An 83,151-nucleotide genomic window follows, 5' to 3' on the forward strand; every position below is an offset into this window, starting at 1 on the left:
TCATATCCGTGACCGAGAAAAGTCTTGACCATCCGTCTGACCGGCGGTTCAATCCCCGAAGTCCCCGCTCCCGCACGGGGGCGCCGCCCGTGTGTGCGTACTGGCGAAGTGCCGTCCGGTAAGTGCAGGTTCACAAGGCGGACCCCTGGAGGGGGCACATGAACGGTCTCGACTGGGCCGTCCTGATCGCGTACTTCGGCGTGATGACCGCGATCGGTGTCTGGTCCCACAAACGCGTCGACAACGTCAGCGACTTCTTCACCGCGGGCGGCAGGATGCCCTGGTGGCTGTCGGGCATCTCGCACCACATGTCGGGCTACAGCGCGGTGATGTTCACGGGCTACGCCGGCATCGCCTACACCTACGGCGTCACGTCCTACGTCACCTGGGCGCTGCCCATCGCCATCGGCGTGCTGATCGGCGCGAAGCTGTTCGCGCCACGGCTGAACCGGCTGCGTTCACGGCTGCACGTGGCCTCGCCGCTGGAGTATCTGAAGGACCGCTACAACGTGTCCACCCAGCAGGCCCTGGCCTGGTCCGGGATCCTGCTGAAGATCGTCGACGTGGGCGCGAAATGGGCGGCGATCGCGACCCTGCTCAGCGTCTTCACCGGGGTCACCCTCACCCAGGGCATCCTCATCACCGGTGGCATCACGGCCGTGTACTGCACGATCGGCGGCCTGTGGGCGGACGCGCTGACCGAACTGGGTCAGTTCATCATCCAGTTGCTCGCGGGCCTTGCCATGCTGATCATCGCGCTGCACAAGATCTCCGGCCAGGGCGGTCTGTCCAAGGCGCTGGACTCGCCGAAGCTGGCCGGTCACGAGCACGGTTTCGCGGGCCCGTACATGACGGTCTTCTTCATCGCGTATCTGTTCATCAAGCTCTTCGAGTACAACGGCGGCATGTGGAACCAGGCCCAGCGCTACATGGCCACGGGCAGCCCCCGGCAGGCGACGCGGTCCGCCCTGCTGTCGGCGGGCCTGTGGTTCGTCTGGCCGGTCATCCTCTTCATCCCGATGTGGCTGTCCCCGCTCCTGGTCACGGCGAAGAAGCCGGACGGCACGGACGCGTACGGCCTGATGTCCGAACAGCTGCTGCCGCACGGGCTGCTGGGTCTGGTGGTCGTCGGCTTCTTCTCGCACACGATGGCCATGTGCTCCTCCGACGCGAACGCGATCGCGGCCGTGTTCACCCGCGACGTGGTGCCGGTGTTCTCGAGGGCGGCCCGGACGTGGAACGCCCGGGCCGGTCTGATCGCGGGCCGGGTCACCACGGTCGCCTTCCTCGGCCTGTCGATGGCGGTGGCGACCCAGGTCAACTCCCCCACCTTCAAGGACATCATCACGGTGGTCATCAAGTGGGTGGCCGGCCTGATGGGTCCGATCGCGATCCCGTTCATCCTCGGTCTGCTGCGCCCGTTCCGCCGCTCGGGCCCGACGGCGGCGCTCGTCAGCTGGGGGGCCGGTCTGCTGGCGTTCTTCTTCGTCAACTACCACCTGGACTTCTCCCAGCGCTCGGACGTGAAGCTGGAGTACCAGGTGGCGCTGCCCATGGTGATCTCGCTGGTGCTGTACATCGTGATCGGCCTGATCAAGCCGGAGGACACCCCGGAGCGGGACGCGGTCATCGAGACGCTGAACACGGACGACGACGGCACGGCGGTCACCGTCCCGGCCCCGGGCACGCCCGGTACGACGGACCCGACCGGCACCACGACGAGCCCTTCGGGCGTGTAGCCGAGGCCCCGGGCCGCACCCGGAGCCCTCGGGTACGGCCTCTACGCCCGCGGATACCGCACGAGCCACCCCGGGGACGATCCGCCCGGCCCGTGCAGCGCGGGACTCTGCGTCATCTCCATGGCGAAGTCGTCCGCCAGCACCAGCATCGTGGGACGGCCCTCCAGTTCGGCCAGCCAGGCCGGCGGGAGGGCCGTCTCGCCGTGCAGCGCCCCGAGCAGTCCGCCCGTCAGCGCCCCCGTGGCCGCCGAGGGCCCGCCGTGGTTCACCGCGAGGCACAACGCGTGCCGTACGTCCTCCCCCACGAGCGCGCAGTACACGGCGACCGCGAGCGCCCCGTCCGCCGTACCGGCGCCGGCCAGCTCCTCGATCCGGGCGGGCGTGGGCATGCCCTGCCGCACGGCGCCCAGGGCGCGCTGCAGTGCGTCCCCGACCGGCTGGTGTCCCGGCCGCGGGGCCAGCAGCGCGAGTGCGCGCTGTACGGCCGAGTCCAGGATCTCCCCGCGGGCCAGCGCGTGCACGATCACGGCGTACGCGCCCGCGGCGAAGTACGCGGTCGGATGCCCGTGGGTCTGTGCCGCACACTCGATCGCCAGTTGCAGCACCAGCTGCGGCTCCCAGCCGACGAGCAGCCCGAAGGGCGCGGAGCGGGCCGCCGCGTCGGGGCCCGGCTCGCCGGGGTTCTTGGGCGCGTCCAGCGTGCCCATGGTGCCGTCGCCGAGTCCGAGCAGACAGGCCCGGGACGGGGAGCGGCGGGCGTACAGCCACTCCTCGCGGGCCAGCCAGCCGTCCTCCGTGCGGCGCTCGTCGGGCCCCCAGTCGTGCTGGGTGACCGCCCAGCGCAGGTACGCCCGGTGCAGATCGGTCGGCGGATGCCAGGCGCCCGTGTCCCGGCGGACCTGGGCGCGGACGAGCCCGTCGAAGGAGAACAGGGTGAGCTGGGTGTGCCGGCTGATCGCGCCGCGCCCGCCGGGTCCGGAGGTGAGGTCGGCGAGCCCCTCGGGCCCGTGCGCCTCCCGGATCTGCTCCAGGGACAGCCCGTCGACCGGAGCGCCCAGCGCGTCGCCGACGGCCGCGCCGAGCAGCGTGCCGCGCACACGGCTGCGGAAGTCCTGCTGCTCGGTGCGACCCCAGACGGCACCGGATGTCGCACCCACCCCAGGCCTCCTCTTGGCACCGCCCGTACGTCCGACGCGCAGCACTGTAATCGAACGGAGACGATCGGTCGGGAGCGCCTGGCCGTCATGCACACCACACTTCGGTGTGCGCCCGAAAATGATCTAGGAGCGGCCGGAAGCCCTCTCCATAGTGGGACCATGGCCGAAACCAGAACCTCCCGTCCCCTGCCCGCACTTCGTGTCGCCGCCACCTCCCTCGTCGGCACCGTCGCCCTCTACATCGCACTCGTCGCGTTCGGGAACATCACCGACTTCGGGACCAACCAGCAGTTCGTCCGCCATGTTCTAGCCATGGACACCACGTTCAAGGACGACGATCTGATGTGGCACGCGATCACCTCGCACGCCCTGCAGGACTCCGCCTACGTCGCGATCATCGTCTGGGAGACGGCGGCGGCGCTGCTCCTGATCGCCGCGACCTGGCTGTGGGCCCGGCGCCACCCGAGCGCCCGTCGGCTGTCCACCGTCGGCCTGTCGATGCTTCTGCTGCTGTTCGGCGCGGGCTTCATCGCGATAGGCGGGGAGTGGTTCGCGATGTGGCAGTCCAAGACATGGAACGGTCTGGACGCGGCCACCCGCATCATCGTCCTGACCGGGGTGGTCCTCCTGGTGACCAACCTGCCGGGAGCAGCCGCTGAGGACAGCTGACCCCGCCGGGACCCGCACCGACGAAACCACGGATCCCCGCCGGCCCGGACCCCACCGTACGCCTCCCCCGTCGGCTGCCCGACAGGAGCACGGTGAGGTGACCGGGCCGGCCTCGCCCTCAGTCCAGCACCGGCAGCAGTTCCGGCAGATGCCCGTCCGACGCCGCCGCCGCGCGCCGGCGCTCCTCCGGGACCTCGCCGTAGAGCGTCGTACGGGGCTTCGCCGGGCGGCCCGCCGCCTCGGCCACCGCGACCAGCTCCCTGACCGACTTGTACGAGCCGTACGAGGAGCCCGCCATGCGGGAGATGGTCTCCTCCATCAGCGTGCCGCCCAGGTCGTTGGCGCCGGAGCGGAGCATCTCCGCCGCGCCCTCCGCCCCCAGTTTCACCCAGCTGGTCTGGATGTTGGGGATATGGGGATGGAGCAGCAGCCTCGCCATCGCCGTCACCGCGCGGTTGTCCCGCAGGGTCGGGCCGGGGCGCGCGATGCCCGCCAGATAGACGGGGGCGTTGGTGTGGATGAAGGGGAGGGTGACGAACTCCGTGAAGCCGCCCGTCTGCTGCTGGATGCGGGAGAGGGTGCGGAAGTGGCCGAGCCAGTGGCGGGGCTGGTCCACATGGCCGTACATCATCGTCGAGGAGGACCGGATGCCCAGCTCATGGGCGGTCGAGACGACCTCGATCCAGGTCGCCGTCGGCAGCTTGCCCTTGGTGAGCACCCAGCGGACCTCGTCGTCCAGGATCTCCGCCGCCGTGCCGGGGATCGTGTCGAGGCCCGCCTCCTTCGCCGCCGTCAGCCACTCGCGGATCGACAGTCCGGTGCGGGTGGCGCCGTTCACCACCTCCATCGGGGAGAAGGCGTGCACATGCATGCCGGGGACCCGGGACTTCACCGCCTTGACGATGTCGAAGTACGCCGTTCCGGGCAGGTCGGGATGGATGCCTCCCTGCATGCACACCTCCACCGCGCCCACCTCCCACGCCTGCTGGGCCCGGTCGGCGACCTGCTCCAGTGACAGCGTGTAGGCGTCGGCGTCCGTGCGGCGCTGGGCGAACGCGCAGAAGCGGCACCCGGTGTAGCAGACGTTGGTGAAGTTGATGTTCCGGGTGACGATGTAGGTGACGTCGTCACCCACTGCCGACGTGCGTACGTCGTCCGCGATCCGGCACAGCGCGTCGAGGGCGGGACCGTCCGCGTGCAGCAGGGCCAGCGCCTCGGCGTCCGTCAGCCGCGTGGGGTCGTCGGCCGCCGTGCGCAGGGCCGCCCGTACGTCCGCGTCGATGCGCTCGGGCGCCATGCCCGGCGCGGCCGCCTCCCGCAGCGCCTCCCAGTCGCCGTAGACCTCGTCGAAGTCGTCCCGGCGGTCGCCCGTACGGCCGTCGGTGTCGATCGTGCGGTGCAGATCGGTGCGCCCGGCGGAGGTGAACACCTCCTCCGGTTCCTGCCACGGATGCCCCTCGACCACCGCGTCCGCCCGGGCCAGTCCCGTCTCGGGGTCGGCGAGGGCGTCCACGTGCGGCCGCAGCCGCGGGTCCAGCCAGGGTTCCCCGCGCCGCACGAACTCCGGGTAGACACAGAGGCGTTCACGCAGCTCGAAGCCGGCCGCCGCGGAACGCTCCCGCAGCTGCTCGATCTGCGGCCACGGCCGCTCCGGGTTCACATGGTCGATGGTCAGCGGGGACACCCCGCCCCAGTCGTCGATGCCGGCGCCGATGAGCCGCTCGTACTCGCCGTCCACCAGGTTCGGCGGCGCCTGCAGGCAGGCACTCGGGCCCATGATGTGCCGGGCCACCGCCACCGTGGCGACCAGTTCGTCGAGTTCCGCGTCCGGCATTCCGCGCATCGCCGTGTCCGGCTTGGCGCGGAAGTTCTGGATGATCAGCTCCTGCACGCCGTGGTACGCCCGCGCCACCTTCCGCAGCGCGAACAGCGACTCGGCGCGCTCCTCGTAGGTCTCGCCGATCCCGATCAGGAGCCCGGAGGTGAAGGGCACCGAGGAGCGGCCCGCGTCCTGAAGGACCCGAAGCCGCACCGCGGGTTCCTTGTCCGGGGAGCCGTAGTGGGGTCCGCCCGGCTCGGACCACAGCCGCCGGGCCGTCGTCTCCAGCATCATCCCCATCGACGGCGCCACCGGCTTCAGCCGCTGGAAGTCCGTCCACGACATGACGCCCGGGTTGAGGTGGGGCAGCAGGCCCGTCTCCTCCAGGATCCGGATCGAGATGGCCCGTACATAGGCGATCGTGTCGTCGTAGCCGTGCGCGTCCAGCCACTCGCGGGCCTCGGGCCAGCGGTCCTCCGGCTTGTCGCCCAGGGTGATCAGGGCCTCCTTGCAGCCCAGGGCCGCGCCCTTGCGGGCGATGTCGAGGACCTCGTCCGGAGACATGAACATCCCGTGCCCGGCCCGGCGCAGCCTGCCGGGGACCGTGACGAAGGTGCAGTAGTGGCACTTGTCCCGGCACAGTCGGGTCAGCGGGACGAAGACGCTCTTCGAGTAGGTGATGACACCCGGCCGGCCCGCGGCCGCGAGGCCCGCGTCCCGCACCCGGGCGGCGGACGCGGCGAGGTCGTCCAGGTCGGCGCCGCGTGCCTGGAGCAGCACCGCGGCCTCGGTGACGTCGAGTGCGACACCCTCTCGGGCACGTTTGAGGGCGCGACGCAGGGAGTTCTCGGTGGGGCCGGTTCCGGAGGTCGCGGAAGTCGTCATCCTCCGAGCATACGTTTGCCGTGATCAGCCCAGCGGGGCGGACGGGCAACGGTAGGGCGGCCGGACACCACGGGTGTCAGCGCTCGCACGGGCACCGGATGTTCCGCCGACACGCGGCGGGCGATCGGCTTCCTGTGCGCCGGAGTTCACGGCCGAAGGAGACAGTGTCAGGTGCGACCCCTGCCCACCCCCTGTCATCCGACACGTTGGGAGCAGCTGCATGTGCGAGGACGACCACGGCATCGGCAGACGCGCACTGTTCGTGACGAGCGCGGCCGTCGCCCTTACGTTGGGAACCGTGAGCTTCTCCGACGGTCCCGCGGCCGAGGCGGCCGACAACCAGGAGACGAGGACGGTGCGCGGCACCCTGCCGCCCGGCTCCCCCGACTTCGTCTACCTCCCCGTCGACGTCCCCGCGGGCGTCCGGGAGATCAAGGTCGCCTACACCTACGAAAAGCCGTCCGTCCCGGCCGGCACCCAGGGCAACGCCCTCGACATCGGCCTCTTCGACGAGCGCGGCACCGAGCTGGGCGGCACGGGCTTCCGCGGCTGGTCCGGCGGCGCGCGCTCCGAGTTCTTCGTCCGCGCGGACGACGCGACCCCCGGCTATCTGCCCGGCCCGGTGCACCCCGGCACCTGGCACATCGCGCTAGGCCCCTACACGGTGGCCCCGCAGGGTCTGGCCTACGAGATCACCATCACCCTCACCTACGGCGAGCAGGGCGTCACCCCGACGCCGGTGTACCCGCCGTCCCGGGCCAAGGGGCGGGGCCGCGCCTGGTACCGCGGCGACTGCCATATGCACTCCTGGTACTCCGACGGCCGCCGCACGCCCGCCGAGATCGCGGCGCTGGCCCGGGCGGCGGGCCTGGACTTCATCAACACCTCCGAACACAACACGAACTCCTCGCACGCCCACTGGGCCGACCAGGCGGGCGACGACCTGCTGATCATGCTGGGCGAGGAGGTGACGACCCGGAACGGCCATGTGCTCGCGCTGGGCACCGACCCGGGCACCTTCGTCGACTGGCGCTACCGGGCGCGTGACAACCGCTGGGCCCGGTTCGCCCGGGAGATCCACCGGGCGGGCGGACTGGTCGTGCCCGCCCATCCGCACGCCACCTGTGTCGGCTGCGGCTGGAAGTTCGGCTTCGCCGAGGCGGACGCGGTGGAGGTGTGGAACGGCCCGTTCACCCCGGACGACGAGGCGACGCTGGCGGAGTGGGACAACACGCTGGTGGCGTCGGTCCGGGAGGGACACGGCCACTGGCTCCCGGCGATGGGCAACAGCGACGCGCACCGCGACCCCGACGCGATCGGCACCCCGCAGACGGTGGTCCTCGCGGACGACCTGACCAGGGAGGCCGTCCAGGAGGGGATCCGCGCGGGCCGCTCGTACGTCGCCGAGTCGAAGAACGTCTCGCTGACCTTCGGCGTCTCGGGCGGCCACGGCGAGCACGCGGGGATCGGCGAGCGGCTGCGGGTGGACCGCGACACCCCGGTCACGGTCCGGCTGGCGGCGCAGGGCGCGCCCCGCTGCACGGTCCGCTTCGTCACCGACCAGGGCACGCTGTTCACGAGCGATCCGCTGCCGGTGTCGGGGTCGGGCACGGTGGAGTGGCACACGACCCCGTCGTACGCGGCCTATGTCCGGGCGGAGCTGCGGCACGAGGCGGCGGCGGGTCCGGTGCCGGGGGTCCTGGCCGCGTTCACGAACCCGATCTTCCTGGGCCGGTCGTAGCGCCCTGGGCCACCGGCCGGCCACCGGGGGCGCGGCGGTCCTCCTCTCGGGGCGCGCGGTCTTTTCCGCGCGCCCGGCTGAGCCGTCTGCCAGACTGCGCGGAGGGTCTCGCTCTTCACGTCGTCAGGGGGAACACACGACCATGCCGGGCTTCACCGACCTCAAATACCGCGCGGTCACGGCGCTCCAGCGCCATGTCGTCAATCCGGTACAGCGCCGTATGCCGCTCCAGACGCTCCTGGAGACCACGGGCCGCGTCTCGGGCCTGCCGCGCCGGACACCCCTCGGCGGGCGCCGCATCGGCGACTCCTTCTGGCTGGTGTCCGAGCACGGCGAGAAGTCCCAGTACATCCGCAACATCCAGGCCGATCCCCGGGTGCGGGTCCGCATCGGGGGACGCTGGTACCCGGGCACGGCCCATCCGCTCCCCGACGACGACGCCCGGGCCCGGCTGCGGACGCTGCCCCGCCTCAACAGCACGGCGGTACAGGCGCTCGGCACGCAACTGCTCACGGTCCGGGTGGACCTGGACGCCTGAGGCGGTCCCCGGCCGGTCCGCTCACCCCGGCCACACGATCGCCTGCAGCTCGCTGTACGCGTGCAGGGCGTACGCGCCGACGTCCCGGCCCACCCCGCTCCTCTTGAAGCCGCCGAACGGGGCCTCCATGTTGCGGCCGACGGTGTTGACGCCCACCTGGCCGGCCCGCAGCCGGCGGGCGACCCGGAACGCACGGGCCACGTCCCGGGACCAGACGTAGTCGATGAGGCCGTAGTCGGTGGCGTCGGCCAGGGCGATGCCCTCCTCCTCGTCCTCGAACGGCATCACCACGACCACCGGGCCGAAGATCTCCTCCCGGACCACCCGCATGTCGGGCGTGCAGTCCGAGAGGAGCGTGGGCGCCACATAGAAGCCCCGGTCGTACGGCGGGCGTTCGCCCCCGACGACCAGCCGCGCGCCGTCCTTGCGGCCCGACTCCACATACGCCTCCACGCGGTCCCGGTGCGCCGCCGAGATCACCGGACCCACCACCGTGCCCGGCGCGCGCGGATCCCCGACCGTCAGCCGCCGGGCGTGGGCGGCCAGTTCGGACACCAGCCGGTCGTGGACGCCCCGCTGGGCGATCACCCGGGTGGGTGCCGTGCAGATCTGGCCGCTGTAGAAGGAGAACGTCGTCCCGATCCCGGCCACCGCCGCGTCCAGGTCCGCGTCGTCGAAGACCAGCGCCGCGCCCTTGCCGCCCAGCTCCATCAGCTGCCGCTTCATGGACCGGCCGCACACCTCGGCGATCCGCTGCCCCACGGCCGTGGACCCGGTGAAGCTCACCATGTCCACCTCAGGGCAGTCGACGGCCGCCTCGCCGACCTCCGGCCGTGAACCGCTCACCACGTTCACGACACCCGGCGGCGCGCCCGCCTCCTGGAGGGCCTCGGCCATGCGGTACACGGACAGCGGATCCTGCGGAGCCGGCTTGACCACCACCGTGTTGCCCATGGCCAGGGCGGGCGCGACCTTGCCCGCCGGGTTCGCCCACGGGTTGTTGTACGAGGTGATGCAGGTGACCACGCCGACCGGGCGGCGCTCCGCGACCGCGCCGACGACCGCCGCCGGACCGAACGGGCCCGCCTCGTTGATCTGCGGCGGCAGCGGCTGCTCCACGGGCTCCACGCGCGCGTACCGCCGGAACCGGGCTGCCGCGACACCCACCTGCATCCCGCGCGCGGTACGGGTCGTGGCGCCGCTCTCGGCCTGCGCCAGCTCCGCGTACGGCACGAGGTTGCGCCGTATCACCTCCGCCGCCCGCGCCAGCACCGCCGCCCGCTCCTCCGGCGCCGTCCGCGACCAGGGCCCGAACGCCTCGCGGGCCGCCGCGCAGGCCGCGTGCACCTGGTCCCGCGAGGCCTCCGGAGCCCAGCCGGCGATCCCCTCGGTCGCCGGGTCGACGACCGGGTGGTGCCCGTCCTCGGGTTCGACCCAGGCGCCGCCGATGAACAGCCGCTGCCGCTCGGTCACGTGGTGCTCACCGTCCTGGTGTCCCGTCCGGAGCGCAGCACCCGGCCCGGCACGGCCCCGGTCACCACGTCGTCCCGGATCGCCTCGACGCCGTTGACCCAGACCGCGTTCACCCCGATCGCCCGGGAGTCCAGACGCGGGCTCTCCCCCGGCAGGTCGTGCACCAGGGTGGCGTGACCGGCGTCGACGCGCTCCGGGTCGAACAGGACCAGGTCCGCGTGGAAGCCCGCCCGCACCCGGCCCCGCTCCCGCAGCCCGAACAGCTGCGCGGGATCGTCGGTCAGCATCCTCACGGCCCGCTCCAGCGGCACCAGCCGCCGGCCGCGCAGACAGTCCCCGAGGAACCGGGTGGTGTACGGCGCCCCGCACATCCGGTCCAGATGGGCCCCCGCGTCGGAGCCGCCGAGCAGGACGTCCTGGTGGCGCCAGGTCTCGGCGCGCAGCGCCCAGGAGTCCGGGTCGTTGTCGGTGGGCATGGGCCACAGGACCGTGCGCAGGTCGTCGTCGGCACAGATCTCGACCAGGCAGGTGAAGGTGTCCTGGCCGCGCTCGGCCGCGATGTCCCGCACCACCCGCCCGGTCAGGCCCTCGTTGCGCGGGCTGTAGGTGTCCCCGATGACGTACCGTCCGAAGTCGGCGAGGCGCCGGAAGACGCCCGCCTCCTTGGAGCCGGCCCGCCGCAGCAGCTCGGCCCGGACCTGCGGGTCCCGGAGCCTCGCGATCCGCTCGGGCACCGGAAGGCTCAGCACCGGACCCCAGCCGGGGATCAGGTTGAGGGCGCAGAAGGTGCCGAGCGACATGTTCATCGGGGTGAGGATCGGCATGGTGAGGGCGACCACCCGGCCGCCCGCTTTCCGGGCGCGCTCGCTCGCGAGCAACTGACGCGGCACCCGCTCGGGGACGGCGGCGTCGATCGTGAGCACGTTCCAGTTCAGGGGCCGTCCCGCCGTCGCGCTCATCTCCACCAGCAGGTCGATCTCGGCGTCGCTGAACCGGTCGAGGCAGCCTGCCACGATCGCCTCGATCTGGGTGCCCTCGTGCTCGCCCACGGCCCGGGACAGGGCCAGCAGCTCGGCCGGACGGGCGTGGCGGGAGGCGACGGGGGCGCCGTCGCCGTCGAAGTGCGTGGACGACTGGGTGGTGGACAGGCCCCAGGCCCCCGCGTCCATGGCCTCGTGGAACAGCCGGACCATGGCGTCCAGTTGCTCGGGGGTGGGCTGTCCGCCGACCGCGTCCCGGCCCATCACATGGCGGCGCAGCGCGCAGTGCCCCGCCATGAAGCCCGCATTGACGGCGATCCTGCCTTCGAGGGCGTCGAGGTACTCCCCGAACCCGTGCCAGTTCCAGGGCGCCCCCTCCTCCAGGGCGACCAGGGACATCCCCTCCACCTTGGACATCATCCGGCGGGTGTAGTCGGCGTCGGCGGGCCGCGCGGGGTTGAGCGGGGCGAGGGTGAAGCCGCAGTTGCCGGCGGCGACCGTGGTGACGCCGTGGTTCAGGGAGGGGGTCGCGTACGGGTCCCAGAAGAGCTGGGCGTCGTAGTGGGTGTGCGGGTCGACGAAGCCGGGGGCGAGCACCAGGCCGGTGGCGTCCTCACTGCCCCGGGCCGCCTCGGTGATCCGCCCTACGGCGGCGATACGGCCGTCCCGTATCCCGACGTCGGCGCTGTAGCCGGGCGCGCCGGTCCCGTCCACGACGGTCGCGCCCCTGATGACGTGGTCGAGCATGCGGGGCACCCCCTCAGACGGCCTGACGGAACCGGGTCGTGCGGTGCACCGGGTCCGTGTCGATCTTCGGGATGACGTGCTCGCCGATCAGCCGGATCGTCTGGAGCGTCTCCTCCTTCGGGATCCCGACCGGCAGCCCGAAGCTGAGCTGGTCGGCCCCGGCCTGCTCCCACCGCTTGCACTGGGTGAGGACCTCGTCCGGGTCGCCGCAGATGAGCAGCTCCTCCTCGACGAGGAGTTCGATGAACTCCTCGGTGTACTCGGGCAGCGTCTCCGGCCAGACCGGGAAGCCCTCCGGGCGGGGGAAGGTGTCGTGGTAGCGGAAGACGAGGGAGGGCAGATAGTGCAGCTGCCCGGCCGCCGCGATCCGGACCGCCTCCTCGTGCGTGGGCGCGCACACCGCGGTGGTCGTCACCATCACGTTGTCGTTGACGAAGTCCCCGACGGGCTCGGCGTCCACGACCGCCGTCTTGTACTGCTCCAGCACCCACTCCATGTCGGAGACCTTCTGCACACTGAACCCGAGCACCCCGAGGCCCTTGCGGGCGGCCATGGCGTACGAGGGCGGGGACCCGGCCGCGTACCACATCGCGGGGTGCGACTTCCCGTACGGCTTGGGGAGCACCTTGCGCGGCGGGAGCTGCCAGTGCTTGCCCCGGAAGCCGGCGTACTCGTCCTGGAGCCACATCTTGGGGAACTCGGCGATGGTCTCCTCCCAGATCTCCTTGGTGTGGTTCATGTCGGTGATGCCGGGGAGGAAGCCGAGGATCTCGTGGGAGCCCGCGCCCCGGCCGCTGCCGAACTCGAAGCGGCCCTCGGTGAGGTGGTCGAGCATGGCGACCTTCTCGGCGACCTTCACCGGGTGGTTCACCTGGGCGAGGGGGTTGAAGATCCCGGAGCCGAGGTGGATGCGCTCGGTGGCGTGGGCGAGATAGCCGAGGAAGACGTCGTTGGCGGAGAGGTGCGAGTACTCCTCCAGGAAGTGGTGCTCGGAGGCCCAGGCGTACTTGAAGCCGGACACGTCCGCCTGGATGACGTACTCGGTCTCCTCCATCAGCGCCTTGTGCTCCGCGAGCGGGTCGGTCCCGGCCCGCTTTCCCACGTATCCCTGTACAAAGAGCCCGAATTCCACGGAGTTTCACCGTCCCCACGAGAGTGTGCCGCCGACGGGAGTGCCCCACGCACGGCCCTATCTGACTAACCGTCAGTTTTATCTGCGGCCGACTCTGACACCGGTCGCCGGGAGCGTCAATAGCTGACCAACCGTCAGAGAATGGAGACCCCGGCCAGCCAGCCGCCGTCGATCACGAACGGCTGTCCGGTGATGTACGAGGAGTCGTCCGAGGTCAGGAAGAGGGCGAGCCTCGCCACCTCCTCCGGCCTGCCGATCCGGCCGAGCGGCACGAGCCTGCCGTACACCTCGTCGAGGGCCCGGGACATCTCCCCCGCGTCCGCGTGCGGGTCCAGTTGGGCCGGATTGGCCATCGGGGTGTCGACGGCGCCGGGGCACACGGCGTTGACCCGGATCCCCTCCGGCGCCAGCTCGATCGCGGCGACGCGGGTGAGGCCGAGGACGGCGTGCTTGGTCGCCGTGTAGGTGCCGACGGCCGCCATCCCCGTCAGCGCGGTGTACGAGGCGGTGTTGACGATGGTGCCGCCCCCGGCGGCCGCGATCTCGGGCGCCACCGCCCTGATGCCGAGGAAGCAGCCGACCTGGTTGACCTGGACGACCCGCATGAACTCGTCCAGCGGCGTGTCGACCAGCGCGTTGAAGCGCAGGATCCCGGCGTTGTTGACCAGCCCGTCGACGCGCCCGTAGGCCTCCTTCGCATGCGCCACGGCGGCGGTCCAGTCGTCCTCCCGCCCCACGTCGAGACGGACGTACGACTGTCCCAGCTCCTTGGCGACGGCCTCCCCCTGGTCGTCGAGCACATCCGCGAGGACGACCCGGGCGCCCTCCGCCGCGAACAGCCGCGCCTCCTGCTCGCCCTGCCCGCGCGCCGCCCCGGTCACGATGACGACGCGCCCGTCCAGCTTGCCCATGCGGCCTGCCTCCTCAGCCCAGACGGGGCGCGACCTCGGCCCCGAACGCGGCGATCTGGTCGATGAGTTCGGTGCGGCTCCGGCTGCGGAACCGCACCTGGATCTGGTGCACGCCCATCGTGCGGTAGGCGCGGAGGGAGTCGGCGACGGCCTCCGGCGCCCCGTTGACCGTGCGCGACCCGACGTCCCAGCCCGGCGCGCCGACGTACAGCGGTTCGGTGATGGCGCCGACGGTGAAGGGGGCGTCGAGCCCCGCCTGCTCGCGGAACCGCCGCAGCCGGGCGATCTGCCCGGGCAGCCGGTCGCGCGGATCCCCCTGGGGCAGCCAGCCGTCACCCTTCAGCGCGGCCCGGCGCACGGCGGCGGACGACGAGCCGCCGACCCACAGCGGGATGCGGGGCTGGGCCGGCCGGGGGCGCTGCCCGAGCCCCTCGAAGTCGTACGCCTTCCCGTGGTGGACGGGGAACTCGTCCGGCCCCAGCGCCGCCCTGAGCGCGTCGATCACCTCGTCGAGCAGGGCGCCCCGCTGCCCGAAGTCCACGCCCAGCGCCTCGAACTCCTCCCGCACATGCCCGGCCCCCACCCCGAGGACGAGCCGTCCGCCGGAGAGATGGTCGAGGGTCGCGTACTGCTTGGCCGTGACGAGCGGATGCCGCAGCCCGACGATCGCGACATGGCTGAGCAGCCGTACCCGCCCGGTGACGCCCGCGAGATGGGCGAGGGTGGCGACGGGGTCGTACCAGACCGTGCTCATCGCGGCGGCGAGCCGGCGCGGGACGGCGACGTGGTCACAGCATGCGACGTAGTCGAACCCGGCGGCGTCGGCGGCCCGGGCGATCGCGACGAGGTCGCCGGGCCCGGCATGGGCCTCCCAGGACTCGGCGTAGATCGTGGACCGGGACTGGACGGGCAGCTGCATCCCGTACCGCAGGGCGCCCCCGCTCACCGCCCGCCGCCCGGCCACAGGCCGTCCTCGGTCAGCCCGAGCAGCTCGATCGCGTTGCGCCGTACGATCCGGTCGACCACGTCCGCGTCCAGGTGCCCCATCTGGGCCTCCCCGACCTCGCGCGACTTCGGCCAGGTGGAGTCGGAGTGCGGATAGTCGGTCTCGTAGAGGACGTTCCCGACCCCGATGGAGTCCAGGTTCCGCAGCCCGAAGGCGTCGTCGAAGAAGCAGCCGTAGACATGCTCGGCGAACAGCTCGGACGGCGGGCGGTGGACCTTGTCGGCGACGCCGCCCCAGGCGCGGTTCTCCTCCCAGACGACGTCGGCGCGCTCCAGGATGTACGGGATCCAGCCGATCTGCCCTTCCGCGTACATCACCTTCAGATTCGGGAAGCGCTCGAACTTGCCGCTCATCAGCCAGTCGACCATCGAGAAGCAGCAGTTGGCGAAGGTGATGGTGGAGCCGACGGCGGGCGGGGCGTCGGCGGAGGTGGACGGCATCCTGCTGCTGGAGCCGATGTGCATGGCGACGACGGTGCCGGTCTCGTCGCAGGCGGCGAGAAGGGGGTCCCAGTCGTCGGAGTGCACGGACGGCAGCCCGAGGCGGGGCGGGATCTCGGAGAAGGCGACGGCGCGCACCCCGCGCGCGGCGTTGCGGCGCACCTCGGCGGCGGCGAGACGGGCGTCCCAGAGGGGGACGATGGTGAGGGGTATCAGACGCCCGTGCGCCTGCGGGCCGCACCACTCCTCCACCATCCAGTCGTTGTACGCCCGGACGCACAGCAGCCCGAGCTCATGGTCCTCGGCCTCGGTGAAGGTCTGCCCGCAGAAGCGGGGGAAGGTGGGGAAGCAGACGGCGGACCGGACATGGTTGACGTCCATGTCGGCGAGCCGCTCGGGCACGTCGTAGGAGCCCGGCCGCATCTGCTCGTAGGTGATGACCTCGAGCTTGATCTCGTCCCTGTCGTACCCGACGGCGGTGTCGAGTCGGGTGAGGGGCCGGCGCAGGTCCTCGTACACCCACCAGTCCCCGAGCGGCCCCTCGTCACCGGGCTCCCCCATGACGGGGGCGAACTTCCCGCCCAGGAACGTCAGCTCCTTCAGGGGCGCGCGAACGATTCGCGGACCGATGTCCCGGTACTTGGCGGGGAGCCGGTCCTGCCAGACGTGCGGGGGCTCCACGGTGTGGTCGTCGACGGAGATGATCTGCGGGAACGTGGCGTTGCTCGGCGAGGTCTCCATGGCGGTCACGGTAGCGTTGATCTGACGGGTCGTCAGCAAACAGGGCTGTCCCGGCGTGAATCCGCGCCTTCCGTCATGAGAAGAGCGTGTGAGGACCCTGTGACGCCCCGCGCCACAGCCTGTGATCGGCGTCTCCCATGGCTGACGCATCCGCCATGAACAAGGCAAACTGGCCTCCTGATTGAGGACGTTCGGCGGGGGGCCAGGGGGCAGCGATGGACGGTGTACCGCGAGTACCTGAGCAGCAGGGTCCCGAGGAATCGGTGACGCTGCGCTTCGGCGTGCTCGGACCGGTGCGCGCCTGGCGCGGAGGGGAGCTGCTGGCCACGGGCTCACCGCAGCAACGGGCCCTGCTGGCCGCGCTGTTGCTGCGAGAGGGACGTACGGCGACGGCGTCCGAGCTGATCGACGCGCTCTGGGGCGACGAGCCGCCGCCGCGGGCGCTGGCGGCCGTACGGACGTACGCCTCCCGGCTGCGCAAGGTCCTCTCCGCCGGCGTGCTGGTCAGCGAGTCCGGCGGATACGCGGTGCACCTCCCGGACGCCCGCTCCTTGGACCTCGCCGCTGCCCAGGAGCTGGCCGCGGGGGCGGAGAAGGCCAAGAACTCCGGGGACCTGTGCCAGGCCCGGCAGATCCTGAACGAGGCGCTGGCCCTGTGGGACGGCGAGCCGCTGGCGAACATCCCCGGCCCGTACGCCGAGACCCAGCGCACACGCCTGGAGGAATGGCGCCTCCAACTCCTCGAATCCCGCCTGGACATGGACCTGGAGCAGGGCTGCCACGCGGAGGCGGTCTCGGAACTGACCGCCCTCACGGCGGCCCACCCCCTGCGCGAACGCCTCCGCGAACTGCTGATGCTGGCGCTGTACCGCTCGGGCCGTCAGGCGGAGGCGCTGGCGGTCTACGCGGACACCCGCCGCCTGCTGGCCGACGAACTCGGCGTCGACCCCCGCCCGGGCCTGAAGGAACTTCAACAGCGGATCCTGCGGGCGGACCCGGGACTCGCGGAACCGTCGGCACCGGCCCCGGAACCGGCCGCGATCCCGGTACGGCCGGCACAACTGCCGGCGACAGTTCCGGACTTCACGGGCCGATCCGCTTTCGTCGCCGAGCTGGGCGAGGTACTGGCGTCGGCGGACGGCCGGGTGATGGCGGTGTCAGCGGTGGCGGGCATCGGCGGCGTCGGCAAGACCACCCTCGCCGTGCACGTGGCACATCAGGCCCGGAGCGCCTTTCCGGACGGCCAGCTGTACGTGGACCTCCAGGGCGCGGGCCCGAGGGCGGCGGAGCCGGAGACGGTACTCGGCTCCTTCCTGCGCGCCCTCGGCACGGCGGACTCGGCGATCCCGGACTCGCTGGAGGAACGAGCCGCCCTCTACCGCTCCGTACTGGACGGCCGCCGGGTTCTGGTCCTGCTGGACAACGCGAGGGACGCAGCTCAGGTACGGCCGCTACTGCCGGGCACCGAGGGCTGCGCGGCACTCATCACCTCACGGGTGCGCATGGTGGACCTGCCAGGCGCGCACCCGGTGGACCTGGACGTGATGTCCCCGGACGAGGCGCTCTCGCTGTTCACCAAAATCGTGGGTCAGGAGCGGGTGACCTCCGAGCGGGAGGCGGCGCTTGACGTGGTGGCCGCCTGCGGTTTCCTGCCGCTCGCCATCCGGATTGCGGCGTCACGGTTGGCCGCGCGCAGGACGTGGACCGTTTCGGTGCTCGCGGCGAAGCTGGCCGACGAACGGCGTCGACTGGACGAGCTCCAGGCAGGCGACTTGGCCGTGAAGGCCACGTTCGAACTGGGCTACGGCCAACTGGAACCGGCCCAGGCCCGCGCGTTCCGCCTCCTGGGCCTCGCAGACGGGCCGGACATCTCCCTGGCCGCCGCTGCCGCGGTCCTGGACCTCTCTCTGGAGGAGGCCGAGGACCTGCTGGAGCCCCTGGTTGACACCTCCCTGCTGGAATCGGCGGCCCCGGGCCGCTACCGCTATCACGACCTGGTCCGCCTCTACGCCCGCGCCTGCGCCGAACGGGACGAGCAGCCACCGAGCGAGCGGGACGCGGCGATGTCCCGACTGCTGGACTTCTATCTGGCCACGGCGGCGGGGGTGTACGCGCTCGAACGCCCCGGGGACCGACTGGTGGACCATCTCCAGCGGACCGAGCACCCGGGGCTGACGTTCGTGGACCGGCATGAGGCGCAGGACTGGTTGTATGCGGAGGCGGTCTGCCTGCTCGCCTGCATGCGCCAATTCGGGACGTCCGGAACGTTGATCCGCGCCATCGACCTCCTGTGGGCGGCAGTCGATCTCTCGGAGTCCGGTGCCAACGCCAGGGAATACGAGGCCGTAGCCATCGCCCTGCGCGACGCCGCGCGCTCCTGCCAGGACCGGCAGACGGAGGGGCGCGCCTCCGTCGTCCTCGCCGTCGCCCATCACCTTTCCGGGCGCTTCGCCGAAGCGGACGACGCAGCACGCCAGACCCTGCAACTCGCCGATTCCCGTACCGACCCCCTGGCCCGGTGCTGGGCAGCCAACATTCGCGGGGCCATGGCCTTCTACCAGAGCCGCTACGCGGACGCCGAAGGCCACTTGGAGCAGGCGCTTGCGAACTTCCGGGACTGCGAAGACCTGGCTGGGGAAGCGAGTGTCCTGTGCAACCTCTCTCGTATCCACCTCGCCACGCGGCGGCCGCGCAGTGCCGTGGTGCTCGCCCAGCAAGGTGTCGAGACGTATGAGGTGCTGGGGCACGCCCTGAAGGGCGCCAACGGTCGCTATGCACTGGGTATGGCCCTCACCGAGAACGGTTTGTACGGGGAGGCCAACGATCAGTTGCACGCGGCCCTGAAGGTCTTCCATGACAGCCGCCAGCGCCTCTGGGAGGGAATGACCCTGCTCAGGCTCGCCGAGATGGACCTGGCGGCGCAACGCCCCGCACAGGCCTCGACCAACGCCGAGGCCGCGCTGACCGTGCTGCGCGGCATCGGCGGGGAGTGGCGGCGCGGCAATGTCCTCACCGTGCTGGGCCGGGCTCTCAGCGGGATCGGACAGTCGGGAAGGGCCCAAGTGTGCTGGCAGGAAGCCCTAGCCACCTACGAGGCGCTGGGCTCCCCCGAGGCCGAGACCGTCCGGGCGCTGCTGGCGCCGGCCGCTGCCGCGTAGGCCTCGCTGCGGCGTTCATCGTTCGTTTATCGCCGGACGGCATTCTCGTTGTGTCGATCCGTTGCGCCGGGGGGCAGACGGACCGCCGACGAGGTCGTCCTGCCCACGGTCTAGGGTGAGGCGACCCGGTAGCCCGCCCGGCCGTCCATTCGGGGGAACGGCCGAGCGGGCCCCCATCTGCCAGTTGCATCACAAGGGGAGGAAGCACCATGAGCGACACCACGAAAGACGAGCCGGTCGTCGACCCGGACAACGTCCACATCACCGGCAGCAAGGACGAGGGCACGGTGAAGCCGGACAACGTCCACATCACCGAGGCCGAGGACAACGGCATCTTCAAGCCGGACAACGTCCACATCACGTCCGACCCCAGCTAGACCTTCCTCCCACACGGGGATCGGCCGCGGCGGCGCGGAGGGGGAGCCGCCGCGGCCGAGGTGTGTCCAAGTCAGGCGGCGATCGGCAGATCCGTTCCACCGATGGCACGTGTTGCACCAGATTCCCGCGGCCGCCCCCGGAACGCATCTGCCAATCCGTGGCGCCTTCCGGGGTTGTCCACAGGGAGCAGCCCGGTGGGGGGCGGTTCGGCACCATGGGGGCATGGAGTGGGTGGAGTCGGGGGCGCTCGTCGAACGGGGCGTGCTGCTCACCTCGCGAGCCCTTGAGGCCGGGTCCCCAGGGTTTCCCTCTTCCGGCGGCTGAGGGCGGAGGGGTGGACGCGGGTTCGCAGTGGCGCCTGGGCCGCGCCGGGGCGGGACGTGGGCCTGGTCGTGCGGTTGACGGCTGCGCAGCTCCTCAAGCCACAGCTCGTGGTGAGTCACCGTTCGGCGGCCGCACTCTGGCATGTCGAGACGCTCGGCGCGGGTCCGGGGCACGGAGAGCCGCCGGACCTCGAGTTCACCGACCCGGGGCTCCGCGTCCGGACGGGCGTCGCGGGCGTGCGTGTGCACCGGACCCCTCTCGCCGAAGCCGACGTCGTGCGGCGGTGCGGGCTGCGCGTCACCGCTGTCCCCCGCACCCTCACCGACCTTCTGCGAAGCGGGCCGAGGAACGACGCGCTCGTGGCCGTCGAGTCCGCGCTCGGCTACCGGAACGTCGGCCGTGTGCGCCGCGCCCCGCTCACCACCCTCGCTGCGCTCTTCATCGCACTCGAAGCGCCGCTTCTCGGAGCCGCCCGCGCTCGGGACTGGCTGCGGCTCGCCGACCCCCGCGCAGGCTCACCCGCGGAGACAGTCGCCCGTCTGCGCCTGTTCGACGCAGGTCTGCGCCCCGAGACGCAGGCCGTGGTACACACCCCGGACGGTCGCCGCCGTTACCTCGACTTCCTCTTCCGCCCCGAGGGCCTGGCCGTCGAGATCGAGGGCTACGCCTACCACGGCACCCGGGAGTCCCACCGGCGCGACGTCGCCCGGTTCAACCAGATCCTTCAGTGCCCCGAGGTGTGAAGCCTCCTCCGTTTCACCGCCGAGGACGTGTTCCACCGCCCTGCGCGGATGATCCAGGAGGTTCGTGGCGCTCTGGCTGCCGCCAGGGCCCGCTAGGGGAGTGCCGTGGGGTGAGGAGAACGCGGCGGACGCGTCCCGCCGCCGCTTGCCGCAGTCGCTTAGCCCACCCGGCGTGCACGCGAGGCGCGGACGCACCCCCATCGCCGGGCACTGCACAGCCAACAGTCCCCCGCCCCCCTACACCCCCGGCCCCCCGCTCGCTTCTCACCCGGGCCGGAGCAGGCCGAGTCCAGGGGTGGCCGGAGGCCGATCGTCGCAGGCGACGCGGAGTGCAGCGCAGCGGAACGCAGCGCCCTTTACTCCGACCGCGGAAGCACGACACTGGCCAAGAAGCGGGGCGGCCCAACGGCCACATCACCACCCCCGGCCGGCAACAGCCGAGCCCCTCACAGCTCGTCGATCAGTTCCGTCGCTCGGAGTACCGTCGCCAACGCGTCCGGATCGCCCGTGCGTTGGTGGATCTCCAGGCTGGTGTCCGCGAGTTTGATGACGTGTTCGTCGCCGTGGCGGACGGCCAGGGTGAACACCTCCTCCGCCGACTCGGGGGCCGGGGGGAGGCTGTGGCGGGGTGCGGGGGCGGCGGGGGTGTAGGCCGCGGTCACGGCGGCGCTCGCGGCCCACGCGGCGTCGAAGCTCCTGGCCCACTGGGTGCGGGGCAGCGCGGGCAGGGTGCGCAGGACGGCCATGGGGGCGGTCGCCGAGTGGACCAGCATGACGGCCGAGCCGTGTGCGGTCGTGAGGTAGCGCAGGACGGCGGCGGTCGTCAGGTCGGCCAGCCGGTCCCGGGCCTGCTCGGCATCGGTGGCCGGTCGCAGTGCGGCCAGCGCGGCGGGCCAGTCGGTCAGGGCGGTGAGCTGGTCGAGCCGGTGGTTGATGCCCGCGCTCTGGTCGGGCACGCGCGGGACCCCGGCGAGGGCGGACGTGGCGTCGGCGGTTCCGGAGGGGGTGGCCGGGGGGACCGGCTGCCAGCGCGCCGCCCAGTAGCCGAGGGCCTGGCCCAGTTCGGCCAGGCGTGGCCCGTCCTCGTGGTCCAGCAGGGCGTTGACCGCGTGGCCGGTGCGGATCACGCCGTGGGTGGCGCCGGCCGCGATGCCCGGCAGCAGCCGCGGCCACCATGTCTCCAGGACCGTACGCCAGGGTCGTTCCGTCACCTCGTGCGCGAAGAAGGCGAGCCAGTCGCCGAGACGGTGCGGGTCACCCAGCGCCGTACGCCAGTCGTCGGCCGTGACGGGCGAGGTGCCGCGTGGCAGATCGTCCAGTCGACGGGTGTAGACGTCCAGCCACCGGTGGACCTGTCGCCCGTGTCCGCGCCGGACCATGGACTCCACCGCCATGGGGCCGTGATTGCTCAACCAGCCCTCGAACTCCGGTCCTGTCCGATGCAACCGTTCGTATGCCTCGTCGAGTGTGCCGTCGTTGTCCATGAGTTCCGAGGGTAGGTGGCGGCCGATGCGCGTTCATCGGTCGCGAGGTCGAGACATGCCCCTGCGTCGGACTTAGGACCGGAGCTCCCCCTTCACCACCTTCCCGCTCGCGTTCCGCGGTAGCTCCGGGACGAACTCCACCTCCCTCGGGACCTTGTAGTTCGCCATCTCGCGGCGGGACCAGGCGATCAGGTCGTCGCCCGTCAGCAGGGAGCCCGGGCGGCGGACCACATAGGCCTTGCCGACCTCGCCCAGCCGGGCGTCCGGTATGCCGATCACCGCCGCGTCCGCCACGTCCGGGTGGAGGGCGAGCAGTTGCTCTATCTCCGCCGGGTAGGCGTTGAAGCCGCCCACGATGTACATGTCCTTCAGCCGGTCCGTGATCCTCAGATTGCCCGCCTCGTCCAATACGCCCACGTCGCCCGTGCGGAGCCAGCCGTCCGGGGCCAGGACCTCCGACGTGGCGGCGGCGTCCTCGTAGTAGCCCCGCATGACGTTGAACCCCCGGACCAGGATCTCCCCGGGGGTGCCCGGGGGCAGGGGCTCGCCCTTCGGGTTCGCCACCCGCACCTCCGTGCCGGGGATCGCCCGTCCCGATGTCGCCGCGATCAGCGAGGGGTCGTCGCCACGACGGCACATCGTCACGAAGCCGCTGGCCTCCGACAGGCCGTACGCCGTCAGAACCGTCTCGACGCCGAGTTCCCCGCGCAGGCGTTCCACCAGGCGGAGCGGGATCACCGCCGCTCCCGTCACCACCAGGCGGAGGGCCGAGAGGTCGTGCGCGGTGCGGGAGGGGTGGTCGAGGAGGGACTGGTGGAGGGTGGGCGGGCCGGGGAGCACCGAGATCCGTTCCGCGGCGATGTTCGCCAGTGCCGTGGTCACGTTGAACACCGGCTGCGGGATCATCGTCGCGCCCCGCATCAGGCAGGCCAGCACTCCGGCCTTGTAGCCGAAGGTGTGGAAGAAGGGGTTGACGATCAGATAGCGGTCGCCCCGGCTCAGGCCCGCCAGGTCCGTCCAGATCCCGTACGCCCGTAGCGTCTGGGCGTGGGTGATCACCGCGCCCTTGGGGCGGCCCGTCGTGCCGGAGGTGAAGACGATGTCCGACGGCGCCTCGCCGGTCACGGCGGCCGCCCGGCGGCGTACCGCCCGTTCCCCGACGCCCTCCCCGTCGGCCAGGAAGTCCTTCCAGGCGCGGAAGTCGGCGGGGGCGTCGTCCGCCAGCACCACCACCTGCTCCAGGTGGGGCAGGCGAGGCAGCGGGCCGCCACCTCCGTCTCCGAGGCCGCCACCTCCGTCTCCGAGGCTGCCACCGGCGCCGCCTGCGGGGCCGTCCCCCGCCGCCCGCCGCAGCGAGGCGACGTACGACGTGCCGAGGAACGTGCCCGTCACGAACAGCAGTTTCGCCCGGCTCCGCGCCAGGACGTACGCGGCCTCGGTGCCCTTGAAGCGCGTGTTGAGGGGGACCAGGACGGCGCCCGCCGAGACCGCGCCGAGGGCCGAGACGATCCAGTCCAGGGCGTTGGGGGCCCAGATCGCCACGCGGTCGCCCAGGGCGACGCCGTTCGCGATGCATGCCGCCGCCGCGCGTTCCGCGCGGGCGCCCAGTTCGGCGTACGAGATCCGGGTGCGGCCCTCGACCACCGCCTCCCCGTCGCCGTAGCGACGGGCGGCGCTCCGGACCAGTTCCGGGATGCTGCCCCACTCCACGTCACCGCGCACGGCTACCTCCCTACGGTCCGCGTAGCTGACTGACCGTCAGATTAGCTGTAGCCTGACGGACTGTCAGCAAACCGTTCGGGGGGAGTGGTGCATCCATGGCCGGGCTCAAGGACGCCACCGCCGTCGTCGGCATCGGCCAGACCGCCTTCGCCAAGCGGCTCCCCGAGTCCGAGAAGGCCCTGGCCTGCCGTGCCGTCCTCGCGGCCCTCGACGACGCCGGGATCGCGCCCGGCGAGGTCGACGCGCTCGCCTCGTACACCATGGAGGAGACCGACGAGGTGGAGGTGGCGAAGGCCCTCGGGCTCGGGGACCTCACCTTCTTCAGCAAGGTCGGGTACGGCGGCGGCGGTTCCTGCGCCACCGTCGCGCACCTCGCCGCCGCCGTGGCAACCGGGCAGGCGACCGTCGGCGTGGCCTGGCGGTCCCGCAAGCGCGGCAGCGGGCCCCGGCCCTGGCGGAACACGGCCGTCCAACTGCCCGCTCCCGCCCAGTGGACCCGCCCCTTCGGGCTGCTGAGGCCGGCCGACGAGATCGGGATGCTGGCCCGCCGGTACATGCACGAGTACGGCGCCACCCGGGACCACTTCTTCAACGTGGCCCTCGCCTGCCGCAACAGGGCCAACCAGAACCCCGCCGCGATCATGTACGAGCGCCCGCTGACGCGGGAGATGTACATGACCTCCCGGTGGATCAGTGAGCCGCTGTGCCTCTTCGACAACTGCCTGGAGACGGACGGGGCGCTGGCCTGCGTCCTCGTCTCCGCCGCCCGCGCCCGCGACTGCCGGCACCGGCCGGTGTACGTCCATGCCGCCGCCCAGGGACTCCCCGCCCAGCACCACGGCATGGTCAACTACTGGAACGACGACCCGCTCACCGGTCCGGCGTGGACGGCCGCCCGGCATCTGTGGAAGCACGCCGACCTCACCCCGGACGACGTGGACGTCGCGCAGATCTACGACGCCTTCACGCCCCTCATACCGCTCTCCCTGGAGGGCTACGGCTTCTGCGGCCGGGGGGAGGGCGCGGCCTTCACCGAGGGTGGAGCGCTGGAGCTCGGCGGGCGGCTGCCCCTCAACACCGGGGGCGGCGGACTGTCCGAGGCGTACGTCCACGGGTTCAACCTCGTCAACGAAGGCGTGAAGCAGTTGCGCGGGACCAGTACCGCGCAGGTCCCGGGCGCCGCCACCTGTCTGGTCACCGCCGGCGAGGGTGTGCCGACCTCCGCCCTGCTGCTGAGGAGCTGACGCCATGGCCGACACCCTGCTGTCCCCCGTGCCCGACGAGGACGGCGCGCCCTTCTGGGAGTACGCCGGCCGGGGCGAGCTGCGCGTCCAGGCCTGCGCCGGCTGCGGTGAACTCCGCTTCCCCCCACGCCCCTGCTGCCCGCACTGCCGGTCGTTCGCGAGCGAGTGGCGGCGGGTGAGCGGGACGGGACGGATCTGGTCGTACGTCGTCCCGCATCCGCCGCTGCTCCCGGCCTACGCGGCGCAGGCGCCGTACAACGTGATCGTGGTGGAGCTGGCGGACGTGCCGCGCATCCGGCTCGTCGGGAATCTCGTCGCCGGGCCCGACGCACCGCTGGACTCGATACCGCCCGACCGGATCCGGATCGGGGCGAGGGTGCAGGTCGTCTTCGGCGCGAACGGACTGCCGCGATGGGTTCTGGAGCGGGCATGAGCGAGGGGCTGCGGGTCGCCGCCGACCCGGCCACGGGCGTCGCCGTCGTCGCGCTCGACCGGCCCGGCCGGCTCAACGCGATCGATCTGGCGACGGCCCGCGAACTGGGCGACTGCTGGCGGGGGTTGCGGTTCGACGACTCCGTACGGGCCGTCGTGCTCACCGGGGCGGGCGAGCGGGCCTTCTGCACGGGGATCGACCGGGACATCCGGGTGCCGCAGCCCGCCTCGCCCTACATGGTGGACGATCCCCTGCTCGGGATCGGCCCGAAGGCGAACGACCTGTGGAAGCCGGTGATCGCCGCCGTGCGCGGCATGGCCTGCGGAGGGGCGTTCTATCTGCTGGGCGAGAGCGACTTCGTCGTGGCGGACACGACCGCGGCCTTCTTCGACCCGCACACCAGCTACGGGATGGTCAGCGCGTACGAGTCCGTCCTCATGGCCCACCGGATGCCCTACGGGGAGGCGGCGCGCATGGCCCTGATGGGCACCGCCGAGCGGATCTCGGCGCGGCGGGCGTACGAGATCGGCCTGGTGTCCGAACTCACCGAGCCCGGTGGTGCGGTGGCGGCGGCGGTGCGCTGTGCCGAGGTCATCGCCTCCTATCCGCCGGAGGGGGTCCAGGGCACCGTGCGGGCGCTGTGGGCGGCGCAGGAGGTGGCACGGGCCGCGGCCTTCGCGCAGGCGCCGCAGCTGATCGCGCTCGGGAACCTGCCGCCCGAACGGCAGGCGGAGCTGTTCGCCGCGCGACGGGCGGGGGGCCACCGGGTGCGGTGAGCGCCCTGCGCCGGTCGCCGCCCTCGAGCGTCCTCCGCAGGCGACCGCCGTCTTCCGGTGCGCCGCCTCTTCCGGCGGGCCCGTCCGGCGGTGGTCGCCCTCAGGCCGTACGCGCCGTGCCCGTACCCTTCTCGGCGTCCAGCGCGTACACACAGCGGTCCTTGCTGCACGCGTACACCACGCCGTCCTTCACCACGGGCGCGCCGGTGATCTCCCCGCCCGTGGCCAGCTTCCAGCGCAGGCGCCCGTCGTCGGACTTCAGCGTGTACAGCAGGTGGTCCGTGGAGCCGAAGTGGATACGGCCCTCCGCCACCGCCGGGGTGCCCACGATGTCCCCACCCGCCTGGAAGCGCCACTTCGGGGTGCCCGTGACCGCGTCCAGGGTGTACAGGCCCTTGCCGCTGCCCACATGGACGTGGCCCGCGGCGACCAGCACCGGGTCGATCGCGGCCCGCGCCTCCGTCGCGATGCGCCAGCGGTCGCGGCCGTCCGCCGCGTCGAGGGCGTACACCGTGCCCAGGTAGTCCGCGAGGTAGATGCCGCCACCGGCGACGGCGGGGCCGGGCACGAAGGCGGGCGGGCACAGGAACACCGCGGGTGCCTCGAAGTGCCAGCGCACCATGCCGGTGGCAACCTCGATGGCCAGCACCCGGGTGCCGGCGGAGACATAGACACAGCCGTCCGACGCGTGCGTCAGTCGCACCGGCACCCCGCCGCAGGACGCCGCGTCCCCGATCGGGTACGACCAGCGCTCCTCGCCCGTACGCGCCTGGAGGGCCCGCAGCCGGGCGTCCTGCCAGACGTACACCGTGCCGTCATGGATCAGCGGACCGGCCTCCGGCGCCTCGAAGTCGGTCTGGGCGCCGCTGAGCTCCCACAGCTTCTGCCCGTTCGACGCCTCCCAGGCCTGCACGCCGCCGCCGCGGGTGCCGGTGACCACCGTGCCCCGCTCGGCCTTGAGCGAGTACACCCAGCCGTCCAGGGAGAGCCGCCACAGGTCCGTGCCCTCGCGGGCGTCCAGGGCGAAGAGCGTGGGGCCGTCCGAGGCGTGGACCCGGCCGTCGGCGACCGCCATCGACCAGGCGACGTCACGGGTCTTGAAGCGGCGGCGGCCCGTCGCCACGTCCAGGGCGTGCACCTCGAAGGAGGTCACGTACACGAGGTCGTCGGCGACCGTCGGGGTGCCCCAGAGGTCGTTCGACATGCGGAAACGCCATGGGCGCCAGCCGGAGGCCGTCTCCGGGGGCGGGGGCGCGATCGCGGGTACGGCTCCGGCCGCCCCGTTGACACCGCCGGCCGGACGGGACCAGGACGCGGCGAGGCCCGCCTCGGGGGGAGGTGCCTTCACGGCGGCCGCCCGCGCGTCGGCGACCCTGGGGCCGGGGCCGATCGGCACCGACGCGCCCGCGAGCCGGACCGGTCCGGCGTCGGGTGCGCCGACCGGCACCGGCAGCGGGTCGTACGACGGCGGGGGCGGCACCGCGGGCCGTCCGCCCCCGGCGCTGCGACCGGCGGGCAGAGCGGGCTTGGCCGGCGGGCGTCCGCCGCGCCGGCCCTCGATCAGGGTGACCGCCTTCTCGGGCAGCCACGCCGAGGCCGTGCCGCTGTCGTCGGAGCCCGAGCCGAAGAGGTGGGGCGCGAGCTGGGCCTGGAGGTCGGCCGGGTTGGGGCGGCCCGTGGCCTCCATCTGCATGCAGGACTCGATGAGCGGGCGCAGCTCGTCCGGCAGGCCGGACAGGTCCGGGCCCTCGCGCAGCAGCATGAAGACGGTCTCGACCGGGTTGGCGCCGTGGAAGGGGGGATGTCCGGTGGCCGCGAAGACGAGCATCGAGCCGAGCGAGAAGACATCGCTCGCGCCGGTCACGCTGCGCGAGTCCTTCGCCTGTTCGGGGGACATATAGGCGGGCGTACCGACCGCGACGTTCGTCATCGTCAGACGTGTGTTCGACACGCCGGAGGCGATGCCGAAGTCGATCACCCGGGGACCGTCCTCGACGACGAGGACGTTCGACGGCTTGAGGTCGCGGTGGACCAGGCCCGCCCCGTGGATGGACTGCAGCGCCTCCGCCACGCCCGCGGCCAGCCAGCGCACCGCCTGGGCCGGCAGCGGCCCGCACTCGGTCACTATCTCCTCGAGTGAGGGCGCGGGCACATACGCGGTGGCGAGCCACGGCACGGCCGCGCGCGGGTCGGCGTCGACCACGGCAGCCGTGTAGAAGCCGGAGACCGCCCGGGCGGCCTCCACCTCACGTGTGAAACGCACCCGGAACAACTGGTCCTCGGCCAGCTCGGTGCGCACCGTCTTGATCGCCACGCGTCGGCCCGACGCCGAGCGCGCGAGATAGACCAGCCCCATGCCGCCGGCACCCAGCCGTCCCAGCACCTCGAACGGCCCGATCCGCCGCGGATCGTGCTGCGTCAGCTGATCCACCACTTTGCCTGCCACCTCCCCGTACGGGTCGCGTCATCCGCGTCGTGCACGCGACCCCGTGCAGCGTCTCACCACCGCACCGCCGTGGCGGCACGCACCCTGATTCTTCCTGTCCGGGCCACCTGTGGCGAACCCGGGGGCGGATCGGGGTGTCTCAGGACAAAACCATGCCTGGGGCCTCCGGGAAAGCAGGCGCCCGCATGGTGAAACGCCCGACGCGCCCCGGAAGTGCCGCTCCCGGACGCACCGCGAACGCCTTGTCACCTCTGGAGCAGCGCGAAGGACGCCCCCTGATTGTCCGTGACGACCGCCACTCGTCCGTACCAGGCCTCGAACGGCGGTACCTGTACCCGACCCCCCAGTCGGCCCACCGCATCGATCGCGGCGGCCCTGTCCTTCACCGCGAAATGGAGAAGAAAGTGGGGTGGCATCTCGGCCGGGAAGACGTCCTGGATCGACGCACACCCGAAGTCCGGAAGGGCACTCGGTCCCGACGGGGCGGGGAAGAGCCCCGAGTAGAAGGCGTTCGCGGCGTCGGCGTCCCGCGTGTACACCTCGGACCAGGTGAAGCAGCCGGGCGCGTGCCGCTTGCCGAAGCCCGGGTGCGTCCCGGCCTGCCACAGCCCGAACACGGCACCCTCGGGGTCCCCGGTCAGGGCCGTCATGCCGAGGCGGCCCACGGGGGTGGGCGGGACGATCACCTGGCCGCCGGCCTCCTGGATCCGCCCGGCGAGCGCGGTGGCGTCGGGCGTCGCGAAGTACACCGTCCAGACGGTGGGCATCCGGCCGTCCCACTTGCGGACCAGCGCGGCCACCGGTGCGCCGTCCAGGCACGCCCACACGGAGGAGGCGTGCAGTTCCTCGAAGGTCCATCCGAAGAGCCCGCCGTAGAACCGCTTGCCCGCCTCCAGGTCCGGCAGCTGGACGTCGGCCCAGCAGGGGACGCCCTCGGGGAAGGCGCTCTCGTCCGGGGCCGTGCCGCCCGGGGACGGGGTGTCCCGGGAGCCGGCACCGTTGGCCGTGGAGGCGTCGTCGCCCGTTGACGAGGACGCCGGAGGCGACGGCGGATTTTCGGCCATGTCGCCAAGTTAAAAGGGTTTCCCGTGGGGCGCTCGCGTACGTACTCCCTTCTCACCAGCCTCGGAAGCACTCAGGAGCCCCTCCACTCCCCATTTGCAGTCGGCCGAATCGCGCTCCCAGCACCCCTCGGTAAGCTGACGGCATGACAGGACAAGTGCGTACCGTCGACGGCCGTGTGGCCGGTCGGCGTGGGCAGGCGACCCGGCAGAAGCTGCTCGACTGCCTCAGCGAGATGCTCAGCTCCTCGCCTTACCGGGACGTCAAAGTCATCGATGTCGCCCGCAAGGCCGGGACCTCCCCCGCCACCTTCTACCAGTACTTCCCGGACGTCGAGGGCGCCGTCCTGGAGATCGCCGAGCAAATGGCCACGGAGGGCGCCGGGTTGACCCGGCTGCTCGAAGGCCGCTCGTGGGTCGGCAAGGCGGGCTGGCAGACGGCGCAGGAACTCGTGGACGGCTTCCTGGAGTTCTGGCGCAAGCACGATGCGATCCTTCGGGTCGTCGACCTCGGTGCGGCCGAGGGCGACAAACGCTTCTACAAGATCCGCATGAAGATCCTGAACTCGGTGACCAACTCCCTCGCGGACTCGATCACCGAACTCCAGTCCAAGGGCAGGGTCGACAAGGAGGTGAGCCCGGCGGCCGTGGCCGGCGCGCTCGTGGCGATGCTCGCCTCCGTGGCCTCCCACCAGAAGGGCTTCACGTCCTGGGGCGTCAAACAGGCCGAACTGCGGCCGAACCTGGCGCTGTTGGTGTATCTGGGCGTGACCGAGAAGAAACCGGCGAGGTAGCCCGGCAGCACACTTCTCCTCCCCCCTGAGCAGGCCGGCTGTTCCCGGTTCGGCACACGTTCTGTCATACGGGCGGTGGTCCACTGCGGTGGGCCACCGCCCGCTGCTCATGTGCGGGTCATGGGCAGCGGGCGGTCCTCGACCACATGCTTCATCACCAGGGTGGACGTCAGCCGCTGCACGCCCGGCAGGGTGGCCAGCCGCTCGTCGTACAGCCGCTGGAAGGCGGTGAGGTCCGTGGTCGCGATCCGCAGCAGATAGTCGGGCTCGCCGAAGAGCCGCTGAGCCTCCACGACCTGCTCCACCTCGCTCAGCGCCCGCTCGAACTCCGCGACGGTGTCCCGGTCCTCCTGGCGCATCGAGACGAAGACCAGCGCCTCGAAGTTCAGCCCGACGGCGGCGGGGTCCACCACCGCCCGGTAGCCGCGGATCGCCTTGCTGCGCTCCAGTTCCCGCAGCCGCCGGTGGCACGGCGACACACTGAGCCGCACCCGCGCGGCCAGCTCGGTCACGGTCAGCCGCCCGTCCTGCTGGAGCTCGGCAAGGATTTTCTGGTCTACGGGGTCCATGGGGGAAATCCTCCCTCAGAGACGCCCGCGTCGGGGAAATTTCGGGAACACTTTCGACCTCTTCGCGCCTAATGTCACCACCATGAACACGGGAGCGATGATGTCCTTCCTCGCCGTGGACCTGCTGCTGGTGTGCGTGCCGGGTGCCGACTGGGCGTACGCGATCGCGGCGGGACTGCGCGGGCGGTCGGTGGTGCCGGCGGTGGGAGGCCTGGTGGCCGGGTACGCGGTGCACACGGCACTGGCGGCGGCGGGGCTCGCCGTCCTGGTGGCGGGGTCGCCGGGGCTGCTGACGGCGTTGACGGTGGCGGGTGCCGGGTATCTGGTGTGGCTCGGGTGGGGCGTGCTGCGCCGGCCGGGCACTCCGGGCGCGGCCGGCGGGGAGGACGCCGACGCGGGTGCGGCCCGCATGTTCCTGCGGGGCGCCGGCATCAGCGGCCTCAACCCCAAGGGCCTGCTGCTCTACCTCTCCGTGCTGCCGCAGTTCCTGGTCACACGGGGGGAGCGACTGCCGGTGGCGGTGCAGACGGCGGTGCTCGGTCTCGCGCACATGGCATGCTGCGCGGCCGTCTACCTGACGGTCGGGGTCCTGGCCCGGAAGGTCCTGGCCGCCCGGCCCGCCGCAGCCCGCGCGGTCACCCGGACGAGCGGGGCGGCGATGCTGGGGATCGGCGCGTTCCTGCTGGTGGAGCGGCTGGCGACGCTCTGAGCCCGACGGGTGCGCCGACCGCGCGATCAGCGCCGTACGAGCCGGAAGAGCCGGATCTCGCGCTCCACCCGGGCCTGATAGGTCGCGTACGGCGGCCAGAAGGCGAGCACCGCCCGCCAGGCCGCCGCCCGCTCCTCACCCGCGAGCAGACGAGCCGTGACCGGGACCTCCTCTCCCTTCCAGCTGATCTCGGCGTCGGGGTGGACGAGGAGGTTCGCGGTCCAGGCCGGGTGGCCGGGCCGCCCGAAGTTGGAGCCGACGAGGAGCCAGCCGCCGCCCTCCTCCGGCATGCACGCGAGCGGCGTACGGCGTTCGAGGCCGCTCCTCGCGCCGGTGCAGACGAGGATCACGCCCGGCAGCATCCGCGCGCTGGGCAGGACCCTGCCCCGGGTCAGCCGGTGCACCGTACGGTCCAGCGCGGGCACGACATGCGGCGCGACCTTCGCGAAGGCCCGCGCGGAGGACACCTTCTGCACGATCCGCACACCCAGGGCCGTCACACCGCCACCTCCGTCTCGATGAAGAGCCGTGCCGTGCCGGCCGCGTGCGCCCGCAGCCGGTGGGCGGGGCCGAACAGCAGCTCGTCCCCGGCCGCCCGCTTGAAGTACAGATGTGCCTCGTGCTCCCAGGTGAATCCGATGCCGCCGTGCAACTGGATCCCCTGGCCCGCGGCGGTGCGCAGCGCCCGGAGGGCCTGGGCGAGCGCGAGACCGCCGACCCGCTCCCCGTGCCGGGTGGCCCAGGCCGCGTAGTACGCCGCCGAACGCGCCGCCTGCACCCGGACGTAGACATCGGCCAGCCGGTGCTGCACGACCTGGAAGGAGCCGATCGCCCGGCCGAACTGCTCCCGCCGCTTGACGTACTCGACGGTCCTCTCCAGCACCCGGTCGGCGGCCCCGGCGGCCTCGCAGGCCAGGACGGCGGCGGCACGGTCCCCGACGGAGGCGAGCGCCCCGGTCACGTCGGCGCCGTCCGCCCCCAGCAACTCTGCCTCCACGTCCCGTAGTTGCACGCGGGCGCAGGGCCGTGTCGCGTCGAGGGCGGTCTGCCGTGTCCGCACCCCGCCCTCCCGCACCAGGAACAGCAGGGTGCGGGACCGGGCGAACCCGCCGGTGTGCGCGGCGACAACCAGGAGGTTGGCGCTGTGCCCGTCGAGCACCTGCCCGGCCTCCCCGTACAGCCGCCAGACACCGTCCGCCCGCCGGGCCTGAATGCCGCCGGCGCGTCCGCCGCCCGCCCAGTCGCCCCGGTTGTCGCCGACGAGGCCGAGGGCGGTGGCGAGGGCCGTCCCGGGCACGGCGAGGGCGGCGGTCAGTTCCCCGGAGGCCAGATGGGGCAGCAGCTCGGCGCGCTGGGCGTCGGTGCCGAGGGTGTGCAGCAGGGGCGCGGCGAGGACGGCCGTGGACAGCAGCGGGGAGGGGGCGAGGCAGCGCCCCGTCTCCTCGCAGGCGAGGGCGAGTTCGGTGGTGGTGCAGCCCGCCCCGCCGTAGGTCTCGGGGAGTGCGAGCCCGGTCAGCCCGAGCTGTCCGGCGAGGGTGGCCCACAGGGCGGGGTCGTACCCGGCGTCGGTGTCGGCGGCGGCCCGGACGTCCTGCGGCCCGCAGCGCCCCGCGAGCACCTTGCGCACCGTACGGCGGATCTCGTCCTGTTCGGCGGTGAAGCGGGTGTCCATGGGCGGGTCCCCTCTCCGGCTGACGCCCCGTCATGTTAGGGGCGGCGGCCTTCGGCTGCACAGGTCCGGCGGCGAAAAATCTGATGTACCGTCAGATTCATGAGTGCTGCGACGACTCGGCGGAGGACCGCGATCGCCGGGGTGTCCCTGTCCGACTGCGGCCGGCTCGACGAGGCGACGCCGTACGCCCTGCACGCCCAGGCCGCCCGCCGCGCGCTGGCCGACTCCGGGCTGGACCGCTCGGTGATCGACGGCTTCGCCTCCGCGGGCCTCGGCACCCTGGCCCCGGCGGAGGTCGCCGAGTATCTGGGGCTACGGCCCACCTGGGTCGACTCCACCTCCGTCGGCGGCTCCACCTGGGAGGTCATGGCGGCCCACGCGGCGGACGCGATCGCGGCGGGCCACGCTCGGGCGGTCCTCCTGGCCTATGGCTCGACGGCCCGCGCGGACGTGAGAGCGGGCCGCCGCACCGGCACCCTGTCCTTCGGCACACGCGGGCCCCTGCAGTTCGAGGCTCCCTACGGCCACACGCTCGTCGCCAAGTACGCGATGGCCGCCCGCCGCCATATGCACCGGTACGGCACCACGCTCGAACAGCTCGCCGAGGTGGCGGTGCAGGCGCGGGCGAACGCGGCCGCGAACCCGGAGGCGATGTTCCGCACGCCGGTCACCGTCGGCGAGGTCCTGTCCGGCCCGATGATCGCGGACCCCTTCACCAAGCTGCACTGCTGCCTGCGCTCCGATGGCGGGGCGGCGGTGCTGCTGGTGGCGGAGGAACTCGTACGCGACTGCCGTACGGCTCCGGTGTGGGTGCTCGGGACCGGGGAGCACGTCTCCCACACGACTATGTCCGAATGGCCCGACTTCACCGTGTCCCCCGCGGCGGTCAGCGGCCGTCTCGCCTTCGGGCGGGCGGGCGTACGCCCCCAGGAGATCGACTTCGCGGAGATCTACGACGCCTTCACCTATATGACCCTGGTGACGCTGGAGGACCTCGGGTTCTGCGGGAAGGGCGAGGGCGGCGCGTTCGTGGAACAGGGGCGGCTCCTGGTGCGCGGCGGACGGCTGCCGGTGAACACGGACGGGGGCGGCCTCTCGGCCCAGCACCCCGGTATGCGGGGGTTGTTCCTGCTGGTGGAGGCGGTACGGCAGTTGCGGGGAGAGGCCGGGGAGCGTCAAGTGCACGCAGTTGACGGAGAGTTGCCCCGACTGGCCGTGGCGTCCGGTACGGGGGGCTGGTTCTGCTCGTCGGGGACGCTGGTGCTGGGGCGGTGAGCCAAAGGGCCGGGCGCCCTTGCGGGACCGCCGGCGACCTCGCTGTCAGAAGGCGAAGTCGGTCGTCCTCAGCACCCGCGCCGACCCGATGCGTCCCAGCAGCGCGGGCAGCGGTCTGCGCAGCCGCTGCCGGTCGGCCTCCAGAGCGGCCTCCAGATCCGCGCGGGCATAGAGCCGACCCCGGCTGACGACGGCCGCGAGCCCATCCGACGGGTCGGTGCGCGATGTGGGGTCGCCCCGGTAGACGAGGAGATCGGCGGGCGCGCCCGGGGCGAGCGTGCCGAGTGCCGGTTCGCCGAGTCCGGGGCCGAGGACCTTTTCCCCGGCCCCTGGTGGCGATGCGCCACACCTCCGGGGCGGGCACACCGGCCCGCTCGAACAGCCGCATCTCCGCGTGCACGGCGTGCCCGGGGACGGTGAGCAGTACCGCGGCGCCCACCGCAGCGCCGGTATGAGGGCGGCCGCCGCGGTCGTGAGCCGGTGCCGCCGCGGCCGGGCCGGGCGGGGTGGAGCGGGGCGGATCAGGCGCCCAGGGCGTGGACCATGTTGACGATGGCGGTCATCTGCGGGGCGCTCTTCACCGCGTAGTCGGAGCCGGTGTAGCCGAACCAGTCCCAGCAGCCCTGGGGGTTGACGGGCCAGATGCTGGAGACGGCCTGCGGGTAGAGGACCACGAGGTCGTTGGTGTCCGCGTAGGTGTCGAGGTTGCCCTTCTCGGCGAAGGCGGTGCCGAGCAGTTGCTGGCCGGACAGGCAGCCGTGCAGGGCCACGACCAGCTTGCAGGCGGCGCCCTGGGCACAGGTGGGCGGGACGTAGAGCTGCCCGGTGGTGTCCATGGACAGGGCCCGGGCGGAACCGCCGGGGACGTAGGCGTTCTGGTCGAAGTGGGTGAGGGTGCCCTGCGGGGTGCCGGTGTTGCGCGGGTTGACCCCGCCCAGCCAGGCGGTGAGCATCTCGCGCTGCGGGTCGTCGTGGCAGTCGTTGAGGAACGGCGGCAGGGTGAGCGCGCAGGGGACGACCCCGTCGGGCGTGGGCCAGGAGTGTCCGGCCGGATCCCAGTTGTGGTAGGTGACGTCGGCGCCGTAGTGCCGGTAGAAGTCGACGCCGGCTTGGGAGACCAGCGGGTTGACGACCGGGTCCAGATAGCCGTGGTACGTGTAGACCGGCTTGCCCGCCAGGTGGGAGACGGGGTCGATGCGGCCCTGAGCCGCCCAGTCGTCGGCCTGGCGCTCCAGAGCGCCGACGCCGAGTCCCAGGTCGCAGGTGACGAACTTGATCACGTTGCCCTGGCCGCAGTCGTACGGCCCGGCGGCGACGACCCCGGCGCCGTCGAAGGTGTCGGAGTAGGCGACCTGGAGCTGGGTGGCCATGAAGCCGCCGGAGGAGACTCCGGTGACGTAGGTGCCGGTGATGTTCAGTTCCGGCAGGGGCGGGGTGGCGGCCTGGGCCGGTGCGGCCAGGCCGACGGCGGCCAGCGCGGCCGTGGCGCCGAGGACGGCGACGGCCTGGGCGGCTCTGCGCAGGGAGCGGAACCTCATTGTGCACACTCCGTTGGGTGGGGAGGACGGGTACCGCCCGGACGGGCGGACCCGGGCAGGGGGCGGCGACGGCCTGCGGAGGGCACCAGAGGCCGTGCCTGCGGCGCGGCTCAGCCGGACCGCTCGACGGTGGGGTCGGACAGGGTGATCGCGCGCCGGAGGATCTTGCCGGTCGGGCCCTTCGGCAGGGCGGCGGCGATCCGCACGATCCGGGGGTACTTGTACGGGGCGACCTGGGCACGGACGAAGTCACGCAGTTCGTCCGGAGTGACGGCGGCGCCCGGCCTGAGGGCCACCACCGCGGCGATCTCCTCGCCGTGGGTGGGGTGCGGAACACCGATGACGGCGGCCTCGGTCACGGCGGGGTGCTGGTGGAGGACCTCCTCGATCTCGCGTGGGTAGACGTTGAAGCCGCCGCGGATGATCAGTTCCTTCTTGCGGTCCACCACCCGGAACAGTCCGTCCGGGTCACGGACGCCGATGTCGCCCGTGCGCAGCCAGCCGTTCACGATGGTCTCGGCGGTGGCCTCCGGGCGCCGCCAGTACCCCTTCATGATGTTGTGCCCGCGGATCGCGATCTCGCCGGGCTCCCCGTCCGGGAGCGGTCGGCCCCGGTCGTCCTGGATCCGCATCCGGACCCCCTCGATCGGGGTGCCGATGGTGCCGGGGCGGCGGGGTCCCTGGGGATGGTTGAACGAGGCGACCGGGGAGGTCTCCGAGAGGCCGTAGCCCTCCAGCACCGTGCACCCGAACGCCGCTTCGAAGCCGTGCAGGACCTCGACGGGCAGGGCGGCGCCACCGGAGACGCACAGCCGCAGCGAGGAGGTGTCGGTGGTCCGGGCCGCGGGATGGGCGAGCAGGGCGGCGTACATGGTCGGTACGCCGAGGAAGACGGACACACGGTCCCGTTCGAGCATCGCCAGCACATCGGCGGGGTCGAACCGGGGCAGCAGGGTCAGGCAGGCGCCCGCCGCCACGGCGCACATGAGGCCGACGACCTGGCCGAAGGAGTGGAACAGGGGCAGACCGCCGAAGACCACGTCGCCCTCCGTGAGTTGCAGGAGGGTCCGGGCGCTGACCTCGGTGTTGCGCACGAGGTTGCGGTGGGTGAGTTCGGCGCCCTTGGGGGTGCCGGTGGTACCCGAGGTGTAGAGGATGACGGCGGTGTCCCGGGCGGCGCGGTCGGCCGGCTCGGGCACGGGTGCGTACTCCGCCAGCAGGTCGGACAGGCTCTCGCGGCCCACCGCCAGGCACGGGGTTCCGCAGGCCTCGGCCGCCGTCCGCCCCTCGGCGGCGTACTCCTCCCAGGCGAGCAGCAGTACCGCGCCGGAGTCGGTGAGGTAGTGGTGGATCTCGCGGGCCTTCAGCAGCGGGTTGACCGGCACCACGACGGCACCGGCGCGCAGGATCCCGAAGTAGAGGACGGCGAAGGCCGGAACGTTCGGCGCCATCAGCCCGACCCGGTCACCGGGGCGGACCCCCTGGGCGCGCAGGACGGCGACCATCCGCGCCGAGGCCTCCGCCAGCGCGCCGTATCCCAGGGATTCGGCCCCCAGCCGCAGGGCGATCCGCTCGGGAGCCCGCTGCGCCTGCGCGGTCAGCAGGGTCGCGAGGTTCTCGGGCACCGCGGGGTTCGGGACGGGACGGGTCACGGGAGGGCTCCCTCGGAGGATCGCGGCCGGCTGCCGCTGCGGACGGACGTCCAGGTAACCAACGAATCGATTGGTTGTTTCCGGATCGTTGCGAGCTACCATCCGGCCTCTGCGCTACGGTGTCAACCAATCGATCGGTTGGAATCTCGACGAATCCCAGGAGCAGCCATGGACCTTCCCGCATGGGAACCCCGCCGGGTCGTCGCCATGGCAGCGGACCTGCCCGACGGCGTCACACCCCCCGGCACCCGCGGCCGGATCCTGGAGGCCGGGCTCGAACTGTTCGCCGAGTCCGGGTTCGCCGGCGCCTCGATCCGGCAGATCGCGGGCATGGTCGGCATCAACTCCGCGACCCTGTACGCGCATTACCCCTCCAAGGGGCATGTGCTGGCGGAGCTGGTGCGCATCGGCCACGAGGAGATGTGGGCCCGGCTGACCGAGGCCGCCGCCCGCACCCGGGACGACAGCGCCGCCCGGCAGCTGGCCGCCCTGGTCCGTGCCCATGTGCTGGTCCACACCGACTATCCGCTGCTGGCGGTCGTCACCAACGGTGAACTGCACGCCCTGGACCCCGAACTGGCCGCGCCCTCGCTCCGCCTGCGGGACGAGTGCCGCCGCCTGCTCGCCGAGATCCTCGAACGCGGCCTGAAGAACGGCGAGTTCGGCGTGGACGATCCCCTGCTGGCGGTCACGGCCATCGGTGGCCTGGGTGTCCAGGTCGCCCACTGGTTCGGGCCGGCTCTCGACCGCACCCGCGAGCAGGTCGCCGACCAGTACGCGCGGTTCGCCCTGCGGATCGTCAACGCCGATCAGTGAGCGCACCGGCTTCACCCCCGCCGACGGCGGGCGGAGCCTCTGCGTCCCCTCCCGCTCTGTGAAGGAGTGCCCATGCGACCGGTCCTCGTCGGCTCCTACGGCTCCGTGCGCGGCACCCTGGGCCCCACGGGTGTCGCCTGCTTCCGGAACATCCCCTATGCCGCCCCGCCCACCGGGCCGCTGCGCTTCGCGCCGCCCCGGCCGCCGGTCCCGTGGGACGGGATCCGGGACGCCGGCGCCTACGGCCCCACGGCCCCCAAGGCCCCCTACGCCGAGCCGATGGACCGCCTCATCCCGGAGGCCGACATCCCCGGTGAGGACTTCCTCAACCTCAACGTCTGGACCCCCGATCCGGCCGCGCGCCTGCCCGTCATGGTGTGGATCCACGGCGGCGCCTTCAGCAACGGCTCCGGTTCCGTCCCCGGCTACGACGGCACCGCCTTCGCCCGTGACGGCGTCGTCCTGGTCACTCTCAACTACCGGCTGGGCGCCCAGGGCTTCCTCCACCTCGGCCCCCACGACACCGCACCGGCCAACCTCGGCCTGCTGGACCAGATCGCCGCCCTGGAATGGGTCCGGGACCACATCGCCTCCTTCGGCGGCGACCCCCGGCGCGTCACGGTCTTCGGTCAGTCGGCGGGTGCCATGAGCATCGGCGCGCTGCTCGCCATGCCCGCGGCCGAGGGGCTGTTCCGGCGCGCCGTGCTCCAGAGCGGCGCGGCCCACCACACCCTGTCCCCCGGCTCCGCCGCCCTCGTCGCGGCCCGTCTGGCCGCGATCCTGGGCGTCCCGCCCACGCGGCCGGGCCTCGCCGGCGCGCCCGTCGCACGACTGCTGGCCGCACAGCAGCGGCTGCGTGCCGAGATCTCCGCGCGCCCCGACCCGGCCCTGTGGGGCGAGGCCGCCCTCAATCTGATGCCCTTCGAACCGGTGGTGGACCAGGACACCCTGCCCCTCGCGCCCACCGAGGCGATCGCCCAGGGGGCGGCGGCGGGCGTCGATGTCCTGGTGGGCTGCACCCGCGACGAGTTCCGCCTGTTCACCGTGCCCACCGGGCTGGACCGCCTGGTGACCGACGACCATGTGGAGCGCGCCGCCACCGCGTACGGTCTGCCACCCGGCCGTGGCGTGCCCGCGTACCGCAAGGCCTTCCCGGAGGCGACACCGGGCGAGCTCCTCGCGGAGATCGCCACCGACTGGTTCTACCGGCTGCCCGCCCTGCGCCTGGCCGAGGCCCGGGCACGCCACGGCGCCCGCGCGTTCGTCTACGAATTCGCCTGGCCCTCCCCCGCGTTCAACGGCGCGCTCGGCGCCTGCCACACCACCGACGTCCCCTTCGTCTTCGACAATCTGGCCGACCCGGGCTTCGCACCCCTGCTCGGCGACGCCCGGCCGCAGCACCTCGCCGACAGCGTGCACGCCGCATGGGTGTCCTTCGCCGCCACGGGCGATCCGGGCTGGCCCGCCTACCGTGAAGCGGACCGCGCGGTCCGCCACTTCGGTACGTCACCGGGGCTCGAGCACGACCCCCGCCGCAGCCTGCGGACCCTGTGGGAAGGCGTGCGCTGAGGCCCATGCCCTCGGGCCGGACCGGAACCTGCCCGGCGCTGTCGGACCCGGCGGCGATACTCGGAGCATGGGAACGGATCTTCACGAGCTGCTCAGGTCCCTCCGGGTCTGGGACGTCGAGCTGCCCTCCTTCGACCCGGCGACGGCGCCCGAGGACCCGTTGGCGCTGTTCACGCGGTGGTTCGCGGAGGCGGTGGCGGCGGGGCAGACCGAGCCGCACACGATGTCGCTGGCCACGGCGGACGCCGACGGCACGCCCGATGTCCGCGTCGTGATGCTGCACGGAGCGGACGCGCGGGGGTGGGCGTTCGCCACGCACGCGGACAGCCGCAAGGGCCGCCAGCTGGCGGTGCGGCCGAATGCCGCGCTGAACTTCTACTGGCCCGTCCAGGGCCGCCAGGTCCGGGTGCGCGGGCCGGTGACGGCCGCGCCCTCGGCGGAGGGCCAGGCGGATCTGCACGCCCGATCGACCGGCGCGCTGGCCGCGGCGCTCACAGGCCGCCAGAGCCAGGTGCTCGAATCGGCTGAGGAGTTGGCGCGGGCCTCGCCGGAGGCATGGGAGCGGGCGCGGCGCGAGCCGGACGCCCCGGTCCCGTCCTGGACGCTCTACCACCTCCGGCCACAGGAGGTGGAGTTCTTCCAGGGGGACGCGGGACGCCGGCATGTACGGCTGGTCTACCGCCGGGAGGGCGAGGGATGGACCCGGCAGCTGCTGTGGCCCTAGGAGGTGTCTGACAATTCCCGCCGGGGGCGCGATGTCTGGCACGGCACCTCGCCGCGCTGTCGGATCACCCGAGTGCGTCCGGTACGCGGATGATCCACCGCCTTGCGATGCTCCCCCGGCTACCGCTGGGAGGCGCCCCCGCGCCGGACGCCGTGCGCTGATCCGGCGCGAACTGTCAGACACCGCCTAGGAGAGATCCGGTTCCGGGTCGCTCGCGATGCGGGCGTGGAGATGCGCGTCGCGGAACGCGTCCTGGCGGCCGCTCTCGAACATCGCCCCGCGCATCGTCCCCTCGTAGCGGAAGCCGCATCGTTCCGCGATCCGGCAGGACGCCTCGTGGCCCAGGGCGTGGCCCAGTTCCAGGCGGTTGAGGCCCAGGTCGGTCAGGGCCCAGTGGGCGGCGACGGCCAGGGCCCGGGTGGCGACGCCCTGGCCGCGGGTCTCGGGCAGCACCCAGTAGCCGACGCGGGCGACGCTCAGCACATGGTCGATCACGTTGACGCCCATCTGCCCCAGCGTCGTGCCGCTCGCCGCGTCCGTGATCCGGAACGTCGCGTTCGTCCCCTCGGCCGTGTCCGTCGCCTTCGACCGCAGCGACTGGAGCGCGTCCGCCCGGTCGCGCACGATCCTCAGCGGAGTGTTCCACCGCACGAAGTCCGGGTCGGTCAGCCCGCGGAACCATGCGTCCAGTTGCTCCTCCGACTCCGGGTCCCAGGCGGTGAGCCGCAGGCCGTGGCCCTGGAGTTCGGGGAGGGGGGACGGGTCGGGAGACTTCCGGTGTATGTCGGCCATGGGGCCATTGAATCAACCTCCCGCCGCGCTCAGGGCCCCGGCGGCCGGAACACCGGCACCCCCTCCCGGAACGCCGCCTCCAGCGCCATCCCCACCCGCAGCCGGTCCTGTGCGCATTCCACCACCTCGGTCATCATCCGGGGCCCCTCCACCAGGTCGACCACGGCGGCGACATACGGGGTGCGCTCCGCGAAGGGCGGCAGGTCGTTGCGGTGGACGACGGACCAGGTGTGGAGGGCGGCCCGCCCGCTCGCCCGCTCCCAGGTCACGTCCTCGCTCCAGCAGTACGGGCAGAACTCCCGCGGGTAGTGGTGAGCGCGGGCGCATGCCGCGCAGCGGCGGATCAGCAGCCGACCCTCGGCTGCCGCGTCCCAGTAGGCGCGGGTGAAGGCGTCGGCGTCGGGGAGGTCGAGGCGCCCGGTCACCGGAACAGCCCGAGCGCGCTGTCCAGGGACCACGTCTGCCACGCCATCCCGAACAGCCCGGCCAGCGAGATGAGCGCCATCATCGAGTTCTGCCCCTGCTCGGCCCAGTCATGGATCATGAGGACGAAGTAGAGGACGTTGAGAAGCAGGCCGCCGACCAGGGCGACCGGGGTCAGGAAGCCCGCGATCAGGCCGAGCCCGAGGGCCAGTTCCGCGTGGACGACCACGTACGCCATCGTCCGCGGCCGGGGTGCGACCATCGTGTCGAAGCCCCTGCGCACCGCGGCCCACCGGTGCCCGGACGCGATGTCCGCGGCCCACGCGATGCCGCTGCCTCGCTCGAACCACGCCTTCTTGTCCTTGTGCCGCCAGCTCTCCAGCCACCACAGCCCGAGCCCGATGCGGAGCACCGCGAACCATTCCGCGCCGGTGAGCCAGATCGTGTCCATGAGCACATCCACCCCCACCGGCCGAGTATCTGACGGTACGTCAGTTCAGCGCACGGGCGGCCGCCTCGCAAGAGGTGGTCGCCGAGAAACCCTTTCGATCAATCCGCCGACGCGAACCGACACACCTCCGACCGTATGCCGCCAGTTCCCCACACGACTTCTACAGGCGTGATCAATTCGCAACCGATTCCGGTCTTGACCGAGACCCATCAATCATCAGCGGGGTTACGCTCCGCTCATGGCCGACTCGACTGCTGCTTCGCCGCACCCCGTGGTGCCCGTCCACGAGGACCGACCGGTCTACGTCATCGGCGGCGGGCCGGGTGGACTGGCCGCGGCCTGCGCGCTGCGCACCCGGGGCGTGCGGGCCGTCGTACTGGAGCGGTCCGACCGCGTCGGAGCGTCCTGGCGGCACCACTACGACCGGCTGCGTCTGCACACTACCCGGCGCCTGTCGGCCCTGCCCGGGCTGCCGATACCGCGGTCGTTCGGCCGGTGGGTGTCACGTGACAACGTGGTGCGGTACCTGGAGAAGTACGCCGAGCACCACCAGTTGGAGATCGTCACGGGCGTCGAGGTCTCGCGCGTCGAGCCCGCCCCGGACGGCACCGGCTGGCTGCTGCACGCCACCGGCGGCCGTCGGCTGACCGGCAGCGCGGTCGTCGTCGCCACCGGCTACAACCACACCCCGCACGTGCCCGACTGGCCCGGCCTCGACGCCTACACCGGCGAGTTCCTGCACGCCGGCGAGTACCGCAACGCGGACCCCTACGCCGGGCGCGACGTCCTCGTCGTCGGCGTCGGCAACACCGGCGCCGAGATCGCCGTCGACCTGCTGGAGGGCGGGGCCGCACGGGTGCGACTGTCGGTACGGACGCCGCCGCACATCGTGCGCCGCTCGACAGCCGGGTGGGCCGCCCAGTACACGGGGGTGCTCGTCCGGCGGCTTCCGGTACGGCTCGTCGACCGGCTGGCCGGACCGACGGCGAAGCTGAGCGTGCCCGATCTGTCGGCGCAGGGGCTGCCGCGGCCCGAGACCGGGCTCTACAGCCGGGTCAACGAGGGCGCCATCCCGGTGCAGGACGTCGGACTCATCGACGCCGTGCGCAAAGGGCGGGTCGAGATCGTGGCGGCCGTCGACGGTTTCGAGGACGACAAGGTCGCCCTCGCCGACGGCAGCCGCATCGAGCCGGAGGCGGTGATCGCCGCCACCGGGTACGTCCGCGGGCTGGAGGCTCTCGTCGGCCACCTCGACGTCCTCGACGCCCACGGCAGGCCGGTCGTCCACGGCGCCCGTACCCCGCACTCCGCACCCGGCCTCTACTTCACCGGCTTCACCAATCCGATCAGCGGCATGCTCCGCGAACTGGCCCTGGACGCCCAGAAGATAGCGAAGGCGGTGGCCCGCCGCGTGGAGGCGGACCGGGCAGCCCCCTAGCCCGGAGCCCCGCAGCCCCGGAGACCCGCAGCCCCGGAGACCCGCAACCCCGCAGCCCCGGAGACCCGCAACCCCGCAGCCCCGGAGACCCGCAGCCCCGCAGCCCCGGAGACCCGCAACCCCGCAGCCCCGGAGACCCGCAACCCCGGAGACCCGCAGCCCCGCAACCCCGGAGACCCGCAGCCCCGCAACCCCGGAGACCCGCAGCCCCGGAGACCCGCAACCCCGGAGACCCGCAGCCCCGGAACCCCGGAGACCCGGAACCCCGGAGACCCGGCAGTGCGATTGCCCCCGGCCGACCACGGGCAGTCTTTGTCTGCACGGTCATTCCTGACATAGCGTCAGTTCCATTAATCTGACAGGACGTCAGTTATCGGAGCCGTCACACAGGAGCGGGGCGGATCGATGCTTGGATCAACCCATGGCAGCCTGACCACCGACTCCCGCCGGGCCCAGGTCGTCGCCTGCGCGGAGCGGACCTCGCCCGTGGTGCACGGCAGGCCCGCAGGCGCGGGGGAACTCGACGTCAGCGGCCGGCCGCTGTACGCCGCCGTCCCCGACCTGGACCGGTTCTTCCGGCCCGAGTCCGTCGCCGTGGTGGGGGCCAGTGACACCGAGGGGCGTCCCAACACCGGCATCACCCGGCAGCTGCTCTCCTGGGCCGAACGCGTGGGTGCCCGGCTGTACCCCGTGCACCCCACCCGCCGTGCCGTCTTCGGTCTTCCCTGCACCTCCCGTGTCACGGACCTGCCCGAACAGATCGATCTCGCCGTACTGCTCGTCTCCGATCCCCTTCCCGTCATCGAGGAACTCGGCGCGGCCAAGGTGCGGTTCGCCGTCGCCTTCGCCTCCGGTTTCGCCGAGACCGGTGCGCAGGGCGCCGCCGCCCAGGCCCGGCTCGCCGCGGCGGTGGAACGGTCCGGGATCCGGCTGCTCGGCCCCAACACCAATCTCAACGCCTTCGAGCGGTTCCGGGACGACCTCGACGGGCCGGCCATCGCGCTCATCACCCAGTCCGGTCACCAGGGGCGACCCGTCTTCGCGCTCCAGGAGCTGGGCGTCCGGCTCTCCCACTGGGCCCCGACCGGCAACGAGGCCGATCTGGAGACCGCCGACTTCCTCTCCTACTTCGCCGAACGGCCCGAGGTCGGCGCCATCGCCTGCTACATCGAGGGGCTGAAGGACGGCCGCTCCTTCCTCCTCGCCGCCGACCGGGCCGCCCGGCGCGGGGTGCCGGTCGTCGCGGTCAAGGTCGGACGTACCGAGACCGGTGCCCGCACCGCCGCCTCACACACCGGCAAGCTGACCGGTGCGGACGACGTGGTCGACGCGGCGATGCGGCAGTACGGGGTCATCCGCGTCGACGGTCTCGACGAACTCCAGGACACCGCCACCCTGCTGGCCCGGGCCCGCGCCCCGCGCGCGGACGGTGTCGTCGTCTATTCGATCTCGGGCGGCACGGGCGCGCACGTCGCGGACCTCGCGACCGAGGCGGGGCTGCGGCTGCCGGTGCTGTCCGAGGCCCGGCAGACCGAGCTGCACCGGTGGATACCCGAGTACCTGAGCGTGGCCAACCCCGTCGACAACGGCGGTCACCCGGTGGGCGACTGGCGCGGGCGGAAGATCATCGACGCGATCCTGGACGACCCGGAGGTCGGGGTCCTCATCTGCCCTGTCACCGGCCCCTTCCCGCCGCTGAGCGACCGCCTCGTACAGGACCTCGTGGACGCCGCGGAGCACACGGACAAGCTGGTGTGCGTGGTGTGGGGGTCGCCGGTCGGCACCGAGGCCGCCTACCGCGAGACGCTGCTCGGGTCCTCGCGCGTCGCCACCTTCCGCACCGTCGCGAACTGCCTCCTGGCCGTCCGCGCCCATCTCGACCACCACCGCTTCGTCGACGGCTACCGCTCCCCCTTCGACGAGGCCCCCCGCACCCCCTCGCCGTCCTTCCGCAAGGCCCGGGCCCTGATGCGGCCCGGGGAGCAGCTGAGCGAGCACGCGGCGAAGCAGCTGCTGCGGGCGTACGGCATCCGCGTACCGCGCGAGCAGCTGGTGACCAGCGCGGCCGCGGCCGTACGGGCGGCGGGGCTCGTCGGCTACCCGGTGGTGATGAAGGCGTCCGGCGCGCGGATCGCCCACAAGACCGAACTCGGCCTGGTGAAGGTCGGACTCACCTCGGCGAGCCAGGTCAGGGACGCCTATCGGGAGCTGACGGACATCGCGCGCTGCGAGGGGATCACGCTCGACGGCGTGCTCGTGTGCCAGATGGTGGAGCGCGGCGTCGAGATGGTCGTCGGCGTCGGCCACGACGATCTCTTCGGGCCCACGGTCACGGTCGGGCTCGGCGGTGTGCTCGTCGAGGTGCTGCGGGACGCGGCCGTGCGCGTGCCCCCGTTCGGCGAGGAGCAGGCGCGGGCCATGCTCGGCGAACTGCGCGGGCGGCCCCTGCTGGACGGGGTGCGCGGGCGCCCCCCGGCCGACCTGGACGCGCTCGTGGAGGTCGTGCTCCGTGTCCAGCGCATGGCTCTGGAGCTCGGGGACGCGATCGCGGAACTGGAGATCAACCCGCTGATGGTGCTGCCCAGCGGGCAGGGAGCCGTGGCCCTGGACGCGCTGGCGGTGTGCCGCTGAGGCCTGTGCCGGCCGGACGAAGAAACGGAGCATGATGACGCCCTCCCCCGAAGGAACCAATGAGTCATTGGTACGGCACACCACTGACAGCCACGTCCTCCGGCTCACCCTCAACCGCCCCGCATCCCTCAACGCCATCACCCCTGACCTGCGGGAACGCCTCATCCGAAGTTTCCTCGACGCCTCCGCCGACCCGGACGTACGGGCCGTGGTCCTCACCGGTGCGGGCCGCGGCTTCTGCGCGGGGGCGGATCTGCGCGGCGGCGCGGCGGCCGGTGAGCGAGTCCCCGGCGATGTCGCCCGGACCCTCCGCGAGGGCGCCCAGCGTCTGATCGCCGCGGTCCTCGACTGCGAGAAGCCGGTGATCGCCGCCGTGAACGGCACCGCCGCAGGGCTGGGCGCCCAGCTCGCTCTCGCCTGCGACCTGGTCCTCGCCGCCGAGTCGGCCCGGTTCATCGAGGTCTTCGTGCGCCGGGGGCTGGTGCCGGACGGCGGGGGCGCCTATCTGCTGCCGCGGCTGGTCGGCCCGCAGCGCGCCAAGGAGCTGATGTTCTTCGGTGACGCGCTGACCGCCGCGGACGCGGAACGTCTGGGCCTGGTCAACCGGGTGGTACCGGTGGACGGTCTGGAGCAGGCCGCGCACGCCTGGGCCGAGCGCCTGGCCGCCGGGCCGACCCGCGCCCTCGCGCTCACCAAGCAGCTGGTCAACGCCTCCTTGGACGGCGATCGTGCCACCGCGTTCGCCGCGGAGGCGGCGGCCCAGGAGATCAATATGACGACCGTGGACGCGAACGAGGGCGTGGCGAGCTTCGTGGAGCGCCGGGAGCCCCGCTATCGGGGGCGCTAAGACTCCCCGAGGGGGTTCACTTCTGACATGGCGTCAGCTTCAATGGGCGCTGTGATGGGACACGCAGGGATGGCGGCCTCCGCCGTCCGCTACCTCAGGTCGGTCGGGGCGCCCACGGTCGCGGAGCCCGTCGAGGCGCTGCCACGACCCGAGTTGCGGGCCGTCGGCGACGACGAACGGGCGCCGGTCGACCCGGGTGAGTTCCGGCGCGTCCTCGGGCACTTCGCGACCGGTGTCACCGTGATCACGGCGCCCGCCGGGGACGGCGAGAGCGGGCCCGCCGGGTTCGCCTGCCAGTCCTTCTCGTCCCTGTCCCTCGACCCTCCGCTGGTCGTCTTCCTGGTCGGCCGGGCCTCGCGGACCTGGCCGCGGATCGCCCGCGCGGGCGTCTTCTGCGTCAATGTGCTGGGCGCCCACCAGGGCGAGTTGTGCCGAGGGTTCGCGGTGAGCGGCGGTGACAAGTTCGCCGGCGTGGACCACGAACCCGCGCCGTTCTCCGGCTCCCCGTGTCTCGCCGGAGCGACGGCGTGGATCGACTGCGCGATCCACGCCGTGCACACGGGCGGAGACCATCTGATCGTGGTGGGCCGGGTGGAAGCTCTGGGGACCGGCGCAGGCACGGACGCTCCGCTGCTGTTCCACAAGGGCCGCTTCGTGTAACGAGGCGTCCTGCAAGGAGGCTTCCTGCAAAGAGGCTTCCTGCAAGGAGTCGCGGCGAGCGGTCAGGCGAGGGCCGGCACGCCCGCCGGCCGGCGGCGGATCACCAGCGCCATCAGGGCCGCCGCCGCGCACAGGGCGCCCGACGCGTACCAGACGACGTCGTAGGAACCGAACGTGTCCCGCGCGACTCCGCCGAGGAACGCGACCAGGGCGGCGCCGACCTGGTGAGAGGCGAGAACCCAGCCGAAGACGATGGCGCTGTCCTCGCCGTACTGCTCCCGGCACAGCGCCAGGGTGGGCGGGACGGTGGCCACCCAGTCCAGGCCGTAGAAGACGATGAAGAAGATCATCGGGGGGTGGACGGCGGGGGCCAGCAGTATGGGCAGGAAGAGCAGCGAGAGCCCGCGCAGGGCGTAGTACACCGCGAGCAGCCGGCGCGGTTCGAAGCGGTCCGTGAACCAGCCCGAGGCGATCGTGCCCACGACGTCGAAGACGCCGATGACCGCGAGCAGCGAGGCGGCCGTCGTGATCGGCATGCCGTGGTCGTGCTCCGCCGGCACGAAGTGGGTCTGGACCAGGCCGTTGGTGGAGGCGCCGCAGATCGCGAAGGTGCCGGCCAGCAGCCAGAACGGCCCGGTGCGCACCGCCGAGGCCAGCACGGTGAGGGCCCGGCGGGCGGCACCGCGCACGGGTTCCGGCCGGGGCACGAACTCAGCCGCGCCGTACGGCTTCTGGCCCACGTCCGCCGGATGGTCCCGCAGCAGCAGCCAGACGAAGGGGATGACCGCGAAGGCGGCGAGGGCCACCGCGCCCGCGGCCGGGCGCCAGCCGTGGTCCTGGACCATCCAGGACAGCAGGGGGAGGAAGACCAACTGCCCGGAGGCGGACGCGGCGGTGAGGATGCCGCTCACCAGTCCGCGGCGCGCGGTGAACCAGCGGTTGGTGACCGTGGCGGCGAACGCGAGCGCCATCGCTCCCGTGCCCAGGCCGACGAGCAGGCCCCAGCAGAGCATGAGCTGCCAGGCCGTGGTCATCCAGATGGTCGCGCCGGAGCCGAGCGCGATGACCGCGAGGGCCGCGGCGACGACCTTGCGGATGCCGAAGCGGTCCATCAGGGCGGCCGCGAAGGGCGCGGTCACTCCGTACAGCGCCAGGTTTACGGACACCGCCGCGCCGATGGTGCCGCGCGACCAGCCGAACTCCTGGTGCAGAGGGTCGATCAGCAGACCGGGCAGGGAGCGGAAGGCGGCGGCGCCGGTGATGGTCACGAAGGTGACGGCGGCGACGAACCAGGCCCGGTGGATACGGGACGGCGTCGTGTCGGCTCGGGATTCCTCTACGGCTGCGGCTTCGGTTGTCTGGGTCACTACTAGAGGATCCTGGCCGCACTTCCCTCGAACGAGTGGCCCGAAGGACAGCATTGTCTAGGATCGGGCCATGACCCGTGAGCCCGCGTTCCGGCCCCACCGTGTCGTCGTCCTCGCCCTGGACGGGCTGCTGCCCTTCGAGCTGGGCATCCCGCACCGGATCTTCGGGCGGCCCAAGGACGCCTCCGGACGGCATCTGTACGAGGTCCTCACCTGCTCGGTCCGGCCGCCGGGCCCGGTCGAGACCGAGGCCGACTTCACCGTCGACGTCCCGCACGGCCCGGAGGTCCTGGCCACCGCCGACACCGTCGTCGTGCCGGCGTCCTACGAGCTGGGTCCGGTCTTCGAGCAGGGCGTGCTCTCGGACGAGCTGGCCGCCGCGTTCGCGCACATCCGGCCCGGCACCCGGCTCGCCTCCATCTGCACGGGGGTCTACGTCCTCGCGGCCACCGGTCGACTCGACGGGCGGCCCGCCACCACGCACTGGGCCGAGGCCGAGCACTTCCAGCGGCTCTTCCCGCGGATCAAGGTCGATGCGAACGTCCTGTTCATCGACGACGGCGACATCCTGACCTCGGCCGGGGTGGCGGCCGGGATCGACCTGTGCCTGCACATGGTGCGCCGCGACCACGGCACCGCGGTCGCCAACGAGGTGGCCCGCCGTATGGTCGTACCGCCGCACCGCGACGGCGGCCAGGCCCAGTACATCCACCGGCCCGTGCCCGATCCGCAGCTGGCCACCACGACCGCCGCCCGCGCCTGGGCCCTGGGCCGCCTCCACGAGCCCATCCAGCTGCGGGACATGGCGGAACAGGAGGCCATGTCCGTACGCACCTTCACGCGCCGCTTCCGCGAGGAGGTCGGTGTGAGCCCCGGCCAGTGGCTCGCCAGACAGCGCGTGGAACGGGCCCGCCATCTGCTGGAGTCCACGGACCTGTCGATCGACCAGGTGGCACGGGACTCCGGCTTCGGCACGGCGCAGTCGATGCGGCAGCACCTTCAGACGGCGCTCGGGGTGACGCCCACCGTCTACCGTCGGACGTTCCGCACGGGTGCCGTGGACGAGGCCGGCGCGGCGGTGGCCGGTCTCAGAAGGTGAGGACCGCCCTCGCCACCCTTCCCTGGTGCGCGTCCGCCGCGGCCTTCTCGTAGTCCTCGACCGGGTACGTCGCCGTCACCAGCTCGTCCAGCAGCAGTCGGCCCTCGCGGTACAGCCGGGCGTATAGCGCGATGTCCCGCTGGGGGCGGGAGGAGCCGTAGCGGCAGCCCAGGACAGACTTGTCCAGATACATCGAGGACACGAGGAAGGTGGCCTCCGCGCCCGCCGGGGGCACCCCGAGCAGAATCGCCTGGCCATGGCGGTCCAGGGAGTCGATCGCCGCGCGGATCAGCTCCACCCGGCCCACGCACTCGAACGCATGGTCGACGCCGGTCGGCAGGAGGTCTCTCAGCCCGTCCGCCGAGGCCAGGAAGTCCGTCGCGCCGAACTGCCGTGCCACCGCCTCCTTCGCCGGGTTGGCGTCCACCGCCACGATCCGCGACGCGCCCGCGATCCGGGCGCCCTGGCAGACGTTGAGACCGATCCCGCCCGTGCCGATGACGAGGACGGTGTCGCCCTGGTCCACCCGCGCGCGGTTGAGCACGGCGCCCACGCCGGTCAGGACACCGCATCCGATCAGCGCCGCCGACGGCATCGGGATGTCCTCGGGGATGCGGACGGCCTGGACCGCCTTCACCACGGTGCGTTCCGCGAAGGCGGAGTTCGACGCGAACTGGTAGACCGGCCGGCCGCCCCAGGTGAACGGACGGCCGGGCCGGCCGATCGCCTCCCGGCACATCGTCGGCCGACCGCGGTCGCACTCCGCGCAGGCCCCGCAGTTCGCCAGGGTGGACAGCGCCACATGGTCGCCGGGCCGGACATGGGTGACCCCGTCGCCCACCGCCTCCACCACACCCGCGCCCTCATGGCCGAGCACCACGGGAACGGGGAAGGGTATGGTCCCGTCCACCACGGACAGATCGCTGTGGCACAGTCCCGCCGCCACGACCGCCACCCGCACCTCGCCGGGACCCGGGTCCCGTACCTCCAGGTCGTCCACCACCCGCGGCTGCGTACCGTCGTAGATCACGCCTCGTATCGCGTCTGGCATCGCCACTCCCTCAGGTCGCCGGTCCCCTGGGTTCCTTGGGCAGGCCGAGCACGCGCTCGGCGATGATCGTGCGCTGGATCTCGTCGGAGCCGCCGTAGACGGTGTCGGCGCGGCCGAAGAGGAACAGATGCTGGTCCGCGTCCAGTTCGTACGGGGACTGTGGTGTCCAGTCGGCCGGGCCCGCCGCCCCCGCGGCTCCTCGTACCAGCATCGCCAGTTCGCCCAGCCGCTGGTGCCAGCGCCCCCACAGCAGCTTGGCCACGCTGGGGGCGCCCGCGTCGGCCGTGCCGCCCAGGGTGCGCAGGGCGTTCCAGCGCATGGCCCGCAGTTCGGCCCACTGGGCGACGAGACGGTCGCGTACGACGGGGTCGTCGGCCGCGCCCGTCGCCACCGCCGTCCGCAGGATCTCGCCCAGCTCCCGGGCGAAACCGATCTGCTGGGCCAGGGTGGAGACGCCCCGTTCGAAGCCGAGCAGGCTCATCGCGACCCGCCAGCCCGCCCCCTCGCCGCCGACCACATGCTCGGCACGGGCCGTCGCCCCGTCGAAGAACACCTCATTGAACTCGCTGGTCCCGGTGAGCTGGCGGATCGGGCGGACCTCGACATGGCCGGGCTGGTCCATCGGCACGAGGAGGAAGGTCAGGCCGTGGTGGCGGCGGGCGGCCGGGTCGGTGCGGGCGAGGACGAAGCACCAGTCGGCCTGGTGGGCCAGCGAGGTCCAGATCTTCTGCCCGGTGACGCGGTACGTCCCCGGGGTGTCGCGTACGGCGGTGGTGCGGACGCCCGCGAGGTCGGAGCCCGCGCCGGGTTCGCTGTAGCCCTGGCACCAGAGTTCCTCGCCGCGCGCCACGGGGGGCAGGAAGCGGGACTTCTGCTCGGGGGTGCCGTGGGCGATGAGGGTGGGGGCGAGGAGGTTCTCGCCGATGTGGCCGGAGCGGGGCGGCGCGCCCGACCGCGCGTACTCCTCCGCCCAGACGACCTGCTGGGTGAGGGTGGCGCGGCGGTTGCCGTATCCGTCCTCGGGCCAGCCGAGGCCGATCCAGCCGGCGGCACCGAGGGTGCGTTCCCAGTCGCGCCGGCCGGTGTCCGGGGCGAGACGGGTCCGCAGCCAGGCCCTCGCCTCGGTACGAAAGGCCTGGTCTTCGGGGTTGGGGCCGAACTCCACGGTCACCGCCTCGGTCGGGTCGACTGGTGTCAGCAGCTGCGGCCGGCCGCAGCTTCACGTGTTGGGCCGTTTCCCTTCCCGCGCAGCCCGCTCCATCGCCTCCAGTTGTGCGAGCAGCGGCATCGGGTCCGCCCCCACCGCCCCGCTCAGGACGTCGGCGATCCGCTCCGGGCTCCAGGAACCCTCCGCGTAGGCCGCCCTCAGCTCCCTGGGCTGGGCCCAGACCGCCAGCTTGGGGCCCGCGATCGTGTACACCTGACCCGTGATGCCCTGTTCCCGGGCGCGGTCCGACAGCAGATAGACCACCAGCGCGGCCACGTCCTCCGGTTCGCCGATGTCCTTCAGCTCCATGGGGACGTTCGCCGACATCCGGGTGCGGGCCACCGGCGCCACGGCGTTCGCCGTCACCCCGTACTTGTGCAGGCCGAGCGCGGCGCTGCGGACCAGGGAGATGATGCCGCCCTTCGCCGCGCTGTAGTTGGCCTGCGCGACCGATCCCTGGTGGTTGCCGCTCGTGAAGCCGATCAGGGTGCCCGACCGCTGTGCGCGCATCACCGCCGAGGCGGCCCGGAACACCGTGAAGGTGCCCTTGAGGTGGGTGGCGACCACGGGGTCCCACTCCTCCTCGGTCATGTTGAACAGCATCCGCTCGCGCAGGATGCCCGCCACGCACACCACCCCGTCCAGGCGGCCGTACGACGCGAGCGCCTCGTCCACCACCCGCTGTCCGCCCGCCATCGTCGCGATGTCGTCGGCCACCGCGACGGCCCGGCCGCCCGCCGCCTCGATCTCCTTGACCACGGCCTCGGCGACCGCGCTGGTGGGCGCGGCACCCTCCACGGACACCCCGAGGTCGTTGACGACGACCCGGGCCCCCTCGGCCGCCGCGGCCAGCGCCACCGCCCGTCCGATCCCGCGGCCCGCACCGGTCACGGCGACGACCTTGCCTGCCAAGAAGTTCCCCACGCCCGGCCCCTCCCGCAGTTTCTGACGGTCCGTTAGTTTTTTGATTCTACGGCCCGCCGGCCGCTCGGCGACAAGCCCCGGGGAGGACTCATGTCACTGCCGGCCGAGTTCCACGAGATCGCCAAGCGCGTGAACAACTGGGGGCGTTGGGGCGCCGGCGACGAGATCGGGACCCTGAACCTGATCACCGACGAGGTGGTGCGGGAGGCCGCCGCCGGTGTGCGCAGCGGTCTGCGCGTCCCGCTCGCCCTCCCTCTGCGCCAGGACGGGGTGCAGACCGGCGTGATCCCGGGGCGGGTCAATCCGCTGCACGTCATGGTGCAGATCAACCAGGAGGTCTTCGGGCCCGGCACCGTGGCGTGCAGCGACGACGCGGTGACCATGGGGCTGCAGGCGGGCACCCACTGGGACGCGCTCAGCCATGTCTCGCACTCCGGGAGGCTGTACAACGGGCGTCCGGCCGGCACCGTGACCCCCCACGGCGGTGCGGCGTTCGGCGGGATCGACAAGCCGCGGCACATCGTCTCCCGCGGTGTGCTGCTCGACGTCGCCCGGGCGCTCGGCAGGGAACGGCTCGACGGCGGGCACGCCGTCACCCCCGAAGACCTCGACGCGGCGGAGGAGTTCGCCGGGACGCGCGTACGGGCCGGGGACATCGTGCTCGTGCGGACCGGGCAGATCCGGAGCTATCTGGCGGGTGACCGGCACGCCTACGGGTATCCGTCGCCGGGGCTGTCCGTGCGCACCCCGGAGTGGTTCCACGCGCGCGATGTGGCGGCCGTCGCCAACGACACGCTCACGTTCGAGATCTTCCCGCCCGAGATCGAGGATCTGTGGCTGGCCGTCCATGCGCTGGATCTCGTGGAGATGGGGATGCCGCAGGGCCAGAACTGGAATCTCGAAGAGTTGTCCACAGCCTGTGGAGAAGTGGGGCGCCACAGTTTCCTGCTGTCGGCGATGCCCGAGCCCTTCACCGGTGGCACGGGGACGCCCGTGGCGCCCGTGGCGATCCTCTAGGGCCTGTCGTCACGCTCGCGTCGTCGCCCGAAGGGCGGCCCGCGGCATCAGGTGCGTGCTCTGGGGGCACCCCCTGCTCGAAGAGCTCGGGGGGGGTGCCGGGCGGAAGCCCTCGTACTGGATGTACGCGGGATTTCGCCCCGGTGCGGCGGAGGGGGCACCGCCGCACCGGGCGAGCGAAGCCGAGCGTGGAGGAGCGTGCATGGCGTCGCAGGGCAGGCGGGAGTCTGATGACACGCGCTAGGGGACGCCGCCGGGTTGATGCGGGGAGAAAGGGCGGTACGGGGAGGCGGTTCGGATGGCGGCACGCCCCTGCTCGCCCCGAGCGCGGCACCGCGCACCGCCATCCGGTTCCGGCGCACCTGCCCCGCTCCTCGGACGGTCTCCGACGGACCGTCCGGCCCCGTGAGGAGCCGACGCCGAATCGCGATCCGCACTCGCCGAGGACCCCGTCACCGTGACCCTCGCCGTCCCCTCGCGGCGCATCGCTGGAATCCAGCGTGATCACCCGGACACGTGGCGTCAACAGCCGCTCGGGGATTCCTCACTTACGCCCTTTTCCTGACAGCGCGTACGGAAGCACACCCCGGCGCATCCGAACGCCGTTCCACCCCGGCCGGGGTGCGGCCGTGCACCGGGCGCGTACGCCCGCGCCACGGACGGCCGGGGCACGCCCCGGCGACCGAGCGCGTGTGCGCGGATTCCGCTAGACCACGCCGAACGCGAGGTCGGCGAGGGCCGTCTCGCTCGCGCGGGCCGCGATCCGGCCGGCCACCCCGGCGGTACAGCGGTCCACCTCGCACCAGATGCGCTTGCCCGCACCCTCCGGGTCCCAGCCCCAGCGGTCGGCGAGGCCGTCGACCAGTTCCAGCCCGCGGCCGCCGCACTCGTCGCCTCGCGCGTGCCGGGGCACCGGCGGGCAGGCACTGGTGTCGGCAACCTCAAGACGGACGGTGCCCGACGGAACGCCGGAGGAGTCGTCGCGGACACCCGTCAGCAGCAGGCGCAGCACGGCGGGACAGCCGGTGTGCACCACGGCGTTGGTGACCAGTTCGGAGACGAGCAGGATCAAGGTCTCGGCGAGCGGCTCCTCCGCGCCTATCCCCGACCCGGCGAGCCGGGACCGTGCCCATCTCCGGGCTCGCCCCACCTCCGCGGGGTCGGGCCGGATCTCCAGCTGCACTTGAAGCACCTGCACCGCTCACACCATCCGAACCGGCGGACACATCGCCTCGCGCCTCGCGAGCGCCACGATCGTGGTCATCGTCTGCATGGCAGGAACCAGGATCACACACCGTGATTCCCTTGCACGACAGCATGGTTGACGTACAGTCACCCCAACAAGCGCTTCGGGCATATTCCAGCGCGAAGGAGTACGCGTACGCCATACTGTGCGACGCTTGCCACGGGGAGTCGAACAGGCGAATACGGGGGCCCGCACCGCCCCGCGAGCGGCACGCATCGCCGGATCCGGCGCCGCCACAGGGGCCGCACCGGTAAGGCTCATGCTCGGAACCACTCGCATCCCACACAAGGTACCGGAGCCCCGTACCGACTCCAGCCCGTGACAAGTCACGCGTAGGACACAACCCGGTATCAACGCTCCGTAATTCCGGATTGCCACAATCCGCGACATCTACGGGGGCTCATCCCGAAGAATGCCTGGACAGAGGGGGTCAGACCGCCTCGGAGAGCAGATCATCCGCAAGGATGTCATAACTCTGCGTATCGTCACCCGTACGGTGGGTCCGTACCCAGGACCGCTTCAGGAACAGATGCACCTCGGCCTCCCATGTGAAACCCATACCGCCGTGGACCTGGAGGCAGTCACGCGCGCCGCGGACCGCTGCCTCGTCGGCGAGCAGCCGGGCCGCGGCGATGTCGAGGGGGTCGGCGGTGACGGCGGCGGCGTACACCGCCGCCCGGGCCGTCTCCACCCGCACCAGGCTCCGCGCGCACAGCCCCTGGACCGCCTGGAAGGCGCCGATGGGCCGCCCGAACTGCTCCCGGGTCCGCGCGTGCTCCACCGCCAGCTCGCAGGTCCGGGCGGCGCCGCCCAGTTGCTCGGCGGCGGTGAGGAGGACGGCCACGGGGTCCGGCCCGCCGGGCACGGGGGCCGCGCCCCGGGGCCGCTCCACCCGGTGCAGGGGGGTCAGCGGGTCCACTGAGCGGACCGGTACGGCACCCGTCGCGTCCCCCCGGACGACGTCCGCCCCGGCCAGCCACTCCACCAGGCCGCCGGACACGTCCGTGACCACCGTCTCGCCGCTCGCCGCGCCCGGCACCTCACCCGCCGCGAGATGCGTGGCCACCAGCGGGCCCGGCAGCAGCGCCCGGCCCGCCTCCTCGAAGGCGAGGACCGCCTCGGGCAGCCCCAGTCCGACCCCGCCCGCCGCCTCCGGCAGCCGGAGCGCGAACAGGCCCGCCTCGCCCAGCGCGCGCCAGAGCGCGCGGTCGAGCACCCCGGGTCGCGCGACGGCGGCGCGCAGCGCGTCCCGGCCGAAGCGGCCCGCCAGCAGCGCGCGCACGCCCGCGCGCAACGCCTGCTGGTCGTCGGTCAGTTGGAAGCGCATGGTCGGTCACCGCCCCTTCGGCAGCCCCAGGATGCGTTCGGCCACGATGTTCTGCTGGATCTGCGAGGTGCCGGCCGCGATCGTGTACGACAGCGAGGACAGCCGGTCCAGGACCCAGGGGTGGCCGATGTCCAGGGAACCGGCGCCCAGTACGTCGGCGGCGGTGTCGAAGAGTTCCTGGCGCGCGTGCGAGTACCGCAGTTTGAAGACCGAGCCGCCGACGCCCGGCACTCCCCCGGTCCGCTCCGCCTCGCTCACGTTCCACTGCGTGAGCCGCCACAGGGCACGGAACTCCGCGTTCAGCCGGCCCAGTCGGCGACGGAGCGTGACGTCGTCCCAGCGGCCGCTGTCGTGTGCGGCACGGGCGAGTTCGCGCAGCACCCGGCGGCAGGCCACCACCTCCCCGACGAACGCCGTGCCGCGTTCGAAGGAGAGCGTCACCATGGTCACGCGCCAGCCGTCGTTCTCGGCGCCGACCCGGTTGGCCACCGGCACCCGCACCTCGTCGAGGAACACCTCGGCGAACTCGTTCGACCCCGCGAGCGTCCGCAGCGGCCGTACGGTGACGCCCGGTGCGTCCATGGGCAGCGCGAGCCAGGTGATGCCCCGGTGTCTCGGGGCCGCGGGATCCGTACGGACCAGCAGCTCGCACCAGTCGGCCACTTCGGCGTGGGAGGTCCAGATCTTGGACCCGCTCACCACATAGGTGTCGCCGTCCCGCCACGCGCGCGTGCGCAGCGAAGCCAGGTCGGAACCGGCCTCGGGTTCGCTGAACCCCTGGCACCACACCTCCTCGCCGCGCAGCACGGGCGGCAGCCAGCGGGCGCGCTGCTCGGGGGTGCCCTCGGCGGCGATCGTCGGTCCGGCGTGCAGCAGTCCGACGAAGTTGGCGCCGACGTAGGGGGCGCCCGCCTTCTCCGTCTCCTCCAGGAAGATCAGATGCTGGGTGGGGGTGGCGCCCCGCCCGCCCGCGTCCACGGGCCAGTGCAGGCCCGCGTATCCGGCGTCGTGGAGCATCCGCTGCCAGCCGAGGTCGTAGGCGCGCCGGGCCGGCCAGTCGTCGGGGGACGGCTTCGGGGGCAGGGCCGGCAGCACCTCGGCCAGCCAGGCGCGCAGCCGGGCCCGGAACTCCTCCTCCTCGGGCGAGTGGGCGAGTTCCACTAGCGGTCCGGGTGGGCCGGGTTCGTCATGGGTGCGGGTCCCCTCCCCTGGCGCCACGGATCTGACGGATAGTCAGACAGGCAGCAGATTAGCCCCGCACCCCTGGACCGGCAAGGCGGCCGGTCCTACGCTCTGCGCACTATCTGACTGACCGTCAGCTCAAGGGGGTCGATGTGAACGCGATCGCGCACGCACTGGGCAGGTCCCGGACGCTCTGGGAACTGGCCGCCCGGCGCGCCGCCCTCACCCCCGACCGCCCCGTGCTGCTCCAGGGGGACCGTTCGCTGAGCTTCGGCGAGCTGTGCGGGCGGGCCGAGCGGGTGGCCGCCGGGCTCCACGGCATGGGCGTGCGCCCCGGAACCGTGGTCGCCTGGCAGCTGCCCACCCGCATCGAGACGGCCCTGCTGTCCTTCGCGCTGGCCCGTCTCGGGGCCGTCCAGACACCCGTCATCCCCTTCTACCGGGAGCGCGAGGTCGGCTTCGCGCTCGGCCGGGCGCGGGCGGAGTTCTTCGCGGTGCCGGGCGTCTGGCGGGGCTACGACCACACGGCGATGGCGCGGCGGCTCGGCGCGCGGGGCGTCTTCCGGGCGTACGACGAGGGGGACCTGCCCGACGGGGACCCGGCCGTGCTGCCTCCCCCGCCCGCCGAGGGCACCTCGGTCCGCTGGATCTACTGGACCTCCGGGACGACCTCCGACCCCAAGGGCGTCCTGCACACGGACCGTTCGCTCATCGCGGGCGGGGCCTGCCTCGCGCACGCACTGCGGCTGTCCGAGCACGACGTGGGCTCGATCGCCTTCCCGTACGCGCACATCGGCGGCCCCGACTACACGGTGATGCTGCTGCTGTACGGCTTCCCGGCGGTGCTGTTCGAGCAGTTCGCGCTGCCGGACGCGCTGGAGGAGTACCGCAGGCACGGGGTGACGGTGGCCGGCGGGTCCACCGCCTTCTACTCGATGTTCCTCGCCGAGCAGCGCAGGCGGCCGGGGGTACGGCTGATCCCGACGCTGCGGCTGCTGGCGGGCGGCGGGGCGCCCAAGCCTCCCGAGCTGTACCACCAGGTGGTCCGGGAGATGGGGGTGCAGCTCGCCCACGGCTACGGCATGACCGAGGTGCCCATGATCACCATGGGACGGCCGGACGACGAGGCGCGGCACCTGGCGACGACCGAGGGACGGCCGCCCGAGGGGATGGAGATTCGGATCGTCGACGGGGAGGTGCGGCTGCGGGGAGAGGCCGTCTGCCAGGGGTATCTGGACCCGGCAGGCACGGCGGAGGCCTTCGACGAGGAGGGGTTCTTCGTCACCGGTGACCTCGGGCACCTCACCGACAGCGGGCACCTGGTGCTGACCGGGCGCCTGAAGGACGTCATCATCCGCAAGGGCGAGAACATCTCGGCCAAGGAGATCGAGAACCTGCTCCACGGGCACCCCGCGGTGCGGGACGTCGCGGTGATCGGGCTGCCCGACCGGGACTGCGGCGAGCGGGTCTGCGCGGTGGTGGAACAGCAGCCCGGCGCACAGGAGTTGACCTTGGACGCGGTCGTCTCGTATCTGCGCGCCGAGGGACTGTCGGTGCACAAGCTGCCGGAGCGGCTGGAGGTGGTGGACGCCCTGCCGCGGAACGACACCCTGCGTAAGGTGCTCAAGTACCGGCTGCGGGAGCGCTACTCCGGCACGGTGAAGTAGCGCGCGACCGCGGTCACGACCTCCGTCTCGCCGACCTTGCCGTCACCGTCGGCGTCGAGCGCCGCGGCGGCCGCCCGGGCGATCTCCTCGCCCACGCCGAGCGCCTTGAGGACGCGCACGGTCTCCTGCACCGTGGCCCGCCCGTCGTGGTCACCGTCCGCGACGGCGAGCGCCGCGTGCAGGAAGGGGCGGGCGATCTCCGCGAACCGCTCGGGGTTGTCGCGCAGCCGCTTGACCGCGCCGCCCACGAACTCCTCGCGGGTGATGCGCTGGTCGCCGTCCCGGTCCGCTATGCCGGCCATGCCCTGCCAGAACGCCTCGCCCCCGGCGTACAGGGCCTGCCCCTGCTCGGATCTGGCCGCGGTGCCGAACTCGGCGAGGACCGCCTTGGCCGCGGCGCTGAAGTCCTCCCGGTCGATGTAGCCGTTGCCGTCCTGGTCGAAGGTGGCGAACCGGGCGGCGATCCTGCGCTCGTACTCGGTGCTGACCATGGTGTTCTCGGGCCGCCTTACATGAGTCGGGGTGCGTCTCGGACGGAGCGTACGACGCCGGAGGCGCGGGGGGAGACGGAAAACGACGCTTGTACCAAGACCGCAGGAATTCCGGGACAACAGTGTGGCTGTCCTGGAGTGTTCCGTTGACGGGGGTACGCCGGGCGCGTCGCGGGGGAGGAGCTGGAGGCATACGGGCGGAGCGCAGGGGTCATGGACGGGGCGCACGGGGGTGACACGGGCGCGCGTGGGGGGTCACACGGGTGGGTGTGAGGGGTTCACGCGGACGGGCGCGGGAAGCCCGTGGCAGGCGCGCGAGGCTCACGGGAAAGGGGGTGCGCGGGGCTCACGCTGACAGGGGGCGTGACTCCTCGTCGGTGGCCGAGACCACATCAGCGTAGACGTCGAAGAGGCGGCGCACGCCGAGCGCGGCGAGGACCCGGTTGACGTGCGCGCCCTCCACCGCGCTGGGCCCGGGCAGGATCAGTCTGAGCCCGCCACGGCAGGAGCGGATCAGCCGGCGGGTGGCGATGAGCACACCGACGCCGCTGGAGTCGCAGAAGACGACATCCGCCAGATCGAGGACGACACGGTGCCGGCCGTCCGCCACCGCGTCATGCACCCGCTGACGCAGCACCGGCGACGTCACCAGGTCCAGTTCACCCTCGACATGGAGCACGGCCCACTCGCCGCGCTCCCCGTAGGTCACCTTGAGCGTCACCGCCGCGCCTCCCGCACCCTTGCGTCCCGACAAAAAACGGAAGTCATTCCTACGCTTCCTTCAGCGCGGCTGCCCCAACGCCCCTCCATGAAACACCGGACTATTGATCGAAAGCGCGTACTAGATGAGCCAATCCGATCGGTAACAGTCTTGTTCGTTCAGGTCCGATCGGAGAGACCCTCGCACGGACGGCCGCCCGAAGCGCCGGTCCCGTGCGGCTCGCCCCTATCACCTGCGGCTCGTCAAGGGGCGCACATTGCCGTAAAGGGGCGTGCGTTGTCCGACGTGCCGACTACATTCGAGGAGACAGGGGTCACAGGCTGGACCGGAACGGGCGCCGGGCACGACCGGAGGGGAGGGCGGCGTGACGATGACGAAGAAGGATGCACCACCCCGCTGGGACCGCAGGATGCAGCAACGGCTCGCCCGCGGCGAGGCGGCCGCGCTCGGCGAGTGCTATGACCGGTTCGCCTCACTGGTCCACGGGCTCGCCCACCGGGTGCTCGGGGACGAGGCGGCGGCCGACGCCATCACCCGGCAGGTGTTCGCCCACCTCTGGGAGCACCCCGAGGAGTACGACCCGAGGCGGAGCCCACTGCGCTCCTGGATCGCCCTGCTCACCCACCGGCTCGCCGTGCGGCGGCTGCGCGCCACCGAGACCGCCGCGCTCGCCCCGGACGGCCGGACCACCCCCGAGGAGCTGGAGCGCAAGGTGCACCGCGCCGCGGTCGCGGCCCGCGCGGACTACATCGTCACCGCCATGCCGGTACCGCTGCGCGCCGCCCTGGAGCGCGCCTACTTCCAGCGCCGGGACTACCGCCAGACCGCCGCCGACCTCGGCATCACCGCGGACGAGGCCCGGCGCCGCCTCCGCCTCGGCCTCCAGCTGCTCTCCACGGCCTACGAGACGGAGCCCTCGGGCGCCCCCGACGAACCGGGTGCCGCGTGATGACCGGGGTGGAGGGCGTCGAGGAGGCGGCCCTCGCGGCGGCCGAGGAGCCGCCCGTGCTCGAACACCGGGTGCTGAAGGCGCTGCTCGGGGCCTGGGCGCTCGCCGCCTGTCCGGCGGAGGAGGCGGCGGCCGTGGAGGCGCACCTCGGGGACTGCGGCCCCTGCGCGGACGAGGCCCGGCGGCTGCGCGAGGCGGTGGGGCTGCTGCACCGCCCGGAGAGCCTCGATCTCGATCCGGGTCTGCGCACCCGGGTGCTGGAGACCTGCCTGGACCGGCGCCCGCCCCGCATCCCGGTACCGGACTGGGCCGACCCGTACGACGCGGAGGCCGCGCGCCTGGACGCCCTGCTCCAGGACATAGGCGACGCCGAGTGGCACGCGCCCGTGCGGCTGCGGTGGTTCGACGGGACGGGACCGGCGAGTCGTCGTACGACCGTCGCCGGGGTGATCGCCCATCTGCTCTCCGTCGACGGACTCGTGGCGATGGCGCTGGGGCTCGACGACCCGCTCACGGGCACGGCCGCGGCCCAGTCCCCCACACCGCGAGGGCGCACGGAGGCGTACTGGCGGGATGCCCACTTCCCGCCGACCCGGTCCGTGCGCTCCCCCTGGCGGGAGCAGAGCCGCGATCTGGTGCGGACGGTGTCCTTCACCGGCGGGACCGGGAGACTCGCGGTGGACTACGGCGGGTTCGAACTGCCGCTGCACGACGCGATGCTGGACCGGGCCTTCGAGTGCTGGGTGCACGCGGAGGACATCGCGGACGCCGTCGACTACCCGTACGAGCCGCCGGCGCCGCGCCATCTGAACCGGATGATCGACCTGGCGGCGCGGACGCTCCCCGACGTGCTCGCGGCACGGCGGCGGGCCGGGCTGGCCTCGCCCGCCCGCACCCGGCATCTGGTCCCGGCGGGCCGGCCCGGGCGCAGTCTGCGGCTGGAGATCGAGGGCTCGGGCGGCGGCGAGTGGCTGATCGCCCTCGACTCCCCCGGTGCGGTCGCCTCCGCCGAGCACGAGGTGGCGCACGTCGCGCTCGACGGGGTGGAGTTCTGCCGGCTGGCCGCGGGCCATGTGCCGCCCGAGGAGGCGGCCGCGGGGCAGCTGGGCGACCGGGAGGCGATCAGGGACGTGCTCTTCGCGACCGCGTCACTGAGCCGGATGTAGGCCGGACGCGGTCGCGTCCACGAGTCGGAAGCACGTCGGCTGAGGATCGGATGCGGGTCGGCCGCGGTCGCGTCCGTGAGCCCGGGTGCGGGCGGCGTACCGGATCCGGGCGGTGTCCTACGCGAAGACCACCGTGCGCCGGCCGTTCGGCAGGATCCGGCGTTCGGCGTGCCACTTGACCGCGCGCGCCAGCGCCTGGCACTCCACGTCGCGGCCGATCGCGACCAGCTGGTCCGGGGTCATGCCGTGACCGACCCGCTCGACCTCCTGCTCGATGATCGGTCCCTCGTCGAGGTCGGCCGTCACGTAGTGCGCGGTCGCGCCGATCAGCTTCACCCCGCGCGCGTGGGCCTGGTGATACGGCTTCGCGCCCTTGAAGCTCGGCAGGAACGAGTGATGGATGTTGATGATCCGGCCGCTGAGCTGCTTGCACAGGTCGTCGGAGAGCACCTGCATGTAGCGGGCCAGGACCACCAGCTCGACGTCGAGCTCACGGACCAGCTCCAGCACCTGGGCCTCGGCCTCCGACTTGGTGTCCTTCGTCACAGGGATGTGGTGGAAGGGAATGTTGTACGAGGCCACGAGCTCGGCGAAGTCGGTGTGGTTCGAGACCACGGCCGCTATCTCCACCGGCAGCGCCCCGGTCCGGGCGCGGAAGAGCAGGTCGTTCAGGCAGTGGCCGAACTTGCTGACCATGAGGATGACGCGCATCTTCTCGTCGGCCCGGTTGATCCGCCAGTCCATCTGGAAGGAGTCACCGATCGCCGCGAAGCTCGCGCGCAGCTTGTCCACCATGACCGGAGCCTCGGCCGAGAAGTGGACCCGCATGAAGAACAGTTCCGTGTCGTGGTCGCCGAACTGCTGGCTGTCCACGATGTTGCAGCCGGTCATGAAGAGAAAGCTCGACACGGCGTGCACGATGCCCTGCTTGTCCGGGCAGGAAAGGGTGAGGACGTACTGGTCGGCGGTGGCCGCGGCTCGGGAGGTCTGCTCACTCATGCAGGCCAGGGTCTCATGACCGGGGACCCGCGAGGAGGGCCGTCCCGCCACCCGGACGGCCCGCCGGACGCCTACGCCGTCCGGGTCATGATCCGCAGTACCTCCAGCGTGCGCGGGGGCGTGTCAGGGTCCTCGCCGTCGCTGGCCGCGAGCCGCACATGCGCGTCTCGTGCCGCCCGCACCGCCTCCGGCCACGCCTGGTGGTTGAGGTAGGCGTCCACCGGCGCGTCCGGCCCGACCTGGTGCATGATCCGCAGCACCCGCAGCACGGCGGTGTCCACGAGCGCCGCCTCCTGTGAGTCGCGGAAGATCGTGCCGACGTACTTCTCGGCCGACCAGTTGTCCAGCCAGGTGTCCTCGACCAGGCGGTACACGGCGTCGGTGACGTCGCCGTATCCCTCGACACCGGTCAGCCAGACGTCCCGCTGGAACACCGGGTCGGAGAGCATGTGCAGCGCGGAGCGCACATTGCTGCGCCAGCGCCACCACGGCATGTCGTTGAGGGGCATACCGCCCATGGTGGATGAGCGACGGCCACGACGGGAAGAGCTCTCTGAACCTTGCACGGTCACCGATCGTACGTTCCTTGTGAAATCCGGATCATCAGACCCCGTAATTCACCTCCATGACACCTAGCGCTAACCGGAGGTCACTCGCCGGTTAGTTGTGTGGCGGAATCGTGCGGGTCTATGACCGGCAGGCGACACTCCAGCTCCTCCTCCACCAGCCCCCGCAGTCAGGATTCCGGCCGTAAAAAGGCGACCACCCGCGTCAGGACGGTCCTGCTCAACGCGGGCGCCCTGGTGGCGGTCGGGTCGATCGCCACCGCGTGCGGTGCCATTCCCGGCACCTCGGGGGGCTCCGGGGACGGCACCGTGACCGTCATGACCTGGGCACCGGACAAGACCTCTGCGACCAACAAGCCGGGCATGCCCGCGATGGCGAAGGCGTACGCGCGCTACGTCAACGCGCACGGCGGCATCGCCGGCCACAAGCTCAACGTCCTGACCTGCAACGAACACAACGACTTCGTGGGCGCCGCGCGATGCGCCCGCACCGCGGTCAAGGACAAGGCCGTCGCGGTCGTCGGCTCCTACAGCCAGTACGCGTCCTCCTCCCTCTCCCCGCTGGAGTCGGCCGGCATCCCCTACATCGGCGGCTACGGACTCACCGACGACGAGTTCAAGAGCGTCCTCTCCTACCCCGTCAACGGCGGTCAGCCCGCGCTGCTGGCCGGACTCGGCGAGGAACTGGGCAAGAGCTGCGGTCCCGTCGCACTGGTACGGCCCGACACCATCGCCGGCGACCAGCTTCCGCTGCTGCTCGACGCCGGGCTGAAGGCGGGCGGCCACGCGGAGGCCACGGACCTGCGCGCCCCCGAGGACGCCACCGCCCTCGACCAGCAGGCAGAGCACGCACTGCAGAAGGCGACCTCGAATCCGCAGCTCAAGGGGTGCGTGGTGCCCTCGCTCGACGAGCGCACCGGCACGTTCATGGACTCCTTCCGCCGCCTGAGCGACAGCCACCCGGCGGTGCGCACGGCCTCCGTGCTCGGCAGTGTCGACCAGTCGGTGATCGACGCGTCGGGCGGAAAGTCGGGCCCGTACGAGGGCGCCTATGTCACCAGCTGGTACCCGGAGGCCACGGACGCGCGCTGGGACCCGATGAAGAAGGTGATCAGCGAGGAGGCCTTCGGCGACAACCGCATCGACCCGGCGGACGCCGGGGTGCAGACCACATGGATCGCGTACGCCGTCCTGACGAAGGTCATCGAGTCGCTCGGCAACGGCGAGATCACCGCGCAGGGGATCCGCTCGGCCCTAGACAACGGCCTGAAGGTGGACACGGGCGGTCTCACGCCGACCCTGCGGTGGCGCTTCCAGGACCTGACGGCGGTCGTCGACTTCCCGCGCCTGATCAACTCGGACGTGACCTTGCAGGTCGTCCACGACGGACGGCTGGTGGGGGCGCGCAAGGGCTTCGTGAACGTGGGCAAGACTCTGGAGAACGCGACCAGCGAGTGAGCCGTGTCCACAGCCGGCGGCGCCAGGTCCGCGCAGGTGAGCGGGCGGCGTGTACGGCTCTGCGGGCCGTGAGGCCGTACAGCAGACAGACGTGAGGTGCACCACCCCGGTCCGCGTGCGCGGCCGGTGGGGGTGCACCTCACGGCGTTCTACAGCTGGGTCGGCTGGCGCTGGGTCAGGCCGTACTTCTGGGCGATGGCGTTCCACAGGTTGGCGGCCCTGGCCTTCTGGGCGCTGGCCGTGCCGCTGGCCCGGTTGCCCTGCGCGGTCTGGCCGGTGGTGCGGGCCTGCCCCTTGTGGCATCCCTTCTTGTCGGCCGAGACCTGGTCGGCCCAGGCGGCGTAGTGGGTGTCGGCCGCGGCGGACGCCTTCCAGGCACTGGTGAGCGCGGCGGTCAGCTCGCCGTGCGCGGGAAGCTTGTCGACCGCGAGCCCGGACAGCCGGGCGACCAGGTCGTTGCGCTGCTTCGCCGCGTCACGCAGATCGGAGCCTGCCTGGTCGAGGTTCTGGCAGCCCTTGACGTCGGCCACCGCCTTGATCACCGCGCCACGGCTGTTGCCGCTGTCCGCGAGGAGCTTGTCGAGCGCGACGGCCTGCGCCTTGGCCGCGTCGCCGCCGCCCGACGAGGAGGACGAGGAGTCCGTGGCCGGTCCGGTCGCCGCGACGGACGTGCTGCGGTCGCCCTTGTCGCCACCCCCGCCGAGCAGGGCGCCCGCCCCGATGCCGAGGACGACGATGCCCACGCCGACGGCCGCGATGAGCGGGACGCGCGACCGGGTACGGGTTGCGCCCCCGTCGTCGCCGCGCCGGCCGGCCGCCCAGTCCTGGGGCGCACCCGGGGCGTCCGGCGTGTCGAACCGCGGCAGGTTCTGGGTGGACTCGGCGCCGCCCGGGCCGGCCCGGAAGAGGTTGTCGAACACCGCCGGCGGCTGCCCGGCGCCGCCCGCCGGGGCGCCGTAGGACGCCGGGCCCGGCTGTCCGGGCACGGGCGGGAGGTACTGCGTGGCCTGCGCGTCGGCACCGGCGGGGGGCATGGCCCCACCCCGCCCGAGGAACCGTGTGGCGTCGTCCCTCGGCTGCTCCGGCGGCAGGGCTCCCGTGACCGGCGGGATGAACTGGGTGGCTCCCTCGGCGGCGACGGGCGGGATGTACTGCGTCGCGCCCTCGTCGGGCGCGCCGGTCACCGGGGGGATGTACTGCGTGGCGCCCTCGTCCATCGGGGCCGGCAGGGGCGCGGAGTGCGGCAGCTGCGGTACGCCGTGCGCCGCGGGCTGCCCGTTCGTGCCGTACGGGGACGGCGCGCCCTCGGGCGGCAGCGGCCCGGCGCCGCCCTGCCGCGGTCCGGGGACGTCGCCCCAGGCGGAGCGGGGGTCGGCGGGCTGCTCCCACGACTGCTGGGCGGGCTGCTGTGCGCCCCAGGACTGCCCGGCGTCGGCGCCCCAGCCCTGGGCGGGGGGCGTCTGGGCCGGCTGCTGCCCCGGGCCCCACGGCTGGCCCCAGCTCTGGCCGCCCGCCGGGGTGGTGCGGCCGTCGGGGGCGGGGGCGGCGTGGTGGCCGCCCGCCGGGACCGTGGCACCGTTCGCCCCGCCCGTCATGCCCGGCAGCAGGGGCTCGCCGCCGTCGGAGGGCAGCACGATGCCTTCGCGCGCGGGCCGCGCCGAGGGCTCCTCGCCCTGTCCACTCTGCGTCACCGGGACTCCTACGATCGGGGGAACCTACGGAATCGTCGGCTCACGCTACCGGGTCCCCGGAGCCGGGTGCCACGCAGCACGGGTGGAGCGGCCCCCCGAGAGCGGGGGAACCACGCGAGCGGTCACAAACCACCGGGGAGGGGCGGGGCGGCGAGGCCCTCCGTTCACGGTGCGTTCACCTCACCTCACGGCCGGGGCCCCGGCCACGGCGGGAGGCATGATCCACGGCCGGTTCTCCCGCGCACGGCGAAAGGCGTGATCCGTCACCGGCCGGGGCCCGCACACCGGGATCTCCACGGGCCCGCACACCGGGATCTCCACGGGCCCGCACACCGGGATCTCCACGGGCCCGCACACCGGGATCTCCACGGGCCCGCACACCGGGATCTTCACGGGCCCCGCGCCGGGATCGCCGCAGGCCCCGAGACGGGACCGCCGCAGGCCCCGCGCCGGGACCGCCACCGGCTCCCGGCCGAAGGCCTACGCCGCGGCCGCCAGATCCATCCGCGCCCCGAACTCCCGCACCACCGCCTCGTCCTGGAACGGCTCCAGCCGCTGCTGGAGGTCCTCCAGATACTCGGCGCCGCGGTTGGACCTGAGGGCGCCGAGCAGTTCCACGGCCTTCAGGCCCGTGTGGCAGGCCTGTTCCACCTCCCGCTGCTGCACCTGGGCCGTGGCGAGCAGCACATAGCCGATCGCCCGGCGCCGGGCCCGGGACTCGGGGTGCCCGGCGAGGGACTCCTCCGCGCGCCGGGCCGCCGCCTCGGCCTGCCCCAGATCCCGGTGGCAGTGCGCCAGTTCGTCCGCCAGATACGCGTGGTCGAAGTGGGCGATCCACGCCGGGTCGTCCCCGGACGCCGCGTCGGCCGCCTCCAGCGCCGTGACCGCGCGCCCCGCCGCGAGCTGGGTGGCGCGGACATCGCCCATCAGCGCGTGCCCCCGCGCCTCGGCGGCATGGAACATCGCCTCCGCGCGCGGAGTGACCCGCCCGCGTGCCCCCTCCTGGGCGGCGCGCGCCAACTGCGCGATCTCACGCGGGCTTCCGAGCTGCGCGGCGAGATGGCTCATGGAGGCGGCCAGTACATAGCCGCCGTATCCGCGGTCGCCCGCCGCCTGGGCGAGCCGCAGCGCCTGGATGTAGTAGCGCTGGGCGAGTCCGGGCTGCCCCGTGTCGACGGCCATGTATCCGGCGAGTTCGGTCAGCCGGGCGACCGCGGCGAACAGATCGCGTCCCACGGCCTCCCGGTAGGAGCCGGCCAGCAGTCCCGAGACGACGCTGTTGAGGTAGTGCACGACGACCGGGCGCACATGGCCGCTGCCGTACTGGTGGTCAAGTTGGACCAGCGCCTGGGTGGTCGCGCGCACCGCGGCCACGTCCGACGGGCCCACCCGTGGCCCGGCCGACCGTGCGACCTGCGCGTCCGGCGCGGAGATCAGCCAGTCCCGGCTCGGCTCGACCAGCGCCGACGCGGCGACCGACGAGCCGGACAGGAAGTCCCGGCGGCCGACGTCGCTGCGCCACAGCTCGCAGACCTGCTCGATGGCGCCGAGCACGGTCGGCGAGAACTGAAGGCCCACGCCGGACGCGAGGTTCTTGCCGTTGGCCATGCCGATCTCGTCGATCGTGACCGTGCGGCCCAGCTTGCGGCCGAGCGCCTCGGCGATGATCGCCGGGGCCCGGCCCCTCGGCTGCTGTCCGCGCAGCCAACGGGCCACCGACGTCTTGTCGTAGCGCAGATCGAGGCCGTGTTCGGCGCCGCACATGTTGACCCGGCGGGCGAGCCCCGCGTTCGAGCAGCCCGCTTCCTGAATGAGTGCCTGCAGCCGTTCGTTCGGCTGTCGCGCGACGAGTGGCCTTGCGGCCATGGCGTACCCCCTGTGGGTGCGGTGCCTGCTCACGCACCGAGTTGACGTGTCTTCTGCGGCCGGACCACCGGGAACACCCTTTTCGTGCACCGAAAAGATCCGGCCTTGAAGATCGATGCCCAGCGGACATGCCTCTGATGCGAGACATGCGAGGATTGCCGGGGTAAAGACTGGTGCCGTGCCCCCCACGTGGATACCCCGCCCCCGCTGCCGATCCTCTTGCGCGCCCCCACCCGTGCATCCATGCGCCCCGGTCGCGGAAACGGTGCTCCTCCCCGGCGCATGTGGGACAAAACCGGATAAAAAGTGCATGCCCAAAAACCGTTCCCCGGGCGGGAGATGGCTCGCGGTAGGCGGGCGTAACCCCCGGTGACGGCTAGAGTTGAGTTCATCGTGGAAGAGACCATCGCGGGCCCTGAAGCTGCCCACATCCCCAAGCAGCGCGGCGACTCACTCCTGGAAGCCGCGGTTCGTTACGCCGAGGAGCGCCACTGGGACGTGTTCCCGGGCACCTGGCTGGAGGCCGTGGAGGGGATGCACCGCTGCTCCTGCGATCAGCCCTCCTGCCCCACGCCGGGCGCGCATCCGGCGGGCGACGACTGGGCGACGCAGGCGACCGGCAGCGCGACGGCCGTGCGGCGGATGTGGTCCACCCGGCCCACCGCGTCCATCCTGCTGCCCACCGGGCGCACGTTCGACGCCATCGAGGTCCCGGAGACGGCCGGCTTCCTCGCCCTCGCGCGCATGGAGCGGATGGAGCTGACCCTCGGGCCGGTGACGCTGGCGCCGGACCGGCGCATGCGGTTCTTCGTCCTCCCCGGGGCCGCGGCGAAGGTCCCCGACCTGGTGCGGAACCTGGGCTGGTCGCCGGCCTCCCTCGATCTGGCCACCCTCGGCGAGGGCGGTTACGTGGCCGCGCCGCCCACCCGGTACGGGTCGCGGGGCGCCGTGCAGTGGGCCTGCCGACCGACGCCCGCGAACAGGTGGCTGCCGGACGCCGAGGAGCTGATCTCCCCGCTGGCGTACGCCTGCGGACGGGACCGCTAGGGCCTGTCGTCGAACTCGCGTCGTCGCCCGAAGGGCGGCCCCGCGGCGTCAGATGCGTGCTCTGGGGGCACCCCCCTGCTCGAAGAGCTCGGGGGAGTGCCGGGCGGAAGCCCTCGTACTGGAGGTACGTGGCGTTTCGCCCGATGCGGCGGAGGGGGCCCGCCCGCGCGAGCGAAGCCAGCGTCGGGGAGCGTACATGGCGTCGCGGAGCAGGCGGGAGTCTGACGACAGGCCCTAGTTGTATTGCCCCGGCAGGCAGCGTTCGCCCCGTCGCGCGAACGTCACCTGCCGAGGCACTAGCCGTCCGGCGGCGATGACCGTCCCGTGCCTACGGGGGGCGCGACCGCCCCCCGTATGGTGCTCCTATGACCGAGGGAACAGGGGCGGCCATGGCCGCCGTACGGGTGCAGGGGCTCTGGAAGAGGTACGGGGAACAGATCGCCGTCGCCGGGATCGATCTGGAGCTGCCCGCGGGGCGGTTCATCGGGCTCGTCGGGCCGAACGGCGCCGGCAAGACCACCACCCTGTCCATGGTCACCGGGCTGCTGCGGCCCGATCAGGGGACCGTCGAGATCGTCGGGCGCGACGTGTGGCGCGACCCGGTCGCGGTCAAGGCCCGCATCGGCGTCCTGCCCGAGGGCCTGCGCCTCTTCGAACGGCTCTCCGGCCGTGAACTCCTCGCTTACACCGGCAGGTTGCGGGGGCTGCCCGGCGCCGAGGTCGACAAGCGGGCCACCCAGCTCCTCGACGTCCTCGACCTGGCCGGGGCCCAGCACAAGCTGGTCGTCGACTACTCGACCGGTATGCGCAAGAAGATCGGGCTCGCCTGCGCCCTTCTCCACAATCCCGAAGTGCTCTTTCTGGACGAGCCGTTCGAGGGCGTGGACCCGGTCTCCGCACAGACCATCCGCGGCGTCCTGGAGCGGTACACCGGCTCCGGCGCCACCGTCGTCTTCTCCTCCCACGTGATGGAGCTGGTCGAGTCGCTGTGCGACTGGGTCGCGGTCATGGCCGCCGGGCGCATCCGCGCGCACGGCCCGCTCGCCGACGTCCGGGGCAGCGCGCCCACGCTCCAGCAGGCGTTCCTCGAACTGGTCGGTGCGCGCGCCCAGAACACCGGTGCCGATCTCGACTGGCTCGGCGGCGGCGCCCGATGAGCGCCCCCGGTCTCACTCCCACCCTGGTACGACTCAAGCTGTCCCTGCTGCGCAACGGGCTGCGGCAGTCCGCCGGGCGGCGGGCCGCGTACGTCACGACCGTCGTCGTGGTGCTGCTGTTCGCCGCCCTGCAGCTGATCGGCCTGATCGCCCTGCGCGGCTCGACGCACGCCGCCACCGTCGCCGTGCTGCTGGCCATGATCCTGGCGCTGGGCTGGGCCGTGATGCCGCTGTTCTTCCCCAGCGGGGACGAGACGCTGGACCCGACCCGTCTGGTGATGCTGCCGCTGCGCCCGCAGCCGCTCATACGGGCCCTGCTGGTGGCGTCCCTGGTCGGCATCGGGCCCCTGTTCTCCCTGTGCCTGTTCGCCGGTTCGGTGGTGTCCGTGGCGCACGGGGCGGCCGCCTACGCCACCGCCGTCGTCGCCGTCGTGCTCGCGCTGCTGGTGTGCGTGGCGCTCGCCCGGGCCGTGGCCGCCGCCAACATCCGGCTGCTGACCAGCCGCAAGGGCCGTGATCTGGCCGTCCTGAGCGGGCTCGTCGTCGCCGTCGGCGCCCAGCTCGTGAACTTCGGCGCGCAGCGGCTCGGTCCGGGCGGACTCACCCAGCTGAACCCGGTCGCGGACGTGCTGCGCTGGATTCCGCCGGGCTCCGCGATCGGCGCGGTGGACTCGATGAGCAAGGGCTGCTACGGCATCGGGCTCGCCCAGCTCGCGCTGAGCGCCGCCGCGGTGGCGGGGCTGGGGGCCCTGTGGTCGCGCAGTCTGACGAAGCTGATGACCTCGCCGGACGGGTCCACACTGCAGGCCGCCGAACCGGGCCCCCGCGAAGGCGCCTCGACACGGCTGTCCCGGCTGCTGCCCGCGGGTCGCACCGGCACCGTGATGGAGCGCAGCCTGCGCTATGTGTGGCGCGACCCCAAGACCAAGGCGGCGTGGGTGACCTCGCTCGCGATCGGGCTGATCGTGCCGGTCTTCAACGCCCTCCAGGGCACCGGCACCGTCTACTTCGCCTGCTTCGCGGCGGGGATGCTCGGCATCCAGATGTACAACCAGTTCGGCCAGGACACCTCCGCGTTCTGGATGGTCGCGATGACGATCTCCTCGCCCCGTGACGCCTACGCCGAACTGCGCGGCCGGGCGCTGGCCCTGCTGCTGATCACGGTGCCGTACTCCGCCCTCGTCACCGTCGTCACCACCGCGCTGCTCGGCGCCTGGCACAGGCTGCCCGAGGTGCTCGGGCTGTCCTTCGCCCTGCTCGGCGCGATGCTGGGGACCGGCGCCTGGACCTCGGCCGGCTTCCCGTACTCGATCCCGCAGGAGGGCTACAAGAACGTGGTCCCCGGGCAGGCGGGGCTGGCCTGGATCTCCATCCTCGGCGGCATGGTCTCGGCGGCCCTGCTGTCCTCGCCGGTGATCGCGGCGACGATCTGGCTGAACGTCACGTCGGGCGGGGCGGACTGGACCTGGCTGCTGCTGCCCGTGGGCGCCGTCTACGGGGCGCTGCTCATCCTTCTCGGACTGCGTCTCGCGGCACCCCGGACGGCACGGCGGCTGCCGGAGATCCTGGCGGCGGTCGGCAAGGGGTAGGGCAGGGCCGGGGGCGGTCAGGGGGTGGGCAGACCGTCGAGGAACGGTTCGATCGCCGCGCGCCAGGCCTCCGGCTGGTCGTAGTGGACGAGGTGGCCCGCGTCGGGTACCTCCGCGTACCGGCCGTGCGGCAGGACGCGCACCATCTCCTGCGCCTCCGCCCGGCCCAGTTCGCCGTCCAGGCCCCGGACGACCAGGGCCGGGCACTGGACCTGTGCCAGCTCCTCCCAGTGCGCGTCGTAGACCCAGGTTCGGCGGGACCTCAGCATCTGCTCGGGTTCGAAGACGGGCCGCCAGCCGTCCGCCGACTCGGCCATCACCTCGGCGTAGAACGCGCCGCGGGCCGGATTGGGCCGTTCCACCCAGGGGTCGTCCTCGCCGAACCACTTGCGGACGTCGGCGAGCGTGGCGAAGGGCAGGGGCCAGGACTTGAACCAGTCCTCCCACTCGCGCTGTGAGGCGGCGCCGAGCGCGGAGGCCCGCATGTCACAGATGACCAGGCCGCGGACCAGGTCGGGGCGTTTGGCGGCGAGCTGCCAGGCGGTCAGGGCGCCCATGGCGTGGCCGACGAGGACGACCGGGGCGAGGCCGAGCTGTTCCACGGCGGCCTCGGCGTCGTCGATGTAGTCCTCGCGGGTGTACTCGCCCTCGGGCGGCTTGTCGCTCTGTCCGTGGCCCCGCTGGTCGAGCGCGACTGCACGATACCGCTCGGAGAGCCGGCGGGCGGTGGACGCCCAGTGCGAGGCCCGGCCCATGAGCCCGTGCAGTAAGAGCACACCGGGCGGGTGCTCGGTCTCCCCGGTCTTGGGAGGCTCCGCGAACTCCCATGCGGCGAGGCGTACGCCGCCCGCTCCGGTCACGTCGATGCGCCGCACCATCCTCCAGGCACCCCCCTGCTCCGCTCGGACCGCTCGCCCCGCTTCGCGCGGTCGGTCCACGCTCGTCCTGCTGTCGCTGTGGTCCTGCTGCTCCTGCTGCCGCTGGTGTCGCGGGCCATCCCCGTGCGTCGGGCGTCGGTCCGGTGCCGGAGCGGCCTTGGTCCCGTACTGCCGGGCCCCGTGCCGATGGTCACAGCGCGCGGTCCGGTGAGATCGTCACTCCCACGCTATCGAATGGCTATTCGAAAATGCGGATTCCGGCGGCAACACCCCTCCTTCGAGTGACCCCCCGCCATGATTGGTCGCCGTCTGCGCGGGGAGATCTTCTGCGGGAGGCGGACCGCTCGGGGAAAACCGGTCCGAGGGGGATGACCCTGGGAGCTCGGGGCTCCGGGTCAGAACAGGGGAGGACAGGCCCCGGCGCCCAAGGGCGCCGGGGCCCACCCCATGTCCGTGGCACATCCGCCCGCCCCCTCCCTGACCAGGCGACGTCGCTGTCGCCGACCGGCCAAGAGCCCTCAGGTCATATGCCTCATGCGACAGCCTCGCACGCGAACGGTCAAAGCGCTGCGATTCCGCACATTGAATCTTGAGGGCCGCGGGATCGAGTTAACGCCACCGTGGTCACCCGTGTCACAGGCGTTGACGGGACGTGGCGCGCACGGGTACCCGCCCGGCCGTACGGGGGCGTGGGCGCCGTACGGCCGGACGAACGGAACGGCTCAGCGCTTGGCCACGAACACATGGGAGGCGATGTCGGCCGCGAGCTCGGCCGCCTCCCCGCCGCTGCCGACCAGGACGCCGCCCGCGGACTCCGTCACGCTGACCACCGAGCCGGGCTGCACGCCCGCCCGCCGCAGCGTGTACATGAGCTGGGCGTCCGTCTGGATGGGCTCGCCGATGCGCCGCACGACCACCGTCTTGCCGTCCGCGCCCGCATCGAGATCGGCCAGGGACACCATGCCCTCGTCCAGGAACGGGTCCGCGCCGTCCTTCTCGCCCAGCTCCTCCAGGCCCGGGATCGGGTTTCCGTACGGCGACTCGGTGGGGTGGCGCAGCAGCTCCAGGACGCGGCGCTCCACCGCCTCGCTCATCACGTGCTCCCAGCGGCACGCCTCGGCGTGCACCTGCTCCCACTCCAGCCCGATCACGTCGACCAGCAGGCACTCGGCCAGGCGGTGCTTGCGCATCACGCGGGTGGCGAGCCGACGGCCCTCGTCCGTCAGCTCCAGGTGTCGGTCCGACGCGATGCCGACCAGACCGTCGCGCTCCATCCGCGCCACCGTCTGGCTGACCGTCGGGCCACTCTGGTCCAGCCGCTCGGCGATCCGGGCGCGCATGGGGACCACGCCTTCCTCCTCCAACTCGAGGATGGTGCGGAGATACATCTCCGTGGTGTCGATCAGTCCGGACATACGTGCCCCTCGATGTGATCTGCCGGAGGCTCCACGGCTCACCGGCGCGTGCGCTGGCCCTGAGTCAATTCTGACGCATCCCACTGACAACCGTGGCGCGGTGAGGCAACCGGGGGGTTACCGGGCCCCGGCGACGGGTACGAGGGCGCGTTCGTCCGCACGAGCGCCGTATTGACATCCCACTGGTCCAGACCGCAACGTGATCCGCGACACGGACCGTCACGGGCGCCGGTGCGTGGTCGGTGTGCCGTCCGGGCGCCGTCCGCCGGGGTCGATCCGTCGATCCGGCGATCGACCAAGACTGCGAAGGGGGCGCCTGGAATGAGCGAGCGGGCGAGAGGCGAGGAAGCGCGGGCCGGGGAGCCCGGTGACGGGGGCACGCCGGCCGAGCGGTTCTTCGACGCGGCGATCGGGCTGCTGCGGCGGGCGCGGGACGAGGAGGCGCAGCCGATCGCGGCGGCGGGCGACCTGATCGCGGACACCGTCGCCGCCGGCGGCCGGCTGTTCGCCTTCGGCGCCGGGCACTCCTCGCTGGCCGCGCAGGACCTCGTCTACCGCGCGGGCGGCCTCGCCCTGATGAACCTGCTCACCGTCCCCGGCGTCGTGGGCGTCGACGTCACGCCGGCCACACTGGGCTCCGCGCTGGAGCGGGTCGACGGCCTGGCGAGCGCGGTGATCGAGTCCAGCCCGCTCCGCTCCGGGGACCTGCTGGTGATCATCTCCCTGTCCGGCCGCAACGCGCTCCCGGTGGAGATGGCCATGACCGCCCGCGCCCGCGGGGTCAAGGTCATCGGGGTGACCTCGGTGGCGTACGCCTCGGAGACGAAGTCGCGGCACTCCTCGGGCACGTATCTCAGGGACCACTGCGATCTCGTCCTCGACTCGAAGATCGCGGTGGGCGACGCCGAGCTGACCCTCGACACCATCCCCGCGCCCTTCGCCCCCGCCTCCACCGTCGTCACCACGGCGCTGCTCCAGGCGGTCATGGCCACGGCCGCGGCCACGCTGGCCGAGCGCGGCATCGAACCGCCGCTGCTCAGGTCGGGGAACGTCGACGGCGGCCACGAGTGGAACGGGCGGATCCTGCGGGAGTACCGCGACCGGATCTTCTACCAGCAGGGCTAGGGCGTCTTCTCCAGCAGGTCGGCCAGGTCCAGCGCGGCGGCGATCCGTACCGCCACGTCCTCCCCGTACACCGCGTCGGCGCGCTCGAACCGGGTGCGCCCGGCGCCTCGCAGAAACGTCACCACGCCGAGTGTCCGGCCCCGGCTGCGGAGCACCGCGCACAGCGCGTGCACCGCGTCCGCGGGCCACTGCCGGGCGAGTGCCCACTCCCGTGCCCGCTCCGGGTCCGCGGAGCCCGCGCCGGCCCGTACGCATCCGGCGCGCTCCACGCACTGCAGGGCGGGATGGCCCTCCTTGTAGCGGACGGGCAGCCCGGCCTTTCCGGCGAGCAGGCTGGGTCCGGGCGCCCCGGACGGCGTCTCGGCCGCCCGCACCAGGCGTATCGGACCCTCCGCGTCCGTCACCGGGCCGCCCGCCACCCGGTCGACCAGCGCATGATCGGCGAATCCGGCGAGCGCGAAGTCCAGATGGACGACGGCCGCCTCCATCGGGTCCTCGCACTCGGCGGCCGCCCGCGCGGCGCGGTGCAGCTGGTTGGCCCGGAAACGCAGCAGGGCCGCCTCCTGCTCGGCCTGCCTGGCCTCGGTGATGTCCTGGAACAGCCATCCCACACCCAGCGGAACCGGTTCTTCCGCGAGTGGGGAGGCCAGCCGTACGAAGCCGCTGCGCCAGCACCGCCGCCGCTCGCCGTCGGTGGTGCGCACGCTGACCCACATCTCGGCCGGCGCGGGCGGGGCGCCCTCGGCGAGCACATGGGTCAGCGCGCTCTCCAGCTCCTCGACGCCCTGCGCCAGCAGGTCCCCGAGCGGCCGTCCCAGCACGGCCGTGCGGCCGATGCCGAGCGCCCGGGCGGCGTGGGCGTTGACGACGGCCGGGCGCAGATCCGCGTCGACCAGCACCACGCCCCAGCTCGCGTCCTCGAACAGGGCCTCGCTCAGCGCGATGGACCGCTCCAGGTCGATCTGCGTATGGACCTCGCTGAAGGCGCAGTAGACCCCGGCGGGCTTCCCGTCGGGCCCCCGCACCGTCGCGGACTGGGTCCGCACCAGGACCCGTCCGCCGTCCTTGGTGAGCAGCGCGAACTCGTGGACCTGGCGCCCGGTGGCCCGCATCGCGGACATCAGCCACGCCTCGACCTCGGCGGCGTCCGCGCTGCGCACGGCCCAGCCGGCGAACCCGTGCCGCCCCACGGCCTCGGCGGCGGACCAGCCGAGAATCCGCTCGGCCTCGCGGTTCCAGTGGGTGACGACCCCCTGGGCGTCGAAGGCGCACAACGCCGCGTCCATCCCGTCCAGCAGGGCAGCCAGAAGATCGGAACCGTCCCGCTCGGGCTCGCCCGGCCCCAGCTCGTCCGTGGTCCCCCTACGCCGGGAAGCACTCACCTGAACCCCCTGCAGGCTGCTGCGTCCGTACGTACGGCGCTCGTCCCCTCGCTTCCTCACATTCAACTGGAACGTGACCCAGCCCACATGCCCTTCGCGAAAGATTCGAGGAAATCCTTGCACCGGCCCGGACGGGTCCGCGGACGTGCGTCCGCGGAGCTCCCGGGGAAAGGGCTCCGGAAAAAAAGCTGTTGATCGGTGGCGAAGGGGTTCTTAGGGTGGGGAGCACCGAAGAAAGGAGGTGGTTCGGAGCATGTATGCACACCGGACGTCGGAGGTGGCTGCGGGCTAGTGGCCCGTCACCACACTCGGTGCGGTGCCGGACCAGCGCGTGCGAGACACGTGCAGCCGGCCTAATCCAACGCAGTCACCCGACCCGCGAGCTCGCCGGTACGTCCGGCCGGCTTCTCCGCCCTCAGGCGGAGGGACCAGAGCTCGCGGGTCGTCTGCGTTCGGGGCGGAATCAGGGGCTGAGCCGCTCCACCCGCCAGCTGCCGTCCGGCCGGGCGACATAGCGGAGGCGGTCGTGGAGGCGGTTCGCGCGGCCCTGCCAGAACTCGACGGTCTCGGGGACGATCCGGAAGCCGCCCCAGTGCGGCGGGACCGGGACCTGGGAGCCCTCGGGGTAGCGGGCGCTGAGCTCCTCGTAGGCGGTGTCCAGCTCGGCCCGGGTGGGGATCACGGAGGACTGGACGCTGGCCCAGGCGCCCAGCTGGGAGCCGTGGGGGCGGGTGCGGAAGTAGGCGGCGGTCTCGTCACGGCCGGTACGGTGCGCGGTGCCGGTGACGATGACCTGGCGTGCCATGGGGTGCCAGGGGAAGAGCAGCGAGATGTGCGGGTTCGCCGCGAGGTCCCGGGCCTTGCGGGAGTCGTAGTTGGTGTAGAAGACGAAGCCCTCCGCGTCGTACTGCTTCATGAGGACCGTGCGCGAGCTGAGGCGGCCGTCCGCGTCGGCCGTGGAGACGATCATCGCGTTCGGCTCGTAGATCATCCCGGCCACGGCGGCCTGGGCGGCCTGCTTGAACCAGTGGGCGAACTGCTCCATGGGGTGGGCGGCGAGCGAGGACTCCTCGAGCCCCTCGGCGCGGTAGTGCGCCCGCATCTCGGCGGGGTTGTGGGCCAGGTCCTCGGCGGGGCCTTCGGCCGCGCGTTCGACGATGGGTTCGAGGACGGGTTCCGCGGCGTCCGCGGCCGCGGCGGCGGCCTCGGCGGCACGGAGGGCCTCGGCGGAGGGCCGGGCGGGGGGTTCGGCTCCGCCTTCAGCTGCGGGATCGGGTGCCGGTTCGTCCGGGCGGCGGTCGGTCACGCCGTCATCTTGCCGCATGGGCACGGCTCCCGACGGGGGTGTGGTTCATCACTGCGTGGCACTGAGTGCCGCATGCTCTCCCCAAAGGTGACACTCGGGGATATCGTGCTGGTGCCGCTCGGATGGGGTGACCGCCTGCCGAGCGGGGCATCACCGGAGTGACCGTTTTGGACCGCGAGTCTTCGGATACGACCGTGAAGGACCGTGGAACCGGGACGGCCACCCCTTTCCCGCAACCGAAGTGCACGGCCCGAGTCCGTCCCAGCGGGCCGTGGACGGGGCCGACGGGAATCCCATCGACCACATCCGCCGCACACATCACGAGGAGCCGCCTGATGTCCGATTTCGTACCCGGGCTCGAAGGAGTCGTCGCGTTCGAGACGGAGATCGCCGAACCCGACAAGGAGGGCGGTGCCCTGCGGTACCGGGGCGTCGACATCGAGGATCTGGTCGGCCACGTCTCGTTCGGCAATGTCTGGGGGCTGCTGGTCGACGGGGCCTTCAACCCCGGCCTGCCGCCCGCCGAGCCGTTCCCGATCCCCGTTCACTCCGGTGACATCCGGGTCGACGTGCAGTCGGCGCTCGCCATGCTCGCCCCGGTCTGGGGCCTGAAACCGCTGCTGGACATCGACGTGGAGCAGGCCCGCGACGACCTGGCCCGCGCGGCCGTCATGGCGCTGTCGTACGTCGCCCAGTCGGCCCGTGGCCAGGGGCTGCCGATGGTGCCGCAGCGCGAGATCGACAAGGCGAACTCCATCGTCGAGCGGTTCATGATCCGCTGGCGGGGCGAGCCGGACCCCAAGCATGTCGCGGCCGTCGACGCCTACTGGACGTCGGCCGCCGAGCACGGCATGAACGCCTCCACGTTCACGGCCCGGGTGATCGCGTCCACGGGCGCGGACGTGGCGGCCGCGCTCTCGGGCGCCGTGGGCGCCATGTCCGGGCCGCTGCACGGCGGTGCGCCCTCCCGTGTGCTCGGCATGATCGAGGAGATCGAGCGGACCGGGGACGCGGAGGCCTATGTGAAGCAGGCCCTGGACCGGGGCGAGCGGCTGATGGGCTTCGGGCACCGGGTGTACCGCGCCGAGGACCCGCGGGCGCGGGTGCTGCGCCGCACGGCCCGGGAGCTCGGCGCCCCGCGCTTCGAGATCGCGGAGGCGCTGGAGAAGGCGGCCCTGGAGGAGCTGCACAGCCGCCGTCCCGACCGTGTCCTCGCCACGAACGTGGAGTTCTGGGCAGCCATCATCCTGGACTTCGCCGAGGTCCCGGCGCACATGTTCACCTCGATGTTCACCTGCGCCCGGACGGCCGGCTGGTCGGCGCACATCCTGGAGCAGAAGCGCACGGGCCGTCTGGTGCGCCCCTCGGCCCGCTATGTCGGCCCCGGGCCGCGCAGCCCCCAGGACATCGAGGGCTACGCGGACATGACCCGCTGAGGCCTACGGGAGTCACCCCCCGGCCGCCGGTGTCCCGGCGGCCGGGGTCACGCCGGTGTGAGCAGCGCCGCGTGGTGGCGCTCGGCGGTACGGGGGTGGGCCCGGAGCTTGCCCTTGAGCTCGTTGTAGCCGTACTCGGCGAACAGCGGGTTGGCCGGGTCGGCGGTGATGCCGGGCGCGGTCGAGGCGCCCGGGAACAGCAGCGGCTCGACCCGGGCGTCCAGGCGCGGGTTGTAGAAGAACGGCACGGAGAACCGCTCGGTGGCACCGGGCGGGCTGACGACCCGGTGGTTGGTGGCCAGCAGATAGCCGTTGGTGGCCACCTCCAGCAGTTCGCCCAGGTTGACCACGAACGCCCCGTCCAGCGGCGGCACGTCGTGGAAGAGCCCGTCCTCGCGCTGCACCTGGAGCCCGCCGACCCGGTCCTGCAGCAGCAGGGTGAGGAAGCCGTAGTCCTTGTGCGCCCCGACGCCCTGGTCGGCGCCGTCACCCGCGCTGCCCGGGTAGCGGACGAACTTCAGGTGGGGGTGGGCGCGGTCGCCGAAGACGGAGTCGTAGAAGGCGGGGTCCGCGCCGATCGCGGCGAGCAGCTCGTGCAGCAGCCGCTGGGCGACCCCGCTGAGCCGGTCGATCCAGGCGAGGGCCGCCGTGCGCAGCTCGGGCAGGGCCGCGGGCCACTGGTTGGGGCCCTGGAGCCACCAGTAGGGAGCTTCGCCCGGTCCGGGCACGTGGGCGGGGCGTTCCGCGCCTATGTCGAGCTGGTCGCGCCAGTCGCGGGCACCGGCGGTGCGCTCGTCGCCGATGCGGGTGTAGCCGCGGAAGTGGGGCGAGTTGACGTTGTCGAGGGCGAGGCGGTCCGCTTCGGGCAGTGCGAAGAAGGCCCGCATGGCGCCGAGCAGGGCATCGGTCTCGGCCTGGGTGATGCCGTGCCCGACGAGCTGGAAGAAGCCCACGTCGTGAGCGGCGCTGTGGAGCTGCGCGTGGAACAGCGCCCGGGCCTCGGGGCCGCGGTCGGCCGCGGAGAGGTCGATGATCGGGAGCTGTCGCCGGGAGGTCTCGTACGACGGGGTGGTGGCCGTGTGGGTCATGGGTGCGTCCGCGGGGTGTACGGGGCCCGGACGGCCGCCTGGGGTGTCGGCGGTGCCCGGGTGCCGGGTGGAAAGGGCGTAGAGGCGTGGCAGCGCGCGCAGATGCGCGGGAAAAACGCAGAGATCGGGGCTGGGTCAGGCAGAGCGCCGACAGCCCATGCTCGTGACGCGCACGTAGTCCACGTGTCGGCGTCGAACGAGCATCGGAAGCATGGGCCCAGGGTAACGCTCTCCGGTCGGGCTTCCGGTGCCTCTTCCGTCACACTGCCGTCACACTGCCGGGTCTCGGCCCGGTGCCTCGCCGGTCACGCCGCCGGGGCGTCGCCCAGAACCTCGCCGGTCACGCCGCCGGGGCGTCGCCCAGAACCTCGCCGGTCACGCCGCCGGGGCGTCGCCCAGAACCTCGCCGGTCACGCCGCCGGGGCGG

The 83,151-nt window shown here is 72.5% G+C and carries 70 protein-coding genes; 31 read left to right on the forward strand and 39 right to left on the reverse strand.

What is annotated here, in order from left to right; genetic code table 11:
- Nucleotides 1-158: 158 nt before the first annotated feature.
- Entirely contained in the window at nt 159-1,739 is a 1,581-nt protein-coding gene (locus ACFY2Z_RS09705; RefSeq protein ID WP_390743629.1) for a sodium:solute symporter family protein, read from the forward strand.
- 41 nt (nt 1,740-1,780) lie between these two features.
- On the opposite strand, the gene ACFY2Z_RS09710 is transcribed toward ACFY2Z_RS09705, so the two are convergent.
- Nucleotides 1,781-2,896, reverse strand: a complete 1,116-nt coding sequence (locus ACFY2Z_RS09710) for an ADP-ribosylglycohydrolase family protein (RefSeq protein ID WP_390743630.1) — start codon at nt 2,894-2,896, stop codon at nt 1,781-1,783.
- A gap of 159 nt (nt 2,897-3,055) precedes the next feature.
- Here ACFY2Z_RS09710 and ACFY2Z_RS09715 point away from each other — a divergent pair, with 159 nt between their 5' ends.
- A complete protein-coding gene (locus ACFY2Z_RS09715; RefSeq protein ID WP_390743631.1) occupies nt 3,056-3,565 on the forward strand; it encodes a DUF2165 domain-containing protein in 510 nt (169 codons plus the stop codon).
- Between the two features lie 118 nt (nt 3,566-3,683).
- On the opposite strand, the gene ACFY2Z_RS09720 is transcribed toward ACFY2Z_RS09715, so the two are convergent.
- Nucleotides 3,684-6,269, reverse strand: coding sequence for a bifunctional FO biosynthesis protein CofGH (locus ACFY2Z_RS09720; RefSeq protein ID WP_390743632.1), 2,586 nt, complete (start codon nt 6,267-6,269; stop codon nt 3,684-3,686).
- A gap of 220 nt (nt 6,270-6,489) precedes the next feature.
- Here ACFY2Z_RS09720 and ACFY2Z_RS09725 point away from each other — a divergent pair, with 220 nt between their 5' ends.
- Nucleotides 6,490-8,010 (forward strand): CehA/McbA family metallohydrolase, encoded by a 1,521-nt coding sequence (locus tag ACFY2Z_RS09725; RefSeq protein ID WP_390743633.1) that lies wholly within the window; start codon nt 6,490-6,492, stop codon nt 8,008-8,010.
- Nucleotides 8,011-8,152: 142 nt separating this feature from the next.
- Complete coding sequence (locus ACFY2Z_RS09730) at nt 8,153-8,548, forward strand: nitroreductase family deazaflavin-dependent oxidoreductase (RefSeq protein ID WP_390743634.1); 396 nt, start codon at nt 8,153-8,155, stop codon at nt 8,546-8,548.
- 21 nt (nt 8,549-8,569) lie between these two features.
- Here ACFY2Z_RS09730 and ACFY2Z_RS09735 read toward each other — a convergent pair whose 3' ends face one another.
- From ACFY2Z_RS09735 to ACFY2Z_RS09760, 6 genes are all read right to left on the reverse strand, one after another.
- Nucleotides 8,570-10,021, reverse strand: a complete 1,452-nt coding sequence (locus ACFY2Z_RS09735) for an aldehyde dehydrogenase family protein (RefSeq protein WP_390743635.1) — start codon at nt 10,019-10,021, stop codon at nt 8,570-8,572.
- Nucleotides 10,018-11,748, reverse strand: coding sequence for an amidohydrolase family protein (locus tag ACFY2Z_RS09740; RefSeq protein ID WP_390743636.1), 1,731 nt, complete (start codon nt 11,746-11,748; stop codon nt 10,018-10,020). Before ACFY2Z_RS09740 ends, ACFY2Z_RS09735 begins: the two co-directional genes overlap by 4 nt.
- 13 nt (nt 11,749-11,761) lie before the next feature.
- Entirely contained in the window at nt 11,762-12,880 is a 1,119-nt protein-coding gene (locus ACFY2Z_RS09745; protein WP_390743637.1) for an LLM class flavin-dependent oxidoreductase, read from the reverse strand.
- A gap of 134 nt (nt 12,881-13,014) precedes the next feature.
- Entirely contained in the window at nt 13,015-13,791 is a 777-nt protein-coding gene (locus tag ACFY2Z_RS09750; RefSeq protein WP_390743638.1) for an SDR family NAD(P)-dependent oxidoreductase, read from the reverse strand.
- 13 nt (nt 13,792-13,804) lie between these two features.
- Nucleotides 13,805-14,710, reverse strand: a complete 906-nt coding sequence (locus ACFY2Z_RS09755; protein ID WP_390743803.1) for a TIGR03619 family F420-dependent LLM class oxidoreductase — start codon at nt 14,708-14,710, stop codon at nt 13,805-13,807.
- A gap of 23 nt (nt 14,711-14,733) precedes the next feature.
- Nucleotides 14,734-15,978, reverse strand: a complete 1,245-nt coding sequence (locus tag ACFY2Z_RS09760) for an amidohydrolase family protein (RefSeq protein ID WP_390743639.1) — start codon at nt 15,976-15,978, stop codon at nt 14,734-14,736.
- 215 nt (nt 15,979-16,193) lie between these two features.
- Here ACFY2Z_RS09760 and ACFY2Z_RS09765 point away from each other — a divergent pair, with 215 nt between their 5' ends.
- From ACFY2Z_RS09765 to ACFY2Z_RS09775, 3 genes are all read left to right on the forward strand, one after another.
- Entirely contained in the window at nt 16,194-19,136 is a 2,943-nt protein-coding gene (locus ACFY2Z_RS09765; protein ID WP_390743640.1) for a BTAD domain-containing putative transcriptional regulator, read from the forward strand.
- A 209-nt stretch (nt 19,137-19,345) separates the two neighbouring features.
- The gene (locus ACFY2Z_RS09770; protein WP_390743641.1) at nt 19,346-19,513 is read left to right on the forward strand and encodes a hypothetical protein; all 168 of its coding nucleotides are present in this window, start codon (nt 19,346-19,348) and stop codon (nt 19,511-19,513) included.
- A 399-nt stretch (nt 19,514-19,912) separates the two neighbouring features.
- Complete coding sequence (locus ACFY2Z_RS09775) at nt 19,913-20,581, forward strand: hypothetical protein (protein WP_390743642.1); 669 nt, start codon at nt 19,913-19,915, stop codon at nt 20,579-20,581.
- Nucleotides 20,582-21,027: 446 nt separating this feature from the next.
- Here the strand turns inward: ACFY2Z_RS09775 and ACFY2Z_RS09780 are convergent, their stop codons facing one another.
- Nucleotides 21,028-22,065 (reverse strand): questin oxidase family protein, encoded by a 1,038-nt coding sequence (locus ACFY2Z_RS09780; protein WP_390743643.1) that lies wholly within the window; start codon nt 22,063-22,065, stop codon nt 21,028-21,030.
- A gap of 72 nt (nt 22,066-22,137) precedes the next feature.
- Nucleotides 22,138-23,787 carry a fatty acid--CoA ligase family protein gene (locus ACFY2Z_RS09785; RefSeq protein WP_390743644.1) on the reverse strand — a complete coding sequence of 550 codons (1,650 nt, stop codon included), beginning with the start codon at nt 23,785-23,787 and terminating at the stop codon, nt 22,138-22,140.
- A 95-nt stretch (nt 23,788-23,882) separates the two neighbouring features.
- Here ACFY2Z_RS09785 and ACFY2Z_RS09790 point away from each other — a divergent pair, with 95 nt between their 5' ends.
- The 3 genes from ACFY2Z_RS09790 to ACFY2Z_RS09800 are packed head-to-tail and all read left to right on the forward strand — an operon-like array spanning nt 23,883 to nt 26,240.
- Nucleotides 23,883-25,031 carry a lipid-transfer protein gene (locus ACFY2Z_RS09790; RefSeq protein WP_390743645.1) on the forward strand — a complete coding sequence of 383 codons (1,149 nt, stop codon included), beginning with the start codon at nt 23,883-23,885 and terminating at the stop codon, nt 25,029-25,031.
- A 16-nt stretch (nt 25,032-25,047) separates the two neighbouring features.
- Nucleotides 25,048-25,464 (forward strand): Zn-ribbon domain-containing OB-fold protein, encoded by a 417-nt coding sequence (locus tag ACFY2Z_RS09795; RefSeq protein ID WP_390743804.1) that lies wholly within the window; start codon nt 25,048-25,050, stop codon nt 25,462-25,464.
- Nucleotides 25,461-26,240, forward strand: a complete 780-nt coding sequence (locus ACFY2Z_RS09800; protein WP_390743646.1) for an enoyl-CoA hydratase/isomerase family protein — start codon at nt 25,461-25,463, stop codon at nt 26,238-26,240. The genes ACFY2Z_RS09795 and ACFY2Z_RS09800 overlap by 4 nt, the downstream gene beginning before the upstream one ends.
- Nucleotides 26,241-26,340: 100 nt before the next feature.
- On the opposite strand, the gene ACFY2Z_RS09805 is transcribed toward ACFY2Z_RS09800, so the two are convergent.
- Together ACFY2Z_RS09805 and ACFY2Z_RS09810 are read right to left on the reverse strand one after the other, a co-directional pair.
- Complete coding sequence (locus ACFY2Z_RS09805) at nt 26,341-28,674, reverse strand: PQQ-binding-like beta-propeller repeat protein (RefSeq protein WP_390743647.1); 2,334 nt, start codon at nt 28,672-28,674, stop codon at nt 26,341-26,343.
- A gap of 257 nt (nt 28,675-28,931) precedes the next feature.
- Entirely contained in the window at nt 28,932-29,750 is an 819-nt protein-coding gene (locus ACFY2Z_RS09810) for a VOC family protein (protein ID WP_390743648.1), read from the reverse strand.
- Nucleotides 29,751-29,905: 155 nt separating this feature from the next.
- On the opposite strand from ACFY2Z_RS09810, the gene ACFY2Z_RS09815 reads away from it, so the two are divergent.
- Nucleotides 29,906-30,541 (forward strand): TetR family transcriptional regulator, encoded by a 636-nt coding sequence (locus ACFY2Z_RS09815; protein WP_390743805.1) that lies wholly within the window; start codon nt 29,906-29,908, stop codon nt 30,539-30,541.
- Between the two features lie 107 nt (nt 30,542-30,648).
- Here the strand turns inward: ACFY2Z_RS09815 and ACFY2Z_RS09820 are convergent, their stop codons facing one another.
- Nucleotides 30,649-31,110: an Lrp/AsnC family transcriptional regulator gene (locus ACFY2Z_RS09820; protein WP_390743649.1), complete on the reverse strand. Its 462-nt coding sequence runs from the start codon at nt 31,108-31,110 to the stop codon at nt 30,649-30,651.
- An 82-nt stretch (nt 31,111-31,192) separates the two neighbouring features.
- On the opposite strand from ACFY2Z_RS09820, the gene ACFY2Z_RS09825 reads away from it, so the two are divergent.
- Nucleotides 31,193-31,819, forward strand: a complete 627-nt coding sequence (locus ACFY2Z_RS09825; RefSeq protein WP_390743650.1) for a LysE family translocator — start codon at nt 31,193-31,195, stop codon at nt 31,817-31,819.
- 26 nt (nt 31,820-31,845) lie between these two features.
- Here ACFY2Z_RS09825 and ACFY2Z_RS09830 read toward each other — a convergent pair whose 3' ends face one another.
- Together ACFY2Z_RS09830 and ACFY2Z_RS09835 are read right to left on the reverse strand one after the other, a co-directional pair.
- Entirely contained in the window at nt 31,846-32,319 is a 474-nt protein-coding gene (locus ACFY2Z_RS09830; protein WP_390743651.1) for a nitroreductase/quinone reductase family protein, read from the reverse strand.
- On the reverse strand, nt 32,316-33,491 hold the full coding sequence (locus ACFY2Z_RS09835; RefSeq protein WP_390743652.1) for an acyl-CoA dehydrogenase family protein: 1,176 nt from the start codon (nt 33,489-33,491) through the stop codon (nt 32,316-32,318). Before ACFY2Z_RS09835 ends, ACFY2Z_RS09830 begins: the two co-directional genes overlap by 4 nt.
- 99 nt (nt 33,492-33,590) lie before the next feature.
- Between ACFY2Z_RS09835 and ACFY2Z_RS09840 the strand changes: the two genes are divergently transcribed.
- Nucleotides 33,591-34,766 carry an acetyl-CoA acetyltransferase gene (locus ACFY2Z_RS09840; protein ID WP_390743653.1) on the forward strand — a complete coding sequence of 392 codons (1,176 nt, stop codon included), beginning with the start codon at nt 33,591-33,593 and terminating at the stop codon, nt 34,764-34,766.
- Nucleotides 34,767-34,811: 45 nt separating this feature from the next.
- On the opposite strand, the gene ACFY2Z_RS09845 is transcribed toward ACFY2Z_RS09840, so the two are convergent.
- From ACFY2Z_RS09845 to ACFY2Z_RS09855, 3 genes are all read right to left on the reverse strand, one after another.
- Nucleotides 34,812-35,132 carry a hypothetical protein gene (locus ACFY2Z_RS09845; protein WP_390743654.1) on the reverse strand — a complete coding sequence of 107 codons (321 nt, stop codon included), beginning with the start codon at nt 35,130-35,132 and terminating at the stop codon, nt 34,812-34,814.
- A gap of 155 nt (nt 35,133-35,287) precedes the next feature.
- The gene (locus ACFY2Z_RS09850) at nt 35,288-36,304 is read right to left on the reverse strand and encodes a hypothetical protein (protein ID WP_390743655.1); all 1,017 of its coding nucleotides are present in this window, start codon (nt 36,302-36,304) and stop codon (nt 35,288-35,290) included.
- 110 nt (nt 36,305-36,414) lie between these two features.
- Nucleotides 36,415-37,956: a long-chain fatty acid--CoA ligase gene (locus tag ACFY2Z_RS09855; RefSeq protein WP_390743656.1), complete on the reverse strand. Its 1,542-nt coding sequence runs from the start codon at nt 37,954-37,956 to the stop codon at nt 36,415-36,417.
- 168 nt (nt 37,957-38,124) lie between these two features.
- On the opposite strand from ACFY2Z_RS09855, the gene ACFY2Z_RS09860 reads away from it, so the two are divergent.
- The 3 genes from ACFY2Z_RS09860 to ACFY2Z_RS09870 all read left to right on the forward strand — a co-directional run bounded on the left by ACFY2Z_RS09860 (nt 38,125) and on the right by ACFY2Z_RS09870 (nt 41,065).
- Nucleotides 38,125-38,772 carry a TetR family transcriptional regulator gene (locus tag ACFY2Z_RS09860; protein ID WP_390743657.1) on the forward strand — a complete coding sequence of 216 codons (648 nt, stop codon included), beginning with the start codon at nt 38,125-38,127 and terminating at the stop codon, nt 38,770-38,772.
- A gap of 72 nt (nt 38,773-38,844) precedes the next feature.
- A complete protein-coding gene (locus ACFY2Z_RS09865; RefSeq protein ID WP_390743658.1) occupies nt 38,845-40,341 on the forward strand; it encodes a carboxylesterase/lipase family protein in 1,497 nt (498 codons plus the stop codon).
- A gap of 67 nt (nt 40,342-40,408) precedes the next feature.
- Nucleotides 40,409-41,065, forward strand: a complete 657-nt coding sequence (locus tag ACFY2Z_RS09870) for a pyridoxal 5'-phosphate synthase (protein WP_390743659.1) — start codon at nt 40,409-40,411, stop codon at nt 41,063-41,065.
- A gap of 186 nt (nt 41,066-41,251) precedes the next feature.
- Here ACFY2Z_RS09870 and ACFY2Z_RS09875 read toward each other — a convergent pair whose 3' ends face one another.
- The 3 genes from ACFY2Z_RS09875 to ACFY2Z_RS09885 are packed head-to-tail and all read right to left on the reverse strand — an operon-like array spanning nt 41,252 to nt 42,731.
- The gene (locus ACFY2Z_RS09875; RefSeq protein ID WP_390743660.1) at nt 41,252-41,857 is read right to left on the reverse strand and encodes a GNAT family N-acetyltransferase; all 606 of its coding nucleotides are present in this window, start codon (nt 41,855-41,857) and stop codon (nt 41,252-41,254) included.
- 29 nt (nt 41,858-41,886) lie between these two features.
- Nucleotides 41,887-42,282 (reverse strand): Zn-ribbon domain-containing OB-fold protein, encoded by a 396-nt coding sequence (locus ACFY2Z_RS09880; protein ID WP_390743661.1) that lies wholly within the window; start codon nt 42,280-42,282, stop codon nt 41,887-41,889.
- Nucleotides 42,279-42,731 (reverse strand): DoxX family protein, encoded by a 453-nt coding sequence (locus tag ACFY2Z_RS09885; protein WP_390743662.1) that lies wholly within the window; start codon nt 42,729-42,731, stop codon nt 42,279-42,281. The genes ACFY2Z_RS09880 and ACFY2Z_RS09885 overlap by 4 nt, the downstream gene beginning before the upstream one ends.
- A gap of 238 nt (nt 42,732-42,969) precedes the next feature.
- Between ACFY2Z_RS09885 and ACFY2Z_RS09890 the strand changes: the two genes are divergently transcribed.
- The 4 genes from ACFY2Z_RS09890 to ACFY2Z_RS09905 all read left to right on the forward strand — a co-directional run bounded on the left by ACFY2Z_RS09890 (nt 42,970) and on the right by ACFY2Z_RS09905 (nt 48,307).
- Nucleotides 42,970-44,169 carry a flavin-containing monooxygenase gene (locus tag ACFY2Z_RS09890; protein ID WP_390743663.1) on the forward strand — a complete coding sequence of 400 codons (1,200 nt, stop codon included), beginning with the start codon at nt 42,970-42,972 and terminating at the stop codon, nt 44,167-44,169.
- A gap of 405 nt (nt 44,170-44,574) precedes the next feature.
- Nucleotides 44,575-46,800 carry an acetate--CoA ligase family protein gene (locus tag ACFY2Z_RS09895; protein ID WP_390743664.1) on the forward strand — a complete coding sequence of 742 codons (2,226 nt, stop codon included), beginning with the start codon at nt 44,575-44,577 and terminating at the stop codon, nt 46,798-46,800.
- Nucleotides 46,801-46,831: 31 nt separating this feature from the next.
- Nucleotides 46,832-47,647 (forward strand): enoyl-CoA hydratase/isomerase family protein, encoded by an 816-nt coding sequence (locus ACFY2Z_RS09900; RefSeq protein WP_390743665.1) that lies wholly within the window; start codon nt 46,832-46,834, stop codon nt 47,645-47,647.
- Between the two features lie 54 nt (nt 47,648-47,701).
- A complete protein-coding gene (locus ACFY2Z_RS09905; protein ID WP_390743666.1) occupies nt 47,702-48,307 on the forward strand; it encodes a flavin reductase family protein in 606 nt (201 codons plus the stop codon).
- Between the two features lie 62 nt (nt 48,308-48,369).
- Here the strand turns inward: ACFY2Z_RS09905 and ACFY2Z_RS09910 are convergent, their stop codons facing one another.
- A complete protein-coding gene (locus tag ACFY2Z_RS09910) occupies nt 48,370-49,674 on the reverse strand; it encodes an MFS transporter (RefSeq protein WP_390743667.1) in 1,305 nt (434 codons plus the stop codon).
- A 70-nt stretch (nt 49,675-49,744) separates the two neighbouring features.
- Here ACFY2Z_RS09910 and ACFY2Z_RS09915 point away from each other — a divergent pair, with 70 nt between their 5' ends.
- Complete coding sequence (locus tag ACFY2Z_RS09915) at nt 49,745-50,773, forward strand: GlxA family transcriptional regulator (RefSeq protein WP_390743668.1); 1,029 nt, start codon at nt 49,745-49,747, stop codon at nt 50,771-50,773.
- Here the strand turns inward: ACFY2Z_RS09915 and ACFY2Z_RS09920 are convergent.
- Genes ACFY2Z_RS09920 through ACFY2Z_RS09930 form a run of 3 tightly spaced genes read right to left on the reverse strand, consistent with a single transcriptional unit; the run spans nt 50,763 to nt 53,955 of the window.
- Nucleotides 50,763-51,812 (reverse strand): Zn-dependent alcohol dehydrogenase, encoded by a 1,050-nt coding sequence (locus tag ACFY2Z_RS09920; protein ID WP_390743806.1) that lies wholly within the window; start codon nt 51,810-51,812, stop codon nt 50,763-50,765. The genes ACFY2Z_RS09915 and ACFY2Z_RS09920 overlap by 11 nt on opposite strands.
- A 22-nt stretch (nt 51,813-51,834) precedes the next feature.
- A complete protein-coding gene (locus tag ACFY2Z_RS09925) occupies nt 51,835-52,989 on the reverse strand; it encodes an acyl-CoA dehydrogenase family protein (RefSeq protein ID WP_390743669.1) in 1,155 nt (384 codons plus the stop codon).
- 54 nt (nt 52,990-53,043) lie between these two features.
- Entirely contained in the window at nt 53,044-53,955 is a 912-nt protein-coding gene (locus ACFY2Z_RS09930) for an SDR family NAD(P)-dependent oxidoreductase (RefSeq protein ID WP_388969886.1), read from the reverse strand.
- A gap of 90 nt (nt 53,956-54,045) precedes the next feature.
- Between ACFY2Z_RS09930 and ACFY2Z_RS09935 the strand changes: the two genes are divergently transcribed.
- Nucleotides 54,046-54,972 carry a cyclase family protein gene (locus ACFY2Z_RS09935; RefSeq protein ID WP_390743670.1) on the forward strand — a complete coding sequence of 309 codons (927 nt, stop codon included), beginning with the start codon at nt 54,046-54,048 and terminating at the stop codon, nt 54,970-54,972.
- Nucleotides 54,973-55,678: 706 nt separating this feature from the next.
- Here the strand turns inward: ACFY2Z_RS09935 and ACFY2Z_RS09940 are convergent.
- The 3 genes from ACFY2Z_RS09940 to ACFY2Z_RS09950 all read right to left on the reverse strand — a co-directional run bounded on the left by ACFY2Z_RS09940 (nt 55,679) and on the right by ACFY2Z_RS09950 (nt 58,706).
- Nucleotides 55,679-56,170, reverse strand: coding sequence for an ATP-binding protein (locus ACFY2Z_RS09940; protein ID WP_390743671.1), 492 nt, complete (start codon nt 56,168-56,170; stop codon nt 55,679-55,681).
- A gap of 478 nt (nt 56,171-56,648) precedes the next feature.
- Nucleotides 56,649-57,545: an acyl-CoA dehydrogenase family protein gene (locus ACFY2Z_RS09945; protein ID WP_390743672.1), complete on the reverse strand. Its 897-nt coding sequence runs from the start codon at nt 57,543-57,545 to the stop codon at nt 56,649-56,651.
- A gap of 6 nt (nt 57,546-57,551) precedes the next feature.
- Complete coding sequence (locus ACFY2Z_RS09950; RefSeq protein ID WP_390743673.1) at nt 57,552-58,706, reverse strand: acyl-CoA dehydrogenase; 1,155 nt, start codon at nt 58,704-58,706, stop codon at nt 57,552-57,554.
- Nucleotides 58,707-58,879: 173 nt separating this feature from the next.
- Between ACFY2Z_RS09950 and ACFY2Z_RS09955 the strand changes: the two genes are divergently transcribed.
- Entirely contained in the window at nt 58,880-60,394 is a 1,515-nt protein-coding gene (locus ACFY2Z_RS09955; protein ID WP_390743674.1) for a class I adenylate-forming enzyme family protein, read from the forward strand.
- On the opposite strand, the gene ACFY2Z_RS09960 is transcribed toward ACFY2Z_RS09955, so the two are convergent.
- Together ACFY2Z_RS09960 and ACFY2Z_RS09965 are read right to left on the reverse strand one after the other, a co-directional pair.
- Nucleotides 60,373-60,885: an EF-hand domain-containing protein gene (locus tag ACFY2Z_RS09960; RefSeq protein WP_390743675.1), complete on the reverse strand. Its 513-nt coding sequence runs from the start codon at nt 60,883-60,885 to the stop codon at nt 60,373-60,375. The genes ACFY2Z_RS09955 and ACFY2Z_RS09960 overlap by 22 nt on opposite strands.
- Nucleotides 60,886-61,231: 346 nt before the next feature.
- The gene (locus tag ACFY2Z_RS09965) at nt 61,232-61,606 is read right to left on the reverse strand and encodes an STAS domain-containing protein (protein ID WP_390743676.1); all 375 of its coding nucleotides are present in this window, start codon (nt 61,604-61,606) and stop codon (nt 61,232-61,234) included.
- A gap of 370 nt (nt 61,607-61,976) precedes the next feature.
- Here ACFY2Z_RS09965 and ACFY2Z_RS09970 point away from each other — a divergent pair, with 370 nt between their 5' ends.
- Nucleotides 61,977-62,555 (forward strand): sigma-70 family RNA polymerase sigma factor, encoded by a 579-nt coding sequence (locus ACFY2Z_RS09970; protein ID WP_390743677.1) that lies wholly within the window; start codon nt 61,977-61,979, stop codon nt 62,553-62,555.
- A complete protein-coding gene (locus ACFY2Z_RS09975; RefSeq protein ID WP_390743678.1) occupies nt 62,555-63,721 on the forward strand; it encodes a maleylpyruvate isomerase N-terminal domain-containing protein in 1,167 nt (388 codons plus the stop codon). Before ACFY2Z_RS09970 ends, ACFY2Z_RS09975 begins: the two co-directional genes overlap by 1 nt.
- Before the next feature lie 117 nt (nt 63,722-63,838).
- Here the strand turns inward: ACFY2Z_RS09975 and purU are convergent, their stop codons facing one another.
- Nucleotides 63,839-64,720 (reverse strand): formyltetrahydrofolate deformylase, encoded by an 882-nt coding sequence (gene purU, locus ACFY2Z_RS09980; protein WP_390743679.1) that lies wholly within the window; start codon nt 64,718-64,720, stop codon nt 63,839-63,841.
- 71 nt (nt 64,721-64,791) lie between these two features.
- Nucleotides 64,792-65,292, reverse strand: coding sequence for a hypothetical protein (locus tag ACFY2Z_RS09985; protein WP_390743680.1), 501 nt, complete (start codon nt 65,290-65,292; stop codon nt 64,792-64,794).
- Nucleotides 65,293-65,409: 117 nt separating this feature from the next.
- Between ACFY2Z_RS09985 and ACFY2Z_RS09990 the strand changes: the two genes are divergently transcribed.
- Complete coding sequence (locus ACFY2Z_RS09990; RefSeq protein ID WP_390743681.1) at nt 65,410-66,744, forward strand: ABC transporter substrate-binding protein; 1,335 nt, start codon at nt 65,410-65,412, stop codon at nt 66,742-66,744.
- 149 nt (nt 66,745-66,893) lie between these two features.
- Here ACFY2Z_RS09990 and ACFY2Z_RS09995 read toward each other — a convergent pair whose 3' ends face one another.
- Together ACFY2Z_RS09995 and ACFY2Z_RS10000 are read right to left on the reverse strand one after the other, a co-directional pair.
- Nucleotides 66,894-68,435: a hypothetical protein gene (locus ACFY2Z_RS09995; RefSeq protein ID WP_390743682.1), complete on the reverse strand. Its 1,542-nt coding sequence runs from the start codon at nt 68,433-68,435 to the stop codon at nt 66,894-66,896.
- 480 nt (nt 68,436-68,915) lie between these two features.
- Entirely contained in the window at nt 68,916-70,301 is a 1,386-nt protein-coding gene (locus ACFY2Z_RS10000; protein ID WP_390743683.1) for a transcriptional regulator, read from the reverse strand.
- A gap of 393 nt (nt 70,302-70,694) precedes the next feature.
- On the opposite strand from ACFY2Z_RS10000, the gene ACFY2Z_RS10005 reads away from it, so the two are divergent.
- From ACFY2Z_RS10005 to ACFY2Z_RS10015, 3 genes are all read left to right on the forward strand, one after another.
- On the forward strand, nt 70,695-71,348 hold the full coding sequence (locus tag ACFY2Z_RS10005) for a bifunctional DNA primase/polymerase (protein ID WP_390743684.1): 654 nt from the start codon (nt 70,695-70,697) through the stop codon (nt 71,346-71,348).
- Between the two features lie 365 nt (nt 71,349-71,713).
- Nucleotides 71,714-72,505 carry an ABC transporter ATP-binding protein gene (locus ACFY2Z_RS10010; RefSeq protein ID WP_390743685.1) on the forward strand — a complete coding sequence of 264 codons (792 nt, stop codon included), beginning with the start codon at nt 71,714-71,716 and terminating at the stop codon, nt 72,503-72,505.
- On the forward strand, nt 72,502-74,094 hold the full coding sequence (locus tag ACFY2Z_RS10015; RefSeq protein WP_390743686.1) for a transporter: 1,593 nt from the start codon (nt 72,502-72,504) through the stop codon (nt 74,092-74,094). The genes ACFY2Z_RS10010 and ACFY2Z_RS10015 overlap by 4 nt, the downstream gene beginning before the upstream one ends.
- Before the next feature lie 17 nt (nt 74,095-74,111).
- Here the strand turns inward: ACFY2Z_RS10015 and ACFY2Z_RS10020 are convergent, their stop codons facing one another.
- Together ACFY2Z_RS10020 and ACFY2Z_RS10025 are read right to left on the reverse strand one after the other, a co-directional pair.
- On the reverse strand, nt 74,112-74,972 hold the full coding sequence (locus tag ACFY2Z_RS10020) for an alpha/beta fold hydrolase (protein WP_390743687.1): 861 nt from the start codon (nt 74,970-74,972) through the stop codon (nt 74,112-74,114).
- 722 nt (nt 74,973-75,694) lie between these two features.
- Nucleotides 75,695-76,387: a metal-dependent transcriptional regulator gene (locus tag ACFY2Z_RS10025; RefSeq protein ID WP_390743688.1), complete on the reverse strand. Its 693-nt coding sequence runs from the start codon at nt 76,385-76,387 to the stop codon at nt 75,695-75,697.
- A gap of 321 nt (nt 76,388-76,708) precedes the next feature.
- Here ACFY2Z_RS10025 and ACFY2Z_RS10030 point away from each other — a divergent pair, with 321 nt between their 5' ends.
- Complete coding sequence (locus ACFY2Z_RS10030) at nt 76,709-77,512, forward strand: SIS domain-containing protein (protein ID WP_390743689.1); 804 nt, start codon at nt 76,709-76,711, stop codon at nt 77,510-77,512.
- Here ACFY2Z_RS10030 and ACFY2Z_RS10035 read toward each other — a convergent pair.
- Together ACFY2Z_RS10035 and pdxH are read right to left on the reverse strand one after the other, a co-directional pair.
- Nucleotides 77,509-78,894: a PAS domain-containing protein gene (locus ACFY2Z_RS10035; RefSeq protein ID WP_390743690.1), complete on the reverse strand. Its 1,386-nt coding sequence runs from the start codon at nt 78,892-78,894 to the stop codon at nt 77,509-77,511. The two genes, ACFY2Z_RS10030 and ACFY2Z_RS10035, sit on opposite strands and share 4 nt — an antisense overlap.
- Before the next feature lie 463 nt (nt 78,895-79,357).
- On the reverse strand, nt 79,358-79,996 hold the full coding sequence (gene pdxH / locus ACFY2Z_RS10040; protein WP_390743807.1) for a pyridoxamine 5'-phosphate oxidase: 639 nt from the start codon (nt 79,994-79,996) through the stop codon (nt 79,358-79,360).
- A gap of 539 nt (nt 79,997-80,535) precedes the next feature.
- Here pdxH and ACFY2Z_RS10045 point away from each other — a divergent pair.
- On the forward strand, nt 80,536-81,636 hold the full coding sequence (locus ACFY2Z_RS10045) for a citrate synthase 2 (RefSeq protein WP_390743691.1): 1,101 nt from the start codon (nt 80,536-80,538) through the stop codon (nt 81,634-81,636).
- Nucleotides 81,637-81,683: 47 nt separating this feature from the next.
- Here the strand turns inward: ACFY2Z_RS10045 and ACFY2Z_RS10050 are convergent, their stop codons facing one another.
- Nucleotides 81,684-82,724: an isopenicillin N synthase family dioxygenase gene (locus ACFY2Z_RS10050; RefSeq protein WP_390743692.1), complete on the reverse strand. Its 1,041-nt coding sequence runs from the start codon at nt 82,722-82,724 to the stop codon at nt 81,684-81,686.
- Nucleotides 82,725-83,151: the final 427 nt, after the last annotated feature.

The sequence above is a fragment of the Streptomyces sp. NPDC001222 genome (genome assembly GCF_042896945.1).
GTDB classification, from domain to species: Bacteria; Actinomycetota; Actinomycetes; order Streptomycetales; family Streptomycetaceae; genus Streptomyces; species Streptomyces gibsoniae.

Coding starts and splice junctions, on each gene's coding strand:
- ACFY2Z_RS10000 (WP_390743683.1), bottom strand. CDS start 70,301: ATGGCCGCAAGGCCACTCGTCGCGCGACAGCCGAACGAACGGCTGCAG.
- ACFY2Z_RS09755 (WP_390743803.1), bottom strand. CDS start 14,710: ATGCAGCTGCCCGTCCAGTCCCGGTCCACGATCTACGCCGAGTCCTGG.
- ACFY2Z_RS09915 (WP_390743668.1), top strand. CDS start 49,745: ATGACCCGTGAGCCCGCGTTCCGGCCCCACCGTGTCGTCGTCCTCGCC.
- ACFY2Z_RS09780 (WP_390743643.1), bottom strand. CDS start 22,065: ATGGACAACGACGGCACACTCGACGAGGCATACGAACGGTTGCATCGG.
- ACFY2Z_RS09850 (WP_390743655.1), bottom strand. CDS start 36,304: ATGAGGTTCCGCTCCCTGCGCAGAGCCGCCCAGGCCGTCGCCGTCCTC.
- ACFY2Z_RS09885 (WP_390743662.1), bottom strand. CDS start 42,731: ATGGACACGATCTGGCTCACCGGCGCGGAATGGTTCGCGGTGCTCCGC.
- ACFY2Z_RS09935 (WP_390743670.1), top strand. CDS start 54,046: ATGTCACTGCCGGCCGAGTTCCACGAGATCGCCAAGCGCGTGAACAAC.
- ACFY2Z_RS09725 (WP_390743633.1), top strand. CDS start 6,490: ATGTGCGAGGACGACCACGGCATCGGCAGACGCGCACTGTTCGTGACG.
- ACFY2Z_RS09800 (WP_390743646.1), top strand. CDS start 25,461: ATGAGCGAGGGGCTGCGGGTCGCCGCCGACCCGGCCACGGGCGTCGCC.
- ACFY2Z_RS09905 (WP_390743666.1), top strand. CDS start 47,702: ATGGGACACGCAGGGATGGCGGCCTCCGCCGTCCGCTACCTCAGGTCG.
- ACFY2Z_RS09740 (WP_390743636.1), bottom strand. CDS start 11,748: ATGCTCGACCACGTCATCAGGGGCGCGACCGTCGTGGACGGGACCGGC.
- ACFY2Z_RS09720 (WP_390743632.1), bottom strand. CDS start 6,269: ATGACGACTTCCGCGACCTCCGGAACCGGCCCCACCGAGAACTCCCTG.
- ACFY2Z_RS09825 (WP_390743650.1), top strand. CDS start 31,193: ATGAACACGGGAGCGATGATGTCCTTCCTCGCCGTGGACCTGCTGCTG.
- ACFY2Z_RS09960 (WP_390743675.1), bottom strand. CDS start 60,885: ATGGTCAGCACCGAGTACGAGCGCAGGATCGCCGCCCGGTTCGCCACC.
- pdxH (WP_390743807.1), bottom strand. CDS start 79,996: ATGCGGGCGCACTACCGCGCCGAGGGGCTCGAGGAGTCCTCGCTCGCC.
- ACFY2Z_RS09945 (WP_390743672.1), bottom strand. CDS start 57,545: ATGCGCTTCCAACTGACCGACGACCAGCAGGCGTTGCGCGCGGGCGTG.
- ACFY2Z_RS09865 (WP_390743658.1), top strand. CDS start 38,845: ATGCGACCGGTCCTCGTCGGCTCCTACGGCTCCGTGCGCGGCACCCTG.
- ACFY2Z_RS09875 (WP_390743660.1), bottom strand. CDS start 41,857: ATGGCCGACATACACCGGAAGTCTCCCGACCCGTCCCCCCTCCCCGAA.
- ACFY2Z_RS09835 (WP_390743652.1), bottom strand. CDS start 33,491: ATGGACACCCGCTTCACCGCCGAACAGGACGAGATCCGCCGTACGGTG.
- purU (WP_390743679.1), bottom strand. CDS start 64,720: ATGAGTGAGCAGACCTCCCGAGCCGCGGCCACCGCCGACCAGTACGTC.
- ACFY2Z_RS10025 (WP_390743688.1), bottom strand. CDS start 76,387: ATGTCCGGACTGATCGACACCACGGAGATGTATCTCCGCACCATCCTC.
- ACFY2Z_RS09870 (WP_390743659.1), top strand. CDS start 40,409: ATGGGAACGGATCTTCACGAGCTGCTCAGGTCCCTCCGGGTCTGGGAC.
- ACFY2Z_RS09765 (WP_390743640.1), top strand. CDS start 16,194: ATGGACGGTGTACCGCGAGTACCTGAGCAGCAGGGTCCCGAGGAATCG.
- ACFY2Z_RS09895 (WP_390743664.1), top strand. CDS start 44,575: ATGCTTGGATCAACCCATGGCAGCCTGACCACCGACTCCCGCCGGGCC.
- ACFY2Z_RS10030 (WP_390743689.1), top strand. CDS start 76,709: ATGAGCGAGCGGGCGAGAGGCGAGGAAGCGCGGGCCGGGGAGCCCGGT.
- ACFY2Z_RS10045 (WP_390743691.1), top strand. CDS start 80,536: ATGTCCGATTTCGTACCCGGGCTCGAAGGAGTCGTCGCGTTCGAGACG.
- ACFY2Z_RS10050 (WP_390743692.1), bottom strand. CDS start 82,724: ATGACCCACACGGCCACCACCCCGTCGTACGAGACCTCCCGGCGACAG.
- ACFY2Z_RS09990 (WP_390743681.1), top strand. CDS start 65,410: ATGACCGGCAGGCGACACTCCAGCTCCTCCTCCACCAGCCCCCGCAGT.
- ACFY2Z_RS09970 (WP_390743677.1), top strand. CDS start 61,977: ATGACGAAGAAGGATGCACCACCCCGCTGGGACCGCAGGATGCAGCAA.
- ACFY2Z_RS10020 (WP_390743687.1), bottom strand. CDS start 74,972: ATGGTGCGGCGCATCGACGTGACCGGAGCGGGCGGCGTACGCCTCGCC.
- ACFY2Z_RS09820 (WP_390743649.1), bottom strand. CDS start 31,110: ATGGACCCCGTAGACCAGAAAATCCTTGCCGAGCTCCAGCAGGACGGG.
- ACFY2Z_RS09890 (WP_390743663.1), top strand. CDS start 42,970: ATGGCCGACTCGACTGCTGCTTCGCCGCACCCCGTGGTGCCCGTCCAC.
- ACFY2Z_RS10015 (WP_390743686.1), top strand. CDS start 72,502: ATGAGCGCCCCCGGTCTCACTCCCACCCTGGTACGACTCAAGCTGTCC.
- ACFY2Z_RS09790 (WP_390743645.1), top strand. CDS start 23,883: ATGGCCGGGCTCAAGGACGCCACCGCCGTCGTCGGCATCGGCCAGACC.
- ACFY2Z_RS09975 (WP_390743678.1), top strand. CDS start 62,555: ATGACCGGGGTGGAGGGCGTCGAGGAGGCGGCCCTCGCGGCGGCCGAG.
- ACFY2Z_RS09900 (WP_390743665.1), top strand. CDS start 46,832: ATGATGACGCCCTCCCCCGAAGGAACCAATGAGTCATTGGTACGGCAC.
- ACFY2Z_RS09750 (WP_390743638.1), bottom strand. CDS start 13,791: ATGGGCAAGCTGGACGGGCGCGTCGTCATCGTGACCGGGGCGGCGCGC.
- ACFY2Z_RS10010 (WP_390743685.1), top strand. CDS start 71,714: ATGACCGAGGGAACAGGGGCGGCCATGGCCGCCGTACGGGTGCAGGGG.
- ACFY2Z_RS09705 (WP_390743629.1), top strand. CDS start 159: ATGAACGGTCTCGACTGGGCCGTCCTGATCGCGTACTTCGGCGTGATG.
- ACFY2Z_RS09860 (WP_390743657.1), top strand. CDS start 38,125: ATGGACCTTCCCGCATGGGAACCCCGCCGGGTCGTCGCCATGGCAGCG.
- ACFY2Z_RS09715 (WP_390743631.1), top strand. CDS start 3,056: ATGGCCGAAACCAGAACCTCCCGTCCCCTGCCCGCACTTCGTGTCGCC.
- ACFY2Z_RS09810 (WP_390743648.1), bottom strand. CDS start 29,750: ATGGCCGAAAATCCGCCGTCGCCTCCGGCGTCCTCGTCAACGGGCGAC.
- ACFY2Z_RS09760 (WP_390743639.1), bottom strand. CDS start 15,978: ATGGAGACCTCGCCGAGCAACGCCACGTTCCCGCAGATCATCTCCGTC.
- ACFY2Z_RS09730 (WP_390743634.1), top strand. CDS start 8,153: ATGCCGGGCTTCACCGACCTCAAATACCGCGCGGTCACGGCGCTCCAG.
- ACFY2Z_RS09840 (WP_390743653.1), top strand. CDS start 33,591: ATGAGTGCTGCGACGACTCGGCGGAGGACCGCGATCGCCGGGGTGTCC.
- ACFY2Z_RS09770 (WP_390743641.1), top strand. CDS start 19,346: ATGAGCGACACCACGAAAGACGAGCCGGTCGTCGACCCGGACAACGTC.